The organism is Terriglobus albidus, assembly GCF_025685425.1.
GTDB lineage: Bacteria > Acidobacteriota > Terriglobia > Terriglobales > Acidobacteriaceae > Terriglobus > Terriglobus albidus.
The window spans coordinates 56,974-163,262 of record NZ_JAGTAS010000024.1; the positions used below are offsets into that span (position 1 = coordinate 56,974).

At 57.9% G+C, this 106,289-nt stretch carries 78 protein-coding genes, 1 pseudogene and 1 riboswitch (1 of these 80 running past the window's edge); of the genes and pseudogenes, 51 read left to right on the forward strand and 28 right to left on the reverse strand.

All coding sequences use genetic code 11. The features are described 5' to 3' along the window. Window positions 1-510: the 5' end (the start) of a zinc-binding metallopeptidase family protein gene (locus tag OHL21_RS03515; protein ID WP_263415857.1), read on the reverse strand. 951 nt of this gene lie to the left of the window's left edge; only the first 510 of its 1,461 coding nucleotides appear in the window; its start codon is at window positions 508-510; the stop codon falls past the left edge of the window. 140 nt (window positions 511-650) lie between these two features. Then, window positions 651-756, forward strand: a riboswitch (SAM riboswitch). A 116-nt stretch (window positions 757-872) separates the two neighbouring features. Here OHL21_RS03515 and thrC point away from each other — a divergent pair. Next, complete coding sequence (thrC, locus tag OHL21_RS03520; protein WP_263415858.1) at window positions 873-2,156, forward strand: threonine synthase; 1,284 nt, start codon at window positions 873-875, stop codon at window positions 2,154-2,156. 30 nt (window positions 2,157-2,186) lie between these two features. Continuing rightward, window positions 2,187-2,468 carry a MoaD/ThiS family protein gene (locus OHL21_RS03525; protein ID WP_263415859.1) on the forward strand — a complete coding sequence of 94 codons (282 nt, stop codon included), beginning with the start codon at window positions 2,187-2,189 and terminating at the stop codon, window positions 2,466-2,468. Between the two features lie 190 nt (window positions 2,469-2,658). On the opposite strand, the gene OHL21_RS03530 is transcribed toward OHL21_RS03525, so the two are convergent. From OHL21_RS03530 to OHL21_RS03540, 3 genes are all read right to left on the reverse strand, one after another. Next, window positions 2,659-3,063, reverse strand: coding sequence for a hypothetical protein (locus OHL21_RS03530; RefSeq protein ID WP_263415860.1), 405 nt, complete (start codon window positions 3,061-3,063; stop codon window positions 2,659-2,661). A gap of 11 nt (window positions 3,064-3,074) precedes the next feature. Next, complete coding sequence (locus OHL21_RS03535; protein ID WP_263415861.1) at window positions 3,075-4,250, reverse strand: pyridoxal phosphate-dependent aminotransferase; 1,176 nt, start codon at window positions 4,248-4,250, stop codon at window positions 3,075-3,077. A gap of 62 nt (window positions 4,251-4,312) precedes the next feature. Beyond that, window positions 4,313-4,462, reverse strand: coding sequence for a DUF3309 domain-containing protein (locus OHL21_RS03540; RefSeq protein ID WP_263415862.1), 150 nt, complete (start codon window positions 4,460-4,462; stop codon window positions 4,313-4,315). A gap of 176 nt (window positions 4,463-4,638) precedes the next feature. On the opposite strand from OHL21_RS03540, the gene OHL21_RS03545 reads away from it, so the two are divergent. Further along, a complete protein-coding gene (locus OHL21_RS03545; RefSeq protein ID WP_263415863.1) occupies window positions 4,639-4,791 on the forward strand; it encodes a lmo0937 family membrane protein in 153 nt (50 codons plus the stop codon). 60 nt (window positions 4,792-4,851) lie between these two features. Here the strand turns inward: OHL21_RS03545 and lon are convergent, their stop codons facing one another. The 5 genes from lon to OHL21_RS03570 all read right to left on the reverse strand — a co-directional run bounded on the left by lon (window position 4,852) and on the right by OHL21_RS03570 (window position 12,271). After that, window positions 4,852-7,263: an endopeptidase La gene (gene lon / locus OHL21_RS03550; protein ID WP_399257171.1), complete on the reverse strand. Its 2,412-nt coding sequence runs from the start codon at window positions 7,261-7,263 to the stop codon at window positions 4,852-4,854. A gap of 189 nt (window positions 7,264-7,452) precedes the next feature. After that, window positions 7,453-8,739 carry an ATP-dependent Clp protease ATP-binding subunit ClpX gene (gene clpX / locus OHL21_RS03555; protein WP_263415865.1) on the reverse strand — a complete coding sequence of 429 codons (1,287 nt, stop codon included), beginning with the start codon at window positions 8,737-8,739 and terminating at the stop codon, window positions 7,453-7,455. Between the two features lie 180 nt (window positions 8,740-8,919). Further along, window positions 8,920-9,516 carry an ATP-dependent Clp endopeptidase proteolytic subunit ClpP gene (clpP, locus tag OHL21_RS03560; RefSeq protein WP_263415866.1) on the reverse strand — a complete coding sequence of 199 codons (597 nt, stop codon included), beginning with the start codon at window positions 9,514-9,516 and terminating at the stop codon, window positions 8,920-8,922. Window positions 9,517-9,566: 50 nt separating this feature from the next. Continuing rightward, a complete protein-coding gene (tig, locus tag OHL21_RS03565; protein WP_263415867.1) occupies window positions 9,567-11,006 on the reverse strand; it encodes a trigger factor in 1,440 nt (479 codons plus the stop codon). Window positions 11,007-11,203: 197 nt separating this feature from the next. Beyond that, a complete protein-coding gene (locus OHL21_RS03570) occupies window positions 11,204-12,271 on the reverse strand; it encodes an aldose epimerase family protein (RefSeq protein WP_263415868.1) in 1,068 nt (355 codons plus the stop codon). Window positions 12,272-12,622: 351 nt separating this feature from the next. On the opposite strand from OHL21_RS03570, the gene OHL21_RS03575 reads away from it, so the two are divergent. Together OHL21_RS03575 and OHL21_RS03580 are read left to right on the forward strand one after the other, a co-directional pair. Next, entirely contained in the window at window positions 12,623-13,327 is a 705-nt protein-coding gene (locus tag OHL21_RS03575) for a uracil-DNA glycosylase (RefSeq protein WP_263415869.1), read from the forward strand. 867 nt (window positions 13,328-14,194) lie between these two features. Then, the gene (locus OHL21_RS03580) at window positions 14,195-14,491 is read left to right on the forward strand and encodes a YtxH domain-containing protein (RefSeq protein WP_263415870.1); all 297 of its coding nucleotides are present in this window, start codon (window positions 14,195-14,197) and stop codon (window positions 14,489-14,491) included. 273 nt (window positions 14,492-14,764) lie between these two features. Here OHL21_RS03580 and OHL21_RS03585 read toward each other — a convergent pair whose 3' ends face one another. Continuing rightward, a complete protein-coding gene (locus OHL21_RS03585; RefSeq protein WP_263415871.1) occupies window positions 14,765-17,224 on the reverse strand; it encodes an ATP-dependent Clp protease ATP-binding subunit in 2,460 nt (819 codons plus the stop codon). Between the two features lie 778 nt (window positions 17,225-18,002). Between OHL21_RS03585 and OHL21_RS03590 the strand changes: the two genes are divergently transcribed. The 20 genes from OHL21_RS03590 (at window position 18,003) to OHL21_RS03685 (ending at window position 43,496) form a co-directional block, all read left to right on the forward strand. Beyond that, window positions 18,003-21,599: a carboxypeptidase-like regulatory domain-containing protein gene (locus OHL21_RS03590; protein WP_263415872.1), complete on the forward strand. Its 3,597-nt coding sequence runs from the start codon at window positions 18,003-18,005 to the stop codon at window positions 21,597-21,599. A gap of 91 nt (window positions 21,600-21,690) precedes the next feature. Then, window positions 21,691-23,079 (forward strand): dihydropyrimidinase, encoded by a 1,389-nt coding sequence (gene hydA / locus OHL21_RS03595; RefSeq protein WP_263415873.1) that lies wholly within the window; start codon window positions 21,691-21,693, stop codon window positions 23,077-23,079. Next, window positions 23,069-24,310, forward strand: coding sequence for a Zn-dependent hydrolase (locus OHL21_RS03600; protein ID WP_263415874.1), 1,242 nt, complete (start codon window positions 23,069-23,071; stop codon window positions 24,308-24,310). Before hydA ends, OHL21_RS03600 begins: the two co-directional genes overlap by 11 nt. Beyond that, window positions 24,307-25,536 (forward strand): ABC transporter permease, encoded by a 1,230-nt coding sequence (locus tag OHL21_RS03605; protein WP_263415875.1) that lies wholly within the window; start codon window positions 24,307-24,309, stop codon window positions 25,534-25,536. Before OHL21_RS03600 ends, OHL21_RS03605 begins: the two co-directional genes overlap by 4 nt. Further along, complete coding sequence (locus tag OHL21_RS03610) at window positions 25,529-26,212, forward strand: ABC transporter ATP-binding protein (protein WP_263415876.1); 684 nt, start codon at window positions 25,529-25,531, stop codon at window positions 26,210-26,212. Before OHL21_RS03605 ends, OHL21_RS03610 begins: the two co-directional genes overlap by 8 nt. 180 nt (window positions 26,213-26,392) lie before the next feature. After that, entirely contained in the window at window positions 26,393-26,854 is a 462-nt protein-coding gene (locus tag OHL21_RS03615) for a DUF4126 family protein (RefSeq protein WP_263415877.1), read from the forward strand. A 144-nt stretch (window positions 26,855-26,998) separates the two neighbouring features. After that, window positions 26,999-28,951 carry a peptidylprolyl isomerase gene (locus OHL21_RS24425; RefSeq protein ID WP_399257182.1) on the forward strand — a complete coding sequence of 651 codons (1,953 nt, stop codon included), beginning with the start codon at window positions 26,999-27,001 and terminating at the stop codon, window positions 28,949-28,951. A gap of 114 nt (window positions 28,952-29,065) precedes the next feature. Continuing rightward, complete coding sequence (malQ, locus tag OHL21_RS03630) at window positions 29,066-30,622, forward strand: 4-alpha-glucanotransferase (RefSeq protein ID WP_317889957.1); 1,557 nt, start codon at window positions 29,066-29,068, stop codon at window positions 30,620-30,622. 41 nt (window positions 30,623-30,663) lie between these two features. Next, window positions 30,664-30,846 (forward strand): hypothetical protein, encoded by a 183-nt coding sequence (locus OHL21_RS03635; protein ID WP_263415879.1) that lies wholly within the window; start codon window positions 30,664-30,666, stop codon window positions 30,844-30,846. Then, the gene (locus OHL21_RS03640; RefSeq protein WP_263415880.1) at window positions 30,847-31,365 is read left to right on the forward strand and encodes a 3-hydroxyacyl-CoA dehydrogenase NAD-binding domain-containing protein; all 519 of its coding nucleotides are present in this window, start codon (window positions 30,847-30,849) and stop codon (window positions 31,363-31,365) included. It begins immediately after the preceding gene. Window positions 31,366-31,431: 66 nt separating this feature from the next. Beyond that, window positions 31,432-32,682 carry an ABC transporter permease gene (locus OHL21_RS03645; RefSeq protein ID WP_263415881.1) on the forward strand — a complete coding sequence of 417 codons (1,251 nt, stop codon included), beginning with the start codon at window positions 31,432-31,434 and terminating at the stop codon, window positions 32,680-32,682. A gap of 2 nt (window positions 32,683-32,684) precedes the next feature. After that, window positions 32,685-33,923, forward strand: coding sequence for an ABC transporter permease (locus OHL21_RS03650; protein ID WP_263415882.1), 1,239 nt, complete (start codon window positions 32,685-32,687; stop codon window positions 33,921-33,923). A 444-nt stretch (window positions 33,924-34,367) separates the two neighbouring features. Further along, window positions 34,368-34,880 carry a hypothetical protein gene (locus tag OHL21_RS03655; RefSeq protein WP_263415883.1) on the forward strand — a complete coding sequence of 171 codons (513 nt, stop codon included), beginning with the start codon at window positions 34,368-34,370 and terminating at the stop codon, window positions 34,878-34,880. A gap of 18 nt (window positions 34,881-34,898) precedes the next feature. Beyond that, complete coding sequence (locus OHL21_RS03660) at window positions 34,899-35,264, forward strand: hypothetical protein (protein WP_263415884.1); 366 nt, start codon at window positions 34,899-34,901, stop codon at window positions 35,262-35,264. Between the two features lie 266 nt (window positions 35,265-35,530). Next, window positions 35,531-40,876 carry an RHS repeat-associated core domain-containing protein gene (locus tag OHL21_RS03665; protein ID WP_263415885.1) on the forward strand — a complete coding sequence of 1,782 codons (5,346 nt, stop codon included), beginning with the start codon at window positions 35,531-35,533 and terminating at the stop codon, window positions 40,874-40,876. Further along, the gene (locus OHL21_RS03670; RefSeq protein ID WP_263415886.1) at window positions 40,873-41,607 is read left to right on the forward strand and encodes a DUF4262 domain-containing protein; all 735 of its coding nucleotides are present in this window, start codon (window positions 40,873-40,875) and stop codon (window positions 41,605-41,607) included. Before OHL21_RS03665 ends, OHL21_RS03670 begins: the two co-directional genes overlap by 4 nt. 155 nt (window positions 41,608-41,762) lie before the next feature. Continuing rightward, window positions 41,763-42,527, forward strand: a complete 765-nt coding sequence (locus OHL21_RS03675) for an RHS repeat-associated core domain-containing protein (RefSeq protein WP_263415887.1) — start codon at window positions 41,763-41,765, stop codon at window positions 42,525-42,527. After that, window positions 42,524-42,913 (forward strand): hypothetical protein, encoded by a 390-nt coding sequence (locus OHL21_RS03680; protein WP_263415888.1) that lies wholly within the window; start codon window positions 42,524-42,526, stop codon window positions 42,911-42,913. Before OHL21_RS03675 ends, OHL21_RS03680 begins: the two co-directional genes overlap by 4 nt. A 9-nt stretch (window positions 42,914-42,922) precedes the next feature. Continuing rightward, window positions 42,923-43,090 carry a polymorphic toxin type 8 domain-containing protein gene (locus tag OHL21_RS24430; RefSeq protein WP_399257192.1) on the forward strand — a complete coding sequence of 56 codons (168 nt, stop codon included), beginning with the start codon at window positions 42,923-42,925 and terminating at the stop codon, window positions 43,088-43,090. Continuing rightward, window positions 43,017-43,496 (forward strand): DUF2750 domain-containing protein, encoded by a 480-nt coding sequence (locus OHL21_RS03685; RefSeq protein WP_263415889.1) that lies wholly within the window; start codon window positions 43,017-43,019, stop codon window positions 43,494-43,496. The genes OHL21_RS24430 and OHL21_RS03685 overlap by 74 nt, the downstream gene beginning before the upstream one ends. 305 nt (window positions 43,497-43,801) lie before the next feature. Here OHL21_RS03685 and OHL21_RS03690 read toward each other — a convergent pair whose 3' ends face one another. Beyond that, entirely contained in the window at window positions 43,802-44,209 is a 408-nt protein-coding gene (locus OHL21_RS03690; RefSeq protein ID WP_263415890.1) for a hypothetical protein, read from the reverse strand. Here OHL21_RS03690 and OHL21_RS24435 point away from each other — a divergent pair. From OHL21_RS24435 to OHL21_RS03695, 4 genes are all read left to right on the forward strand, one after another. Further along, entirely contained in the window at window positions 44,174-44,779 is a 606-nt protein-coding gene (locus OHL21_RS24435; protein ID WP_399257197.1) for a transposase, read from the forward strand. The two genes, OHL21_RS03690 and OHL21_RS24435, sit on opposite strands and share 36 nt — an antisense overlap. A 428-nt stretch (window positions 44,780-45,207) precedes the next feature. Then, on the forward strand, window positions 45,208-45,654 hold the full coding sequence (locus tag OHL21_RS24440; RefSeq protein WP_399257200.1) for a DUF416 family protein: 447 nt from the start codon (window positions 45,208-45,210) through the stop codon (window positions 45,652-45,654). A gap of 113 nt (window positions 45,655-45,767) precedes the next feature. Continuing rightward, window positions 45,768-46,040 carry a transposase gene (locus tag OHL21_RS24445; protein WP_399257203.1) on the forward strand — a complete coding sequence of 91 codons (273 nt, stop codon included), beginning with the start codon at window positions 45,768-45,770 and terminating at the stop codon, window positions 46,038-46,040. A 172-nt stretch (window positions 46,041-46,212) separates the two neighbouring features. Next, a complete protein-coding gene (locus OHL21_RS03695) occupies window positions 46,213-47,628 on the forward strand; it encodes a Kelch repeat-containing protein (RefSeq protein ID WP_263415891.1) in 1,416 nt (471 codons plus the stop codon). Window positions 47,629-47,923: 295 nt separating this feature from the next. Here OHL21_RS03695 and OHL21_RS03700 read toward each other — a convergent pair whose 3' ends face one another. Both OHL21_RS03700 and OHL21_RS03705 read right to left on the reverse strand, forming a co-directional pair. Continuing rightward, window positions 47,924-49,882: a M1 family aminopeptidase gene (locus tag OHL21_RS03700; RefSeq protein ID WP_263415892.1), complete on the reverse strand. Its 1,959-nt coding sequence runs from the start codon at window positions 49,880-49,882 to the stop codon at window positions 47,924-47,926. A 43-nt stretch (window positions 49,883-49,925) separates the two neighbouring features. Further along, on the reverse strand, window positions 49,926-51,242 hold the full coding sequence (locus OHL21_RS03705; protein WP_263415893.1) for a lipid-A-disaccharide synthase: 1,317 nt from the start codon (window positions 51,240-51,242) through the stop codon (window positions 49,926-49,928). Window positions 51,243-51,325: 83 nt separating this feature from the next. On the opposite strand from OHL21_RS03705, the gene OHL21_RS03710 reads away from it, so the two are divergent. The 5 genes from OHL21_RS03710 (at window position 51,326) to hrpB (ending at window position 62,632) form a co-directional block, all read left to right on the forward strand. Beyond that, a complete protein-coding gene (locus OHL21_RS03710) occupies window positions 51,326-52,477 on the forward strand; it encodes a glycerophosphodiester phosphodiesterase family protein (RefSeq protein ID WP_263415894.1) in 1,152 nt (383 codons plus the stop codon). Between the two features lie 126 nt (window positions 52,478-52,603). Continuing rightward, window positions 52,604-55,888 carry a TonB-dependent receptor gene (locus OHL21_RS03715; RefSeq protein WP_263415895.1) on the forward strand — a complete coding sequence of 1,095 codons (3,285 nt, stop codon included), beginning with the start codon at window positions 52,604-52,606 and terminating at the stop codon, window positions 55,886-55,888. Window positions 55,889-55,980: 92 nt separating this feature from the next. Beyond that, window positions 55,981-57,624: an alkaline phosphatase family protein gene (locus OHL21_RS03720; protein ID WP_263415896.1), complete on the forward strand. Its 1,644-nt coding sequence runs from the start codon at window positions 55,981-55,983 to the stop codon at window positions 57,622-57,624. A gap of 412 nt (window positions 57,625-58,036) precedes the next feature. Beyond that, on the forward strand, window positions 58,037-60,265 hold the full coding sequence (locus tag OHL21_RS03725) for a GH92 family glycosyl hydrolase (protein ID WP_263415897.1): 2,229 nt from the start codon (window positions 58,037-58,039) through the stop codon (window positions 60,263-60,265). 45 nt (window positions 60,266-60,310) lie between these two features. Further along, the gene (gene hrpB, locus OHL21_RS03730) at window positions 60,311-62,632 is read left to right on the forward strand and encodes an ATP-dependent helicase HrpB (protein WP_263415898.1); all 2,322 of its coding nucleotides are present in this window, start codon (window positions 60,311-60,313) and stop codon (window positions 62,630-62,632) included. Window positions 62,633-62,815: 183 nt separating this feature from the next. Here hrpB and OHL21_RS03735 read toward each other — a convergent pair whose 3' ends face one another. Further along, a complete protein-coding gene (locus OHL21_RS03735) occupies window positions 62,816-64,105 on the reverse strand; it encodes an MFS transporter (RefSeq protein ID WP_263415899.1) in 1,290 nt (429 codons plus the stop codon). A 4-nt stretch (window positions 64,106-64,109) separates the two neighbouring features. Then, a complete protein-coding gene (locus OHL21_RS03740) occupies window positions 64,110-65,132 on the reverse strand; it encodes a gluconeogenesis factor YvcK family protein (protein WP_263415900.1) in 1,023 nt (340 codons plus the stop codon). Between the two features lie 343 nt (window positions 65,133-65,475). On the opposite strand from OHL21_RS03740, the gene OHL21_RS03745 reads away from it, so the two are divergent. Then, entirely contained in the window at window positions 65,476-66,771 is a 1,296-nt protein-coding gene (locus OHL21_RS03745) for an MFS transporter (RefSeq protein ID WP_263415901.1), read from the forward strand. A 181-nt stretch (window positions 66,772-66,952) separates the two neighbouring features. On the opposite strand, the gene OHL21_RS03750 is transcribed toward OHL21_RS03745, so the two are convergent. Then, window positions 66,953-67,285 (reverse strand): c-type cytochrome, encoded by a 333-nt coding sequence (locus OHL21_RS03750; protein WP_263415902.1) that lies wholly within the window; start codon window positions 67,283-67,285, stop codon window positions 66,953-66,955. Between the two features lie 143 nt (window positions 67,286-67,428). Between OHL21_RS03750 and OHL21_RS03755 the strand changes: the two genes are divergently transcribed. From OHL21_RS03755 to cobA, 5 genes are all read left to right on the forward strand, one after another. Then, window positions 67,429-68,865 (forward strand): MBL fold metallo-hydrolase RNA specificity domain-containing protein, encoded by a 1,437-nt coding sequence (locus OHL21_RS03755; RefSeq protein WP_263415903.1) that lies wholly within the window; start codon window positions 67,429-67,431, stop codon window positions 68,863-68,865. A gap of 41 nt (window positions 68,866-68,906) precedes the next feature. Next, the gene (phoU, locus tag OHL21_RS03760) at window positions 68,907-69,581 is read left to right on the forward strand and encodes a phosphate signaling complex protein PhoU (RefSeq protein ID WP_263415904.1); all 675 of its coding nucleotides are present in this window, start codon (window positions 68,907-68,909) and stop codon (window positions 69,579-69,581) included. A gap of 214 nt (window positions 69,582-69,795) precedes the next feature. Further along, complete coding sequence (locus OHL21_RS03765; protein ID WP_263415905.1) at window positions 69,796-71,469, forward strand: nitrite/sulfite reductase; 1,674 nt, start codon at window positions 69,796-69,798, stop codon at window positions 71,467-71,469. Between the two features lie 6 nt (window positions 71,470-71,475). Further along, window positions 71,476-72,111, forward strand: coding sequence for a precorrin-2 dehydrogenase/sirohydrochlorin ferrochelatase family protein (locus OHL21_RS03770; RefSeq protein ID WP_263415906.1), 636 nt, complete (start codon window positions 71,476-71,478; stop codon window positions 72,109-72,111). After that, window positions 72,108-72,887, forward strand: a complete 780-nt coding sequence (gene cobA / locus OHL21_RS03775; protein ID WP_263415907.1) for a uroporphyrinogen-III C-methyltransferase — start codon at window positions 72,108-72,110, stop codon at window positions 72,885-72,887. Before OHL21_RS03770 ends, cobA begins: the two co-directional genes overlap by 4 nt. Here cobA and OHL21_RS03780 read toward each other — a convergent pair. Genes OHL21_RS03780 through OHL21_RS03790 form a run of 3 tightly spaced genes read right to left on the reverse strand, consistent with a single transcriptional unit; the run spans window position 72,831 to window position 77,738 of the window. Further along, the gene (locus OHL21_RS03780; RefSeq protein WP_263415908.1) at window positions 72,831-75,392 is read right to left on the reverse strand and encodes a serine hydrolase; all 2,562 of its coding nucleotides are present in this window, start codon (window positions 75,390-75,392) and stop codon (window positions 72,831-72,833) included. The genes cobA and OHL21_RS03780 overlap by 57 nt on opposite strands. 34 nt (window positions 75,393-75,426) lie before the next feature. Next, complete coding sequence (locus OHL21_RS03785; protein ID WP_263415909.1) at window positions 75,427-76,245, reverse strand: TIGR03435 family protein; 819 nt, start codon at window positions 76,243-76,245, stop codon at window positions 75,427-75,429. A gap of 8 nt (window positions 76,246-76,253) precedes the next feature. Beyond that, window positions 76,254-77,738: a sodium:solute symporter gene (locus OHL21_RS03790; protein ID WP_263415910.1), complete on the reverse strand. Its 1,485-nt coding sequence runs from the start codon at window positions 77,736-77,738 to the stop codon at window positions 76,254-76,256. A gap of 38 nt (window positions 77,739-77,776) precedes the next feature. Here OHL21_RS03790 and OHL21_RS03795 point away from each other — a divergent pair, with 38 nt between their 5' ends. Then, complete coding sequence (locus OHL21_RS03795) at window positions 77,777-78,703, forward strand: BadF/BadG/BcrA/BcrD ATPase family protein (RefSeq protein ID WP_263415911.1); 927 nt, start codon at window positions 77,777-77,779, stop codon at window positions 78,701-78,703. A 202-nt stretch (window positions 78,704-78,905) separates the two neighbouring features. On the opposite strand, the gene nagA is transcribed toward OHL21_RS03795, so the two are convergent. Then, window positions 78,906-80,051: an N-acetylglucosamine-6-phosphate deacetylase gene (gene nagA, locus OHL21_RS03800; protein ID WP_263415912.1), complete on the reverse strand. Its 1,146-nt coding sequence runs from the start codon at window positions 80,049-80,051 to the stop codon at window positions 78,906-78,908. 144 nt (window positions 80,052-80,195) lie between these two features. After that, window positions 80,196-82,340: a beta-N-acetylhexosaminidase gene (locus OHL21_RS03805; protein ID WP_263415913.1), complete on the reverse strand. Its 2,145-nt coding sequence runs from the start codon at window positions 82,338-82,340 to the stop codon at window positions 80,196-80,198. Between the two features lie 94 nt (window positions 82,341-82,434). On the opposite strand from OHL21_RS03805, the gene OHL21_RS03810 reads away from it, so the two are divergent. Further along, window positions 82,435-84,183, forward strand: a complete 1,749-nt coding sequence (locus OHL21_RS03810; protein ID WP_263415914.1) for a hypothetical protein — start codon at window positions 82,435-82,437, stop codon at window positions 84,181-84,183. 366 nt (window positions 84,184-84,549) lie between these two features. On the opposite strand, the gene OHL21_RS03815 is transcribed toward OHL21_RS03810, so the two are convergent. Then, on the reverse strand, window positions 84,550-85,140 hold the full coding sequence (locus OHL21_RS03815) for a D-sedoheptulose-7-phosphate isomerase (protein ID WP_263415915.1): 591 nt from the start codon (window positions 85,138-85,140) through the stop codon (window positions 84,550-84,552). A 112-nt stretch (window positions 85,141-85,252) separates the two neighbouring features. Between OHL21_RS03815 and uxaC the strand changes: the two genes are divergently transcribed. The 4 genes from uxaC (at window position 85,253) to OHL21_RS03835 (ending at window position 89,480) form a co-directional block, all read left to right on the forward strand. Next, window positions 85,253-86,650, forward strand: coding sequence for a glucuronate isomerase (gene uxaC / locus OHL21_RS03820; RefSeq protein WP_263415916.1), 1,398 nt, complete (start codon window positions 85,253-85,255; stop codon window positions 86,648-86,650). A gap of 233 nt (window positions 86,651-86,883) precedes the next feature. Beyond that, window positions 86,884-88,146 carry a tagaturonate epimerase family protein gene (locus OHL21_RS03825; RefSeq protein ID WP_263415917.1) on the forward strand — a complete coding sequence of 421 codons (1,263 nt, stop codon included), beginning with the start codon at window positions 86,884-86,886 and terminating at the stop codon, window positions 88,144-88,146. A gap of 59 nt (window positions 88,147-88,205) precedes the next feature. Continuing rightward, entirely contained in the window at window positions 88,206-88,694 is a 489-nt protein-coding gene (locus OHL21_RS03830; RefSeq protein ID WP_263415918.1) for a gluconokinase, read from the forward strand. A gap of 9 nt (window positions 88,695-88,703) precedes the next feature. Further along, window positions 88,704-89,480, forward strand: a complete 777-nt coding sequence (locus OHL21_RS03835) for an SDR family NAD(P)-dependent oxidoreductase (protein ID WP_263415919.1) — start codon at window positions 88,704-88,706, stop codon at window positions 89,478-89,480. Window positions 89,481-89,546: 66 nt separating this feature from the next. Here OHL21_RS03835 and OHL21_RS03840 read toward each other — a convergent pair whose 3' ends face one another. Further along, window positions 89,547-90,305 carry a glucose 1-dehydrogenase gene (locus tag OHL21_RS03840; RefSeq protein ID WP_263415920.1) on the reverse strand — a complete coding sequence of 253 codons (759 nt, stop codon included), beginning with the start codon at window positions 90,303-90,305 and terminating at the stop codon, window positions 89,547-89,549. 197 nt (window positions 90,306-90,502) lie between these two features. On the opposite strand from OHL21_RS03840, the gene OHL21_RS03845 reads away from it, so the two are divergent. The 4 genes from OHL21_RS03845 to OHL21_RS03860 are packed head-to-tail and all read left to right on the forward strand — an operon-like array spanning window position 90,503 to window position 93,534. Further along, complete coding sequence (locus tag OHL21_RS03845; protein WP_263415921.1) at window positions 90,503-90,982, forward strand: cupin domain-containing protein; 480 nt, start codon at window positions 90,503-90,505, stop codon at window positions 90,980-90,982. After that, entirely contained in the window at window positions 90,982-91,812 is an 831-nt protein-coding gene (kduI, locus tag OHL21_RS03850; RefSeq protein ID WP_263415922.1) for a 5-dehydro-4-deoxy-D-glucuronate isomerase, read from the forward strand. The genes OHL21_RS03845 and kduI overlap by 1 nt, the downstream gene beginning before the upstream one ends. Next, entirely contained in the window at window positions 91,813-92,892 is a 1,080-nt protein-coding gene (locus OHL21_RS03855; protein WP_263415923.1) for a sugar kinase, read from the forward strand. It begins immediately after the preceding gene. Continuing rightward, window positions 92,893-93,534, forward strand: a complete 642-nt coding sequence (locus OHL21_RS03860; RefSeq protein ID WP_263415924.1) for a bifunctional 4-hydroxy-2-oxoglutarate aldolase/2-dehydro-3-deoxy-phosphogluconate aldolase — start codon at window positions 92,893-92,895, stop codon at window positions 93,532-93,534. It abuts the gene before it with no gap. Window positions 93,535-93,708: 174 nt separating this feature from the next. Here the strand turns inward: OHL21_RS03860 and OHL21_RS03865 are convergent, their stop codons facing one another. The 4 genes from OHL21_RS03865 to OHL21_RS03880 all read right to left on the reverse strand — a co-directional run bounded on the left by OHL21_RS03865 (window position 93,709) and on the right by OHL21_RS03880 (window position 101,078). Beyond that, a complete protein-coding gene (locus OHL21_RS03865) occupies window positions 93,709-94,920 on the reverse strand; it encodes an alginate lyase family protein (protein ID WP_263415925.1) in 1,212 nt (403 codons plus the stop codon). 22 nt (window positions 94,921-94,942) lie between these two features. Continuing rightward, window positions 94,943-96,451: a sugar transferase gene (locus OHL21_RS03870; RefSeq protein ID WP_263415926.1), complete on the reverse strand. Its 1,509-nt coding sequence runs from the start codon at window positions 96,449-96,451 to the stop codon at window positions 94,943-94,945. A gap of 323 nt (window positions 96,452-96,774) precedes the next feature. Next, complete coding sequence (locus OHL21_RS03875) at window positions 96,775-99,960, reverse strand: efflux RND transporter permease subunit (protein WP_263415927.1); 3,186 nt, start codon at window positions 99,958-99,960, stop codon at window positions 96,775-96,777. Between the two features lie 29 nt (window positions 99,961-99,989). Then, complete coding sequence (locus OHL21_RS03880) at window positions 99,990-101,078, reverse strand: efflux RND transporter periplasmic adaptor subunit (protein ID WP_263415928.1); 1,089 nt, start codon at window positions 101,076-101,078, stop codon at window positions 99,990-99,992. 291 nt (window positions 101,079-101,369) lie between these two features. Here OHL21_RS03880 and bcsA point away from each other — a divergent pair, with 291 nt between their 5' ends. Next, window positions 101,370-105,896, forward strand: coding sequence for a UDP-forming cellulose synthase catalytic subunit (bcsA, locus tag OHL21_RS03885; protein ID WP_263415929.1), 4,527 nt, complete (start codon window positions 101,370-101,372; stop codon window positions 105,894-105,896). 261 nt (window positions 105,897-106,157) lie between these two features. Here the strand turns inward: bcsA and OHL21_RS03890 are convergent. Then, a pseudogene (locus OHL21_RS03890) lies at window positions 106,158-106,289 on the reverse strand (IS481 family transposase); the annotation flags it as partial.

Genomic DNA, 106,289 nt, shown 5'->3' on the forward strand with positions numbered 1-106,289 from the left:
CGACCACTGGTACTTCTTGATGCCGCCGTAGAGGGTGGTCTTCAGCAGAGCAACGGAGCCCGGAGCGCCGACAACCGGGCGCGACTTCAGGTTCAGATGGGGTGAGTCCTGGTGGGTGGCGACGATGCGTGTGCCCGTCTCTACGGGATCAGCACCGATGATGGCAAAGACTAGAGCGCGGTCACGATTGTCGAAGATGAGCTTGGCGCCCGGCTTGATCTGCGAGGGAGAGGTGAATTCGCTGAACCCAGCAGCTTTGGCCAGTCGGAGGAACTCCGCAGTGGAAAGGCCGGCGCTCTTGGCGTGCCGCAGGTAGTCCTTATAGGGCTCGGCGAAGGCGAAGACGTCCGACTTCTGCTGAGCCGTAAGCGTGAGCCATGCGGACCTGGCTGCGACCTTGCCGTCCGGGTTTAGTGAGGCCTCTTGTGCGGCGAGGGGAAGCGCAGCCAGGGGCGCGAATATAACGGCGAGAGCCGCCAGGACGGCGGTACGGACCAGGAATCTCGGCATGGCGGAAGGATAAACCGAAAAGAGCGGTTTTCCTGCATTTCGCTGCACTTAGCCGCCATTGGCTGCGGCTATGGCTTGTCTGGAGGCGCATAGCGTGATACAAACAGTACATTCAAGCAAGCCCGCAAGGGTAAGCGCGAATTTCATGAAGAGTGGTTGAGGGACGAGCCCTGTGACACCACGACAACCGGACAGAACAAAGGCGTACCGGTGTCAACTCTCTCCTGGCGACAGGGAACATGAGATTCGGAGTAGGAAAGTTGCAAGTTCCCACCCCGCGCTCCTCGTTCCTGAGTTAAGAGCGCCACTTCCAGAGAGACAGTCACACGCAGAACCCTCCTCCACATGGAGAGCAAGGCCCTATGTCTTCTGGTGCGTGTGCGCCCTACGATCTGAAGTGTAAAGAGTGCGGCAAGAGCTACGGCAAGCAGCCGCTTTCAATCTGCGATGAGTGCTTTTCGCCGCTTGAAGTCTTTTACGACCTCGATGCGGTGAAGGGTAGCGTGACCCGGGAGTCCATTGCTGCCGGGCCTGCAAGCATCTGGCGCTATCGTGCGCTGCTTCCCATTCCTGAGGGCTTCCAGCCCGATCTTCCGGTTGGCTTCACACCGTTGGTCAAGGCCAACAACCTGGGCAAGCGTCTCGGCGCTTCCGATATCTACGTAAAGAACGATGCTGTTTGTTTCCCGACACTGAGCTTCAAAGATCGTGTCGTCGCCGTGGCCCTGGCCAATGCCCGCTCCTTCGGCTTCGACACTGTCGGCGCCAGCTCGACGGGCAACCTGGCAAACTCGGTGGCTGCGCAGGCCGCCCGGCTGGGGCTGAAGAGCTGCATCCTGATTCCGGCTGACCTCGAGCCGGCAAAGATTCTGAATACACTGATCTACGGTGCGCGCCTGGTGCGCATCGACGGCAACTACGACCACGTCAACCGTCTCTGCTCGTTGATCGCCGACCAGTACAACTGGGGCTTCGTCAATGTGAATCTGCGGCCTTACTATGCCGAGGGCTCGAAGACGATGGGTTATGAGATCGCCGAGCAGCTCGGCTGGCGTCTGCCCGACAACGTCGTGGTGCCGATGGCCGGCGGATCGCTGATCCGCAAGATCAAGAAGGCCTTCGACGAGCTGGTGTATCTCGGTATCGTCGAGGCGAAACACGTGAAGTTCTTCGGGGCGCAGGCTACGGGCTGCTCGCCCATTACACACGCGGTGAAGAACAACCTCGACCGCCATGAGCCGCAGAAGCCAAACACCATCGCCCGCTCGCTGGCGATTGGTAATCCGGCCGACGGCCCATATGCGGCCCGTCTGATCCGCGATACCGGCGGCTGGGGTGAGGATGTCTCCGACGTCGAAGTCGTCTCCGGCATTCAGGAGCTGGCGGAGACCGAAGGTATCTTCACGGAGACGGCAGGCGGCGTAACCACGGCTGTGACCGCGAAGCTCTTCGCACAGGGCCGCATTGGTAAGGACGAGACCACAGTGGTCTGCATTACCGGCAACGGCCTGAAGACCACCGATGTGCTGCAGGGCCGCTACGACATCGGACGCGCGGTGAAGCCGCGGCTGGCCGAGTTTGACGCTTATCTGTGCGAGCTGGACGGTCTGCCCGCTGCGGAAGAGGCCGAGCTGGTAGCTCAGTAGACGAGAAACAGAAAGAGCAGGGAAGATTCAATGTCAATCAAAGTACTTTTGCCTACCGCCTTTATCCGCCACACCGATGGTGTGAAGAAGGTTGACTCCGTCGCTACCAATCTTCCGGGCCTGGTCGATGACCTGGGTGTGAAGTTCCCGGCGCTTGGTGCGCATATCAAGGACGAGCAGGGCAAGCTGCGCCCGTTCATCAATGTCTACGTGAACGATGAGGACATCCGCTTCCTCGGTGGCGAGTCGCATACCTTCGAAGATGGAGACGAGATCATGTTGATTCCGTCGATCGCCGGTGGGTGTGTGTAAGGCTTCGTTCCGCTTGAAGTAAGAAAGCCCGCCAGATGGCGGGCTTTTGCTTTGGGGTCAAACAGAACCTTCGTATGCTTGAGCACTGGACGGCTGCTTTTTCTCCTACTTGTGCTTCTGCGAGAGGGCAGGGAAATGCTCATCACGGATAGCATCGAGCCGTTTATCGAGGGTCTCAGGTGAGGACAAATCATCCCAGCGATGGAGTGAGAGGTCGCAGCTTCCTTTCGAGTGCCAGTAGGCTGCGGATCGTATCGATGCATTGAATCGCGACAAAGGTGAAGAAGCGATAACGATCGTTACTTGCATGTTCCCTGGATGCAATGGTCAGGAAGTAGACAAATCCGAGCAAGACCATAACGGCATCGATAATCTTCAGCCAGAGGGGCACCCATAACGGATAACGAGACCAGAAAGACTTTTTCGGTGGGAAACCTTCTGTGATGCTCACCAGCATTGCGAGCGGAAATATGATCCAGACAGCTGTTCTGGCGAATGGAAGAAGCACTTCAACGAAGCTGGCCATCAGTACAAGAAAGCCACTGACACAAAGTGTGACAGAGACATTCTTCATTACCTTTGAGGTCAGCTTCATTGATGTGGGCTTTAGAGTGATCTCAATCGTCTGCAGGCTTCGTCCAGAGCGTCATCCTTCTTTGCATAGCAGAAACGCAAGAGATTTTCCCCTTTACCCGCACGGAAGAACGCTGACCCCGCCACGGCAGCCACACCGACCTGCTTGAGCAGGTTACGTGCCTTCTCCTTGGAGGTGGAGCCTTCAACCCGCGAGACATCGGCAAGGATGTAATACGCACCTTGTGGAATGGTGGGTGTAAGGCCGGCGTCAGATAGCGCTGCGACGGTCTTGTCACGCTTGGCGACGTACTCGGTCCGCATCTCGGTGTAGAAGCTGTCAGGGAGGTCGCACAGGCCCGCGGCAACACCATGCTGCAACGGCGCTGGAGCCGAGATGAACAGCAGATCGTGAAAGTAGGCAATTGACGGCGTCCAGCGCTTGCTGGCGTGCAGGTAGCCAAGGCGCCATCCGGTGACGGAGAAGGTTTTGGAGAAGCCGGCAATGGTAATCGTCCGTTCCGCCATGCCGGGCAGTGTCGCCGGAGAGATATGCTCGTGACCGTCGTACAGGAAGTACTCGTAGATCTCGTCGGTGATGACAAAGAGATCGGCATCGATTGCGATGGCCGCCAGCGCCTCCAGCTCCGTACGCGTGAAGACCTTGCCTGACGGGTTGCCGGGTGTATTGACGAGAATGGCGCGTGTCTTCGGCGTGATGGCGTTGGCCAGAGCTTCGGGATCGAAGTCCCAGCGGGGCGCTGTCAACGGAACGATGACGGGCTTCAGGTTCAGCCCCAACAGCATATTGACGTGGTAGCCGTAGAAGGGCTCGAAGACGATGACTTCATCACCTGGGTCAAACAGAGCCATGCAGGTCGCCAGCATGGCTCCGGTGGTCCCGGTTGTGACCAGGATTTCGCCATCGGGATCGGCCGTAATGGCGTTATAGTGTGCGAACTTACGCGCGATGGCATGACGCAGAGAATCGATGCCGTCCATGCGCGCATAGATATTGAAGCCATTGCGCATGGCATTGACGGCGCCTTCAATCACCGGATGAGGCGGATCCGTATCGCAGACGCCCTGGGACATATTGATGCCATCGATCGCGTTGCATGCGATGGTCATGGCGCGGATCTCAGACTGGACAATGGAGGGAGCCAGCTTGCTGAGTCGCAGGGCGGAGGTAGTGGAAGCAATCGGCATCGAAGACACTCCTGGGATGTGCCTTCGATGATAGCAATTGTCCGGCGGTTAGAGGACACCCCCTAAGTCCCGCGTGTGAGCAATAGCACCAGCACAATCAGCACGATCAGGCCGAGACCGCCACTCGGGTAATAGCCCCAGCCGCGGCTGTAAGGCCAGGCGGGAAATGCGCCAAACATCAGGACAAGCAGAACGATCAAAAGGATCAGCATAAAAAACCTCCAGAAAGATCAATCAGATAGATGCCGAACATACTCCTTTGGGCTGCCCATTCGGTGCATCCCGCTAAATACAGGTAGCTAAAGCAACAAAAAAGCTTCTATGGGACTCTTACTTCCCGCATGCCGCGCGATGTTGCGGATTTGACGATAAAAGGGAGGGCACAACAATGTTCCTAGTTCTGGCAATCATTCTGGTTCTTGCGTGGCTTGGAGGATTCACGCTGATGCATGTCTCAGGTTTTCTGATCCACCTGTTGCTCATCTTCGCGGTGATTTCACTGATCATGCACTTCATCGGCGGGTCGCGTAAGTCCGTATAGAAACGCAGCCAGCAAAAAAAGAAGGCCGGGCAACCGCCCGGCCTTCTTTCCTATATTTGCTTACTGATGAGTGACGACAGGCTGGACGCTCTCAGTGAGCGGGACCCCCAGCGCATCCGGTGTTTCTTCCTTCAAATCCGGTAGCTTGCCTTCCAGGGCGATCTGCAGCACCTCATCCATGTTCTCGACGAAATGCATCTTCATGCTGCTTTTCACCAGGTCAGGAAGGTCGGCAAGGTCCTTCCGGTTATCCGCCGGCAGGATCGCTTCAAAGATGCCGGCGCGGTGTGCGGCCAGTAGCTTCTCTTTCAGGCCACCGATGGCCAGTACCTTGCCGCGCAGCGTGACCTCTCCCGTCATGGCGACATCCCGGCGCACCGGGATCTTCGTCAGGGCAGAGGAGAGCGCAGTTGCCAGCGTAATGCCGGCCGACGGGCCATCCTTGGGAATGGCGCCCTCGGGCACGTGTACGTGGATATCGATGTTGCGATAGAAGTCCTTGCTGAGGCCCAGGTGATGCGCCCGTGAACGGACGTAGCTGAGGGCTGCCTGCGCCGATTCCTGCATCACGTCGCCAAGCTGGCCGGTGGTGGTCAGCTTACCCTTGCCGTCCAGGACCTGTACTTCGGTCTGCAGAATGCTGCCGCCGACCTCGGTCCAGGCAAGACCGGTAACCAGGCCAACCTCGCTCTTCTCCTGTACCTGCGACTCGCGGAAGCGGGGTACGCCCAGGAAGTCGGAGAGGTTATCCTTCGTCACCTCTTCCTTGTGCTTTGGCCCGTTCTTTACGACGCGGCGAGCCACCTTGCGGCAGACGTTGCCGATCTCGCGTTCCAGGTTACGAACACCGGCTTCGCGTGTGTAGGACCGGATAATGTCCTGCAGAGCATCGTCGGAGAAGACGACCTGCTTCTCGGTCAGACCCGTCCCCTCGCGCTGTTTCTTGAGCAGGTACTGCTTGGCGATCTCGAGCTTCTCGATGTCGGTGTAGCCCGACAGCCGCAGAATCTCCATACGGTCCTGCAGGGGGCCGGGAATGGTATGCAGTACGTTGGCTGTTGCTACGAAGAGCACCTGCGAGAGATCGTATTCGACGTCGAGGTAGTGATCCTGGAAGCTGTTGTTCTGCTCCGGATCGAGGACTTCGAGCATGGCCGAAGCAGGATCGCCGCGGAAGTCAGACGCCATCTTGTCGATTTCATCGAGCATGATGACCGGGTTCTTCGTTCCGGCCTTCTTCATCGACTGAATAATCTGGCCGGGAAGGGCGCCGATGTAGGTACGGCGATGACCGCGAATCTCAGCTTCATCGCGTACGCCGCCCAGAGACATACGGACGAACTTACGTCCGGTGGCCTTCGCGATCGACATACCGAGAGATGTCTTACCGACACCCGGAGGTCCGACGAAGCAAAGGATCGAGCCCTTTGGATTCTTCACCAGCTGACGCACAGCCAGGAACTCGAGAATGCGGTCCTTGATCTTATCCAGTCCGTAGTGATCCTGGTTCAGGACCTTCTCTGCATGCTCAATGGAGCGGATCTCCTTGGACTTCTTCTTCCATGGCACCGCCAGCAGCCAGTCAAGATAGTTGCGCGAGACGGTCGACTCGGCGGACATCGGCGGCATGGCTTCAAGCTTCTTGAGCTCCTGCATCGCCTTATCGAAGGCTTCTTTGGGCATGCCGGCGGCTTCGATCTTTTTCTTCAGATCGTCGAACTCGCTCTTCTCACCGCGGCCCAGCTCCTTCTGAATCGCCTTGATCTTCTCGTTGAGGTAGTACTCTTTCTGGGCGCGCTCCATCTGGCGCTTTACGCGCGACTGGATGGTGCGGTCCATGTTCAGCTTTTCGATCGCGGTCTCGAGCGTATCGGCAACACGCGACAGACGCAACTCAGGAGCGAAGACCTCCAGCAGCTCCTGCTTCTCATCAATGCGAAGCTGCAGGTTGGCCGCGATCATATCGGCCAGCTTGGCGGGCTCATCCAGACGAACGCTGGCGGCCATCGTCTCGTAGTTCAATGACTGCTGCAGCTTGACGTACTGTTCGAAGAGCGAGTGCACCTTCTGCACCAGGCCTTCTACCTGTGGAGTCATTTCAAGCTGGGTGCGGCCGGTACGCAGTGTCGCAACGAAGAAGCCATCTTCGTCATTGAGTTCGGTTGCACGGGCGCGTTCAATGCCTTCTACCAGCACCTTGATGTTGCCATCAGGCATTTTGACGCTTTGCACAATATTGCCGATCGTACCTACCTGGTAGATATCGTCGGCGCTGGGATCGTCTACCGTGGCGTCATGCTGTGTCGCCAGGAAGATGCGGCGGTCACCGTTCAACGCCTCTTCCAGTGCGCGTACGCTGGACTCGCGGCCGACGACGAAGGGAGTCATCATGTGGGGGAAGATGACCATATCGCGTATGGGCATCATTGGCAGCTTTTGAACCTCGCTGCTCAGGACTTCTTTCGAGCTCATATCTGTCATTCCTCCCATTAGACGCGTCGGCACACAGCTAAGATGCGGGGGCAGTTCCGCGGCGTTCCGATGATTGTAATTCGCTTTGCCTTAACATGCCGGGCAACTCGCTTTGTGGACGTAAAAGAAAATCGCCGTGACTCTTTCGGGCCACGGCGATGGGTACGAAAGTGTTGAAGAACCTTCTATTTAGCCGGCTTTTTCCAGAGGGAGAGAGGTCGTCATGTCGCGGTTTTTCACCATCTCCGCGGTAATCTCCAGCTCCTTGATCTTTTTGTTGCCCGGTACGTTGTACATCAGGTCGAGCATCAGCTCTTCCAGAATCATGCGCAGGCCGCGGGCGCCGACCTTGCGGGCCAGGGCTTCACGCGCGATGGACTGTGCTGCCTCGGCATTGAAGGTCACCTTGACGCCCTCGTACTCAAACAGCTTGGAGTACTGCTTCAGGATGGCGTTGCGCGGCTTGGTAAGAATCTCGATCAACGCTGCCTCGTCGAGCTCGTCAAGAATGCCGAGCACCGGCAGACGTCCGATGAACTCGGGAATCAGGCCGTACTTCAGCAGATCCTGCGGTTCAGCCTGGCGCAGCAGCTCTGTATCGCGCTGTGCGCGGATCGGGGTGACATCGCTGGCAGGCGTCTCGGGCTCCGTCAACGTCTTGAAGCCAAGGGCCTTCTTGCCGACACGGCGTGCGATGACACGCTCCAGGCCGACAAAGGCTCCGCCGCAGATGAACAGGATATTCGTGGTGTCGACCGCCGTGAACTCCTGATGGGGATGCTTACGTCCGCCCTGCGGAGGAACGTTGGCAACGGTGCCTTCCAGGATCTTGAGCAGTGCCTGCTGGACGCCCTCGCCGGAAACATCGCGGGTGATGGACGGGTTTTCGTCCTTGCGGCCGATCTTGTCGATCTCATCAATGTAGATAATGCCGCTTTGAGCGCGCGCTACATCACCGTCAGCTGCCTGCAGCAGCTTCAGAATGATGTTCTCGACATCTTCACCGACGTAGCCGGCCTCGGTCAGCGTAGTCGCATCCACGATCGCGAAGGGAACATCCAGCATCTTCGCCAGGGTCTGCGCCAGCAACGTCTTGCCGGAACCTGTAGGACCTACGAGCAGGATGTTGGACTTCTGCAGCTCGACATCGTTGCCGCGCGTCCGGTTCATCTGAATGCGCTTGTAGTGGTTGTAGACAGCGACTGCAAGCTTCTTCTTGGTGAGGTCCTGGCCGATGACGTACTCATCGAGAAAGGCCTTCACTTCGTGTGGCTTGGGCAAATGCGCTGGAGCTGCGCCTTGCTGCTTTTCACCACGGTCGTCCTCGAGGATGGAGTTGCAGACGGCAACACACTCATCGCAGATGTACGCGCGAGGATAGTCAGAAGGAGAAGAGATCAGCTTGGCGACTGCGTCCTGCGACTTGTGACAGAACGAGCAACGGAGGGATTCATCTGAGCCCCGTGATGTTTTCATCGGTAAGGCGACTCCTGGTTACAACGGGACGTGCTGGGGAACTTGTTGTCAGTTTACACCCGTTTCGCATGTCCCTTCGGAAACGGGTATCGACCTTATTTCCCACATCCAAAATGGGAAAAACGCCCGGGAGTTCTCCCCGGGCGTCTCACTTTACGCCGATTGGATTCGCATTTCAAATCAACCGCGCGTGCGGTCAATAATATCGTCGATCAGACCATAATCCTTGGCCTGCTGGGCGCTCATGGTGAAGTCACGGTCAGTATCGCGCTCGATCTGTTCGAACGTCTGACCGGTGTGGCTCGCCATGATGGTATTCATGCGCTCACGCAGACGAAGAATCTCACGGGCATGAATGTCGATCTCAGTCGCCTGCCCCTGAATACCGTGGCCCATGATGAGAGGCTGATGGATCAGGATGCGGGAGTTGGGGAGAGCGAAACGCTTGCCCTTAGTGCCCGCCATCAGAAGAAATGCACCCATGCTGGCTGCCATGCCAATGCATAGAGTCTGCACATCGTTCTTGATGTACTGCATCGTGTCATAGATCGCCATGCCGGCGCTGACCGAGCCGCCGGGCGAGTTGATGTACAGCATGATGTCCTTCTCCGGGTCTTCACCGGAGAGGAACAGCAGCTGCGCAATGATGACATTCGCGATCTGATCGTCGATCGGCGTCCCCAGGAAGATGATGTTGTCGCGGAGCAGACGGCTGTAAATATCGTAGGCGCGTTCGCCACGACTCGTCTGCTCAATCACCATGGGTACAAGTCCCATACTTCTCCTCTTCTCTACCTGTAGTGGCGCCAGGGGCGCGGGTTGATTGTCTACGAAGCCAGCTTGTCGTAGAGCACGTTCCCAGTCTTTTCGCGACGAAGTTGTTCCCGGATTCTATTGAGGCCGCCATCGGACGTCAAACGCTGCTTCAACTGCTCCAGCGGTTCACGCGACTGGATGGAGAGAATCAGCAACTCACGATCCACATCCTCATCGCTGACTTCAACATTCTCGGTTGCGGCAATCTTGTCCAGAATGAGCGAGGCCTTCACTTCGCTGACAGCCTGGTCGCGCTGTGCGGCGCGCAGACGAGAGAAGTCCAGCTTGCGCATGTCCTCAGCCTTCATACCCTGAGCTGCCAGAGCGCGCAGGCCGCGATCCAGGCGGGCATCGATCTGCTGCTGCACGAACGACTCCGGAACAGGGAACTCAAACTTTGCGATCAGATCCTCGACCAGTTTCTCTTTGGCCTCGTTCTCGAGCGCGTGCTTCTTGCGGTCGGCAGCATGCTCGCGGAGCTTGCTGGTGAACTCATCCCAGGTCTCGTAGTCGCCGAGCTGCTTGGCCAGATCATCGTTCTGCTCCGGCAGCGTCTTTTTCTTAATGGCCTTGACTTTGACGTCGTAGCTTACAGTCTTACCGGCGAGGCGGGGCTCACCGAATTCGGCCGGATACTCGACCTCAAGGGTCAGCTCATCACCAGGCTTCTTGCCCTGCAGCGCATCGCTGAAAGCGGGAAGCGTGTTCTTGCCGCCCAGCTCTACCGGTACATCTTCACCAGTGATGGGCTCTGATGGAGTTGCATTCTCCAGACCCTCTTCGCCAACGGTCTGCGCCAGCGGCTTGATCTCGCCGGTGAAGCTGATCTCGGCCAGGTCACCGGTTGTCAGGGGACGATCTTCCGTAACAGGCTCGATGGTTGCCTGGGAATCCAGAGCGCGATCGAGCTCCGACTGATACTCCTCTTCGGTCAGCTCAACGGATGGCTTCGTTACCGTGACGGAGTCGTAGCCGGTGATGTCGATCTCAGGAAGCACTTCAAAGGCAGCCTTGAACTTCAGCGGCTGGCCCTCGAACAGAGTCAGTTCAACAATCTGCGGCTGCGAGACGGGGTTTACGTTCTGCTCTTCCAGAGCGAGGCGGAAGCGCTCGCTGACAAGCTGCTCCATGACTTCCTGGCGGACATCCTGGGCAAACTTGCGCTTGATGACACTGGCCGGAACCTTGCCCGGACGGAAGCCCGGAATGCGAGCCTGCTTCTGGAACTTGCGAACAACTTTATCGAAGGCAGCGTCCACGGCTTCTACCGGGGCTTCTACCGAGATCTCGCGCGTCAGATCGGGGTTTAGCACCGGACCATGATGATGGTGCGCATGGTCGTGATCGTGATCATGGTCGTGGGTATGATCGTGCGCTGCAGCTTCGGTGGTCGGGGTCTCGCTCTGAGGCGTCTCCGCCGCGTTCAACTCGTTGGTCTCAGTAGGGGTCAAAACAGTGCCTTCCAGGGTTTGAAAATCTCACGTCGCGACGCCGGGTCAGAGGACCACTCGGCGAACAGAAACGACTCTCTCTATCCTAGAGCATTTTCTTTGTTGCTGGGTATTCCGGAGGAGGAGTGCGGCGGCGTTTTCATTGCGGAAAACGCCCATAGAGGCGGAAGCCCTACTCTACACCTACAGAGAAAATGCTAGGGCCGCGCCGGAATGGGGTCAAACGTGGAACTGCCGTTGGCTGCCTTCACCTGTGTTGATGGGATGAACAACTCCAGGCGTACCCTCCATTGCAGCGTTTTTCCTGGAGCCAGCATCAGATCATCCGCATTTTCCCCATCCAGCGGCTTGCCGGACGAATCGGTCGGATTGGCGATCGGAGAAACCACAATCCAGTTCTTTCCGGAAGGGGCAAACACCCGTATGCCATTGATGGAAGCGGACATACCCACCACACGTAAGCCATAGTCGATCGCCGGATCACGGAGCTCCACGGTCGGCCCATTGTCGAAAAGGGCGGGCTTGGGATTGACGAGAGTGACTTCCAGATCCTGTGCTCCGAGGGCTTTGCCCTGGCGAGCATTAAAGCCGTCGGAGGAACTGCTGATGTTGCCTGCGATTGACGTTTTAGGGAGACGCACGGTGGCCTGTGCGCGATTGCCGCTCGGAATAGCAAGCCGGGGATACCACCCGGTGCTTACAGGGACAGGTTCGGAGCCGGTATTGGTCGAGGAGACGAGCAGATCGATCGCTCTACCGCTTAGCAGGGCCGATACGGTTACCTGTAGTTTGCCGGGCCAGTGGCCGCCGAAGTTGCCTGTCTCGTAGGTAGCCCTTCCTTCACTTCCATCCGGCATGGTGTTGACTTGCGGAATCGAAGTGCTCATGAGGCTCAATAGGCCGAATCGGGCCATCGGAGGCGCGGCCGGGTGATCTGGATCGGCCACAACAGGCAGGGAGACGCTTCTCCCATGTACGTTCGCGGAGAGACTCTTCCCATCGGCACTTACGGCGCCGGCAAGCGGGTTGGCAAAGGGAACAAGAAATGCTCCTCCGATGCCTACATTGGCTTCTCCGTGACTATCCGAACCTGTTCCTGTCATCAGAGCGGCGATCTGGCTGAGAGAGGGGGCGCTAAGAAGTTCCGTTTCGCCACGGCCGGGCAGGTATGCCTTGATCGAGGCGATGTCCATGCCGCGCCCGGGAAGTACGGTGATCGCGGTAAACTCCGGCACCTCTCCGGTGTAAGTCTGAAGGCGTTTCAAGGTCAAAGCTTCCTGCCCGCCGAATTTTGGGGCAGCGGGTGCAGCCGGTACAGCGTCGTCGGTGCTGGCCAGACGCTTCAAGGCCGCAGCACCGTCACCCCGCTTGCAACCGAGACCCGGAAACAGCAATGAGCTTGAGAGGGTAAAGGCAATAAGGCTATATCGCAGCCCATTCCGCCGAGGAGTCTGGAAACGAAAAACCTGAGAACCAGTGCTGCGGGGGGCAGGGAAGATTTCGGACAAACAGTTGCTCTCCTCGTACATAACTTCCGGCTAGTATACGCAGCCCGGTCTCGGGTCTATCTCCAATTACACTCACCGGTTGCACTATTCTGAAAGTGGATCTGTCTTATGTCTTCCCGTTTATCATTGCCCGTGCTGGATCAGGTGGTTCAGTCAATTGTTGCCTGCGAACGGTGTGACCGGCTTCGTACCTACTGCAAGGGAATTGGAGAGACAAAGCGGCGCGCCTATCTGGACCAGACCTATTGGGCCAAGCCTGTGCCCGGATTCGGAGACCCCAGGGCGCGGATCCTTATTCTCGGGCTGGCGCCGGGAGCCCATGGAGCCAACCGTACAGGGCGTCCTTTTACCGGGGACGGTTCTGGAGACTTTATGTACCCGGTACTGCATGCCATGGGACTGGCCTCCAAACCGATGGCAACGCATCGTAACGACGGTCTGAAGCTGAAGCATAGCTACATCGCGTCCGTGGTGCGGTGTGCGCCGCCGGGCGACAAGCCTACACCGCAGGAGATCCGGAACTGCTCACCCCACCTCACCGCTGAAATTGCTTCGCTCAAACGGGTAAAGGTTGTCGTTTGCCTGGGAAAAATTGCCTTCGACGGATATCTGGCTCACCTGGTTAATACCGGTGAGCTTGCCAGCAAGCGAGGTTTCACCTTCGGCCACGGCGCGGAGTACGTTCTGCCCAGCGGCGTGCATCTGATTACGAGCTACCACCCTTCGCTGCGAAACACACTCACTGGGAAGCTGAACACAACGATGTTTTCAAAGATTTTTATCCGCGCAAGGGAACTGGCCGGACTGGATTAGAGCAATTCTCCTAATCCTGTAACCACACCCACAGGGAAAATACTCTCGATCTGCGTGTCAGGAGCTTGACGACACACTACCGCCGCATCGCGGTTACAGCGTGACGGGTAAGAGGCTTCTTCCGGTTGACGCGCCGGGGCGTCAGGGTCATGCTCTCCAAACTCGGAAGTTCAGCGGTGGATGCCGATTTTGCAACCTTCTCGCGCCCGCCGCGAAATGCGAGCACTACCGGTAGCCCAATGAGTACAAGGTATAGTCCAACCTGAAAAACGTCTTGCATGGCTGCACTCTACGTCCATTCCGACAACGGGACTATACCGTTCTGAAAAGGAGCACTCGCCTGGATATTGGCGAGCCTGATGCCAGCGTTAGAGCAATTCTCCGAAGACCGTGGTGTTGGATAGATCTGCGAATGCCGTTTTCTTCGAAGGAAAACGGCGCAAACTGCCGAAACTTCGCTCTGCACCTTTTTAGGAGAACTGCTTTATTGCGAGTCAGTCTTTCCGCCTGCTCGGGCGGCAACAATAGCAGGGCCGATGAGCATAGCAACGAAGACTGCGCCGAGAATGAGGTCGTGCGTCATAATGGTGGTCCTTTCGGGGCGGCGCTGTGCTGCTCTGAGAGCCCGGGAGAGAATGATGAGAACAATCTAAGGATGTACCGTCATGGTTATGCACAGCCATTCCACCTTTTGGGGAGCGATGCCACGAAAGTGGATGCCACAAAAGTGGATGGCGCAAAAGTGCTATTCAATAGCAGACGTTGAGAGCCGACCCTCTTTTTCAAGAACCAACCTCTCTGAAATTTCGTCCATCACAGTAACCAGGGATATGACGTTCCCGCACAGTGCAAGAAAGGGAAAATACTATGAGCGCTAGAGGAATCTGGATCGCATTTGGAATCGGCGTTGTTGCCGGCGCGACGGTGGCGCTGCTGTATGCTCCGCAGTCCGGCGAACGTACCCGCCGTCAACTGAGGAAAGGCATCGACGATGCCGGAGACTATATTGAGGATGCCGCGGACTATTTGAAGGAGCGCGCCGATAAGGTAGCGAAAGAGTCGCAGCGGCTCTACAAGAAGACTCGTTCGCAGGTGGAAGATGCCATCGATACGGCGGGCGATGCGGTCAATGCGGCGGTCAAGTCTGTCCAGACGCTAATGTAAAAAACTACTCTGATGGCAGGACCCCGGGTCTTCACCGGGGTTTTGTTATTCCGGCGGGCCGACGGTCACTACAAAATAGGAGACTCGAGTCTCGCCTGCGTTCGCCACGTACGACGATCTCCGGTGACGCAGAGCCCTGCATCACCGGGACCACCCATCGCGATGCGATGGATGGAGTACCCGATTTTGTCCGCCTCTAAATTGGGTGCCCGTGCTCTATCAGAAAGCAAAAAGCCCCGGATGATTCCGGGGCTTTTGTGATTGGAATGCAGGTTACAGGATTGAGAGAGCCGCGCCGGCAAGCTTCTCTTCGCCTTCCGAGGAAACCGGACGATAGAAGAGCTTCTCGCCTTCGAGGTAAACCTCGAGGAATGCGGGCCGCATGACGATGTTGCCTGCGATCAGCGCCTCGGAGAGCGGGTCCTCGATATAGCGCTGCAGCGCGCGGCGCAGAGGACGCGCACCGTAGGTGCGGTCGGTCAGCGTCTTGTCGAGAATCCACTTCTTCGCTTCGTCGTTGACCGAGATCGTGATCGCCTTGTGTACCAGATTGGCGTTCAACTGCTGCACCAGGAGCTCCAGGATCTGCATCAGGTCGCTGTCGCTGAGCGCCGTGAAGACGATGATCTCGTCCAGACGATTGAGGAACTCGGGGTTGAAGGTCCGCTTCACCTCGCCCTTCACCAGCTCTTCCATCTTTTCGAGCACGATATCTTCCTTGCTCGACTGGAAGCCAAGTCCCTCGCGCTTCATCAGGTGCTTGGCGCCGATGTTCGACGTCATGATGAGGATCGTGTTCTTGAAGTCGACCGTATTGCCGAGACCGTCGGTCAACTGGCCGTCTTCAAAGACCTGCAGCAGCAGATTGAAGACGTCCGGATGAGCCTTTTCGATTTCGTCGAGAAGGACGACAGAGTAAGGCGAACGCTTCACCCGCTCGGTGAGTTGGCCGCCCTCCTCGTATCCCACGTATCCCGGAGGCGAACCGATCAGCTTTGATACCGAGTGCTTCTCCATGAACTCCGACATATCGAACCGGATCAACGACTTCTCGCTGCCGAAGAGGAACTGCGCCAGAGTGCGCGCCATTTCGGTCTTGCCGACACCGGTTGGTCCCAGGAAGAGGAAGCTTCCGATAGGCCGTCCCGGGTTCTTCAAACCGGCACGCGAGCGGCGGATCGCGCGGGCGAGGGCGCTGATGGCCTTCTCCTGCGAGATAACCCGCTTGTGCAGTTCCTGCTCGACACGCAGCAGCTTCTGCGTCTCTTCTTCCTTGATGGCCGTGATCGGTACCCCGGTCCAGCGGCTGACGACATCCTCGATATCTTCGCGGGTGACGATGCCCGAGGACGAATCATCAAGGTGGTACTTGTCGCGCAGCGTGCGGAGGTTCTCACGCTCCTTGCGTTCTTCGTCGGAGTAGAAGCGCGCCTTCTCGAACTCGTGGTTCGCGATCGCATTCTCCATCCGGTGCACGATGAACTTGATTCGCTTCTGCACCTCCGTAATCTCATCGGGCAGGGAGGTCTGCTTCAGCTTCACGCGTGCGCCGGCTTCGTCGATCAGGTCGATGGCCTTATCGGGAAGGAAGCGATCGGGAATATAGCGGTTCGAGTGTGAGACGGAGAAGGAGATCGCGTCGTCGGTGTAGCTGACGGCGTGGAACTTCTCGTAGCGCTCCTTGATGCCCATGATGATCTTTATGGCATCTTCCTCGTTCGGTGGCGGAACCTTAACGGCCTGGAAACGGCGCTCGAGTGAACGGTCCTTTTCGATCGACTTGCGATACTCAGCGGGCGTGGTGGCGCCGATGCACTGAATCTCGCCACGGGAGAGCGCCGGCTTCAGGATGTTGGCGGCGTCGAGCGAGCCCTCGGCCGATCCGGCGCCTACCAGCGTGTGCAACTCATCGATGAACACGATTGAGTTCTGATTCTCCATCAACTCCTTCATGATGGTCTTCAGGCGCTCTTCAAACTGGCCACGGTACTTGGTGCCGGCGACGATGAGTGAGAGATCAAGAGACAGGACGCGTTTGTCCGCCAGGAAGCTGGGCACGTCGCCGTCGGCGATCTTCTGGGCCAGGCCCTCAACGATGGCGGTCTTACCGACACCGGGTTCACCGATCAGGACCGGGTTGTTCTTGGTGCGGCGGCAGAGGATCTGGATGACGCGGTCGACCTCGGCGTCACGGCCGACCAGCGGATCGAGCTGGGCATCCATGGCGGCCTGGGTCAGGTCGCGGGAAAACTCGGCGAGCATGGATTGCTCGCGCTGCTGCTGCTGACGCTGCTGAGGCTTCTCCTGGGTGGTGCGCTGCAGTTCCTCGCGGATAGCGGGCAGGCGCAAGCCGCGCTCCTGCAGAATCTCCGCGGCGAAGCACTTCTCTTCGCGGAGCAGGCCCAGTAACAGGTGCTCCGTGCCGATGTGCTTGTGGCTCAGACGCTCTGCCTCTTCGGCAGCGTAGGCCAGAACCCGCTTGCATTCATTGGAAAGGGGCAGGTCGACCGAGGTCGAGACCTTCTCCCGAATCGTCGTATGTCCTTCAATCTGTTTGCGAATCGATTCAACTGAGGCGTGCGACCGCAGAAAACGGTTCGTCAGCGCCTTATCTTCGCGGAGCAAACCCAGCAACAGGTGCTCCGTTTCAATATAAGGTGACCCAAACTGACTGGCCTCGTACCGGGCGAAGAAGATCACCCGCCGTGCTTTCTCCGTATACCGTTCGAACATGTTCCCCCTGCAGCCCACCGGACATCCCGGCAGTTGATCCGCCGGAGATTCGCGGTGCCTTCGGTACTTCAGACCGTCACCGAATCAAGTATTTGATGCGGTGACACTCAGGTTGGGTGCCGCTCAAACGCCGGAACACCGCCCATATCTACTACTCCCAGTAGTGTAGCCGCTTGCCTAAAACCCTACTGGATGGCAACTTACCGCCCACCATACCAGTAAACGGCTGCACCATCTACTGTGAAAATCCGGGTATCTAACCCAAAGTTCCGACACATTCCCAACTCAGGAAAACTCCGCGGATATAGATATGGACGCAGATTTCACCCCGAACGTGATGAATGGCAGGTTTGACTTTTGATTTGACAGAAAATTCATGGCGATGGCAACATCTCGACATACCGCAAACAAAAGGGTTCCTGAGAAAGTGCATTTCGCTTTTCTGGTGAGGTGTCTTCCACGGGCGCTACGAGCTGTTGCCGGGGTATAACCCGGACTGTTGTGACGCTGTACCGAAGTGAGCCCGTACTCCGTGAGGAGCAGGGTGAAGTCGATCGTCAGTCCCAGGCAGTGTAAGCAGTTCCTCGTTTTATCAGTACAACCGAAGTCTTTTGTGTGAGGGCTCGCACCTTCTTCCCGTGGTGTCTCTGGCCGCCGCGGTCGAGAAGAAGCCGGTTTTCACGCTTTCGCTGAAGTGCGTCTGAACGTCCTGTCCTGCCGTTTTGGGCGGTCACGGGCGCGAGCAGACGTGTCTCTACCGCTCTTCCAGGAGGATTCCGTGATTGCTCATCTGTTTCGACTCCGTGCCCTCGTTGCGATCTTCGTCTTGTTGCTCCACGTCTCCGCGTTGCGCGCGCAGACCAACTATGGCGGTGTCCGCGGTCTGGCGACCGATCCCACGGGAGCCGTCATCTCTGGTGCGATCGTAAACCTCACCGATGAGGGAACCCGAATCTCGCGTACTGCCGTAACCACCAGCGCCGGCGAATACACCTTTACAGCCGTGGATCCCGGTAGCTACGCGGTGACGATCGTGGCTCCGGGATTTACCAAACTGACACAGACACACGTCAGCGTCACCATCGGCGTAACGACTACCGTCGACATGGCAATGAAGGCCGGCTCCGCTGACCAGATGGTGGAAGTCACCGCCGATATTCCCATGATCGACACGGCGTCCGCCTCGAATGGGCAGACCTTCGATCAGCAGAAGCTGCAGACGCTACCGAACATGGGACGTAACCCATTCCTGTTTGCCAAGCTCGATAACAATGTGACCTTTACCGGGGACCCTCGATTTGTCCGCTTCCAGGACCAGTCCGGGTCCTCTCAGTTATCGATCGCCGGCGGACCGACGGGGACCAATAACTATCTGCTGGATGGCATTCCGATCACGGATTCGACCAACCGGGCTGTCATCATCCCGTCACTGGAAGCGACCGGAGAGATGAAGATCCAGGCGAATACCTTTGACGCCGAGATGGGGCGGACCGGCGGTGGTGTCTTCAACACTTCACTGCGTTCCGGCACGAATGCTCTGCATGGCACGCTGCAGGGGCTGACGCGACAGACCAACTGGACCGCCAATAGCTGGCAGTACAACCGCACCCCGTACGTTGTGAATGGCGTAAACCTGTCGCCGCAAACTCCCAGGGGCGCCTCCGAGTGGTACAGCTACGTCGGGGCGATCGGAGGTCCGGTTCGTATCCCCTGGCTCTATAACGGGAAAGACAGAACCTTTTTCTGGATCGCGGAAGAAGGCTACCGTCAGCGGTCTCCGCTCACCTCGGGCAACTCCGGAGGCAAGTTTCCGACCGCATTGGAGCGTATGGGTGATTTCAGCCAAAGCGGCATCACGCTCTACGATCCGTATGCTGCGCCGACCGGAGCGAATCGCACGGTCGTCATTCCCAATGCGAAAATTCCGAGCTCCTATTTATCGCCTGCAGGTCTGAAGATCGCCGCCGCCATGCCGCTGCCGACAACGACGCCCGCGATCTTTGGCGGCAACAATACCTTTGGTACCGATACCCTGGGGGATCGCGCGGACGAGTTCAGTGCAAAACTTGATCACCAGGTGACCAGGTGGTGGTCGGCAGCCGTGTCATACCTGCACTATGGTTCGAAGGAGCCTTCCGGAAACGCTTACCAGATTCCGTACTCCACATCGACCTTGCTTTATCGCAAGGTGGACGCAATCAATGTCAACAGTACCTTGCAGCTAAGCCCCACGATGATCGGGACGATCGGATGGGGATTCAACCGCTTTCCGAACCAGACCAACCGCATCCACACCGGCTATGACCAGACGCAGCTCTTTCCGGCGGCTTATGTCGGCTTGTTAACCTCGAAGACTTTCCCGACGATCACGACTTCCGGAGGGACCACCGCGGTGCTGGGCGGTAGTGACTCTGGGCCTTCGAATTACTTCTCCCGTAGCGTTGTGGCTGGTATCTCGAAGGCGTATGGAAAACATAACTTCAAGACCGGCTACGTCTTCCGTTCGATCTCGAACAGCATCTGGAGCACAGGCTCCGGCGGCGGTTCATTCACGTTTACCGGAGGCTATACCAATTCGACGAACACACCGACGACGGCAACCGGAAGAGCAGGATCGGATATCGCCGACCTGCTGATGGGCCTGCCAAACGCGGCGAGCCTGACTGTCAGTCCTGGCAAATTTCAGTTCAACACGCACTATCATGCGCTTTACTTCCAGGATGACTTCCGCGTGAGTCAGCGGCTGACACTGAACATGGGCCTTCGCTATGAGATCGAGCAAGGCTTCCATGAGGTGGCGAACAAGCTGACGGTCGGACTTGATCCGCTGGCGACGTATAACTACGGTTCTCTTACCAATCTGCGCGGCGGTGTCTCATACGCCGGTGTCAGCGGTTACAAGAGCTATACGGGCAACTACAGCCCGGCCAAACTGGCGCCGCGCGTGGGCTTTGCCTATGGTGTGCTGCCGAAGATGACGCTCCGCGCCGGATTCGGTGTCTTCTACGCTCCCTCCAGTTTCAGCCCTTCCACGACCTACTCACCGGGATTCGCCGCGACCGGATCGTACAGCGGCCCCTCGGGAGTGGCGGCGCTTCCTGCCGGATCGCATCCGCTGGATGCACCTCAGAATCTTTATAGCGCCGGCGCTCTGACTCCGTCCGGTAGTTCTCTTGGATACTCTGCCGGAATTGGTGGTTCCCTGAGCTTCATCGACCCATTGCGTCGTTCACCGCTGGTCTATCAGTACTCGACCGATCTGCAGTACGAACTTCCGATGGGCTTTGCGCTGAAGGTTGGCTATGTGGGAGCTCACGGACGAAACCTGAGCAACAGCTTTAATTACAACCAACTCTCCAGCGCTGCGCGTGCGGCGGCTGGTTTTCCATATGTAGCTGGGCCATCTACCGGAGTCGCGACCAGTCCGGTTGCTCCTTCGAGCGCCAATGCCGTGGGAACCGCCGGCTCCTACAACGCTGCATGCACCAACTGCCTGGCGGCGACCGTCACCAATCCCTATTACTCTGCGGGGGGTAACGGCATTTTGAATCGTACGACGATTACTCGTGCACAAGCCTTGCGGCCGTTCGCTCAGTTCACGGACATCACCTATGCTTCTTCTCTCGGCGGTACGATCTACAACTCGCTGGCTCTGAAGCTGCAGAAGAGCTTCAACAAAGGGTTGACGATGATGGCGACCTACACCTGGGCCTCGAGCTGGGACAATCTGTGGGCAGCAAGCAGCTCGTTGACCAGCAGCGGCGCCGGTCCGCAGGACACGGGAAATCTTGCCATGGAGTGGGCACGGTCCACCACGGGGACACCGCGCCGCGCGACTATCAATGGCACCTATGAGCTGCCCTTCGGCCGTGGCCGGCAGTACCTGTCAAATACGAATCGTATCCTCGATGCGTTGATCGGCGGCTGGAACTACAACCATGTGATGATTCTGCAGTCCGGCTCGCCGCTGGCGGTTACCCAGACCAGTTCCAGCACCGATGCAGGCTACGGTGCGCAACGTCCGTCGTTCGCTCCGGGCGCGACGGTGCAAAGCGTCTGCAGCGGGGGCACGCTGCTGCAGCGCCTGCACGCCAGCGACTTCATGACGACCGGTGCTTATGCCTACGGCAATGTTCCTCGCACTCTGCCTTGTCTCGGTCCGGGATACTTCAACAACGACATCTCGGTGAATAAGAAGTTCCATGTCTCCGAGCGTGTCACCGCCGAATTCCGCGCCGAGGCGCTGAACGCCTTCAATACCGTGCAACTTGCAGCTCCTGCATCAAGCAGTATCACCAGCGGCAGCTTTGGAACCATTACTTCGCAGATAGGCTTCAACCGCCTGGTGCAGATGGGAGGAAGAATTCAGTTCTGACGGTGGTCAGCCGCGTTACCCGGAACGGTCCTGCTTCGGCGGGACCGTTCTTCTGTCTGCCGGTCCTGCTTTGTGTAAAGATGGTTCCACCATGGGCCTTCTGCTGAAGAACGGTGAGATCGTTACGGCGACTGAACGCTATGTCGCCGACGTCTATGTCGAAGGTGAAACCATCGCCCGCATCGGGCAGAAGCTGGATGTTCCTGCCGGTACGGAGGTGATCGACTGTACGGGAAAGTTTGTCTTTCCCGGCTTCATCGATCCTCATGTCCATATCTATCTGCCCTTCATGGGGACCTTCGCGCGGGATACTTACAGGACCGCCTCTGTCGCCGCTTTGACGGGAGGGACGACGACACTGATTGAGATGTGCTGTCCCTCGCGCGGTGAGGATGCGCTGGAAGGATACAAGCTCTGGAAGTCGAAGGCCGAAGGTCAGTCGGCGTGTGACTATGCGTTTCATATGGCGGTTAGCCGCTTTGACGGGGGAACCGAGGCACAGCTTCGGGAGATTGTTGCCGACGGAACCACGAGCTTCAAGATCTTCCTGTCCTATAAGAACTTCTTCGGCGTAACCGACGACGAGATGTACCAGACACTCAAGCTGGCGCACGATCTAGGCGTGATTGTCACCGCCCATTGCGAGAACGCGGAGCTGGTGGGGCGTTTGCAACAGAAGCTCCTCTCCGAAGGAAAAACCGGACCGGAGTGGCACGAGCCCAGCCGCCCTGAGGTCGTAGAGATGGAAGGGACGACACGCTTCTGCACCTTCCTGGAGACGACCGGAGCCCGCGGATATGTTGTCCATCTCTCATGTGTGCCTGCGTTGAAAGCGGCAACGGATGCAAAGAAGCGCGGCGTCAAGGTTTCCATCGAGTCGGTGCTGCCGCATTTTCTGCTCGATAAGACCATGGCGGAGCGCCCGGGCGTCGAGGGCATGAAACATGTCATGTCACCTCCGCTGCGGCAAAAACACAACCAGCAGGCGTTGTGGGAAGCTTTGGCGGCAGGTGAGGTCGATACGGTTGGAACCGACCACTGTCCGTTCACGACGGAACAGAAGCTGATGGGGAAGGATGCGTTCACCGCGATTCCCAATGGCATTCCGGGCGTGGAGGAGCGGGTGCCGCTGATCTATACCTATGGCGTAAGCCGGGGGAGTCTCGGTTTGAACAGGTTTGTGGACGCCCTGAGCACGAGGCCCGCAAAGCTCTTCGGGCTGTATCCGAAGAAGGGAACCATTGCCCTGGGGAGCGATGCTGACCTGGTCGTCTACGACCCTGCCTATCGCGGTACGGTTTCAGCCCGGACACACAAGACCAACACGGACTACAGCGGTTTTGAAGGGTTCGAGGTCGATGGCCGGCCCTCCCTGGTGATGGTGCGCGGCCAGGTGCAGGTCCGCGACGGGGAGTTTGTCGGGACAACCGGCCGAGGTCAGTTTCTGCGCCGGAAACCGGAGCCGCCGCGTGCCGATTAATCCGCAGCGTATGCTTGCCGACCTGCGAGAGTTGCGCTCGCTGACCTCAGACGAGGACGGAGCTCAACGCGTGGCCTGGACACCGACATGGTTGAAGGCGCGAACATGGTTTTACGAGAAGCTGAAGGCGCTTCCCGTAACGCAGCATCTGGATGCCGCCGGCAATAATTGGGTGACGCTTCCAGGGAAGAGTGAGAAGACGCTGGTCCTTGGCAGCCATCTGGACTCCGTTCCAAACGGTGGATGGCTCGACGGCGCGCTCGGAGTGTTGTGCGGCCTGGAGATCCTGCGGGGTATCAACGAAGACTACGATGGCAAGCCGCCGTTTACCGTTCGTCTGGTCGATTGGGCAGACGAAGAAGGCGCGCGTTTTGGCCGCAGTCTGTTTGGTTCTTCCGCCTTTGCCGGAACACAGACGATCGGCGCCGATCGGGTTCGTCGGGATCGTGACGGCGTTACATTGGAAGATGCGTTGCAGCAGTGTGGCGTGGATGTCGAAAAGATCGGTGACGCCTCGGTCGAGCGCGGAGACATCGCCGCATATCTCGAGCTGCATATCGAACAAGGACCGGTGCTGGAGCGCCTTGGGCTGCCTCTTGGTGTCGTGCTGGGGACGAAAGGTGTCGAGCGGCATGCGATCACCTTCCATGGGCAGGAGGCGCATTCGGGATCAACGCCGATGGGTGATCGTCGCGATGCTCTGGCCGCTGCGGCCAAACTGGCGTTGGAGATTCGCTCCATTGCGGGCAGGCATGCGGATGCGGTGTGCACTATGGGCAGCGTGAAGACTTTTCCGGGCATCGTGACGGCGGTTGTGGGCCGGTGTGAAGCGACGCTGGATCAGCGCGATCTCAATGCCGATGTCCTTGCAGGAATGTATGCCGATGCCAAGGCCGCCAGCGAACGGTTTGCGGCGGAGGAGCGCTGCACCGTGGAATGGTCGAAGATCTGGAACATCGAACCGATTCCGTTTCATCCTGAGCTGATCGCCCTATGTGATGAGGCGGTTCGGGAGGTCTCAGGAACATCGCACCATATGCCTTCTGGCCCGCTGCACGACGCAGCGGAGGTCTGCCGTGCCGGCATCCCAACCGTGATGATGTTCGTCCAATCGCTGCGTGGCATCAGCCACAACAAGATCGAAGACACCCGACCTGAACATCTGGAGATGGCGGCTCTTGCGTTTGACCGGCTGGCGCGTAAGACGCTGGGATGGATGGCGAACGCGTGAGATTTGAGCTTTTTATTGCTGCGCGGTACCTGCGGGCCAAGCGGAGGCAGGCTGTCATCGGCATCATTACGGGGATCTCTGTCGCCGGTGTCGCCGCTGGTGTGATGTCGCTGATCATTGCTCTGGCTATTACGAACGGCATGCAACGCGACCTGCAGGATCGCTTGCTCAGCTCTACGGCGCACGTGGACCTGATGCGCATCGCCTCCGATGGCATCTCAGACTGGCAGACGCTGCTCGCGCGCTTGAAAAAACTGCCGCATGTCACTGCGGCGGCTCCCGGACTGTATGGGCAGGTGCTGGTCTCCCGCGGTGCGAAATCGGGAGGCGCCCTTATTAAAGGAGTGATCCCTGCGGATGAGCGCACCGTCAGCGGTCTGTTGCAGCAGGTGAATCAAGGCTCGGCTTCGGCGCTGGAGAAGCAGGGACCGATAGCCGTCCCGCCGATTGTTATCGGCAAAGACCTGGCGGAGACCATCGGCGCTGCTGTCGGGGACACGGTGCTTGTCACCAGCCCGCAGGGAGGTCTGACGCCGATCGGGATCGTACCGAAGTATCAGCGGTACTCGGTTGTCGGCATCTTCCACTCCGGCTTCTACCAGTACGACTCCACCTATACCTTTATGCGGCTTGCTGATGCGCAGAGACTGTTCTCCGAGCCCGATCTGATCTCGGTCATCAGCTTCAAAGTGGATGACCTCTATAAAGCTAACGAGATCGGCCGCCAGATCGAGGCAGCCGCCGGGCCAGGCTTCCAGACGACCAACTGGATGGAGCAGAACCGTGAGCTCTTCCGCGCGTTGAAGCTGGAACAGATTGTGACGTTCATCGTCCTCGGGCTTATCGTGTGTGTCGCCGCGCTCAATATTCTGATCGCTCTGACCATGATGGTGATGGAAAAGACCAAAGATATCGCTGTGCTGATGAGCTTCGGTGTCCGTGCCGATCAGGTACGCCGAATCTTCCTCTTCCAGGGGCTGTTGATCAGCGTACTGGGGACCGCCATCGGCCTGGTGCTTGGGTACGGACTCTCCGTCTTCGGTGGCCACTATCGGTTCCCCCTCGACGCATCGGTTTACTCGATTGATCATCTGCCGTTTGCGCCCAGCATCACGGATGGCCTTCTCGTCTCAGCCGTATCGCTGGGGGTTTCGCTGCTGGCGACACTCTATCCTTCCACCTCAGCAGCCCGGGTGCTGCCGGCGGAGGCGTTGCGATATGAGTAAAGCCCTACTTGATGTTCGTGGGCTTTCGAAGTCCTATGCCACGGGCCGGGGCCGTCTGGAGCTCTTCCGCGAGCTCTCCTTCGAGGTAGCGGAAGGCGAGATGGTCGCTATTGTGGGCGAATCGGGGGCGGGGAAGTCGTCGCTGCTGCACCTGTTGGCGGCGTTGGACAAACCAGATGCCGGCGAGGTGTACCTCGATGCAATCCGCGTCGACCAGCTTAGCCTGCGCGAACAGGCGGAGTTCCGCAACCGGCAGATCGGGTACGTGTGGCAGTTCCACTACCTGCTGCCGGAGTTCACTGCGGAAGAGAATGTTGCCATGCCGTTACTGGCGCGCGGGACAGCACGGCCGGAGGCGATTTCGGCGGCTCGGCGCTGGCTCTCCGAGGTGGAATTGGGAGATCGCTTCAGCCATCGCACAGGTGAGCTCTCGGGCGGTGAGCAGCAGCGGGTCTCGCTGGCCAGGGCACTGGTGACACAGCCTCGGCTGCTGTTTGCCGACGAGCCGACGGGCGATCTGGATAACAGAACTGGAGACGTGGTATTCAGCCTGATTCAGCGGCTGCACAAGGCGCATGGTCTGACTTCGGTTTTAGTGACACACAACCTGGAGTTTGCGGGACGGTGCGACCGCATTCTGCGGTTGAGGAACGGTGGACTGAGACCGGCGAACTGATCGAGTTATCGGCAAATTCGTTTAGAGAGCTTGTCAGGAATGATGGCCTAGCGTTGCGAGGGGACACCCCGGCGCCGGAATTGTGTAAAGAACGGCTTGCATGGTTAATAGATCGGTGGCGTAATTCGGCAGCGCGCCGAGGTGTCGGGGTATGTTGACTGAGGACCTAACGGAGGGGACATGCTCCTGCTGCAAGTGTTTGGGATTGGAATCGTTGCCGGCATGCGCACCATAATGCCGCTGCTAATGCTGAGTTGGGCGGCGCGGCTTGGCGTGCTGCATCTGGAGCACACCAGCCTGGCGTTTCTCGGGGCGGCGTGGGCGCCTTGGGTTTGTTCGGCCGCAGGAATTGCCGAGCTGGTTGTGGATAAGCTTCCCTTTACCCCCAGCCGCAAGACAGCGCCGCAATTTGGCGCGCGGATCGTCACCGGGACCTTCGGCGGTATGGTGCTGGGAGTGGCGGGAGGTTCTCTCGCCCTGGGAATCTGCGGGGGAGTCGCGGGCGCAATTGTCGGTACGCTCTTCTGGGCATGGGCTCGAGGAAAAATGGCCGAGGTCTACGGCAAGGATATGCCGGCTGCGCTGACCGAAGACGTGGCGGCAATTGTTCTGGGGCTGGTAACCACCGGCCTGTTGTACTGAAATGGGCTGCTCCGGAAGGGCGTCTTTTCCTGATTTATACTTGTAGCTTGCCCTGCCAAATGCCGACTGACGGCGCGTAGCAAATTCCGGGCAATGCGCCTCAGACGAGAGGCCGCGTGTGAAGTGAAGGTTTAGTCGCCAAGCATGATCCGCATTCTTCAAAAAGACAATCGCCTCACGAAAGCTCTCTTCGCCGTTATCATCGGCGCTGCCGTTGTCACCATGGTCATTACGCTGGTCCCTGGCATCTTTGACAACGATGCGACTACCAGCGGGATCTATGCCAGTGTCCGTCGGCCGGGAGTCCTTGGCCGCTTTGGCCAGGCGGAAGACATCCCCACCACCCAAGTGAACGCGATCGCGGAGCGTCAGCTTCAGGCGCAGCGCCTGCCGGATTTCGCTCTGCCGTTCATGGCGCAGCGTGTTGCTCAGGGCCTGATTCAGCGTGCGGTTCTGAAGCAGGAAGCGGCCCGGCTGCATCTGGAAGTAACCGAGGCCGATGTCCGCAACGAGCTTCGCACCCGCTATGCCCAGATCTTCTTCCCGGGCGGCAACTTTATCGGGGAAGAGAAGTACAAGCAGCTCATCACGTCGCAGGGCATCTCCGTCCAGGACTTCGAGAAGGATGTGCGCGACAGTCTGCTGCTGGATCGCCTGCAGTCGACGATCACCGGCGGCGTGACCGTAAGCGACAATGCGGTTCGTGAGGCATATCGCAAGCAGGGTCTGAAGGTGAAGTTCGACTACGCGTTGATCAGCGCCGACGATATTAAGAAGAGCCTGAACCCTACCGATGCGGAGCTTGAGGCCTTCTTCAAGACCAACGCCGCTCGCTATGCCACTGCCGTTCCTGAGGCTCGCAAGCTGAGCTATGTCGCGTTCGACGTGTCGAACCTTCCGGGCGGACGTCCGGAGATCTCCGACGCCGATATCCAGAACTACTACAACCAGCACCTGGCCGAGTACAAGGTTGAGCCGCAGGTGAAGGTACGTCACATTCTTATCTCGGTTCCTCCTGGCGCCGATGCCAAGACCGATGCCGCTGCCAAGGCCAAGGCCGAGAGCCTGCAGAAGCAGGTGAAGGCCGGCGCTGACTTTGCCAAGCTGGCGAAGGAAAACTCTGACGATCCGGGCAGCAAGGAACGCGGCGGCGACCTGGGCATGGTTCGCAAGGGACAGATGGTGCCCGAGTTCGAGAAGCAGTCGTTCTCTACGCCCGTCGGCCAGACCTCGGATGTCTTCAAGACGCAGTTCGGCTATCACTTCCTGCAGGTGACTGAGAAGCAGGACGAGCGCACCAAGCCGCTGGCCGAGGTAAAGGACACCATTCGTCCAATCCTGGAGCAGCAGAAGGTGGGCGGCGCCATGCAGAACTTTGCCAACCAGCTTGCGGCGGAAGCTGCCAAGCAGGGACTGGCTGGTGCTGCTGCGGCACATGGTCTCAAAGTTCAAACGACCGATTACCTGACGGCCGACGGTGTGATCGCCGGAGTTCCGGATGGTTCGTCGATGCTGAGCAAGGCCTTTTCTACCAACAAGGGCGCTGCTCCTGTTTCCGTGGCGACCGGCGAAGGTTTCGCCGTCTTCCAGGTTGACGATATCCGTGCGGCACATGCACCCACGTTCGCCGACTGGAAGTCGCACGTCGCCGATGACTACAAGGCAGATAAGGTTCCGCAGTTACTGAACGCGAAGCTGAAGGCTCTGGCCGATCGCGCCAAGCTGCTGAACGATCTGAAGAAGGCCGCGGCGGAGGAGAAGGTCACGGTCAAGACCAGCGATCTGGTGGATGCGACCGGGAGCGTTCCGGACGTCGGTAGCATGAGCGGACCCGCTTCGGCGGCATTCGATCTGCCAAAGGGCGGCATCTCCGGCCCTATCAACACCGGCGCCAACGGCATTGTGCTGGCTGTGGTTGAGAAGCAGGAGCCCACGGCGGAGGAGATTGCCAAGAACTTCTCCCGCACCCGCGACGCCATGCTGAACCAGCAGCGCCAAGAGGTCTTCTCGGTCTACGTCACCAAGCTGGTGGAAGACTATGAGAAGGCCGGCGCCATCAAGCTGAATAAACAGGCGGCTCAGACCGGACTTCAGTAAACCAATCGCAATCTTTAACTATCCGAATGGCCGGGAATTCCCCGGCCATTCGCTTTTGTTTGGGATTTCATCCGATAAGGCGTCATCATGAAAAGGGGGAGCATCTGATTGAGCGTGGATAGGTCTCGTAGAGTTTCAGGAATTCTTCTTCATCTCACGTCGCTTCCGTCGCTGGGTGGTATCGGTGACATGGGCCCTGCTGCCTTTGCCTTCGTTGATTTTCTGCACAGTGCGAAGCAGCGGTTATGGCAGGTGTTGCCGCTCAGCCCGGTTGGCTATGGCAATTCTCCCTATGCGGCCCTGTCTGCCTTCGCGGGAAATCCGCTGCTGATCAGCCTGGAGAAGCTGGCTGACGGCGGCTGGTTACCGCACGAGCGGCTGCAGGGATTACCCCCCGCGCAGGGACCAGTGAACTTCGCCGCGGCCTCAGAAAAGTTTGCCTTGCTGGTGGAAGCCGCGCAGAACTTTCTGGACGCTCCCAAAGGGGATGAGTGGCAACGTTTTGAGTATTTTTGCGAAGAGCATCGGAGCTGGCTCAATGACTGGGTGATGTATGCCGTTCTGCGCCGCCGGTTTGGCTATGCCTGCTGGTGTGACTGGCCCAGGGAGTTTGCGACCCGGCAGCCGGAGGCTCTTGAAAGCCTGCTTCGTGAGAGCAGGCGAGAACTGGCAATCGAGCAGGTTATCCAGTTTTTCTTTGCGGTGCAGTGGGGAGAACTGCTCGCCTACTGCCATGCACGCGATGTGAAGGTGATGGGAGATGTCGCCATCTTCGTGAACTACGACAGCGCCGATGTCTGGACCCACCCCGATCAGTTCTCCCTCGACGCCGACCTCAGACCGGTGGAGGTGGCCGGTGTTCCTCCGGACTATTTCTCTGAGACGGGGCAGAAGTGGGGCAATCCGCTCTACAACTGGGAGGCGATGCGGCAGGATGGTTTCTCCTGGTGGGTCGCCCGGGTGCGTCGTTCCATGCAGCTCTATGACCTGATCCGGCTGGACCATTTCCGCGGATTCGAGGCCTACTGGGCGGTTCCTGCAGCAGATGAAACGGCAATCAACGGGCAGTGGGTCAAGGCTCCCGGCGAGGCATTGTTTGCCACATTGCGCCATGAGTTGGGCATGCTTCCGTTCGTTGCGGAGGACCTCGGGTTGATTACCCCGGAGGTTGAGGCGCTGCGCATGAAGTTCGAGATGCCGGGAATGAAGATTCTGCAGTTCGGCTTCGGTGATCGCGGAGCCCATAGCTACCTGCCCCACCTGTACGAAGAGAATGCGGTCGTCTATACGGGGACGCACGACAACAATACGACGCTGGGTTGGTGGGTTGAAAACACGAGCGAAGCAGAGCGCCGCAACGTGCAAACCTATTTTGGAACCTTTACGCATGAGGCCCAGGTGGTGTGGGCCATGATTCGGGCGGCAGAGGCATCCGTGGCGCGCGTCTGCATCCTTCCCCTGCAGGATGTATTGCACCTGGGCAGCAGTGCCAGGATGAACACACCGGCCCTGCCGGACGGCAACTGGAGCTGGCGGTATGAGCCCGATGCACTGCATCCAGACTTTGCCTCTCAACTTGCCGCGCTGATGGAGATGACGGATCGCGACGGCTGGGTCGATCCAGCTCTTGAAGCTCTTGGTCCACCGGAAGAGCAAGGCACCGAGGATTGACGTATTCTGGTGGAGAAAGATTCACCAGGAGAAGTGACCTTATGCCGCTGTCCGGCGAAGCCATCCGCACGATGAACTATGTCGACGATATTGCTGTTACCTTGCGCCGGATTCTGGCTGTGCTGCCGACGCTGAACGCCGAAGAACGGCAGCGTCTGCTGGACCACGTCGCCAAGTCGGAGCCGAGCTTCGAATCCGTTCTGGCCGCCATCAAGGCAAAGTAAGTGCAGCCATTGCGCGTTGCCGTCATCGGTGCCGGCCGGCTGGGCCCCAGCTTTGCCCTGGAGTGTGCCCGGGCCGGTTTTTCCACGGTGCTTGAAGACGTAATGCCTCACAAGCTGCGCCGCGCCGGGGAGCAGATCGAGCAGGCAGGTCTTGATGTCGAGCTGGCCAACACGGTTGAGGCGGCGGTGCGCGAGGCCGATATTGCCATCGATTTTGTCCCCGACGAGTTGGAGTCGAAGCTCGAGATCTTCTCGCTGATCGACCGCATGGCTCCCCCGAAAACCATCATCTGTACGCCCACTGACGCGCTCAGCATCACCGATCTGGCAAGCTGCACCTACCGTTCCGAACGCTGTGCCGCACTTCGTGGCCTGGCGGAGAAAGACGTTACTCTCGTTCGAGGAGAAGCTTCGTCTAATGAAACGGTTGCGGTTGTAATCCGCCTTCTGGAGAGCCTTGGCCGGTCGGTTTGCGTCGAAGCGGACACCATGGCCCCCATGCTGACGAAGAATCTGTAACTTGCGGTCTAAAGCTACGGAACTCTGGGACCCGTCTTTGCGTAGATCAGGATATTCGTCCTTCGTATGGGTTTCTTCGGTGATATCGTCGGTCAAGTCTTCCGTGCCATCTGGGCGCATAAGCTGCGCTCATTCCTGACGATGTTCGGTATCGCCTGGGGCGTGGCGTCCCTGCTGCTGCTTATCGGCATGGGCGAGGGATTCCGGTCCGGACAGCAGCGGCAACTGAGGAGCCTGGGAGAGAACATCATCATGATGTGGGGAGGCACCATGCTCTCCAATCAGGGCACTCTCCGTCCCTACCAGTTGACTGTCGCCGATGAGGCGGAGATTCGCACCCAGGCGCCGGATGTTGCCAATGTTACCGGGTTTATTCAGCGCGGTGATCTGAAACAGCAGAGCCAGTATCAGAGCGCCGGCGGCGCCGTGATGGGTATTGAAGCCAACTATCACACCGTGCGCAACCTGCCGCTCGGCAAAGGCCGCTACCTGAATGATCAGGACATCAAAGAGCGTCGCATGGTCGCCATCATCGGCAAAAAGAGTGAGACGCTCCTCTTTCCGAACGGCGGCAATGGCCTGGGAGAGTTCATCACCATCAATGGATACCGCTTTCAGGTGATCGGTGTAGCGCAGTGGATCGGCCGCGGCAATCGCGACTTCGACAATCAGAAGGTCTATATCCCGCTGAGCGTGATGCAGGACATCTTCCCCATCAAGGGCAATAACATCGCCCAGGGCGCGCTCACCTCCATTCAGTATCAGCCGATCGATCCCACACATAACGCGCTGGCGAAGGATGAAGTCCACAAGATCGTCGCCGAGAACCATAACTTCGACCCCGGTGATCTGGAGTCGATCGAAGAGTGGGACACCATCAAGAGTCAGCAGACGGTTGGAAAGATCTTTACCGCGATGGATGTCTTTCTCGGTGGCGTGGGCATCGTGACGCTTGCGCTCGGCGCTGTCGGCATCGTGAACATCATGCTGGTGACGGTCTCGGAACGTACACGTGAGATCGGTCTGCTGAAAGCACTGGGAGCCACTCGAACCAGCATCCTGGGACAGATCATGTTGGAGGGGCTGGTGCTGACCGGCGTCAGCGGTTTCGTGGGGATATCCGCGGCTGCGATCTTCATGGCCGTACTGCATGCACTGATGGGCAACAACCAGATCGGCTTTGATCCGCCCAGAATCGTGCCGTGGTCGGCTGCTCTTGCGATGGGAACACTGACGCTCTGCGGTCTGCTCGCCTGCTTTTATCCTGCGCGTCAGGCGGCGATGCTGGAGCCGGTGGAAGCCCTGAGAAAGGATTAGCCATGTTGAAGGACATCTTCGGACAGGCCATTGAAGCCATGCGCCACAACCTGCGGCGCACGATGATTACTATCATCGGCATGGCATGGGGTATCGCCACCGTTGTTCTGCTGCTGGCCTACGGCAATGGCTTCGGTAAGGCGATTGAGGCGATCTTCTCGCAGTGGGGAACGAATCTGCTGGGAGCCTTTCCCGGAAAGACCAGCGAACAGGTAGGCGGCTCCAAGGCGGGCGTCATTATCAAGTTCACCCTGGATGACGTTGAGCACATCATGGAGACGGTTCCGGGGATTCAGCACGCGACGCCGGTTCTATGGAAGCAGGTGCCAGTGAAGAATGATCTTCATATCTTCACCTGGGAGACTGACGGCGTGATGCCGGAGATCGCTGATGTGCAGAAGTGGTCGATCGGTCAGGGCCGCTTCATCTCCGCCGAAGACGTGAACTCGCGAGCGCATGTGGCTGTGATCGGTCCTGAGGCGAAAGATAAGCTCTTTGGCGGAGCAGATGCACTGGGTCAGACCATCCGCGTGAACGGTATTGCGTTTCAGGTCGTGGGTATTCTGAAGCCGAAGATGCAGGAGGGCGACGACAACGTCAACCGCATCATTAATATTCCGTACTCGACGATGTCCGATATCAAGGACATCAAGTATCCAGACGGCATCTGGATGAGCTACCAGGGCAACCATACCCAGATCGCGCAGGCAGTCCGCAAGGCGCTGGCACAGACTCACCACTTCAAACCGACGGACAAGACCGCTGTCTTTACCGCCGACATCATGGAGCAACTCGCGCAGTTCCGGATCATTACGATTGCGCTGCAGGTGCTGCTTATGTTCATTGGTGCATTGACGCTCGGTATCGCCGGCATCGGCCTGATGAACATCATGCTGGTGAGCGTGCAGCAGCGGACGAAAGAGATCGGTGTCGAGAAGGCTCTTGGCGCGCGGCGTAAAGACATTCTCTTCCAGTTCCTCTCTGAGGCAATGGTCATCACGGGGATCGGCGGTCTGGGTGGAATGCTGCTGGCCTGGCTGGTAAGCGTCTTCGCCGGACGCATCACCTTCTACAGCGCGATTGCCAAGGGCGGGGAAGCGGCGGATATTCGCCTGATCCTCTCGCCTACGATTGTGATTGTCTCGACCACGATCCTCATCGTGGTGGGTCTGGTCAGCGGAATGGTGCCGGCGCTGAAGGCTTCACGATTGAATCCGATCGATGCTCTGAGGTACGAGTAGGCTTGACAGACGATATGTACTTGGGATTCCGTCGACTATCCCATCACATTTGAATCCTTGTCTTTGTTACCAGTGTGCACGAAAGTAGGGCACACAGTTGACAATCCACAGGCAGAGACGAGAGCCTAACGCCACAACATAAAAATAGAACCAAGTGTTTTCTTTTTTCCCAGGTCCTGCTCGTCTGGAGGACTGTTCTTGATCTGCCTAAATCTTCGTCTTCTCATCGGACGCTTAGTTCCGATGCGTCTATGTGCTACTTTTGCTCTCGGACTTGTGTCGGCGACGGTTCCCGCGCGCGGTCGGTCGCTCTTTCTTCAAAGCTCGACCACAATTCAACCTTCTGGAATAGCGTCATTGGGTGAGAGCTATGGTTGCTCTGTGAATGCTGTGTCGTCACTTCAAAGAGTTGGCTGGATTGGTTCAAGGAAAAACGCCCTTCATTTGACCGGATCGTTGATCCATGCTCCCGGAAGTCAAGGAGAGACCCAAAGCAAAATCGAAGTCTGGGCCGATGGTGGCGGCGGCTATCGAAGTGAAGTTCGAAGTGGTGGAGAGGCTCGGCTTACACTCGCATCCAATGGCCGCGGTCTGAAGAAGAATTCTTCTACTGACAAGTCGACGAAAGTCAGTCCGCAGACGGCTCAGTCAGCGCAGCAGTGGATTGCTCCGTGGCTATTGCTGGAAGGGCAGCTATCGAATCATCGCTGTGTACAAGCAAAGAGCGAGGGAGCAGCGAGCCTGGGTCTCCTTGGATATCGTTTCGAGCCGGATACGTCTCAGGAGAAAACGAGACCACTCTACGATACGACGTTTACTCTCTGGATCAAGAGTTCGTCAGGTCTGCCAGATCACATCGAGTTTTTCCTCCCAGCGTCTGACAATCCGTCCGCCGGGAGTCGACTGCATGGAACGGCACTACCTGCGGCGGCGACTACGCCGAATCGGTCGATGTGACCGGTGATCGCAAGCGATATGAAGCCGGAGACGTCCTGGTCATCGACGCGGACTCGCCAGACAAGTTCCTCCAGTCCAACGAACCTTACTCCAGATTCGTCGCGGGGAATCTACTCCACCCGGCGAGGCCTGACCGGCAGAAGAGAGGGAAGAGCCAAGACCGGCGAAGAGGTTCCGATGGCCATGCTCGGCATCGTGCCTACGAAGGTAAGCGCAGAGAACGGAGCGATCCGCCCAGGAGACCTTCTGGTCTCCTCCGCTACTGAAGGCTACGCCATGAAGGGGACCGACGCCACCAGAATGATGGGCGCAGTGATCGGAAAAGCAATGGGACGTTTAGACAAGGGAACCGGGACGATTGAGGTCTTGGTGTCGCTGCAATAGCGGGGAGATCGCGGATGAAAGTGCAGATTAGGGCGGATCGAAATCAAAGATTTACTAATGCGGAGCGTCTGAACGTGAAAAGTTTTACAGGTATCCAACAGTTGGGGAAGACTATTGTCTTCGCAATTCTGTTCGTGTCTCTTTGCATATTGCCTTCGTGTGTAGAGGCACAAAGCACACCGCAGACACCTTTTGTCTTACCTCCCGCAAGTACTACGGGCATTCCCGAAGGAAGTTCCTTTGAGGGGATCAACGAAACGATTAGCATGAGCAATGGCAACGTTTCCGTTGTTGTTCCTCTACTGTCTCTTCCTGGAGTTGCCGGGCTTGATTTCAAGCTGAATTTGCTGATCGACAGCAAGGTCTACACGTTCACTGGTGATCACCCGCCCAAGTACGATAACTCTACCGGCACGACCGTTTACTCTCCGCCAGGCTTCTATCCCTCGAACAGCCTACCTCAGGTCCCGTTTGCTGGAGGTAGGCTTTCGTTGCCTGGGCTTTCATATGGCAGGAGCGACTACTCCTATTATGAAGATGACCCGCTCCATTCTGGCTCAGGCTCGTACAGTTCGGTAAGTTGCAGGGATAGCTTCACTTTTTCCGATCAAAACGGAACGATGCACGGCTTCAATAATCGCACGGTGTGTGATCCATTCACAACTCCGCAGTACCCTCCCGTCGATGTCGACGACACGTACGATGGCTCGTTCATGCGGTTGAATACGGCAAACCTGAATGATGTCATCGTGTATGACAAGAGTGGTATTCAGTATCACTTTGATATTCACCCTGGAGGTCAGGATTCAGGAAGTCCGGTTGTTCCTTATAAGATCAACGATCCAAACGGAAATGCAATATCGATTACGCGTAGTGGTTCTTGGCCCGGATATATCTATACGGTTACAGATACCGTTGGGCGGACGATAACTATTGCCCCAACATCCATTTCGTTCAAGGACTCGGACGGTCAATCACGTCAGATCACTGCTTCGAATGTCACGGATGGCACGAATCAGATTTCAATGCTCTTCACTTCAATGAACAGCTCTGATCGGATTTTTCTGTGGGGAAACGATCAACCTGCTCTTAAGGGAGGACCCGATACTCATTCGACGCTTACATTTCCAACCGGCGAGATGTATACCTTCTATTATGATGCACTCAACGAATTGACGAAAGTTCAGTATCCGTCGGGTGGCTACACCCGATATGTGTATCAGAATGTGCCCGGTCTCTATTATGACTCTAATTTTTCAGTCTTTGGCGATGTGCGAGAGATTCAGCAAAGAGCTATATGCGATAACATGGCGAGCAATGGATCCTGTGTTAACAGTGAAGCGATAACCACCTATGAGGCGACCACAACGAATAGTGGAGGCTATGTCTCAGCTTCCAATCTCGCCATGGATGTGCGGGACGCCTTTGGAAATAGGACGCATTATGATTTCAGCTTCGCAGGCGAATTTGAAATGCCGATGGGGACTGCGTCAAAAGAGCTATGGCGTTATTACTACAAAGGGGAAAATAGTCTCCTCCGCACTGTTCAGACTGAATATTATGTTGAGAATGTTGCACCCGCCTATCAGATACGAGGTTGTTCGCAGCCTAAAAAGGTGACCACAACATATAACGATACGACACCAACACTACAAAGCTATGTCGAATATCAGTACGATTCAGTTACCTTGACGGGACCGTTTGGCGGGCAGTGCGGCTCTACCGCGACCCTGTCTGGCAATGTAATCAGTAAAAAAGAGCACGCTTATAACGGAGATTTGGTGAGGACCACCAATACCAGTTGGCTCAATTCTGATCCAAGCACGAGCGGCAATCATATCTTGGATAGGATGACAGGCCAAAGTGTGACTGATGCCGCGGCATTTACGGCGACTCGGAGTTGGGGATATGACGGTGCAGGAAACCTCACAAGCCAGACCGTCGGTGGTACCGCGATGAGTGATGCGACGACGAGTTTCGTGCGGGATTCGTATGGAAGAATGACTTCTTCTACAGATCCGAATAATCACACAACGACATATAAATACGACGCGCCGTGGCAAGACTCTGCCTGTGGAACCTCAAGTAGCCTTTCTCCATCGCCTTCCTCGGTGAAGAATGCTCTTAATCAGGTTGTCTCTTCGCTCTACAACATATGCACCGGTACAGTCTATTCAACGACTGATGCGAACAACCAGGAGACGAGGTTCCAATATGATGCTCTGAACCGCCAGACTCATATCACGTATCCGGCTGGAGGGGGAGAGGTTAAGAAGACTTATGATCCCTCCACGGGAACTGCGATTACAACTCAGACTGCCCTCGACGCAAATCGATGGATCACCCTGAAGGAGATCCATGATGGGGTGGGACGTACTATCCAGCAACAGAACGGCACTTTGGATTCGGGAATCATTACCGTGACGACTACGTATGATTTGAGGGGACAGATCCGCTCCGTAAGCAATCCCTCTCAATCGATTGTAGGTTCGAGCAATGGGTTGACTGAGTATGCATACGATCCACTGGGGCGTGTGCAATATACGTGCTTTATCCAAAGCACGGTACCGGCAACATGTAATAGTTCTCAACCGAGCTATAAAGAAAACGCTTATAGCGGTCCCTATGTGGAAATTTACGACGAGTCCCGTAAACATACCAAGCAGTTGGCTGACGCACTTGGTCGTACGATCAGGGTGTGGGAGGTAGACGATGCGGATTCGTTTGCTCTTGAGACAGACTACGACTACAACGCCCTGAATTTGTTGACGTCAGTTAGTCAAATAGGCAGGAGCGGCAATGTCCCAAGAAACAGAGCATTCAGCTACAATGGTCGGGGCCAGCTGCTTACGAGCAATAATCCGGAGACGGGCATTGTTTGCTATGGTGAATGGGATGGGACGGGTCGCTGCACCAATGGATATGATGACAATGGCAACCTTAACCATAAAACGGATGCCCGGGGTGTTAAGACCAACTACTTCTACGACGCGTTGAACCGTCTGATCCGGAGAGAGTACACGGACGGAACGCCATGGGCATACTTCTATTACGATCAGAGCTCAACCTGGGCGGGAGCTCCTTCGAATGGCATCGGTCGCCTAACCGAGACGCAGATCGGAGCCATTCACCAGATCGACCGGGTTTTTTCCTACGACGCGATGGGCCGCGTAACGGATGTTGGAGAAGAACTCCCATCCGATCTGAACCAACCTGGACATGGCATTCATTACCGCTATGATCTTGCAGGCGATCCGATAACGATCGGCTATCCCAGCGGCCGCGTTGTCTCCCAGAGCTTCGATGTGGTAGGCAGGTTGAAGTCGGCGACGATGACGGGCTGGGCTGCAAACGCGGTCAACTTCAACTCCTTCTCACCCACGAATGTGGCCTTCCCCTACACCTATGTTCAGGGAGACTGCTCCAGCGGCACCTCGATCTGTTATACGCCCGCAGGCTCGGTCAGCTCCTGGAAGGTTGGCAACGCCGGTCAAAGCTTCACCTATAACAACCGGCTGCAGACAACACGTATCCAGGCCTCCGGTTTCAGCCAGAACCTCATGGACCGGCAGTACAGCTTCGCTCCGGCGACGACGGGCACCTGTATGACAGCCGGGAATAACGGCAACATCTGGTCGATTGTGGATGGCCTTAACTCTTACCACACGCAGACCTTCCAATATGACTGTCTCAACCGGCTGACCTACGCCAGCCGCTCCGATGGCGCATTTACGACGAACTTCTCCATCGATAGTTTCGGCAACAGCTCTCCTTCGGTGAACGGAACACCGACGATGACCTTTGGCAGCGACAACCGGGCCAACAATCTTCCCTGCGCTTCCACGCAGACAGCCTTCGATGCTGCCGGCAATCAACTGTGCGACGGGTTAGCCGCCTGGGGCACGTTGCATCAGTACAGCTATGATGCCGAGAGCCGGGTCTCGCAGATCAACTCCGGCAGCACCTCTCTGGCAGCGTATCAGTACGATACGGAAGGGAATCGCGTTCACAAGGATGCCGGCGGTGATTGGATCGAGTATGTCTATATGAACGGGCAGCCGCTGTCGGAGAAGCGCAGTGATGGCTCCTGGTCGGACTACATCTATGCCAACGGCAAGAAGGTAGCCAAGGCGGATACCTTCGAGAACGAGATCCAGGTGGGTGGAGACTTCGATCCCCATGGCGTTTCCTGGATCGGTATGACGCTTCCGATCTCGATTCCTGGAGGAACTAACCCTAACACCGGGCAGCCGTACGCCGTTATCCGTACCGGCGACCGTTTGGTCTGGCAGCAGGAACAGTTCAATGCCCGCGGCGGGATGTGCCTCTTCGATTCCAATGGAAATTCCACGAGTTGGGCCTTGCATGCACAGGATGGCGACCTGACCAATAGCTGGCACGATACCTCGGGCGCCTGGCTTACCCGTGTTGTCCCGCTCGATTCCTGGGCTGGGCACACTCTTACGGGAGCCTGCGTGGTGGTAGACGGAGAGACGAATTCCATAACCAATGGAAGCCGATCGATCGTCCTGGTCAACAATGCGGCCATCTTGCGGGCAGATGGAAGTGTGTTGCCGATCTACCAGAGTGGCCAAGGGCAGCCGGGCTGGCAGATTTGGCAGGGTGTGCAGTCGGGAAATGCAATTACCAATAACTTTTGGAATATCCGACACTTGCAGGGCTTCAACACGGCGACCTATCCAAGCGTCTCGACCACGCACTACCTGGCCGATCATCTTGGGTCAACCAGCATGGCGCTGACCGTGGAAGGCTGGCCAACGCAGACGTCGGAATTTCAACCCTATGGGCAGGAGATCAACCCGGTAGCGTCGGCCAATCACTACAAGTTCACCGGCAAAGAAAGAGATACTGAAAGCGGCTTAGACTACTTCGGGGCTCGGTACTACAGCTCGACGATGGGACGGTGGCTGAGCCCGGATTGGGCGGAGAAGCCGGAGGCTGTACCGTACTCCTCACTTGATAATCCTCAGAGCCTCAATCTCTACGGCTATGTCGGCAATAATCCACTCGGCAAGGCTGATGCAGATGGGCATTGCTGGCCAGCATGCGTTGAACAGGTACTCGAATATGTAGCTGAGTCGCCAGTGGGACAAGAAGCAGGTGCATTAGCGACTGCTGGTTATGTTGCAGTGTCAGGAGCCTTGGGGGCGGCAGTAGGTTATATGGCCACACATGGCGTAAGCGGACCTGTTGCGGGAATACCGAACTCTGTTAATGGACAATACACGCCGGCGACAATCTACAATGCGAATGGAAATTCTTCGTCTAGCGCATCGACAGGCGAGAAAACAGGAAACTCTACTGGACCTAGCCAAGCTGGCAATCTTCCCAAACCACCAACAGGCAAGGGATCCGTTCCACCAGACCAACGTGATCCGAAGCGTACTTGGACGAAGGCGGAAAATAATAAGAAGCTGGCTGAACAAGGCGGCAAATGTGCGCAATGCCAGAACGACATAAAACCTGGGGAAGGTGTGGGGCATCATGTCGAAAGACATGCGGACGGCCATCCGACTGACGACGCAAATCATGCCGTGGTCTGCATCGGGTGCCATAAAGAACTGCATGGAAGCGGAGGAAGCAGCCAATGAAGGATCAAGACGCGCGAATAATTGCAATAAAGCGAATTGAGGAAAACATCGCTAGGCATGGGCATCATACCTATCTTGTCGCAGGGGCTCCTCTTCCGCATTTTGCGTATACAATCGGGCTCAGTCCTAAGTTTGGCGCTGAACTAATTTTCGCCGGGGGATATTTCTATCCAGCTGAAGCTGGACCCCGCATCTTGGATGCGATGGTGGTTAATATCTCCGCTAATGGCTTAGAGCCGGGAGTTGATACGCACCTGCCGCCATATGGTTCGTTCTCACTGCGAGCGGTGCATTCTACGTGGTCAGAAATGATGATCTTAGGTGCACTGGACTATTATCGGGTAGCAAGCTTACCTGCGTTTCAAGTTGTTCCGGATGCAGAGCACCGGACGGTCGATGTACCAAACATGAGGGAGCCATGGAATCCGAGGATGGCCCTTGCTTGGCGTTGGTTGAAGGAGTCCTGGGACAAGCCAATACCTGCCAAATCCGTTGCGCTCACAAATATTGAGGCCCTACGCGGACAACGTATTACGGAGGCAGCGCGTTGGGAAGAGGACGAATGGGAACTCTTTGCCGGTGCAGGGCCCGACGTGCAAGAGCAAGATCGACGTGTAGTGCCAATCGGGATATTGTTAGAGTCTGACCCAACCCTCGCTCCAGTTGTTGATCTTTCTGTTTCTAAGGCGCTTTGGCGCGATACAGAATCGGATTGGCATCCGTGGGGATGATGTTTGCTAACGGTTGTAGACCGTTCTATGTCTACGACGTATGCTCCAGGAACGACCATTGAGAACGTCATAGAAGACCTTCATCGCTCCATCTCGTTGAAATAATTCAGACGAATGATCTTTGAACGATGCCTATGAAGGTACGACAGGCTTGAGTGCAAGTTCACCGGCAAAGAAAAAGAGATGCGGAGAGCGGCTTGGACTATTTCGGGGCCAGATACTATGGTTCCTCAATGGGCCGCTTTATGTCGCCCGATCCAAAGGCTGCAAGTGCTCATCCTGAGAACCCTCAAACCTGGAATCGCTATTCGTACGCATGGAATAACCCTCTAAACAAAGTTGATCCTGATGGCAAAGAACCCGTAACCATCGTGTTTAGGGCTTTCATTCCGCAACAAAATGTCGGTGGCTTCCGTGGAGATAACCGGAGCTTTAGTTCGAATGCGAATGCAAGCTCACGTGTGTCCGTTACCATCCATATCGAGACTGATCCAGCGAAGAATCACGGTAATCCAATGGTTGGAAGCCCAGAGATAAAAGTGCAAGCGACCCACAACAACCTTACGGGGGGCGAGAAGACGTCCACAGGGCCAATGACGCCACAAGTGACGGCTACCCAAGGTAAAGACGGAACTGTCTCTGTGAACGTTCAGGAAAACATGCGAAATCCGTACCAGCCTGTAGGTCAAGGGATAACCTCAAACGTGAATATCAATGTCAATGAAAGCGCGACAACTGGTTCAGTACAAGGGACGATCTCCGGCTCGCCTTCGTTCGAGACAAACTTCACGACCGGGAATGGGACCACAACCAATCTTCCTTTGCAGACGGCTCCGCAGAGCACCGTCGGCTTCATCGTAGGCTTAGAACAAACACACAATGTGGATAAGAAGACCGATCTGAAAAAGGACCCCCAATGAAAAGTCTGTCGATCTATCTGCTGCTTCTGGGTATCATCTGGGCGCTACTTGTTGGCTGGATGTATTTAGCGCTGAGCGGCATCGCGGAGCCAATCTCAATGATGAGAGTAGTCCTCTACTTTGGGGGAATGCTCATCGGCCCTCTTGTTCTGATCGTGGGATCGGTTCTTGTGTTGTGTGGAACGTATGCAAAACCGGGAGCACTGCTGGCGTTGCTTGGCTGCGTGGTGCTGACGATCTTCGTGGTATATCAGAGCCTTCAGGCTCTCCATGTGGAACCACTACAAGTGCAGCCGCCCTATCTCCTCTATGTGATAGCGGTGGTCGTGGCGTTGCTGTCAGATGCGGGAGCGTTCCGGCTCTATCAACTCGTTACGAAACGATGACTTGCGGCTATGACACAAGCTCATACAGTTATGACGCACTCATCGGCAAGTTCACCGGCAAAGAACTTAGCGCACCGGAGAGGTAAGGAAGCACGAAAAGGCTATGACTATAGCCATAGTGACCTTCAGGATAAGGACTTACACGACACGCAACATCGTCTCGAAAAACAACAATAGAACCGATATGTACAAGCTCAACGATAAGCATTTACGGGGTGTCCTTGAGATGGCTGGCCCAGAACGTTATAGCTATTTCATCAAGAGGGTAGCTGACTGGCAATTTATCTATGCTCTCGAATCGCCTTCGGGCTGGGCTCTCGCAGGTGATGAAACTAGTTTCAGTATTTTGCCTGTTTGGCCACATAAGCGATTCGCCGAAATCTGCATCAAGGGTGATTGGTCTGATTGCGTTGTAACTCAGATACCCTTGTCCGAATGGATGCCGAAGATGACTCAGATGCTTGAAGCAAAGCAGATCAAGGTCGCTGTCTTTCCGCTACCTGATGGGCGCGGTGTGGTAGTCGAGTCTGGGCGTCTCTCTGCAGACATCAGTGAAGAGTTAGCAAAGGTAGAAGACGGCTAGTTGGTGTCCACTGAGCTAGCTGAGCCGCCGCAAGGCATCGCATCTTCCATAGAGATCATCGCTGCTCCAAGGGCCGTGCTTAGCGCAACGGGGTGTAGTTCCGACACTCCACTCACGGGAGGGAACTGCGAAACCTGGGGGAAACCTGGGAACCTGGGGACAGACGGAACGTAAACCCATCTCACTGGCGGCAGTACTTCACTACCGTTTACGTTCCGTCTGTCCACAGATTCCAATTCAGCGCGAGAACGGCATGCTCGAGTGAGTTTGATCGCTGAGAGGCTAGGGTGAGCCTGCACATCTCCTTATAGAGCGGGTTTTGACACAAGAATCACCGCGGACCTGGAACTGGCGAAGTAGCTCGGTGTTGTGATCGCTACCTCTGTCCCTGGTGCCGCGCTCGTATTGGGTGACGGCAGAACAGTGTCGGCGAAGCGGAACCACTGTCTTCCCGAAAGCTGCGGCAGTTGGAAGGGAAGTGCCGCGAACTCCATGCTGAAGATTTGCGTGGATATGCTCCACACCCGTACGGGAAACCTGGGGACAGACGGGACGTAACCAGGTAACTTGTAGCGATGGGACGACTTGCACGAGTAATTGCAGTAGGAGAGCCGCATCACGTAACGCAGCGTGGCAACGCGAGACGGTACATTCTGGAGCGCGACGAAGATCGGGCCGTGTACCTGGTATTGCTGCAGGAAAACATGCAGCAATACCAAGTGTCTCTCCTTGGATATTGTCTGATGTCCAATCATGTCCATCTTGTGATGGTTCCCTGCGAGGCAGATAGCCTGGCATTTACGTTGAAGCACACGCACGGCCGGTATGCCGGATATTGGAATGCTAAGCACGGATCGAGCGGGCATGTATGGCAGGGGAGGTACTACTCCTGTCCGTTGGACCGGCCGCATCTGTGGAAGGCATTGCGCTACACAGAGCTGAACCCACTGCGGGCGGGTTTGACCGCAAAAGCAGAGGATTGGCCCTGGTCCAGTGCCGGCGTGCACTGTGGGGTGACGGCAGGTGACCAATCGCTATCCATGGAACTCTGGACTGCAAATTGGAATAGATCGAGTTGGAAAGAGTATCTCGCAGAGAAAGAAACGGAAGAAGAGCTTCGCGCCAATCGGCAGTCGACTCATAGTGGGAGGCCCTTGGGTGACGAGAGCTTTGTTCGTGACCTGGAGGAAGCGACCGAACGATCGTTATCTCCACAAAGAGGAGGCCGTCCTGCAAAAGCAACCGGAAATTCTGAGCAGGCTCAGCTGACTTTCGAAATCTAACTGGAACGCTATCTGCTTGGGAACGTCCCGTCTGTCCCCAGGTTTCTATTGGGTTAGATCAATATGTCCCCCGAATTCACCCAACCCGGAGAAGTTGCCGTCAAAGGAGCACGTGGGGCGCATGCTGAGGTAAACGTTCTGAATGCTGCAAAGAAGAATGGCCAGACCCGTAACTCAATAGCTCCTAGCAGGCCAGCGTGCCCATCCTGCACGACGACAATGAAGCAACACAATGTTAGGATTGTTGACCCAAAATGAATATCGAAATTGTAAAAACTGAAGGTAACAAAAACATCCCATTTATTCAATGGCTAGAACGTCTCGGAGATTTGCTGTCCACGCTGGATAGAAGCAAGAATATTCTTTTTTTGAGATCGTGTTGTGAGCGTCTCTATGGGAAACTATCTTGAGTTCCAATCCGAAACAGGATGGGGCAGTGCAGATACTTGTGTAGAGCTATCGGATATCTGATTCCGCAATCGCCGGTAGAAGAGAATTTGATTTATGAACTACAAGCCGCCGTAACTAGCATAACGCCTAATTCGGAGGATTTTGATTCTTCTTACACTTCGGCAGCTCTCGATGCCGCAAATGCAGTAGAGGAAGCGTTGGCATATTGCCTTGATGGGAATGTCTCGCATTGCCTGCAGGTAGCCTGTTTATGTCGTGATTCCATATACATGTTTGTGCAACAGAGGGATGATTTGGACTACACAGATGAGGATGAGCGTCGAATTTACTCAGACAGTCTGATGTCTCGAGAGCTAGCTCATGATGTCAGATCACTTCAGACCTCGGGCCAAGAAATACCGGACCGGTTTCTGCATCTTTTTGCAGACTGCTGTAATCCAGCTAATGCTAGTCTCCGAACCTGAACTGTAACAGGTCCCCCGAGGCCCGCCTTTGAACCTCGGATAATTGTCTGGAACCCTGCATTGAGCCGTGGAAACCCGGGGACAGACGGGACGTAACCCGATAATTTGTAGCGATGGGACAATTTGCACAACGAGGCAACGCCAGACGATACATACTGAACGATGACGCCGACCGAGCTGTGTATCTGAAGCTGTTGTCAGAGAATATGCAGCAATACGGAACGTCTTTGCTGGGATATTGCCTGATGTCCAATCACGTTCACCTGGTAATGGTTCCTGACGAAGCGAGAAGTTTGGCGATTATTTTGAAGCATACACGTGGCCGGTACGCGTCATACTGGAACGCGAACATGGTTCGAGCGGCCATGCCTAGTGCATTGGGGTAGGTGGCGGTCCCTAAGAGGACGCCGTCTTCAGTAGGATGGCCGATATGGCTCGGCCTATGAGAGCTTTCGGGATCGATACATCACCCGGCTCTTGAGCGCTTAAAGCTTGGGAACTTCATGTCTGTTTCGTTCGTATTCTTTCGCTGGTTGTTATCCCAATAAGAGAAGATCGATGATTCGGAAGACCATTGCCTCATGCATTGCGGCACTTATTTTCAGCCAGGTACTTGGATGTGGGGGACGGGGATCGCAGAATACGCCCGTTCCTGCTATCTCTGTGACACTTTCTCCTGCGAGCGCAACTCTCTTTCTGCGCGGAACGCAGACATTCACCGCAAGCGTTACAGGTGCGAGCGATCAACGAGTTGTCTTTGAAGTGACTGGAGGAGGAAGTACGACAACGAGCGGTGTCTATACCGCTCCTGATCGTCCGGGTGATTACAAAATTCGTGCATGGAGCGTCGCTGATGAAACCAAGTACGCACAGGCCTCTATTCATGTTGAGGGTTATCGCGAGCGCATCTCGGACATCGGAACTACCAATGATGGCTATGACCGGCATACGGCGAATCTGGTGCCCGATGGCAGGGTGTTGATAGCAGGCGGTTATGGGTCGCGCGGACTTCATACAAGAGCAGACATCTATGTGCCTGGGCAGGTAGGAGTCATAGCCGGGCCAGACCTTGTGGTTCCCCGGCAAGCTCATGCGTCCGTGGATTTATCCGATGGCAGGATTTTGTTGACCGGTGGATTTGCTGTATCCACATCGGCAAACTTCTATGACCCGGTCTTTAAGAGCTCGGAGATCTATGATCCGGTCAGCAATCGCTTTATCGCCGGACCGGAGATGCAATGGGCGCGGCGCGAGCATACGATGACTCGCCTTACCGACGGCCGTGTTCTTGTCGTAGGTGGCATCAGTCTTCATGGCCATGGATTCTCTGCGAATCCGCAAGCAGAGATTTACTCGCCATCGACAAACCGGTTTGAGCTCGCGGGACGGAACATTGATCCTCGATGGATGCACACGGCAACCCGCTTACCAGATGGCAGAGTATTGGTGGCCGGCGGGCGTCCGAACAATTGCATCGTCGTGTGTTCTGTCGATGGATTGAAAAGTGCCGAAATCTTCGATCCTTCAACAGGACAATGGAGTGCGACCGGATCCATGAATATCAGCCGATATGGTCATTCCGCAGCATTGATGGCGGATGGAAGGGTGCTGATTCTCGGCGGTGAGACCACGGAAACAGTTGGAGCAGGCGATCAGGTGCTGGACGTAGAAATCTACGACCCGGCAACGGGAAAGTTCACGCTTGCAGGCCGACTGATTGATGGCCGCAGCTTTCATGCTTTGACGGAACTACATGATGGGCGCTATCTGCTGGCGGGCGGCAATAAACTTTCCAACACCCCTCTCTATACAACAGAAATTTATGACCCGGAGAAGGGCAAAAGTACTCCTGGACCAGAGATGAGAGATTTTCGTGTCAGGGCACGTTCCGTGAAGCTGGTAAGCGGGAAGGTACTGGTGATTGGCGGGCATAACTCAGGCCAACCCGTCGCTCCGCTGGATCTGTTCGAGTGAAGTATCGATCCCGTAGGAAGAAGGTGCTTTCGCCAATGCGGACGCACCTCCTTAATTCGGTTGGTTAACGTTCGCGGACTTAGTCATATCGCCCATTCTTCGCGGCGCAGACGCGAAGGGGAGTCCCCGCGTATGGAAGAGTATCGGTAGAGAAGCAGATTTCTCCGCTATCGGTTCACCCAGCCAGCGAAGCTGGCCGGGACCCCGAACGCTGCGAAATGACAAAAGGGCAATGCAGAACCTGAAAGGTTGCGTTTCCCAGCTCTAGCTCTATGTCAACGCGGCCCAAGCTAAGCTACTCGTCCGTCTTCTCTCGCTTGTAGGGCGAAGCCATCCGTGCGCGAGCTTCATTGATGGCGCCCTGGGTATTGTCGTTGGTCTGGATGGCGAGGCGGTACTCGTTGACGGCGCGGTCGCGCTGACCGGTGACGTCGAAGATGTTGCCCAGCTTGATGTGGCTCCAGACCTCGGTCCATTTGGGATCACCGTCTCCGCGCAATGCGTCGCGGAAGGCGTTTGCCGCCGACTGATAATTCTTCTGCAGGAAGAAGATCTCGGCGATGCGGTAGTTGGCGAGGGAGGAGTTCTTGTTCGCGTCCAGCGCCTTCTGATACTCGTTCAGCGCGGCGATCAGGTCACCCTGGGCAGCCTGCTGCTGACCACGCAGAACAGCGACGCGGACTGCAAGGTCAGGCGTAGACTTCAACACCCAGTTGTCCGGATCGATGGTGACGCGGCGCGGACGGCCGAAGGTCTCGACTGTGTACTGCGATTCGGAGCCGGAGACGTCGATGCGGCGAATCTCTGTCTTACCGTCGGTCTCGATGCGCAGCTCTACGGGCATGCGGAAGAGATCGAGGTCCTGGGTGATCTGGCCGATCGTGCGGAAGCCTTTCGAGCTGCCAAGACGGAAGACGGTGTACTTGTTCTGGAAGGCAGGCGCGCCGGTGCCGTCGATCCACTGCGCGAAGAAGGCTTCCAGCGTGGTGGCCTGCGGGTTCATCTTTTCAGCCAGGCTTTGCAGATCGCTCGACCGGACACTCTTGTCGGTATAGACCGAGAGCAGGTTGCGCAGAAACTTGATGAAGTTGTCGTTGCCGATCTCCCAGCGCAACATGTGATAGACCATGGCGCCCTTCTCGAGCGACATGGACTGGAACTGGGGCGAGAAGGGGTCCAGGCGGCCGATGGACGAGATGGGCACCGTGTCATAGGCCAGCGCGCCGGCGGAGATATCGGGGATAGCGCTCTGCAGCGAGTTCTTACCGTTCGCGTCCTCCATATACATCAGCTCCGCATACCGGGACATACCATTGGTGACCCAGGCATCGTTCAGCGTCGCGGGGGAGATCTCGGATCCCCACCACTGGCGTGCCAGGGTATTGGCGAGCAGCCGATAGCTATTGCGGTCGGGCCAGCGGCTTCCGGCGACGGCGGCGATCTCCGGTCCCCAGGTGGAGCTGACAGCATCGTCGGGAAGTTCCACCAGGTTCACGCGAGTCGACTCGGGCTGGCCAAAGGTGGAGCTCATGAACTCGAACTCCTTGGCGGCCGTTTCGCCATAGCCGGCAGCATCTCCAGTGTGCTTTTCCGTGGTGTAGGTGCGGATGTTGCCGACGGTCTTTTCGGTGAACTTGCCGGCGATCACGGTTCCAGGAAGGCCGGGCTTGGTCCAGTTGAAGTCAAACTGGGTCTTGCCGCCGGCAATGTCCTTATGACCGCCGGCTCCACTGGCGATTACGGTCTCGCCCTTAGGGACGACGACGTGCATCTCGGCGGTAAAGCGATCGGTATAGAGGCCGCTCATGGGGAACCAGCGGCCGGGATAGAGCAGGATCGAGACGGGGTCCGCGACCGCGGCCATCTTAATCCCTTCTACCGGGCTTGTATCGGCGTCCTTCAGGACACCTGCGTACTCGAACGTGTAGGTCGCGGTCTCGCCCTTGGCCAACGGCTTGGCGGGGGTGATATGGACGGTCGAGTCGGTCGCGACGCGGTCGGCCGAGAGGGTCGCTCCGGCGCCGTCGGTCAGCTTGGTGATCTTGAGGCCGTTATTCAGCTCCAGCGTGACGCTGGAGAGGTCCTCCAGGGCAGTAAAGGTGACCTTCGCCGTCGCCGTTAACTCGTTCTTTGAAGGATCGAGATCGGCAGTGATGACGTACCCGGTGACATCGACCGTGGGACGGAGGGGAGCAGCATAAGCGCTGACGGAAATCGCAGCAAGAGCAAGCAGATAGCGGACGCGGCCGGACATTCTCTTCGATATCCTCTGGGGAGATGGTACTCCCATCAGTCGGTTAGACGCAGGTTTCTCCAAGTAGTTGGAGTACCGCTGTCTTTACCCGGGTGATGGCGGTTTCTCCCGGTTTCCCGGGTTCAAGTTGGAGCCGCAGAGCATGCAGGTCCTGACGGACTGCGGCGAGTTTTGCCGGATCGGCCAGCCAGCTTCGCAGGAGATCGGCGAGCTTTTCCGGGGTGAAGTTCTCCTGCAGCAGCTCTGGAACGATTCTGCGGCCGGCGATCAGGTTGGCCATGGCGATCGGCAGATTGCCATGCTCGTCCATAGGGGCGGGAATCTCGGGCGGATACGAGACCAGCCTCTTGGCCAGCCGGAAGGTCAAGGGAGAGACCTTATAGACCACGACAAATGGATTGCCGATTACGGCTGCCTGTACGGTTGCGGTGCCGCTGGCAACGACGCCGACCGTGGCATGGTACAAGGCTTCGCGCGCGTCGGAGACCAAGACAGGACGGACGGTGGGCTGAGGCAGGGAGGAGATGGTTTCGCGGATGACCTCTGGATTCAGGGTCGATGCGACCGGAAGCAGGAACTCGTAGCATGAGCGGCCCAGCATCCCTTTAGAAGAGGTGACATGGAAGGTCGCCATCACGACAGATTCTCTCCGCGGTTCCAGCATCTCGGGAGGAACGGCAGGATTCAGGGAAAGCTGTTTGGCGGCCTCCAGCATGGTGGGTAAGTTTGCCTGGATCTCTTTCCGGCGGCTGCCGGGCAGGAGGGCGATCCAGATCTTGTTGGGGTTCAGGCCGTATCGTGCAGCGAACTCCTCGCGTCTGGAGGAGGGACGTGGAAGCTCAGCGAGCGGATGCCCGACGAACTCCGCATCGACGCCACGCGCCTGATAGAAGGGCTGCTCGAAGGGGAAGATGACCATCATCTTCGAGACCCGTTCCTGCACCCAGCGCAGGCGACGCTTCTTCCAGGCCCAGAGCTGCGGGCTGACAAAGTAGACGACCGGTACACCCTGACGATGGAGTTCCTTGGCAAGGCGGAAGTTGACGTCCGGGAAGTCGATCAGCACGGCTACGTCCGGCTTCCGTTCGCGGATGGCCCGGATCAACCGGCGGTAGCTGGCATAGATCTTCGGGATATGCCGCAGGATCTCGGTAATGCCCATATGGGCGACATCTTCGGCACGTACCACGCGCTGTTGTCCGGCGGCCTCCATCTCCAGGCCGCCCAGGCCGAGGAATGTGGCCTGGGGCAATTCAGCCTTGAGGGCTGTAATGAGCTGCGCGCCGTAATGGTCTCCGCTGGCTTCTCCGGCAGAGACAAAGATCGTCGGGTTGGAGTTGTCAGGGATGGGACTTGGCACCGATGCTTCCAGCGTACTAGGGTAAAGCGTTGGCGGCCAGCAAGTGCAACGCTGCATTAATCCATGGCCTGCATAGTGAATACATGATGAAGCGTACGATTGCCTGTATGACGTTGTTGAGCAGCTTTGCTATGGCGCAGAGCAGCGATCCTTACCTGGCTCTGATGAAGAAGGCGGGCGAGCATGCCCGTGCGAAGGGTGCAAAGCATACGCCGGTGTTGTCGCCGGTAGATTCCAGCGTCATTGGGCCCAATGCGAAGGTGCGCGTAGATACACTCCATGCCGCCGGCGTTAAGGTCGTTCCCTGGACAACAAATGACGCGGCCAAGATGAAGGCGCTGATCGATCTGGGCGTTGACGGCATCATCACTGACCGCCCGGACATCCTGCATAAGGTCGTTGAAGATCTTCGTGCCGCAGGAAAGCCCCTGAAGGGCTTCGATATTACCGCGCACCGCGGCGGACGCGGCCTGCGCCCGGAGAACACCCTGCCCTCGTTTGAGAACGGTATGGATCAGGGAGCCACGACGCTGGAAACGGATACCGGCGTCACGACCGATGGCGTCTCCCTGATCTGGCACGACCAGTTCCTCAACCCGGAGAGCTGCCGCCGCGCCGACGGAGCAGCATACACCATGGAAAACCGTGTCTATATCAACACCATCTCCATGCCAGAGGCGCAGAAGACCTTCATCTGCGACAAGCTACACTTCGGGCCGGACCAGAAGAACGACCTGGCGCTTTCGCCGGTCGCTGTCGCCTTTGCGAAGCTGGAGAAGATGCCCAGCCCGTATGCTCCCACGAATGCGGCGCAGCTCTTCCGTTTTGTGAAGTTTTATACCGAATACTACAAGAGCGGGGCGGGGAAGAACTCGCCTCATGCCGCCGAACGCGCTGCCACGGGAGCGACGGTGCGGTTCAATCTCGAGACCAAGATCATGCCGGATCGGTTGCCACCGGAGGTGGCGGGAGCACAGAATACCAATGCTTCGGCGGACCTCTATAAGAACCACACGGTCGGACCGCAGCAGTTTGTGGACGCGCTTTGCGGAGCGATCACGAAGGAGAAGATGATCGGCCGCGCCGAGGTGCAAAGCTTCGATTTTCGGACTCTGCAATTAGTGGAAGAACAATTTCCCGAGATTCCAACGTATTACCTGACCAATAGTGCGAAATTGCTTAGCAGCGAATTCGTTCCCGAGACACTTCGTCTCTCGCCGGAAGAGACAAAGTAATGGCATCCGTCCCGCGCTTATAACTTCCTGGCGCGGGACGGATTTTCCTGCGAAAACACAGGGGTTGAAACCTTATATTCACCGTCTCGTCACCGGCTAGCAACAAGGATTCCCTACGGTGCAAACATGCGAACCATAGCGAGATTTCTCTTTGCGGTATACGTCTGTTTTGCGTGTACCTTGATCTCCCATGCGCAGTACGAGAACGGAAGCATTCTCGGAACGGTGCGCGATCCTTCAGGAGCTGTTATTCCCAACGCGACGGTGACAGTCACCAACACCGCAACTGGCGTTGTATCGACACGCACATCAAACGAGACAGGTGACTACGAGGTTCCGGCTCTGCGTGTCGGCACCTACAAGGTAGAAGTTACCCGCGAGGGATTCTCTTCTACGACCGTTCCCAGCGTATCGGTGAGCATCGCCGCACGTCAGCGTGTGGACGTTACCCTTAACGTAGGCGGAGCATCGCAGGTGGTTGAAGTAACGGCTGCCGCGGCTCTTCTGGAGACGGACACCAGCCAGCGCGGCCAGATCGTAACCAACTATCAGACGGCAGCTCTGCCGCTTGTCAGCCGTAACTACTCTGACCTGATTGGACTTTCTACCGGCGTGCGCGCGGCGGCCAACAGCCTTTCGTCGACATCGAATACCGGCCTGGTTCGTGAAGGCTCCTTCAACGTCAACGGCCAGCGCTCCATCTTCAACAACTTTCTGCTGGACGGTATGGATAACAATGCCTATGGCGAATCCAATCAGGGTTTCTCGAACCAGATCATTCAGCCTCCGCCGGACTCGATTGCGCAGTTTCAGGTAGTAACAAACAACGAAACTGCAGAATATGGCCGTGCCTCGGGTGCAGTGATCAATGCGGCATTTGCGCAGGGTACGAATCAGTTCCACGGCAGGGTGTATGAGTTTGTGCGCAACACCGTCTTGAATGCCACTGGTTTCTTCCGTCCACCGGGTGGCCAGAAGCCGCAGTTCAATCGGAACCAGTTCGGTGGAAACTTCAGCGGTCCGATCATGAAGGACAAGCTGTTCTTCTTCGTGGACTACGAAGGATTCCGGCAGGCACGTAAGCAGGTTGCCTCTGCGACTCTGCCTCAAATCAGCCAGTTGAACGGTGTCTTCAGCCGCCCGGTTGTTAACCCCTATAACCCCACCCTGCGATATCTACCCGGTACTTCGATCCTGAATGACCCGAATATCTCTCCTGCGGCGAAGACAATTGCCGGCATGATCAAAGGCTTGAACCCCGGTACTGCGACGAGCAACAACTTCACGACGCTGCAGCGTTCGCAGAACTTCTCCGACAAAGGCGATCTGCGCCTCGACTTTACGCCCAATCAGAAGAACTCTTTCTTCCTTCGCATCAGCGATCTGAAGCAGAACGCGACGGATTTCCCGATCTTCGGTCTGCCGCTGGATGGTAATTCCAACGGTAAGCAGCGGATTCTGGATCAGCAGGTAGCGCTCGGTTATACGCGCGTTATTGCAGCAAACCAACTGCTCGATGCCCGTCTTGGTCTTTCGCGTACCAAGGCTGGAAAGTACTCTCTCTCGATCGGCACGAACCCGGGCTTTAGCTTCCCTGGGCTTCCTTCAGATCCTCTTGTCGCTGGGGGTATTCCTTCGATCACAATCACTGGCTTTACAGCTTTGGGACGGCAGGCAACCAATCCGCAGTTCCAGAACCCTGCTCTCCTCGACCCGAAGGTGAACTACTCGTGGGGCGTCGGGAAGCATTCGCTCAAGTTCGGCTATGAGTACCAGAAGATCTGGATGGCGGTACAGGATACGAACCCGTTGTATGGCGGCTTCACGTACGCAGGCGCCTTCAGTCGTGATAGCTCGACTCCGGCAGCAAACTCGGATAACTATGTTGCCGACTTCCTGTGGGGTTCGACCAGCATCTATACGCTTTCGTCCTACTTTGTTGCCCACCTGCGCAACCAGTCGAACTTCGCGTATGTGCAGGATGACTGGAAGGTATCTCCTAAGCTGACACTGAATATTGGTGTTCGCTATGAGTACACGACGCCTTACTACGAGCAGAAGAACCAGCAGGCGAACTTTGACCCGACGACGCTCTCGATGGTTACTGCGACACAGAGTGGCAATCGCTATGCGATGCAGCCGGACAAGAACGACTTTGCTCCGCGCTTCGGCTTCTCGTATGCCCTTGGCACGAACACTGTTCTCCGCGGAGGCTATGGCATCAGCTTCTCGCACTACGATCGTGCCGGTTCCGGCAACATCCTGGCAATCAATCCTCCCAACGCTCTGTTTGTGACGGTGTCACAGGCTCCGCGGCCAGGTGGCGTGCCGAATGCCAACTACGTGAAGATGGATCAGGGCTTCCCGGCCAGCACCCTGAACTTCAACCCGATCACCGCCAATGTGGCGTACATCGATTCGAACCGGTACCGTGACAGCTATGTGCACAACTATTACGTGGATGTTCAGCACGTACTTCCGCACGGCGCCCTGGTGGATGTTGCCTATGTCGGCAATCACGGCCTGAAGCTGCTGCAACTGGCGAACTATAACCAGAAGAACCCAAACCTTAACTACGCGCGCCCGATTCCGACATGGGGTGATATCACCATTGCCATGCACACGGCGTACTCGCACTATGACTCGTTGCAGGCGCGCTATGAGCAGCACCTGATCGGCGGGCTTACTCTCCTGAACTCGTTCACCTGGTCGCATGCTCTGGACAATGCAGGTGCTTCGCTAGAGGCGAATACGCCGTCGCCGCAGGACTTTTACAACCTGCGCGGAGATTATGGTCAGTCGGAATACAATCAGCCGCTCTACAACATCACTTCGCTGGTGTACGAGCTTCCGTTTGGCAAGGGGCGGCAGTGGATGAACACCGGGGGGGTATTGAACGAGGTCCTGGGTCAGTGGCAGATTTCGGCGATCAATACGGCTGCCAGTGGCTTCCCGTACCAGATCAACTACACTCCGGCAGCGGCGACACAGGTTTCCGGTATCGCGGCGAGCTATCGCGGAGCCAATCTGTACCGTCCGAACCGGGTTACTGGCGTCCCGCTGAATATTCTGGATAAGTCGAAATCCACCGGAACCTCGTTGCAGTACATCAACCTGGCGGCAGTCTCGTTGCCGGCAGCCGGCGGCAATCCATTCGGAAACATGGCTCGTGATCCGGGCCGTGGGCCGACCTTCAACACGCTGAATCTGGCGATCAACAAGCGTTTCCAGACACCGCTTGAGTCGGTCAAGATCGAATTCCGTGGAGAGATGTACAACGCCTTCAACCATACCAACTTCACCACTCCGGGCGGCGGCATCAGCGCCGGCACCAGCGGTCTGACAGGTGGCACTATCACCAGCACGTTCGATCCGCGCATTGTGCAGTTTGGAGCGAAGGTCCTGTTCTAGAGGGTGAATCGCAGTTTATTCAGGCGGCAGACGTGACAATCGTCTGCCGCTTTTGTTTCTATGTATGCTTTCTACGAGAGGAAAATCCTAGGATGCGTTTGTTGGGGAAGGCTGTAGCGGCCGCTGCCATAGCGGCGGCATGTGTCTCGGCGGTGGCCGATGAGTATCACGCAAAACCGAAGCTGGTAGTCATTGTGGTTCTGGACCAGATGCGCGGCGATTATCTTGACCGGTATCGCGACGACTTCAAGACCGCGAACGGCTTCAACCTGTTCCTGAAGAAGGGCGCGCACTTTACCGATTGCTATTACGACTATGCCAATACCCACACTGCTCCCGGCCACTCGACTATCGGCACCGGCGCCTATACCGATGGGCATGGCATTCAGGCCAATCAGTGGTGGGATTTCTCGCGTTCCACCGAGCATGTCTACTCTTCGGTGGATGACGACGACTACAAGGTGGTTGGAGCGCCTGCTGGTGCGACCATCACCCCGGGTCAGTCGCCGCGGAATCTGATGGCGTCGACCCTCGGCGATGAGATCGTGTTGGCGACGCATGGTGAGGCGAAGGTCTTTGGCATCTCGCTGAAGGACCGTGCTGCGATTCTTACGTCCGGCCACGCCACACAGGGGGCCTATTGGATCGATCAAAAGTCTGGCCACTTCATCACCTCGACCTACTGGATGAATGATTTGCCGGCTTATGTGGCGAAGTTCAACGCCAGCGGGAAAGCTGAGGCCGCAGCCAAAGAAGTCGGCGGCAAGGGGCAGAACTTCTATAACGAGGTAGGCTCAACACCGGCAGGCATCCGCTACGAGCTCGAGTTCGCAGAAAATGTGATTGATGCCGAGCAGCTCGGCAAGCATGCAGTCACCGACATGGTGACGATCAGTCTGTCGTCGACGGATATTCTCGGCCACGCCGTCGGGCCGAATGATCCCAAGCAGCGGGCTCTACTCGATGGCGCCGATGTAGAGCTGGACAAATTCTTCACCTGGCTGAACACGCATGTCGATGGCGGCATGGCGAATGTCTGGGTGGCGATGTCGGGCGATCACGGTGTTGCTCCGGCGGTCGGTGAGACGCAGAAGCTGGGGATGCCTGCGAATACATTTTCGTATGCCGGTCTGATCGACGCCATGAACGAGGAGCTGACAAAGAAGCTCTCTCCGGGCAATCCGCAGAAGTTCCTGTTGCAGGGCGGGGAATATGCCTACTTCCCGCTCGATCAGCGCGTCTGGGAGAAGCTGCATATCTCTGAAGCCGATGCCGAAAACATGGTGGCTGCCATGCTGCCTGAGGTGATGGCGAAGACACAGCCTGGCCTGTCTGGATCGAAGCCTTCCTCGAAGCCGTTGATTCGCCGCGTGTTTACGAAGGTACAGATGGCCTCGGGAGATCTGCCGAATAACGATCTCGGCCGGTTGCTGCAGCACAGCTACTCACCGAATGGTGGATGGCAGGTCTTTGCCATCTTCGGCGAATACCAGCTTCCGGGGGCGGCAACGGGCACGACGCACTATTCACCTTATTCGTATGACCGCCATGTGCCGCTGGACTTCTACGGTTCGGCATTCATTCCTGGCACGTATCACGACCGCGTCGCTCCAGTAGATATTGCCGCGACCTTTGCTTCGTTGCTGCGCATCAATCAACCCTCCGCCGCGGTGGGCCATGTGCTGACGAACATCATTAAGCCCGAGCTTGAGACGGTGGCTCCAAAGGGTAAGTAAGGCTGCGGTTTATCTGGAGGGCTGAAGGCTTTTAGATGGGGCCTTCAGCCTTCTGTTTTTTGGGAGGAAGGCTGGTATAGGGTGCACTTTCGGTACTTAGCTAATACTTCGTGTTTCTCACTTCACATTTTCCTCCACCCGGGTGCCCCACCCTCGCAACGCTAGGGTGGGCAAGGAAGACCACCGAAAAGCAGATTTCTCCGCTCCCTTCGGTCACTGCGAAATGACAAAAAAGGGAAAGGGTATGGGGATTTCTGACGTTGTCGATACGCCCCAGTTGGCTATGCCTGTCTCACGAAGTGAGATGAGGATCTGCTCCCGGTTTTCGAAAAGATGAGATGTCGATGCTGTCGCTGGCCCTAGGACAAAGTGAGGATGCGCGGACAGGGAGACTCTTGATAAAGTTCTAGCCGTGATCACACGGCGTAGCTTTATTGGTTCTCTGTCCGCGGTCTCCGCTGGTCTGGCGGTAGCCGACGCTCTCCCCCTTACTGCTTTTGCGAAGTCATCCGCCTCCGGCGATGTGACCAAATATGTGAAGATCGCCATCGGTACCGGCGGTCACGGACATACCTATCCGGGCGCGACTGTGCCGTGGGGAGCTGTACAGCTGAGCCCCGATACCGGCGTAAAGGGCTGGGATCATTGCTCCGGATATCACTGGGATGACAAAACCATCCTCGGCTTCAGCCATACCCATCTCAGCGGTACCGGCGCCGCCGACCTGCTCGACTTCCTGGTCGTGCCGCGGGTTGGAGCGGTCAAGCTGTCGCCATCGGAGTATCAGCAGAGCTTCTCGCACGACGAAGAGGTCTCGCGTCCGGGATATTACAGCGTGAAGCTGAAGGACTCCGGTATTCTCGCGGAGCTTACCGCGACAGAGCGTTGCGGGGTTCACCGCTACACCTTCCCGGAGTCGAAGTCCGCGACGATCATGCTCGACATGACGCATCTGATCGAAGGCAATCCGCAGAAGATCAACTGGGCCAAAGTGAAGGTAGAAGGCCATCGGATGCTGACCGGCGGGCGCAGCACCCAGCTTTGGGCGCCAGGGCGCGAGATCTACTTTGCGATGGAGTTCTCCCGTCCCGCGGAAGCAATCCAGATCTTTGCCGATGACAAGCCGGTGCAGGGAGAGAGCTCCAACGAGCCGCGCTTGAAGGTCGTGGCCCACTTCAACACGACGGCAGGAGAGAAGATCCTGGTGAAGACGGGCATCTCCGGTATCAGTACGGAAGGCGCGTTGGCGAACCTGAAGGCTGAGGTTCCCCACTGGGACTTCGATGCGGTGCAGCATAAGGCGCACCAGGCATGGCAGGAGGCGCTCGGGGCCATTCAGGTAGAGACGGAGAATACCCGCCACAAGGAGATCTTCTACACCGGCCTGTATCACACCATGCTGGCGCCCACGCTCTTTGATGACGTGACTGGTAAGTACGCGGGCATGGATGGCAAGGTGCACGATCTGCCTGCGGGACTGCATAACTACTCCACCTTCTCGCTGTGGGATACCTACCGCGCGTTGCATCCGCTTTACACGCTGATCGCTCCAGAGAAGGTGCCTGACCTGGTCAACTGCCTGATCCGGGAAGCAGAGCAGAGCCCGGGTGGCGTGCCCATTTGGCCGCTGCAGCAGAAGGAGACCTTCTGCATGGTTGGCTATCACTCCGCGCCGGTCGTCGCGGAGGCGTTGGTGAAGGGCTTCCAGGGTATCGACGCCAAGGCCGCCTACAAGGTCTTCCGCAAGCGCGCCATGGTCGATGACTATCGCGGTCTGGGAGCGTATCGCAAGTACGGCTACATCCCCTGCGATATCGAGGAAGAGAACGCCTCGAAGACGATGGACTACGCCTACGACGACTCTGCTGTTGCGGCGATTGCCAAAGCGGCGGGCGAGCAGCAGGAGGCGGAGCTGCTGAAGAAGCGCTCGAAGAACTACCGCAATCTCTATGACAAGGAGAGCGGTTTCATCCGCCCGAGGTATGCGGATGGTAACTGGGCCGGCCCATTTGCTCCGAATGCCATCAATGTCTCACGTAAGTGGCGCGACTATACGGAGTCGAACGCGTGGGTGACAACCTTCAGCGTGCAGCACGATCCCAATGGCCTGGCAGAGCTGATGGGCGGTAAGCAGGCTTTGGAGAAGAAGCTGGATGACCTGTTCTCAGCCGATCCAACGCAGCCATCAGATATGCCACCGGATGTGGCCGGACTTGTCGGCCAGTATGCGCACGGCAACGAGCCGAGCCATCACATCGCGTATCTCTACAACTACGCCGGCGCTCCGGAGAAGGCACAGAAGCGTCTCCGCAGTCTGATGGAGACGATGTACGATAACAAGCCTGATGGCATGCAGGGCAACGAGGACTGCGGCCAGATGTCGGCCTGGTATGTGCTGAGCGCTCTGGGGATCTATCCAGTCGATCCTGTCAGCGCCAGGTGGGATGTCGGTACACCGCTTTTCGATCGGGCGACGCTTGAGGTCGGCAACGGCAAGACGCTGACCATTGAGACCAAGCGCAGCTCCGCCGACGCGGCGATTGTGAAGAGCATCATCTTCAATGGTGAGAAGCATGAAGGACTGACCTTCGAGCACGCCGCTCTGGCCAAGGGCGGGAAGATCGTCTTTGAGATGGTGTAGTAGCGATCATTTGACGCTCGACTCACAGCGTGTTGCGATGGAGATGTGAACGTTTCAAAACAACTTCCGGTCGATCTCATTCTGCCGGAGGTTGTCCAGCATCTCCTCGCAACGCCTTCTCTTGTGATTGAAGCGGCTCCCGGCGCGGGTAAGACGACCCGCGTTCCTCCGGCGCTGCTCAAGATTCTCTCAGGCGAAGTCATCGTTCTGGAACCGCGGCGCATTGCCGCGCGTATGGCCGCACGTCGCGTCGCCCAGGAAATGGGCGAACAGCTTGGTGAGACGGTCGGCTACCAGGTGCGCTTCGAAGAGGTCTCGGGCCCGCGGACGCGGCTGCGGTTTGTCACTGAAGGCGTGTTGACGCGCCGCCTGCTCTCGGACACGCAACTTAAGGGTGTCAGCGCCGTTGTGCTGGATGAGTTCCATGAGCGGCATCTTGATGGCGATCTTGCGCTAGGGCTGTTGCGCAGGCTGCAGGCGACGACGCGTCCGGACCTGAAGATCATCGTCATGTCGGCCACGCTCGATGCCGCGCCGATCGCCCACTATCTGAATAACTGTCCGATTGTGCGGAGTGAGGGCCGCGTCTTTCCGCTGCAGCTTGATTACGCGGGCTACTCCGCAGCTCCGTTAGAGCAGCAGGTGGCTCGCGCTGTGGAGACGCTTCTTGCTGAAGGCGAGACCGGTGACACGCTGGTCTTTCTGCCAGGTGTTGCTGAGATCCGCCGCGCTATACGTGAACTCGAGCCCATCGCCCGCCGGAGAGACATCCTGCTGGCTCCACTCTATGGCGAGCTTTCTCCTGCCGAGCAGGATATGGCGGTGCAGAAGGCGGCAAAGCAGAAGATCATCGTCTCTACGAACGTTGCTGAGAGCTCGGTGACAGTGGAAGGTGTAACTGCCGTTGTCGACAGCGGTCTGGCTCGTATCGCCGGTCACTCGCACTGGACGGGGCTTCCGATTCTTGAAGTGCAGCGCGTCAGTCAGGCCAGCGCGAAGCAGCGTGCGGGACGTGCCGGTCGTACCGCGCCCGGCCGTGTGATTCGGCTGTATGCCGAAGAGGACTTCCGCCGCCGCCCCGAGGTCGATCGTCCCGAGATCGTGCGCGAAGATCTCAGCGGCCTGGTTCTCGGCCTTCGTGCGATGGGACTTGATATTGATCAGATTCCGTGGCTTGATGCTCCGCCCGTCGAGGCCGTTGCTGCTGCCAATGGGCTGCTGGACCGGCTGGGCGCGACGGGAGAGTCAGCGAAACAGCTTGCAAGACTTCCGATAGAGCCGCGTCTTGCGCGCGTGGTGCAGGAGTCTATGCGCCGCGGCGTTGGTGAAAGCGGGTGCAGGCTGGCAGGTCTGCTGGCTTCAGGCGTACGCATTGAGAAGGGCGACATTCTCGAAGCTCTCGACCAGCCGATGGACGATCGTGTCCGTCGCCAGGTGGATCAGTTGAAGCGTGCTGCCCGTCCGGCGAAACAAACGAAGCACGATGATGATGCCTTGCTGATCAGCGTTCTGGCGGGCTTCCCGGATCGTGTGGCTCGGCGGCGTTCCGGAAATACTGTGATGCTTGCGGGCGGCATGGGGGCTGAGGTCTTTGGGCATCCGCGTCCGTATGAGTTTCTTCTGGCTCTCGATGCGGAGGAGCGTAAAGAACGCGGAGCTCCACTGATCCGCCTGACGGCGCGCATGGAGCCTGAGTGGCTGATAGATCTCTTTCCCGAGCGTGTTATCGAGAAACGCGAGGTTGTCTGGAACCGCCGGGGCGAACATGCAGAGGCAATCAGCTCGTTGGAGTACGACGGATTGGTCCTGGAAGAATCGCGCGGTCCTGCAAGCGAAGAAGAAGCTGCTGCGGTGCTCGCGCATGAGGCGGTCACACTGGGTGTCGAACGCTTTGTCGATCCTGAAGCCCTGGCAGAGTTGCAGGCGCGCATTTCCTTTGCCGGTGTCGAGAGCGTCGATATCGAGGACGCGCTGCGGGAGCTTTGCTATGGGCTAAAGCGCTTTTCGGAGCTACGTAAGGTCGCATCGACAGATCTGCTGCCGTTGCTGGAGCAGCGCGCCGGCCGTCTGGATGAGATCGCTCCGGCGAAGCTGAAGCTGGGCGGCGGGCGCTGGGTGAAGGTGCACTACGATCTCGGAAAACCACCATGGATCGAATCGCGGCTGCAGGACTTCTTCGGGATGAAGGAGACGCCGCGAATTGGCCGTGATCGCACGCCGGTGGTGGTTCATCTGCTGGCGCCGAACCATCGCGCGGTGCAGACCACGACCGATCTCGCAGGCTTCTGGCAGCGGTTGTATCCGGAGGTCCGTCGAGAGCTGATGCGTCGTTATCCGCGGCATCAATGGCCGGAGAAGCCGGTATAGGCCCATGCACCTGGTGCCCCATGCTCGGGGTCCCCAACGAACTGTTCGTTGGGATGGTGTCCCTTGGGGACATGGGTGTTCGCGCGAAGCGCGAATTGTTTTCTGTGTAGGATCTGTATGGGATGAGAGGCGGATTTCTCCGCTCCCTTCGGTCGCTGCGAAATGACAAAAAAATGAAGCCAACTACGGTGTAGCGGGGGAAACCACAGACTCAGGCTCGTGTTCCCACGTCACTTGTCCGCGTGCGTTGATCACGAACCAGTAGAAGACTGTTCCGGTCAGCAGAAACGCGCTGGCAATCGAGAAGGCCGCTCCAAAGCTGTGTGTTGCCGCCAATGTCACTCCAGTAAGCCATGCAGAGAGTGTGGCTGACAGATTCGCAAAGAGGTTTTGCAGGCTCGTCCACTTGGCAGCCGCTCGTGGACCGGCCAGCGATTGGGTGAGCGCCCAATTATTCGAGGTGAACAGGCCGAGTCCAAAGCTGGCAATCATCATGGCTCCCATGCTGACCAGTTGCCGATTCGACGCCACCACTACGAACAGAGAGATTGCTGCCACAATGCAGCCGATGCACACCGTAGCCTTGCGGACCATCACTGCATTGCGACCCTGCCGCACCAGGCGATCTGAGACTACACCGGCAACGCCGCACGCCACCGAAAGGCACCAGAAGGGCAGAGAACTGACAACCACCAGTTGTTTGGCACTGTAGTGATAGCGCTGCTCGAAATAGTAGGGAAGCCAGCTCACGAACATGCTCCACGCATAGTTGCTTCCGATGTGCCCGATGGCTGCTCCCCAGAACTGCCGCTGCGCCGCCACCTGCAGATAGGTGGGAGACCACGCACGTTCGCCTCCGTGTGAGACACGAATCGAGCGTGTAGCCACGAACCATAGCGGGATCCATAGCATGCTGCCCAGCCCGAGGACGAGGAACATCATGCGCCATCCGGATGCGGCAACAATGGCTGTGCCGGCCATGATGCCAAGCGCCGGGCCGATCTTGGTGCCGACATCGATCAAGCTGTTGGCGGTGCCGCGCAACTCTTCCGGGAAAAGCCTGGTAATGAGCGCCGAGGTCGCCGGAAAGCTTACCGACTCACCGCAGCCCAGAATCAGGCGCAACGTGAAGAGCACGGCAAAGCCGCTGAGGGTAATGCCGAAGAGATGCAGATCGCGGCTGAGACCAGTGGCTGCGGTTGCCAGCGACCAGACGACAAAGGCCAGACCAAAGACTTTGGCTGCGTCAAACCGCTCCAGCAATTTGCCGACGGCGAGTTGCATCAACGTGTAGGAGAGAAAGAACGCAGAGCTCAGCAGGCCAAGCTGCTTCTCGTCCAGCGAGAGGTCGCGCTTCAGGCTGGTGAGCGCAATCGACAGGCTGCCGCGGTCGATGAAGCAGATGCCCATCGCCAGCACCAGCAGCAGAAGTATCTGCCATTCTTTCGATCGCTTCGGCGCAATCTCAGGCACAGTCTTAGGGTCTGCCTTTCGCAGCCAATTGCAGCATGACCTCAGCCACACGGTCATAGTCGTGCCGCAGCACGGCTCCTTCGTAGACGAAGTTGCCGGTTATAGGCTCGACGCCAAGCGTGCGTACGGCATCGAGGTCAGCCACGATAGGCGCCTGTCCCTCGCGAGCGTACTGTGCCAGCGATGCCGCGCTGATGGGGGCGGTGTTGATCAGGGCGTAGTCGAAGAGGCGATGGTGGCCGGCGTGGTCCATGATCTTCTGAATATGCTGTGAGGCGGTCAGGCCCAGCGATTCGTTCGCCTGGGTCATCAGGTTGCAGACGTAGATGCGGGTCGCCTTTGCTGCGGCGATCGCTTCAGGAATGCCGCGAACCAGCAGATTGGTAATCAACGAGGTGTAAAGTGAGCCTGGTCCTACGCTGATGAGATCTGCCTGCCGGATCGCCTCCAATGTCTCCGGGACGGGATGCGCCTCGGCGGGTTCGAGGTACAGCTCGCGAATCCGCTGCCTGCTTGCGGTGATGCTGGTCTCTCCGTGAACGTGGCTGCCATCATCCATCAGGGCAGCGAGGGAGACATTGTCCGTGGTCGCCGGGTAGATGCGTCCACGCGTGGCGAGAATCTGGGAGGAGTGCTGTACTGCCTGCGCGAAGTCTCCACAGAGATCGTCCAGAGCCGCCAGGAAGAGGTTTCCCAGCGAGTGGCCTTGCAGCTCTCCCTGTCCAAAGCGGTACTGGAAGAGCCGGGAGAGAAGGTGTTCATCCTCGGATAGCGCCACCAGGCAGTTACGCACATCTCCCGGCGGCAGCATGTTGAAGTCTTCTCGCAGGCGGCCCGAGGAGCCTCCGTCGTCAGTTACCGTTACGATTGCCGCCAGATCGGCGAGCAGGCAGGAACCGTCAGGACAGGCAGATGTACCTGTTCCAGCAAGAGCAACGTATCGCTTCAGGCCCCGGAGCAGAGTGGAAAGGCCGGTACCGCCTCCGATAGCGACGGCACGTAGAGCAGTTGGGGGAACGGACCGCATTCCCGCCAGTGTACGGGAAAAGCTTGAGGACACAGAGCCATCCCTCAGAAGGACCTGGGCATCGTACAAGGGGTATCCGTCCGAGGTAACATTTCGAAAATGTTACTTGAGTTACTTGAGTTTGTCTGAGATGATGACTTTTGATGTCGTACGATTGCCCCGGCCGACATAAATGGCGTCAGACCAGAATGGCCGCAGGGCAGGACATGGAGTGTTGCTATGCACGACTTGATTGTTGTAATCGCTTGCCTCGGCGTGGTTCTTATTCCAGCCGCCGTCCTCGCATTTCGTAGTGAGGAAGCCCAGGAAGAGTAACCACGCACTGTGGTAGCATCGGGCCACCGTGAAGAATCCGAATAGCGCCCACCAGCGTCTGACGCCGTCGCAGAGGAATGCATTCATCGCATGTTTTCTCGGCTGGTCGCTGGATGCCTTTGATTTCTTTATCTTTAACTTCTGCATTACGGCGATTGCCGCTGACTTTCACGTCAAACGCGCCGTTGTGGTTGAGGGCACGTTCTGGACGCTGGCCATGCGGCCGCTGGGAGCGCTGATCTTCGGAGCCTTGGCCGAGCGCTGGGGCCGTCGCCGCACCCTGATGCTCAACGTCATCAGTTTTTCGATCTTCGAGCTCGCCAGCGCCTTCGCGCCCACGTTGACATTCCTGATGATTACCCGCGCGCTCTTCGGCATCGCCATGGGTGGCGAATGGGGTGTTGGCGCTGCACTGGCCTTCGAAACGCTGCCGAAGGAGAGGCGAGGCTTCTTTTCCGGTCTGTTACAGGAGGGCTACGTCACCGGCAACCTGATTGCCGGCCTGGTCTACGCCCTGGTCTTCCCACATCTGCATATTGGCGGCGCTTGGGCGCCCTGGCGGACGATGTTCATCATCGGCGCTGCGCCCACGCTGCTTGTTTTCTATATCCGCAGCAAGGTGGAAGAGAGCCCCGCCTGGGTTGCAGGGCGTGGTGAGACAGCGAAGGCCCCAACCAGAGGACTCTCGCTGCACGACATCAAAACGTACCTTCCGTCGTTCGTCTTCCTCGTGCTGTTGATGACCGCTTTCACCTCCTTCAGTCATGGATCGCAGGACCTGTATCCGACCTTCCTGCAGGCCGATCGCGGGACCAACGACTTCTGGAAGGGGATGATCTCAAATGTCTCCAGCGTTGGCGCTCTGGCGGGCGGTATCACCTTCGGCACCCTGTCGGAGAGGATCGGCCGACGACGGGCTATCATCCTGGCCTCTCTGCTTGCCATCCCGATGATTCCGCTCTGGGCCTGGACACATCACTTTGTTCTGATCGCGCTGGGCGGCTTCCTGATGCAGTTTGCCATTCAGGGAGCATGGGGAGTGGTGCCGGCCTATCTAAACGAGATGGCTCCGTCGGCCGTGCGCGCGACCTTTCCGGGCGTGGCCTACCAGCTCGGCAATCTGCTCTCGTCACGTAACGACGTCTTTCAGGAAAAGATCGCCGAACATCATTTCGGCGGCGACTTGACCGTGGTTCTCAGTGCGACAGTAGCCATTGTGGCCGTTATTCTGGCGATCATGACTGCCCTGGCTAAGGAGCGGAAAGGCCTGGATATGTCACAAGCGCTTGGACAAAATTTAATGATGGAAGAATTGAATCGCTAGAGCATTTTTACTGTAGGTGTAGAGTAGGGCTTCCGCATCTATGGGCGTTTTCCGGAATGAAAACGCCGCTGCACTCCTCTTCCGGGATACCCAGCAACAGGGAAAATGCTCTGAAGAACGAAGGGCGCGGCTTATAGCCGCGCCCTTTCCGATTCAACCATTCAACTAACCAACTACTCAACTAGTCTTTAGGTTTGAAGCTCCGGATCACCTTCAGGAGCTGATCGAGTTGCTCATCGGTGAAGGTGCCTTTGAAGGCTGGCATGCTGCCGTTGCCGTTCTTGATGACGTCCTTGATCTTGTCGTCGGTCATGTCCTGAATCTCTTTGGAGCGCAGGTCTTTGACCTTCAGCATCTTGCCCATGTCGGAGCCGGCGCCGTCTTCGCCGTGGCACATGACACAGTTCTTTTTGAAGAGATCTTTGCCCTCTGCCGGCGGATCCTGTGCCAGGGCAGCGGTGGAGAAGGTTGCGACAACAGCGACGAGGGGAAGGGTACAGCGAAGAAGGGACACGATGGCAACTCCGTCGAAAAGAGAATTAGCTTGCTGATCGATTCCATCCACTCGGCTACGCGATGGATAAAAGGAACGATACACGGTTTGAAGTAGGGTTCGCCAGCGGGACGCAGCGCCAGCCGCGCATGTAAGCTGCCCGCATGGCTATTCGTGTGCAATTCTGGGGCGCAGCCCGTACGGTTACCGGATCTTCTCATCACCTGGAGTGCGCCGGACGTAACATTCTGCTGGACTGCGGCTTGTATCAGGGCCGCCGGCGTGAAGCCCGCGAGATCAATACGAACTTTGCTCTCCCCCCGGAAGAGGTAAGCGCGATCGTCCTGTCTCATGCACACATTGACCACTCGGGAAACCTGCCGGGGTTTGTCCGCGAGGGCTACCGCGGCCCTGTCTATGCCACGCCGCCCACTATCGATTTGTGCGATCCCATGTTGAAGGACTCGGCCCATGTACAGGAGATGGATGTTGAGTTTATCCGCAAACGTGCGCGGCGCAAGTTATCTATCGGGCGCGACGGGGCCATCGAGCAGCCGGTCGATCCTCTGTACTCGATGGAAGATGCGGCGGCCACGGTCGGACTCTTCCGGCCGATGCATCTGCATGAGCGCCAGACGCTCAACGGCTCTTCTTCGACCGAGGGATTTGCAGTCACGCCGTATGGCGCCGGCCATATGTTGGGCTCGACCTGCGTTCTGATGGAAGGTACCGAGAACGGAAAGACGACGCGCGTGCTCTTCTCGGGAGACGTCGGCCGTGTCAGTCTTCCCATCATCAAGGATCCCGAGTCCGCGCCGGGGGCAGACTACCTGATCATGGAGAGCACCTATGGCAACCGCCTGCATCAACCTATCGGACCGGTGAAGAACAAGCTGGCTGCTCTCATCAAGCGAACGGTACAACGCGGCGGACATATCGTGATGCCTGCTTTTGCGGTGGGGCGTTCCCAGCAGGTGGTGATGATGCTGCACGAACTGGTGCGTGAGAAGAAGATTCCCGAAATTCCTATTTATCTCGATAGCCCCCTGGCTACGACTGTCACCCAGGTCTTTGAAAAGCACACGGAGGAGTGGGATGCGGACCTGACGACCTTCGCCGAGTTGACCACACCTTTTGCGTGGAAGCAGATGACCTACACCCAGACCGTGCAGGAGAGTAAGGCATTGAATCAGATGCACGTGCCGTTCATTGTGATCTCGGCTTCAGGGATGTGCGAGGCCGGCCGAGTGCTGCATCACCTGCGCAACTCCATCGAAGATCCCCGCAACCTGATCCTGTTAACCGGCTACCAGGCAGAAAACACCCTGGGTCGCCGGCTTCAGAATAGGGAACCTGAGGTGCGCGTCTTCGGCGAATGGATGCGTCTGCGTGCCGAGGTCGACTCGATCGGCGAACTGAGCGGCCATGCTGACCAGAAGGAGCTTCTTGACTGGATGGAACCGGTCACCAAGACGCTGAAGAAGGTCTTTCTGGTCCACGGCGAGCCTGAGGCGCAGCAGGCGCTTAAGGCGGAGATTGAAAAACGTTACCGGCTGCCGGTGGAGATCCCAGCACGTGGCGATCAATACGTGCTTGAATAGGGAGGCGTCGTTCGGTTCAATAGAAAGCAGAGGTCGCCCGCTTGCCGCGCATCCACTTCCACCAACAACTCGCTGCGCTGAAGGATAAGCTGCTCGCCATGGCAGCACTGGCGCATCAGGTGCTGGAGTACTCGGTGACCGCCTACGCCAACGGCGATATGTCGCTCTGTGATCACGTCCTTGAGATAGAGGCCGCAATCAATGCAGCTGAGCGGGAGGTGGACGAGATGGCGTACGAACTGCTCAGCCGCGAGCAGCCGATGGCAATCGATCTCCGCTTCATTCTTTCAGTGATCAAGATCAATGGCGACCTGGAGCGTATCGGAGACCAGAGCGTCAATATCGCCCAGCGTGCGCGTTCGCTCGAGAAGCTACCGCGAGTCGCTCTGCCGGTAGACATCGTGCGGATGGGAGAACACGCCGGGAAGATGACTCAATTGGCAATCCAGGCACTGGTGGAGGGCGATGTCGCCATTGCCGACCAGGTGCTGGCCATGGACGACGAGATGGACCTCATGAATCGCGAGGTTCAGGACGTGATGGTCGAGCTCATGCAGCAGAAGCCTGAGATCACCGATTACGCTCTGAATGCCATCATCATTGCCCGGAACCTCGAACGGAGTGGAGACCACGCGACCAATATCGCCGAGGACGTCATTTTCTGGGTTCGGGGCTCAGACGTACGGCATAAGTTCGCCCTCGCCGACGCCGACTAGCTCTAGCTTGACTACGCGTCGCTACCCCGATACCCTTTAACCATATGCAGACAGCGAAAAATACGTGTTGTTGTTCGGCTGCCTGCTGCTGCGTGTGACGTCACCGTCTTTGAGCATCCCTCCGCAGCCAGCGCCCGCGTTCTAATCGCGGGCTTTGTTGTTGAACTTCACAATTTTCGCCCAACCCCAAGATTCGAGGAAGCTTAGCAACGCCATGATGTCGCCTGATGCAGTGCAAACCGCGCCCGTGAAAGAGACCAAGGCCCAGAAGACTGAGCGCCTGAAACTTGCCAAGAACCCGTGGGATGCTTGGTCGGATGTGGAGGCGTTTGCGAAGGCCGGTCATGGATCGGTCGCTGCAGAATGGGCAAATCTCTACTTTAAGTGGTGGGGCATTTACACCCAGGGCGACGGCATTGGAGCTGTAGGCGGTGTAGGCGGCGAGGGGAAGGCCACCGAATACTTCATGATGCGTATTGCGGTGCCCGCCGGCTTCCTGACCAGCAAGCAGGCCCGCGTGGTTGCCGACCTGACAAAGAAGTATGCCCGCAACCTCGCTGACGTTACGACCCGGCAGGCGATCCAGTTGCACTGGCTGACGATTGAGTCGCTGCCCATCATTGTGCAGGAGCTCGAAAAGGTTGGACTTTCCTCCAAGAGCGCCTGCGGCGACGTCGTCCGCAACGTGACCGGCTGCCCGTTGGCGGGAATCGATGCTGAGGAGATTACCGACTCCTCCGAGCTGGCGAAAGAGGTTGCCGCGGAGATGAACGGCAATCCCGAGTTCTACAACCTGCCCCGTAAGTTCAAGATCTCGGTGAGCGGTTGCCCCGTATGGTGCTGCTATCCCGAGATCAACGATCTCGCTCTTACCGCCATCAAGCGTGGCGATGAGATCGGTTACAGCCTGCGCGTCGGCGGTGGTCTCTCCAAGGAGCCGCACATGGCGGTCCGCCTGCCGGTCTTCCTCAAGCCCGAACAGTGCGTCGAGGCCGTGCGTGGCGTTCTGCGGATCTTCCGGGATCAGGAAGCTCTACGGAAGGACCGTGCCAAGGCCCGCATCAAGTACATGTTTATGGAACACGGCTGGACGGCAGAAACCTTCACGGAAGAGCTGCAGAAGCGGGTTAGCTTTACCCTCGAGCCGGCGGTCGAGGAAGTGTTGCCTGAGGATGTGTTTCGCGATCACTGCGGCATCCGTAAGCAGAAACAGAACGGACTCAGCACGGTTGGCATGAGTGTTCTTCGCGGCCGCCTGAGCGGTGAGCAGCTCGAGAAGGTGGCGAACCTGGCCGATGAGTTCGGCAACGGAGAGCTGCGTACCACCATCATGCAGAACCTGCTCATCCCCAATGTTCCGACGGAGAAGGCGCAGGCGCTGGCAGCGGAGCTGGGCAAACTGGAACTGCGCGTCGAGGGCTCGCCCTTCTGGCGTGGAACCGTGGCCTGCACCGGAACCGAGTTCTGCAAGCTGGCGATCAGCGAGACCAAGGGCTTCTCGCGGTGGCTGGTGGATGAGATCGAGGAGCGCCTGCCGCAGTTCGATCAGCAGATCCGTATCAATGTGACCGGTTGCCCGAACGGCTGCGGACAGCACTGGATCGGCGATATCGGTCTGGAAGGCAAGAAGGTGAAGGTCGACGGCAAGATGGTTGACGCCTTCAATTTCGCCGTGGGCGGAGCAGTTGGCAAGTATCAACGCCCTGCGCGTCCGATCGGCTACCGCGCGGCCGCAACTGAGGTACCCGAGGCTATCGAGCGTCTGCTGCGTGGCTACCTGGCCAAGCGTGAGCAGGGCGAGAACCTGCGTTCCTACTTTGCCCGCACTACGGATGAGGAGCTTCGCAACCAGCTCGCAGGAGCAGGTCCGGCGACGATTGGTGAGTAACGGGCCATGAGCAGTCTCTTCCCCATGTTCCTGAAGCTCGACGGCCGTAGATGCCTCGTCGTAGGCGCCGGCCGGATTGCCGATGGAAAGGCGGAGGGGCTGCTGCGGGCCGGCGCCGACGTCACGGTAATCGCGCCGGAGGCGAACGAGTCAGTCCGCGCCCTGGCTGCGGCCGGAAGCGTGAGCTGGCACGAGCGCGAGGTGCGGGCCGGAGATACGGCCGGCTTCTTCCTTGTGGTTGCAGGAACCAACATCGCCGCCGTGAATCGCGCTGTTGTCGATGAAGCACGCGCCGCGAACATTCTTGTCAATGCTGTCGACGATCCGCCGTACTGCGACTTCTACTATGGCTCCATCGTCGAGCGTGGCGATCTGCAGATCGCGATCTCGACCGCGGGTGAATCTCCCGCGCTGGCACAGCGCTTGCGCAAGGAGATCGATGCGCAGCTTCCGCCCGATACAGGAGAGTGGCTGGCCGAAGTAGGTAAGTTGCGCCGCGAGGTGATCGAGATGGAACCGGTCGCCAATGACGAGCGGAAGTGGATTTTGCACCAGCTCGCCCAGCGTGAAACCTGTCGCAAAGATGACTGCCCGTCGCGTACGATGGCCCGCGAACATGCCGCTGAGGTGACGCGGAAATGACGACGGCACGCAAAGGCGTTGTCTATCTCGTAGGTGCAGGGCCCGGCGATCCTGAGCTTCTGACGGTGCGCGCCGTGCGCCTTCTTGAGACCGCAGACCTGGTGCTGCACGATGATCTTGTGCCAGGCGCGGTGCTTGCGCTGATTCACTCTGGAGCTGCGGTTGAGTCCGTTGGCAAGCGCTGCGGCCGCGCCCGTATTACGCAGCAGGCAATCAATGCCATGTTGGTCGAGGAAGCCCGCAAGGGACTTTCGGTCGTTCGCTTGAAGTCGGGTGATCCCATGGTTTTTGGCCGTGCTGCTGAGGAACTGGATGCGCTGCGCGAAGCGGGCATTCCCGCTGTTGTTGTCCCTGGCGTCTCAGCTGTCTTCGCCGCTGCAGCCACGTTACAGACGCCATTGACTGACCGCCGGTCCGCCTCACGGCTCATCCTGGCGACAGGCTCTCATGCCGAAGGCAAGCAGGCTCCGCCGCTCTGGCAGGGAATGCTGCCGGACGAAGCAACATTGGCCGTCTACATGCCCGGACGGGACTTCGCCGCTACCGGCGCCGAGTTACTGGCCAACGGTATGGATGCGACAACGCCTGTCGTTGCGGTTTCTCGGGCAGGTCAGCCGGAACAGTCTGTGGTGATGGGACGTGTCGGCACCATGCATACGCTCGAGCCGGGTCACGCGCCTGTGCTTCTGCTCATTGGCCGAGCATTGGAAGACGTGGTCTCAGGGAAGATAGCCGTAGATCAGGGCCTTCGACCGCTTCTCGCGGAACTCAGTTAATCCCGGCTCCCACATTGCCACGATATCGTGCGGATCTTTGTCCGCCTTGATCGCGTCGATTGTGGCCTGGTTTACCAGCAACCGATTCGCTCGATCCAGATCAAGCTGCTGCGGATATAGGTGATGCAGCGCCGCCAGGATCTCCAGGCCCAGAGCGGGCCCGTCGAGCCGTGTACGATCCGTCACCACAATGCGCACGCCCGGGACTGACTGTCCATGGAAGGGATATTTGTGCTCATCTTCGGCGACCTTCAGTGTGGTGGCTTCGAAGCGCACCTGCGTGATCTTGCGGCTGTTCAGGTAGGCCACAAGCTCATCTGCTTTGATCCACGGAGCTCCGAACTGTTCAAAGGGAAAGTCGGTGCCACGGCCGATGGAGGCATTGGAGGTCTCTACCAGGCCCAAGGCCGCATAGATGGTCACCGAGGCCATGGTACGCAGGTTCGGGCTCGGATTCTGCCACGGCAGCCCTGTCTGATCGAACCACAGCCCGCGGATGTAGTTCTGGGTGCGAATGACAGTGAGCGGCGCATCCAGAGGGTTACCGTTTGGTCCGAGCTTGTTCTGGTTGAAGTAGCGGGCTACCTCACCGAGGGTCATGCCGTTCTGCGAAGGCAGACCAGCCATATAGTTGGTGTAGGCGTCGTGGCCTGCATCGGAGAGCGGTCCACCGACGGTGGTTCCCGCCGGCATCGCCGGACGATCGAGAATCACGATGTCGAGGCGGTGATGGTACTGCTGCTCTTCCTGGGCGGCAGCCTCGAGGAAGTAACCGACCTGTGCTTCATAGGTGTAGTAGCGGAAGCCCGCATCCTGCAGGTCGACAAAGACGGCATCGAGGTTGGCGAGGTCCTCGTGCTTCGGATGACGGGCGGCGACCGATGCATAGAGCGAGATGACGGGAAGACCAGAAGCTTTGTCCTTGCTGGACTCGATCCCCTCGCGATCCTCGGCGCCCAGAATGCCATGCTCCGGTGAGAAGAGCGTCGTGAGCTTCAGCCCAGGAAGGCTGGCGTGTGCGAGGATATCGATGGTGCGCTTACCGCTGCGATCAAGACCGGTGTTATTGGTCAGCAGGCCGATGTTCAGGTGGTTGTCATGGTGCGCGAGTAGTGGCTTGAGCTGGGCAAAGTTCTGCGCTTCGAGAGCGTCGATGCCTGGAAGAATCTCTCCTCCGGTCGCGGTCTTTGATCCGGGAGTGTAGAGATTGAGTGCCTGCGCGGTTGCGGTCGCGATCTTGCCGCGTAAGGGAGTGATCGGCGGGCGGCCCTTGGGGTGAATGGCATTGGCCAGCAGAATGACGTACGTATTGCTGCGCGGATCCATCCACAGGCTGGTGCCGGTGAAGCCGGTGTGTCCGAAGCTGCCGATCGGGAAGAGATCGCCGCGCGGCCTGGAATAGGGCGAGTCGATATCCCAGCCATAGCCACGCAGATACTTTGCTCCGCTCGGCTGTTCGGGCTGCGCCATCAGCTTCAGCGTCTCGGTCTTGAGGGGGAAGGCCGATGGGCGTCCCGCAAGCCTATCGAGCAGAGCCTGCGCATAGATGGCGACATCCTGCGCGGTGGAGAAGACGCCGGCATGGCCGGCGACTGAACCCATGCGTCGTGTTGTCGGGTCGTGAACCGATCCTCGAATGAGCTGGTCAAAGTGCGGATTTACCTGAGCATTGAGTTCATCGTCATGTGCCGTCGGAGCGATGTTGGGAATCAGCGTGCCGGGCCATGTGCCCTCGGCGCATTTGTACATCGCTTTGCTGTCCTCATAGACCAGAGCCGCGCCGACCTTCTTCGCATGTCCGCATACCTTGTCGAACGGAAGGTAGCGGGTGTGCGTCATCTTCAATGGTTCGAAGATATGTTTCAGCGCATAGACGTCGAGTGGTTCCCCCGAGAGCTTTTCGACCAGGGCTCCGGCGGTGATGAAGTTGATGTCGGAATAGACGAACTTCGCTCCCGGCGGATTAATCGGCGTGGACTCCATCGCACGCTTGATGCCTTCAGCCTTGTCCGGAGCGGCCAGCCCCCACGGATCTTTCAGAGAGACATCAGGAGCCAGACCGGAGTAGTGCGTCAGGACCTGACGGATGGTGATCTTTTCTTTGCCGTACGCGGCGAAGGCCGGCAGGTACTTGGCGACCGGATCGTCGAACTGGAACTTGCCCTGCTCATAGAGCTGCATCATCGCCGTTGCGGTTGCAATGCACTTGGTTAGCGAGGCCATGTCGAAGATGGTCTCTTCGGTCATCGGCTCGGCTGCGGTCGAACCATCGGGACCGATCTCGCCGGCTGCCTTGCGGTCCCCGTAAGCCTTGTGAAAGACCACCTTCTCATCGTGCCCAATCACAACAACACCGCCGGGAAGTTGCCCGGCCTTCAGAGCATCGGCCATGAGCGTATCGATAGAAGAGAAGCCCTGCGGTTGGGAAGAGAAGTCCTGTGCGTGCGACAGAGTGCTGACAGCAAACAGAAAAGCGGCGGCGAAGACTTTGCGCATAGCGGTCATTTTGGGGATAGCTTCCAGTGATTGGGGATTACCGTTAGTTGTCTGTTGGTTTGTCGGCTTTGTCGACCACGAGGGTAGAGACCGGGCCGTGAGTTGCGGTTATCTTCAGACCGAGCTGTTCCTGCAATGCGACGAAGAGCGGCGGGCTGGGCGCGTCGTTGGATGCCCGAGGCACCTCGCCTCCGAACTGCGTCTCGTCCGGAGCCCACTCCAGGTCGAAGTCATAGCGCCCGGTCAACCCTGTCTTATCCACCACGGGACGGTCAAGCATCGCGCGCTGCATCATGGCGGCCAGTTCACCGACGGTTGCGTTGCGTGCCGGCAGCACGATCTTCGAAGGGGGGTACACGGTGGCAATCAGCGCCGGCGGATCATCCGGCTTCATCGTGCTCGGCTTCAGCTTTGGTCCGTGAGGCGCCACGGTGAGCTCATAGATGGAGAACTCTTTCTGCTCACGATGGAAGGCAAGATGGAACCGCTCGGTGAGCAGGCCCCGCAGCATGGCCATCTGTTCGGTGCGGACTGGTTTGGTATCTCCCGGTGTCAGGGCATCGATGTTGTAGTGCTCTGAATCGAGCCAGGCAGGCCCGCCGGAGATGGTTCGCGGGTTCAGATCATAGGCTGCAGCGATGAGCAGTTTGAGGGTGTAATCGCGGACGACGAAGCGATTGTTGCTCTCCATGCGGAAGTAGCGGCCGCCTTCCGGATTGTGCTCGATCGGTTTGACGGTTGCGACTTCGAACCCATCGAACTTTGGCCGGGCTGTCGATGTTTGCTGCGCGGAGAGCACCGCGGTTGCGGCGAGAACCGCGGTCGAGGCTGCCAGAGCTGTGATCAAAAAAGGCCGGATCATACAAGACCTCACGCAGGATCTTTGGATTGGACGAGGCTGATGCCCGCTCCGACGGCAACCGTAACTGCCGAGCCGAGCAGCACGTACCAAGTGTAGGCAATCGGCGGCAAACCTGGAATGGATGGGATGATGTGGATGCTGCTCAGCCAGAGCACCAGATTAACGGTGAAGCCCGCCACCATACCCGCAATCGCGCCTGTCTGGGTTGCAAACTTTGTGAGCGTCCCTAAGAGGAAGACCCCGAGCAGTGAGCCGTACGCGACCGAAGCGATGGAGAGGCCCGTTTCGACAACATGGCCCTTGCCTCCCGCAAAGACCGAGTAGACGGCGATCGCAAAGAGGATCAGCGCCCAGACGCCAGTCGCGATACGCGACAGGCTGGTGCGTTCGCTCTCCGTGGCCTCGGGGCGGATCCGCATGTAGAAATCGACGACTGTAGTCGATGAGAGCGAGTTTAATGCCGCGCTCAGATTCGACATGGCCGCCGCAAGAATGGCGGCGATCAGCAGACCGGCGATGCCGGTCGGCATCTCACGCACGATGAAGGCGGGGAAGATACGGTCCGCGCTGCTGAAGCCCGGTGTGCCGCTCGATGGCTGTCCGTAGAAGACCCAAAGGCCGGCTCCGATGATGAGGAACAGGAGGAACTGCAAAAAGACAACGCCACCCGATGCCAGCAGGGCCAGGCGCGACTCCTTGAGATTCGTGGCAGCTAGCAGTCGTTGCACCATCAACTGATCGGTGCCATGGGAGGCCATGGTGAGGAAGGTGCCGCCCAAAATGCCGGCCCAGAAGGTGTAGGTCTTCACCAGAGAGAAGCTAAAGTCGAGCCAGTGTAGTTTGCCCACCGCCGAGGCAGCTTCATGGATGTGCGGCCAGCCGCCGGGCACATGGCTGCCGAGCGTAATCAGCGCAACAAAAGTGCCGGCGATGTAGAGCGTCATCTGCACCACGTCGGTCCAGATCACCGCGGTCATACCGCCCTCGAAGGTGTAGAGCAGGGTCAACGCAGAGATGATGGCGATCGACAGGACGTCGTTGGTTCCTATAGCCAGTCCCACCACGATGGAGATGGCGAAGACGCGAACTCCTTCAGCAGCCGCTCTGGTGATCAGGAACAGACCTGCGGTCACGGTGTGCAGCGTTGGTCCGAAACGGCGGCGAATGAGTTGATACGCCGTAAACAACTCGCCATGAAAGTAGCGCGGAAGGAAGAGGACGCAGATGACCAGGCGCCCGATCATGTAACCCAGGACGAGCTGCAGAAAACCGAAGTTCGAGGTGAAGGCGACGCCTGGGACCGAGATGATGGTCAGCGTACTGGTCTCCGCCGAAACGATGGAGAGGGCTATGGCCCACCACGGAATCGTCTTGCCGCCCAGAAAGTAGGAGCTCAGCGATTTGTCCTGCGATCGGAAGCGCAGACCGAAGAGTGTGATGCCAACAAGATAGGCGGCCACGATGGCCAGATCGAGCGGGTGCAGGCGAGTCATCTACGTGTGAGTGTACGGGCACGGTATGATCACTGGCTATGGCGTTTTATCTGGGAATGGATGCCGGAGGCTCCCGCACTCGCGTGGCTGTCAGTGAGGATGGCCGGGAGCTGGCCCGTGCGGAAGGTGAGAGTATCAAGACGCTGCGGATCGCAGAGGGCGATGCCGAAGCTCGTCTCGGAGCCGAAGTGCGTTTTGGAGCATTGATAGAGGAGCTTGGTTCCAAAGCGGGCGTTGATCTGCGATACGTCGAGCGGAGCAGTGTCGGCCTTAGTGGGGCGAGTGTGCCCGCGGTTCGGGAGTTTGTGGATCTCGTACTTAGCCGCCGCGTGGGCGGGACGATTGAGATTGTTGGCGATCAGGTGATTGCTCTAGACGCAGCATTTCCTGGTGGCGACGGAATCTTGGTAATTGCAGGCACAGGATCCAATGTCGGTGGACGTTTCGGAGACACCTTGTTTGGCGCCGGCGGCTGGGGACCAATGCTCGGAGATGAAGGTTCGGGCTACTGGATTGGGCATGAGGCCCTGCGGTCCGCCACCAAGGCGCGTGATCGGGGAGAAGCGCCGCTAGTGCTTACGGAGGCAATGCGGGTCTGGAATGTCGAAAGTATTGGGGATCTGATCGCAGTGGCTCATCGGCCGGGCACTTCGTTTGCCGCATTGTCGCAAGTTGTGGTGGCCTGTGCAGATCGTGGAGATGCCGTGGCGATTGACGTCTTGCGGCGTGCGGGTGAGGAACTGGCGGCGCAGGTCGTGACGGTCTATCGCAAGATGCAGGCGGCAGGCTTTGCTGCTTCTGAGTGCGGTGTGGCGTATACGGGCAGTGTTCTCGGGAAGATCGATCGCGTCAGAGAGAGCTTCAACGCCGCGGTGCTTAGACAGATCCCCGGCGCACGATTTGTCGAGGGAGAAATAGATGCCGTGGTCGGAGCTCTTTGGAGAGCAGCTCATCCTCGCAAATGAGCCACAAACTGGTGGATGTTCGAGCGAAGCTCGAACATGGGTGGAAGCCGTGGGCTTTTAGCCCACGGTTTACCGGACTCAAAATATCGGGCTTTTGTTTCGATATGCAGAAAAGGCCCAGGGCTAAAGTCCGACATTTATGCTTGCCAACCAGCGGGCTGAAGTCCGCCGCTCCCACCGAGCCAAAGGGTTCTCAGGTTTTCTACGCGAGAAATGTACCGGCCAGGCAGGTGGCCAACAGCTTGCCTTCTTCCGTAAACAAATTGAGGTTTGCAGGCTGTCCTTCCGCAATCACCGGAGCATCCAAACCAAGCATCGTTGCCGGATTCGTGCTTGCCAGTCCTACTGCTGTTGCCAGAGATGTCCCTGTGAAGGCACGAACATTCTCAATCGCCTTGTCGAGCGTGAGAACACTTCCTGCCAGAACGCCGCGTGCGGTGGCGCGTCCATTGGCGACCGTCACCTCGAAGTCGCCCAGCACGTAGGTGCCTTCCGGCATGCCGGTGGCTGAGATGCCGTCGGTGACCAGGATGCCGCGATGCGGTCCTTTAGCTTTGAGCCAGAGACGTACCAGCTCCGGCGCGACATGGACGCCGTCACAAATCAGTTCGGCAAACAGAACATCGCGGTCGAGGACCGCACCTAGGACGCCGGGTTCGCGGTGGTCGAGCGCTCGCATCGCGTTGAAGGTGTGTGTGGCAGAAACTGCGCCGGCAGCGATGGCCGCGTCTGTTTCCGCGAGAGTGGCATTGGAGTGTCCAATCGAGACACGAACGCCTTTCTCTACCGCACGGCGAATCACATCCATTGCTCCTGGTTCTTCGGGCGCGATAGTCAACAGGCGAATGTGACCACGTGATGCTTCATAGAAGCGATCAAAGAGATTCACACTTGGCGCCTGAATCAAATTTGCAGCATGAACGCCGCGCTTGCTGTGGGAGACGAAAGGGCCTTCCAGATGGATTCCAACTGGGCGAGCCTGGCCCGGCTGTGCCGGAGCTTCGATGATATCGGCAAGGCCATCCAGAGCCTGCAACGTGGCATCGATGGGCGCTGTCACCGTGGTGGGCAGAAACTGGCCCACGCCGCGTGTTGCCAGAAAGCTTGCAACCGCAGATAAAGCCGTCGGGTTCCCCTCCATCACATCGTGATTCGCCGCTCCGTGCAGGTGGACATCGAAGAGCGCGGGAGTGATGGTGGCGTTGGGGAAGTGCTTTGCGCCGGCCCGCGTTTCACTGCTCTCGCGAGTGGAGATGTGTGCAATGCGGCCGTCCTCAAGGGTGAGGATGGGGTTTTCGACAATGCCCTGCGATGTAAGGGCCCGTGCGGCTGTAAGAATCGTAGACACTACTCGGTTATGTTACCTGTTCTGGAAGCTGGTTAAAGCATTTCTCCTGTTGCTGGGTGTCCCGTGAAGAGCGTGCGGCGTTTTCATTGGGGAAAACGCCCATAGATGCATACGCCCTGCGCTACGCCCGACAGGAGAAATGCTTTATCGTGCGGTGGCCGGCGGTGCGGGAATCCCCAGGTCGCTGGCGGGTGGCAGTGTGTGGTCGTTTGTCCATTGACGTTGCGCTGTACGAATCTTATCGATGCGCGAGAGCCAGAGCTGAATGGTGAAGTCGTAGCGCTCCAGGTTATTGCGCAGGAAGTAGGGGCGGTTCGACTTGAGCCATGCGGCTTCATACAGATCACGCAGCAGCGAATAGTTGTTGCGCAGGTCCTGCAGCTTGCCGTTCACGGCATTGATCACATTGAGCTCGCGGCTGACCTCAAGACGGTCGTCGCGGTTCTTTGAGCCCTGCAGACTGTAGGCGTGCTGATAGCCGGTCGCCATCTCGTCCGCGAGTTGGAACTTCAGGCCGATCAGGTCGAAGCGGCGTGCGCCGAGCTCCAATGCATCCAGTGCGTCGGTCTCACGCAGATTGGGGTTTGTCACGCGGGCTTTGGCAATCAGCGTCAGCGCTGCCTCGGCATGCAAACGAATCTCGCGCAGCACCGGACGAAGCTGCGCCCCCTGCTTCTGTCCGTCTGAGGACCAGGGATCGATCCAGAAGAGAAGGTCTCCGCCGTCCGCCTTGTAATCAGAGTCCTTCAGCACCTGATGGCAAAGCATCAGCTCCTTCTGTGCCTGGTCGATGGAGCCGGTCATATCACCGTGGAAGCTACGTCCATAGCTGGACTGGAAGGCCGGAATCGAAGCCTGTCCCTGATGCCATGCAGCCTCTGCGCCGAACAGGATGCCATACCAGTCGTTGTTGGCGAGGGCCTCGCCATCGTCGCGCCAGATGGTGTTGAGCTGCCCGGTGGCTCCCAGGCGCTCTCCGTCGGCGGTGAAGTTCTGAATATTGGAGAGTGCGTAGTTGTTGTTGGGGTAGACGCGTGACCAGTTATTCACTCCCGGCGCCACCCAGGTCTCGAAGCCTGCATTCGTGAAGGGCGTTATGTAGCTGTCGAAACTGGCATGCGGGTTATACTCCCATGCCACCGCAAGCGTATCCCGCTTGAACTGCGCGGGCATGGCTTTGAGGAGCGCCGGCTCTTTGTAGGCGATATCACCCCAGAAGAGCAGACGACGGTTCAGCGGCTTCAGATCTGCGACGATTCGCTGCATGAAGTCGAGGTATACCGGGCCAAGCCCGCGCGCATCGACGTCGGGTTTCGTGGCGCCTTTACCAAGATCCACTGTTTCATCTGCGCCAATATGCAGGAACGGTCCGGGAAAGATGTTCGAGAGCTCCGTGAACATATCGCGGATCAGCTTGGTGGAACCAGTAGCACCGGGCGCCAGTACGTGGCCATGTGGTGTCTCTGCCAGCGGTGTGTACTGCTCCCAGTTGAGCAGGTAGTGGAGATGTCCGAAGGCCTCCTGTTCGGGAATGATGGTGATGTGCAGTTTGGCTGCGTAGGTGGCCAGCTCACGTGCTTCAGCCTGTGTCAGATGACCTCCGGGGGGCTGCATCAGCGGATGACCGGTGTACTGCATGGTGTGCTCGAAGTACGGCGAGTAGATGTTGACCTTGTAGGCTGCCAGCACCCGAAGCTGCTTCTTCATGAACTCCAGGGTGGGGAAGGGGCCTCGTGAAAGATCGTCGTGCAGGCCGCGATACTTCAACGCTGGCCAGTCGCGAATTGTGGCCGTATGCAGCACAGCCTGTGTTCCATTGCCCTCGATAAGCTGTTTGGCGGTCTGCAGGGCATAGAAGACCCCGCTTGCGGTAAAGCCTGTTAGAGCGATGCCTTGCTTGTCGGGGATAATCGCATATCCCTCTGGCTTGATTTCGTCGCCGGGCTCCTGGGGTGCACCCTTCGGCAATGCGTCAACGTAGATCGACTTCGCATTGGCGCTGCCATAGCGAGTGACGAAGACGTGGATTGGAGCTCCGGCGGACGGCGTGGAGATGGACCGGGACGCCAGAAACGTCTTGAAGTCGTCTAATGCGAAGGCATCTTCGGGATCGCATGGAGAGGCACACGTTACCTCGATGCCCTGGGTAAGGGGAAAGGTCTCACCTGCTGCTACCTCGCGAGGAACAGGGATCAACGCAAGCTTCGGCGGAGTTGTATTGGCAGAGGATTGGCCAAACAGGGAAGCAGTGCAGCCGAGGAGGATGGCTGCGGTCAAACGATGTGCCATGCAAACCACCGTACATCAGCATTGTGGAAATGGAAACGTCGGGAATGCGACCATGAAGTGATCGATCAATTTTTATGACCGGGAAGGATGTTTAATGCAGTTTTGGCGTATTTGGCTGGTAGGACTTGCATTGCTGATCGGCGGCGGTGCAGCAGACTCAGAGGCTCAGGAGGTACGGAGCGAAAGTGAGGAGACGAAGGCGCTGCGGGCAGAGATGGCCGCTATGCGGAAGGAACTGCAGGCGCAGATCGATCTGCTGAAGGCGCAGTTGGCCATAAGCCGTGCTGCACAACCGGCTTCTGCCGCAGCTCCTGCGTTGGCTGCAGGCGCGGCTTCAACGGCATCCGTTTCAACGGCATCCGTGCCGGTTGTTACTCCTATAGCAGCTCCCGTTACAGTGGCTGAATCATCCAGTGCAGCCACGCCAACACCTGTCCCGGTTAAGCCGGCTGAAGCGATTGTTGCCGCCGTCAAGCCTCCGGCAGCGGCTGATGGCCCATCGAGCTTCCGTTTCAAGGGCGTTTCTTTGACTCCTGGAGGCTTCCTCAGCCTGGACACGATCTATCGCTCGAAGTCGATGGCCAATGAGGTGAATACTATCTTCAGCCAGTTGCCGTATGCCGGCTCGGGTCTGGCGCATGTGAGTGAGTGGTATGGCAGCGGACGTCAGTCGCGCTTCAGTCTTCTTGCCGAAGGGAAGACCGGCTTCGGAAAACTCACGGGCTACTTTGAAACCGACTTCATTGGCGCCGGAGCGACTTCCAATAACAACCAGTCCAACAGCTATGTACTGCGGCAACGCCAGCTCTGGGGACAAGCTGCCTTCAACTCCGGCTGGACCTTTACCGCAGGCCAGATGTGGACCTTGGCGACAGAGAACCGGCGTGGCGCCGAGCCACGCACGGAGAGCCTGCCTACCGTGCTCGATGCTACCCAGCACGTCGGTTACACCTGGGGGCGGCAGGGATCAGTGCGGGTGACAAAGAAGCTTGGAGAGTCAGTGCAGGCGGCGTTCTCGCTGGAGCAATCGCAGGCCTTGTTCAGTGCAACCAACGCGCCCAGCAACTTCTTCCTCGGGGCGCCGGGTAATGCGCTTGGAGCCTTTAATCCGGGCTTCAACTACACCGAAAACCCTGCTCCGGATGTGCTGGCGAAGGTCGCCTACGATCCGGCCAAGCGAGGCGTTTGGCGGGGCCATTACGAGCTTGGCGTAATGGGCCGTCTCTTCCGGGACCGCTACTATCCAACGGGATCGGCGACGCCGCAGAACGACACCAAGGCAGGCGGATCGTTCTTTGTCAGCGGCCGTGTTCCCGTGGGACAGCGGTTTGAGATCGGTGCGAAGGTGCTCGCCGGCCGCGGTGTAGGCCGCTACGGTGCAGCTACTCTGCCGGATGTCACCGTACATCCGGATGGAACGTTGGCGCCGCTGCGTGGGGCTCAGGCCTTCTTCCGCGCAGAGTTCAAAGCGACCAAGAAGCTGGATCTGTTTACCTACGACGGCCTGGAGTATACGCAGCGGCTCTACTACCGCGACGGCAATGGAACTCTGGTTGGTTATGCTCCGCCGTCCATGATGAATACCGGCTGCGCGGTCGAGGCTGCTCCCACAGGGAATACCGGGTTCGTTCCCGGCACGCCTGCGAACTGCGTTGGTGCGACGCGTATGTTGACGGCGCGGTCGGTCGGCTATGTCTATCGCTTGTATGACGGTCCGGCGGGACGTTTTCAGTTCTCGACGGTCTACAGCTACCTGACCCGCGATGGCTGGGCCGGTGTCGGCGGAGCTCCGCGTGCGACAAACCACTTTGTCTACACCGGAGTTCGCTACTTCCTGCCGTAATCGTGGAGAGAAGAACCAAACTGAAAGGGCCGGCAGATGCCGGCCCTGCTGATTTGTTGCTGGAACGCGATGATTAGGCGTATCGATAAATTCAGTTGATCTGACACAGGATGACTGAAACTGGTGGGAGCAGCGGGCTTCAGCCCGCTGATAAAGGCGTAAAAGTAGACGGGCTTTAGCTCTGGGCTCTTTCTATCCAATAGAAGAAAACCCAGGGCTAAAAGCCCATTTCATATTGAGCCGATACACCGTGGGCTGAAAGCCCACGGCTCCCACCGATTCGAGCTTCGCTCGAACATCCCACCCATCGCGCTGCGATGGATGGGGCACCCAGAGTATGGGCTATCTCGAATTTGTCGATACACCCTAGCTCTGCTTCTGGCCTTCGAAGTAGCACCGTTCGGTCATCGCACAGAAGACGTGCTCGAGGGCCAGATGGCACTCCTGGATATGGGCGGTGATGGAGGAGGGAATCGTTACGGTAAAGTCGCACAGCCCGGTCATGCGGCCCCCATCTTTGCCGGTGAAGCCGATGGTGAGCATGCCGCGCTTCTTCGCTTCGTCAATCGCCGAAAGGATGTTCGGGGAATTACCAGAGGTCGAGATTCCAAAGAAGACGTCACCTTCGGCTCCAAGGGCTTCGATTTGACGAGAGAACAGGCGATCGAAACCAAGATCGTTGCCGATTGCCGTCAGATTGGAGCTGTCGACAGTCAGGGCCACAGCGCGCATCGCGGCGCGGTCATGGACAAGCCGGCAGACGAACTCGGCTACCAGATGCTGTGCATCGGCGGCGGAGCCTCCGTTGCCCGCGACCAGGAGCTTGCCCCCTTTTAGCATGGAGGCGGCTGTCGCTTCTGCTGCCGCGGCGACTGTCGATAAGATGGCTTCGTCGGCCAGAACCTTCTGGATGGTGGCGGCGGTTCCGTTGAGATGTTCTCGGACGAGGGATGTCATGTCCCTAGTTTCTAGGGCATGCGTATGAGGCGCAAGTTAATCCTCCTGATGGGAGTCCCTGGACGACGGAGCTGTATGGACTTGATAGGCTGTTTGTTGTGAGGATGAACAAATGCTGAATGAAGCACGTTTGTTCCCGGCGGAGCCGGGTGTACGAAAGATCGCAGAGAAGCTCTATGAGACGGTGCGGGACCTGCCCATCATCTCTCCGCATGGCCATACTGATCCGCGCTGGTTTGCCGAGGATCCGGCGTTTCCTGATCCGGCAGCGTTGCTGATTCAGCCGGATCACTACGTCTTTCGCATGCTGTACTCGCAGGGCGTCAAGCTGGAGAGCCTGGGTGTGCCGCAGGTCGACGGCAAGCACAAGGCGGACTCACGTGAGGTGTGGCGGATCTTCGCGAGGCACTACTACCTCTTCCGCGGCACGCCGACGCGTATGTGGTTGGACTACACTCTCGAAAAGCAGTTCGGCCTCACCGAGCTGCTGACCGAGAAGAACGCCGATGCGTTCTATGACACGATTGCGGCGAAGCTACAGACACCTGAGTTCCGGCCACGTGCCCTCTTCGAGAAGTTCAACATTGAGACGCTGGCCACGACAGATTCTCCGCTCGATAGCCTCGAATATCACAAAGCCATCCGCGAATCCGGATGGAAGGGCCGTGTGGTCCCGACCTTCCGACCCGATGCGGTGGTTGACGCCGAGTATGCCGACTTCCAGGGCAATCTGAAGAAGCTGGGTGAGCTGACGGGCGAGGACACCTCGAACTACAAGGGATATCTGGCTGCGCTGCGTGCCCGCCGCCGTTTCTTCATCGAGATGGGCGCTACCGCGACCGACCACGGCCACCTGACAGCGATGACGGCCGATCTGGGCGAGGCCGCGGCGAGCGCTCTGTATGCGAAGATCCATGCGGGGACGGCCAATGCGAAGGAGATCGAGCTCTTCCAGGCGCAGATGCTGACCGAACTGGCCGGCATGAGTGTGGAAGATGGTCTGGTGATGCAGCTGCATCCAGGCTCTGTGCGTAATCACAATCTCGGTATCTACAAGAAATTCGGCCGCGACAAGGGCGCAGATATTCCGTCGCCGACGGAGTATGTCCGCAACCTGCGTCCCCTGCTGGATAAGTACGGCAATGAGCCCGGGTTCACGTTCATTCTGTTCACGCTCGACGAGACGACCTACAGCCGTGAGTTGGCTCCGCTCGCAGGACACTATCCGTGCCTGCGGCTGGGCCCGGCGTGGTGGTTCCACGACTCGCCGGAAGGCATGACCCGCTTCCGCGAGCAGGTGACAGAGACTGCCGGCTTCTACAACACGGTTGGTTTCAATGACGATACGCGCGCCTTCCTTTCGATTCCGTCACGTCACGACGTAGCGCGGCGCATCGACTGCGCTTTCCTGGCGAGGCTGGTAGCCGAGCATCGTCTTGAAGAGCAGGAAGCCTTCGAAGTCGCCCAGGATCTGACGGTGAACCTGGTCCGCAAGGCGTACAAGCTGTAAGGGAGCCTCGACAGGAGGAGGGCCGGCATTCGGCCGGCCTTTTCTCGTGGTCGTTTTCGGCAATAACGTTCCGGAATACGGTATTTGAAGTGGTTTTACCTCTTCGAAAGCGTTTTCTTGGCTCTATGTGGAATACGAGTTTCCTCACCCTAATCACGGGGCCGCTTTTCGTTTGATATGCTTGGTGTCGTAAAATTGGTTCGACCAGTTAGGGAAATGAGGGAATTAGTTCGATGAGTGACGTATTGCGGCTTCCACAGTTTTCGATCGGTACCGGCGATCGGTTCGCCCACCAGGCAAAGGCGCAGCTTCAGGCCTGCGTGAATGCAGCTAAGGCCGGTGTGGAGGTGGTGCCGGTATGGAACAAATCGAACCGTGAGCACACCATCATCGGCAGTGAGCCTTCGCAGACGCGTGCCGCCGCCGATGCCGCCGTAAAGGCGCTGGGCTGGGATAAGCCCTACTTCCTCGACGCGGATCATATCAATCTGAAGACGATGGGCCGCTTTGTGGCTCCCTGTGACTTTTTCACCATCGACGTTGCGGACGATATCGGCAAGCCTGCGGCTGCTGCTGATGTCGATGCATTTGTGGCGCGTCATCCGGAGCTGGTGGGAACGGTGAACATTCCCGGTATCGCTGAGCCGTTCCGTACCGATGAGGCCTTTGTCCGTGGTGTCGCCAATAAGTTTCTCGGCGCCGTGCAGGAGGCCGGAAAGATCTATCGCGCCATCCTGGAGGCGAAAGGCGAGGGCAAGTTCGTCCCTGAGATCTCGATGGATGAGACTGACCTGCCGCAGACTCCGGTGGAGCTGTTGATCATCCTGGCTGCCATTGCAGACGAGAAGGTTCCGATCCAGACCATCGCTCCGAAGTTTACCGGCCGCTTCAACAAGGGCGTCGAATACGTGGGCGATGTTGCGCAGTTCAGCCGCGAGTTTGAAGAAGACTTGGCCGCGATCGCCTTCGCTGTGAAGAACTACGGCCTGCCGGAGAACCTGAAGCTGAGTGTTCACTCTGGTTCGGATAAGTTCTCGATCTATGCCGCGATTCACAACGCGGTGACCAAGACCGGCGCGGGTGTTCATCTCAAGACGGCCGGCACCACCTGGCTGGAAGAGGTAATTGGTCTAGCCGAGGCCGGCGGTTCGGGCCTGGCGATTGCCAAGGAAGTGTATGCCGAGGCCTTCTCACATGCCGATGAGCTGATGGCGCCATATGCCACCGTCATCGATATCAAGAAGGAAAAGCTTCCTTCAGTGGAAGAGGTGAATGGCTGGACGAGCGAGCAGTTCGTTGGTGCGCTGCGTCACGTGCAGAGCAATCCTCTGTACAACGCGAACTTCCGTCAGTTGATTCACGTTGGCTTCAAGGTGGCGGCGAAGATGGGGCCGCGTTACCTGGAGGCGCTGGAGGCGAACGAGGAGATCGTCGCCAAGAACGTGACCGAGAACCTGTGGGAGCGGCACATCCGTCCGGTGTTCCTGGGCGCTTAAAAAGAAGAAAATACAAAGAGCGCGGCAGAACAGATGCCGCGTTTTTTGTTGAGGCGAAGATGATTCTGGTTTTGATGGGAGTTTCGGGAGCAGGCAAGTCGACAATCGGTCATACGCTGGCCGAACGGTTGCATTGCCCGTTCGCCGATGCGGATGACTATCATCCGCCTGCGAACAAGGCAAAGATGGCGTCGGGTCAGCCGCTGAATGACGACGATCGCCAACCCTGGCTGGAGCGGTTGAATGAACTGATGCGTGAGTGGCACGAGCAGGAAAGCAGCGGCATATTGGCGTGCTCCGCTCTGAAGGACAAGTACCGCGTCACCCTGAGCCAGGGTATGCCGGAAGGGACGGTACAGTTTGTGTTACTGGATCTTCCGAAGGAGACGCTTACGGAGCGCTTGGCGGCGCGTAAGCATGAGTACATGAATCCGAAGCTGCTGGACAGTCAGTTGGCTACGCTGGAGCGCCCGTCCGATGCTGTTATCGTGACGAATGACAGGCCCGTAGATCAGGTCGTAGACGAGATTTTGAGCAAGGTGAAGTAGGAGGGAAAGATGGGGCACAAGCTGTTTGATCTCACGGGTAAGACTGCCGTGGTGGTGGGAGGAACGTCGGGCATTGGCCTGGCAATGTCGCTGGGCCTGGCTGAGGCCGGCGCGGATGTAGTGGCGAGCTCGCGGCGCCAGGAGCAGGTAGACGAGGTTGCCGCGAAGATTGAGGCGCTGGGCCGCCGTTCTCTGCGTGTTCCGACGGACGTAAATGATCGTGCGACGCTGCAGACGCTCGCCGACAAGACTCTGGCGGAGTTCGGCAAGGTGGACATCCTGATCAACTGCGCCGGCAAGATCAAGCGCGAGCCCACGCTGACGGTTCCCGAAGAGACCTGGGACGACATTATGAGCACCAATGTGACCGGCACCCTACGCGCCTGCCAGATCTTCGGCAAGCACATGCTGGAGCGCGGTTACGGTCGCATCGTCAACATCGCCTCGCTGAACACCTTTGTCAGCCTGAAGGAAGTCTCCGCCTATGCGGCCAGCAAGGCTGCGGTGGGCGCGCTGACTCGTTCGCTGGCGGTGGAGTGGTCGTCGCTGGGCGTTACCGTGAATGCGATTGCTCCGGGTGTCTTCCGCACAGACCTGAATGCGAAGCTGCTTGATGAGTCCCCGCGTGGACAGGAGCTTAAGATGCGTACGCCGATGGGCCGCTTCGGTAAGACCGAAGAGCTGGTTGGTGCGGCGATCTTCCTGGCAAGCGATGCTGCTTCGTTTATCACCGGCGAGATTGTAGTGGTCGACGGCGGCTTCCTGGCCAGCGGCGTGAATCAGTAAGGTTCTGTGATGCAGTAGAAAAGGAGCGCCAATGGCGCTCCTTTTTTCATAGAGGGGAATGTTTCCTTAACGTGCGAGCCATCCGCCATCGACATTCAGTACGGTGCCGGTGATGTAGTTGGCGGCAGGGCTGGAGAGGAAGACCGCGGTAGCGGCGATGTCTTCCGGATCACCCCAGCGGCCGGTCGGGATGCGCTCGAGGATCTGGCGGTTACGGGTCTCGTCATTACGCAGAGGCAGTGTATTGTCGGTCGCGATATAGCCGGGAGCGATTGCGTTGACCTGGATCCCGCGCGGCGCCCATTCGTTTGCCAGGGCCTTGGTGAGCTGTGCCACGGCGCCTTTGCTGGCGGCGTACGCAGGCACGCGGATGCCGCCCTGGAAGGAAAGCAGCGAAGCGATGTTCACGATCTTGCCTGGAGCTTTGCGTTCGATGAGCGCACGGCCGACTAGCTGCGAGAGCTGAAAGACAGAGTTCAAATTGATCTGGATGACGCGCTGCCAGTCTTCAAAGGGATAGTCGACAGCTTCGTGCCGGATAATGGTGCCGGCGTTATTGATCAGAATGTCGATGTGGCCAAACTTTGCCGTGACCTGATCGAAGAGTTGTTGCGCACCTTCGGTTGAAGAGAGATCGGCCTGGAAGGCGGCAGCGCTGCCGCCAATGGAGGCGGCGGTGGCTTCTGCCGGGCGCGAGTTGCCATGGCAGGCGACTGTGGCTCCGGCCTCAGCAAGCGCCTGGGCGACAGAGGCGCCGATTCCTGCAGAGGCGCCGGTGACAAGAGCTACTTTGTTGTCGAGACGAAAATGATCAAGTACTGGCATGGGTCTGGCAATAGATTACGGGAAATCGGGAAGTGGTAGAGCATTTTCCCTGTTGCTGGGTATTCCGGAAGAAGAGTGCAGCGGCGTTTTCATTGCGGAAAACGCCCATAGGTGCGGAAGCCCTACACTACACCGGCAGGGAAAATGCTCTGGCGCCAGTTCTGATAAGGTGGGTGGGTAAAAATAGGATTCCGTATATGAAAATTGTGGCAATGACGGCGGCGGCGCTGTTGATGGCGCTGCCTGTGAGTGCACAGGAGTTCGGTCCAGCAACGGTAGACGCGGCAGGAGCCCTGGCTTCGCGAGGAAGAGAATTCCTGGCTAAGGCCAGAACCGCCGAGACCGGTGCCTATAGTGAGACGTTAAAAGACTACGGAAATCACAAGACGATGCTTGCGGCGCGCGCTAAGACCGGCACACCGGAGTATCACGAGGAGTGGAGCGATTTTTTCGTTGTCCTCGATGGCGAATTCACCATGTTGGTGGGTGGAAAGCTGAAAGATCAGCACCCAATCGACGGCAAACCTGGCGAGCTGAGCGGTTCGGGGATTGAGGGCGGAACGAAAATCGCACTGAAGAAAGGGGACGTTTTCCACCTTCAACCGAAGACTCCGCACCAGGCCGTGCTGACTCCGGGTAAGACGCTGCTCTACTATGTCATCAAGGTGAAAGAGTAATGAAGCTGCTGCAGGTTGCGGATGCTGTGCGCTATGAGCGCATGACGACGAATGAGATACGGGAGTCGTTTCTCGCGGATGAGCTGGCCATACCGGGCTCGCTGGAACTGAGATATATAGATCTGGATCGTACCGTGGTTGGATTTGCGGTTCCTGCCAGCGGCGCATTGGAACTGCCCTGCCCGGCGGAGCTGCGGGCGGAGTTCTTCTGCCAGCGGCGCGAGCTGGGCATCCTGAATGTTGGCGGCCCGGGTGTAGTGACGATTGACGGTACTGAGTTCGCGCTGGACAAGCTGGATTGCCTCTACGCCGGCCGTGGATCGAAGCAGGTGACATTTGCCAGTAAGAGTGCTGATACTCCGGCGGCCTTTTATCTGCTGAGCTATCCGGCTCATGCGGAGTGGCCGACGGCGATGGTGAAGTTCGCCGACCTGAAGCCGGTAGAGCTGGGCGCGCTTGAGACCTGTAATCATCGCAAGATCTACAAGGCCATTCATCTTGAAGGCATTCGTAGCTGCCAGCTCGTGATGGGCTTTACTCTGCTGGAGCCGGGCTCGAACTGGAACACCATGCCGCCGCATACGCACATGCGCCGCAGCGAGGTGTACATGTACTTCGATGTGGACGCGGGACATCGCGTGCTGCATCTGATGGGACCGGCAACGTCGACCAAGCACCTGGTGGTTGCAAATCACGAAGTGGCGATCTCGCCCGGCTGGTCAATTCATGCCGGAGTCGGCACCAAGAGCTACGGTTTCTGCTGGGGTATGGGCGGTGAGAACCAGCGTTATGACGATATGGATGCACTCACGATTGCGGACCTGCGATAAATGATTGTCTCGATCAAGCCGGTGACTGAGACCGGACATGACCTGGTGTCTCTCGGTGAAGTGATGGTGCGTTTCGATCCAGGCGAGACGCGGATTGCGCGAACCCGCAACTTTACGGTCTGGGAAGGCGGAGGCGAGTATAACGTCGCCCGCGGCCTGCGCCGCTGCTTCGGGATGAAGACGGCGATCGTGACCGCACTCGTCGATAATCCTGTTGGGCGCTTGGTGGAAGACCTGATGCTGCAGGGTGGCGTCGATCTGCGGTACGTCCTCTGGTCGAAGTTCGACAGCATTGGCCGCGAGTCGCGCAACGGCATCTACTTTCTGGAACGTGGCTTCGGCCGTCGCGGCGCGGTCGGCATGATGGATCGTGGACATACCGCTATTTCCCAGGTAAAGCCCGGTGAGATCGATTGGGATGCGATCTTCACATATGCCCGCTGGTTCCACACTGGCGGCGTGATGGCTGCTCTGAGTGAACACTCGACCGCGGTGGTGCTGGAAGCGATGCTCGCCGCCAAGCGTCACGGAGTCGTGGTTTCCTTCGACGCCAACTATCGGCCTTCGCTATGGAAGGAGCGTGGTGGGCGGCGCGCTGCGGTGGAAGTAAACCGCATGCTCGCCGAGCATGTCGATGTCTTCTTCGGGCACGACGGAGACTTGAGCGCGGAGCTCGGGAAATCGTCGCAGGGACCGGCCTGGCATACGATCGAGAGCTTCGGTGAGATGGCGCAGAACGTGATTCGCCACTTCCCGGGATTAAAGGTCCTGGCGACGACGATGCGCCGTGTGCACTCAGCCAGCTGCAATGACTGGGGCGCTTTCGGCTATGCCAACGGCAAAGTCGCCGAGGGAATACGGTACAACAACCTCGAGATCTTTGACCGCGTGGGAGGTGGCGACTCATTTGCCTCCGGCCTGATCTACGGCTTGTTGATGGGACGCGATCTGAAGTGGTCGCTTGATTGTGGTGTGGCGCATGGGGCGCTGGCCATGTTGACGCCGGGCGACAGCTCGATGGCGACACTGGCCGAGGTAGAAGGTCTAATGGCCGGTGACGGCGCAGGAGTGAAGCGATAAATGGCTGCAAAGCAGGAGATTCTTAACAGGATTCGTGAGGCTTGTCTGGTGCCGGTGCTGCGCGCCAGCAGTCCGGAGAAAGCCGTGCGCATGGCACGGGCCGCAGCCGAGGGCGGTGTGATCGTCATGGAGGTCACGATGACGGTGCCGGATGCTGTGAGCGTGATCCGCACCCTCGTCAAGGAAGACCCGCAGATGCTTATCGGTGCAGGCACGGTGCTCGATCCGGAGACGGCGAAGATGTGCATTGCAGAGGGCGCGCAGTTCGTTGTGAGCCCCGCGTTGAATCTGCGTACGGTGCAGTACTGCCGCGAGATGGATATTGCGGTATTTCCCGGTGCGCTGACGCCGACCGAGATCGTGACTGCGTGGCAGGCCGGTGCTGACGTGGTTAAGGTCTTTCCAGCGGGAGCAATGGGGGGAGCGAAGTATCTGCGCAGCCTGAAGGCTCCGCTGCCGCAGATCGAGATGATTCCGACCGGTGGCGTTACGGTCGATACGGCACAGGACTTTCTCTCAGCCGGTGCGTTTGGCCTGGGAGTTGGCGCTGACCTGATGGACGAGCGCGGCCTTGAAAATGGCGGTGTGACCACCAAGGCGCGCGAGTATATGCAGGTCGTGAAGAGCTTCCGCGAACGGTAGATGGGCTGAGTGTTGAAAACGGAGCGCTACGAGCGCTCCGTTTTATTTAAACGGAACGATAAATTCGGTTTTCATCGCTGTTAGAAATGATGGGTAGCTTAACCCACCCTAGCGTTGCGAGGGTGGGGCACCCGGGTGGAAACGCTGAAGACCGGGGTCCCCGTTCGATCGAGCTTAAACGCCGGGGACGCGGCGGGACCACAGCAACGGCTGCCGCGCAGGATAGAGCCGCAGCAGCGCAAGATTGTCGAGATCGGCTGGATCCGGGGGCAGAGCCTTCCAGATCGCCGTGTATTCCGGCCTCTGGTAGGCGCGTCCGGCCAGATAAAGCGAGAGAGGACGGAGCGGGAGGTCGCGAAAGTTCTGCGCGTCAGCGGGATAGCGCCACTGCTGCTTGCTCTCGAGCGACGGAGCCAGAAATGCGACGGCGGAACGCAAACTTTTTCCATCGCTGGTCTGGAAGGTCCACTGCGATTCGAAGGGTGTGGAGAGTACCTCGCAGGCCAGCGCAAGGCACTCCAGGTGAAAGATGGAGTTGGCGTAAGGGGCGGGGCTTGCCAGCGCTGCCGGGAAGTTGCCATCCAGTGAGATCAACGTCAGCAGGACCTCGCGGAAGCGGCGCAGGCAGTATCCGGAGATGGTGGCGATATTGGCGAAGCGAGAGTATTCGCCGGCCTGTGCAACCCAGCAGATGCCGTGGATGGAACGCGTATCCCGCTCTCCCTGACCGAGGGTGGAATCGTACATCCAGTGTGCGTAGTCCGCGAACCAGGAGCGAAGTCCCTTGAGATCCGTCTCCGGAAAATCTTCCGCGGTCGCCAGAAAGCTGATGGCCCGGACAACCTCGACGAGATATGTAGTTTCGAGGATCCCGGTAGCCCGTCCCTCGGCCACGCCTTGAATCGCCTGCCCATGGTTCAGCGACGGATTCATACGGGTCTCCGGAGTCAGAAACCACGCCCGCAGATGGAGAAGGGCAGCGCTGATATACTTCGCGTCTTTGGTGATCAGCCACGCTGCGGCAAATGCCGGAATCACCTGTGCCATGCGCAGCAGGGCATCTCCGTGAGCATGAAATGCATTCGGATTGCGCTCGCCCTGATGTCGTACCCAGGGCTTCTCCGGATCGACGTCGGGAAACCACTCGGGATCTTCGGAGTAGAAGTCGTTCGGCGTTCCCTGAGATCGTTCCGCCGGAAAAGCTGTGATGGTCGAGGGCTTGTGTTGAAGATAGATCCCCGCCAGACGGAGGATGCGGTCATGATCGAGAGCTGCAACGTCAGGCCGGGTGGTTCCCGCAGGCAGACCAGGCACCTGTGCGTGCATTCTGAGGCCGAAGGCGCCGGCGATGGCAAGAAAGTGGCGGCGATCCATGGCTGGAAGCATACCGGATATTTCGACTGTAGGACTAAGAAGCTCCGCGCCCCTTGAGCACCGCCGGTAGGGTCATCAGGAGAATGCGCAAGTCGAGCATCAGCGTCCATGTGTCGATGTAACGGAGATCCAGGGCGATCCAGCCGTCGAAGTCGAGGTTCGATCGTCCTGAGACCTGCCACAGACCTGTCACTCCCGGCTTTACGGAGAACCGGCGCATCAGGCTCAGGTCAGAGAACCGGCTGACATCTCGTGTGGGCAGGGGGCGCGGGCCAACCAGAGACATATCGCCGAGTAAGACATTGAACAACTGGGGCAGCTCGTCGATCGAAGTCTTGCGAAGCAACGCTCCAAGTGGCGTAATGCGTGGATCGCGCTTGATCTTGAAGACGGGACCGGAGGTTTCATTCAGGTGTTCGAGCTTCGACTGCTGGCTCTCAGCATCCACCACCATGCTGCGGAACTTGTACATGGAGAATGGATTCTTGTTGAGACCATAACGCGTCTGCTTGAAAATGATCGGCCCTTTGCTGGTGAGCTTGACCGCAATGGCGACCAGCAGAAAAAGAGGAGAGAGGATAATGATCCCCAGCAGCGAGGCTACAACATCGAATGCCCGCTTGAGGAACCGCCGGCTGTCGTGGTGCACCATCTGCATCACGACGCGGTCCTGATCGCGGCGGAGTTTCTTGGTGATGGAGGTCGTAAAGATGTTTGTGAGGTATTGCGACTGCACTCCCGCAGCCTCACATAAATCGATCACGCGCTGGATCTCTTCGTAATGCGATTTGAGAGGAAGGGCAATGAAGACCTCTTCTACAGGAAGACGCATCAGCACATCGTGCAATGCCGCAACTTTACCGAGATAGGGAGCATGGATGCGCTTTTCCGAGTCCGGCTGCGGTTTTGAATCGACAAAGCCGATGACCCGGTAGTCCCATTGAGGATGATGCGGAAGATCCTGCAGCAGCTTCCGCGCCAACGGGCCGCTGCCGATGACCAGCGCAGTCCGTGGAGCACGTGTGTAGCTGTGAACGTAACCGGCTGAAATCCTCAGCAAGCCACGGGTGGCATAGATAGAACCGGTTGCCAGCAGAAAGAACATCGCACTCGGGCGAATGATGTTGCCGCCTGTCGAGCGTTCGATGAGTGCAAAGATAGCAACGGGCGTGCAGCCCAGACCAGCCAGCAGAATGCGGCTGGAGAGATGCCGGAACGATGCCGCGCGATAGAGGCCTGCAATCCAGAGGACGAGTCTCCATGCGGCCAGACAGATGAGAAACAGGAGCAGGTTTCGCATGGAGATGCGAAGGCCGAGGAACGTCTTGAGGTGTGATGGATCGATTGAAGTGCGATAGTTTGCCAGTGTCGTAACGGCGAGGCTGAAGGAGAGAAGCAGCAGATCGAACCAGGCGACAGCGGAGTTGGAGTAAAGACGGACAGCCGCCTTACTCTCGGTCATGCCGAATCCCGAAACCGCGCGAGACGGATCCCGTCCAAGGGAGACGTGACCATCGGAGATCATTCCTGGTGTCGTTGCCATACAAGCGATTCCTCTTGGCTTCCGTAAAATAGCGCAGCTCAGGACAGCCATCCAAACACATAGAACGAGCAGGGGAACGACTCTGCACGTTACAACCTGAAGTGAGATTAACACCGTAAATCGCTGATTTGAACGGGCTATGTTGCAACTTTCGTGTCATCTGATATTCACTAAGGGGTTATCGTGCTCATTGAAGTGACCATCGGTATCGAGTGCGCTCTCGAATAGTTACTTTGGGGACAAGCCTTGCCCGTTTTTCCCATAAGTAATGCGGCCCGCCTTTGGCGAGCCGCTGATTACGGGGCAATTGGCATGCTCGAGCGTTAGACCATGTGTTGCGGAACCTCATGCCGAACGGTTGCATGTTTCCGGAGCCTGGCCAGCAGGCTGCTCATGAAGACATACAGCACGGGGATGAAGACCAGGTTCAGCACGGTCGAGAGCAGCATGCCTCCTACGATGGCAGTGCCGACGGAGTGACGTCCCAACTTACCTGCACCTTCCGCGAAGACCAGCGGAAGTACGCCGAGGATGAAGGCAAAGCTGGTCATGAGGATGGGGCGCAGGCGAAGCTCTGCAGCTTCGATGGCGGCATCGACAATTGAGCGGCCCTGTTCGCGGAGCTGTTCTGCGAACTCGACGATCAGGATGGCGTTCTTCGCAGAGAGCCCGATCAGCATGACCAGACCGATCTGCACATAGACGTCATCCACAAGTCCGCGAGCCGCAATCAGTCCAAGTGCGCCGAGCACGGCCATCGGTACAGCCAGAAGGATGATGAACGGGAGGGCCCAGGACTCATACTGTGCAGCCAGCGTGAGGTACACCACCAGCAGGCCGAGGCCGAAGATGACGATGGCCTTGCCCGAGGATTCAATCTCTTCCAGCGCCAGACCCGACCATGAGTAAGTCATGCCCTGGATCTTGTTCTTCTCGAAGAGTTTCTGCATGTTCTCGAGGCCCTGGCCGGAGGAGAGCCCAGGCGCGGCGGAACCGAGAATCTCAGCCGAGCGGAAGAGGTTGTAGTGCGAAATGATCTGCGGACCCGAATCTTCCCGGATACTGACCAGGTTATCCAGCGAGATCATCTGCCCTGTGCTTGACCGCACGTAGTATTGGCGGATGTCCTTAGCATTCTTGCGGAAGCTGGCATCGGCCTGGATGTAGACGCGGTACGAGCGGTTGTTGAAGTCGAAGTCGTTCACATAGGTTGAACCCATGAAGACTCCGAGCGCATTGTTGATCTCAGAGAAGGGAACGCCGATGGCCTTTGCCTTCTCACGGTCGATGACCACTGTGATCTGCGGGTCATTCGCCGTGAATGAGGTATAGAGGCCTGTCAGGCCGGACTTTGGATCGCGGCCCGCGCCTACGATCTGATGTGCCACGCGATCGAGATCGGCAGGCGTGTTGCGGCCCTCATCCTGAAGCTCGAACTGGAATCCGCCGAAGCTGCCGATACCTTGAATCGGCGGTGGCTCGAAGGCAGCGATAATGCCGCCGGGAATCTGCATCAGCTTGGGAGCAACGCGCGCCACGATGGCTGAGGCTTGATGTTCGTCGCCCTTACGTTCTGCCTGCGGTTTCAGAGGGGCGAAGATCAGGCCCTGATTGGAGGCATTGCCGCTGAAGCCGAAGCCCATGACGGCAAAGGTGCCTACGATCTCGGGCTCCTTGGACAGCAGTACCTCTGCCTGGTCGGCAAGGTTTTGCGTGTAGGCCAAAGATGCCCCCTGAGGAGCCAGCACCTGCATGATGAAGTAGTTCTGGTCTTCGCTCGGAACGAAGGCTGTCGGCACACTGCGATAGACAACAGCCGTTGCAACCAGACCGCCGATGAACAACAGCAGCATGACCCAGCGGATGCGGAGCACGAAATGGATCAACCTCGCATACTGACGTCCCAGCCAGAGGATGAAGTCATCGATGCCGTGAGCGAACCCGCTGTAGCCCTTCGCCAGGAAGGGAATGCGTGTCCAGTCCAGCATGTGGTACTTGGCCTCTTCGCCGCGCAGCAGAATCGCCGACAGCGCCGGAGAGAGCGTCAAGGCGTTGAAGGCGGAGATGGCGATGGAGAAGGCAATGGTGAGCGAGAACTGTTTGTACAGAATGCCCGTGGTTCCCGGGAAGAAGCTAACCGGGATAAACACCGAGATCAGCACGAGAGAGGTAGCAATGACGGCGCTTGTTACCTCCGACATGGCGACCGAGGTCGCTTCGTGCGGATCCTTGATCTTTCCATGGGAAAGGTGACGCTGTACGTTCTCGATGACGACGATGGCATCGTCCACTACAAGGCCGGTAGCCAGGGTGATACCGAACATCGTCAGCGAGTTGATGGAGAAGTTGAAGATCTTGATGAAAGCGAAGGTGCCGATCAGCGAGACCGGGATGGTGACCGCCGGAATAATGGTCGCGCGCCAATCCAAAAGGAAGAGGAAGATGACGATAACGACGATGATGATGGCTTCAATGAGGGTATGAACCACCTCATTGATCGACTCGCCAACAACCGTGGTTGTATCGAACGCAATCACATACTTCAGTCCAGGAGGGAAGTTCTTCGACAGGCGGGCCAGTTCGGCTTTCGCGGCTTTATCGACGGCAAGAGCGTTGGCGTTTGAAAGCTGCTGAACACCGACACCCACACCCGGAATGCCGCTGTACTTCAGCGTGCTGCCGTAGGTCTCAGCGCCGACTTCGGCACGGCCAACATCTTTCAGGCGCACAATGCCCGCCGAAGTGTTCTTAAGGATGATGTCCTCGAACTCCGAGGGCTGCGTCAGACGGCCTACAGCCCGGACTGCAATCTGATAGCTCTGGTTGGGATCGGCGGTCGGTGGTGCGCCTACGGCGCCGGCGGCGACTTCGACGTTCTGCTCCTGCAGTGCGCTGACAACATCTGTAGCGGTCAGGTTACGAGCGGCGAGCTTAGTCGGGTCGATCCAGAGGCGCATGGCGTACTTACGTGCGCCGAAGATGACCACGTCACCCACGCCGGTAATACGCTTCAGAGGATCCTTGACGTAGAGGTCGACGTAGTTGGAGATGAACTCCGGCGAGTAGCGGTTGTTTTCCGCGTAGAAACCACTGGCAAAGACGAAGTTCGGGTTCGCCTTGGTGATGGTGACGCCGGTATTTTTGACCGCCTGGGGCAGAACGCCCTGTGCCGACTGAACCCTGTTCTGCACGTCGACGGCAGCAATGTTGAGGTCGTAGCCCGTCTGGAAGGTAATGGTGATGCTGCTGGTGCCATCGTTACCGGAAGACGAGGTCATATACCGCATACCCTCGACACCGTTGATGGCGGTCTCTAACTGGGTGGTAACGTCGTGCTCTACTGTCTGTGCGTTGGCGCCGATGTAGACACTGGTTACGGTCACCTGAGGAGGTGCCAGCTGCGGATAGAGTGAGATGGGCAATTGCGGAATGCAGACTGCGCCCGCAAGGATGATCAGCAGGGCGCAGACGCTCGCAAAAATGGGGCGCCGAATAAAAAATTCAACCACAGAAGTAATCCTCGATAAGGGAGAGGCAGTTAGCTGAGCGGTTTAACCGGCATGCCTTCGGCCAGAAACTGCAGGCCGGAGGTGATGACCTTGTCACCCGGTTTAAGTCCTTCGAGCACGGGATAGGTGTTGCCAATGGCGTCGCCGACTTTGACCGCGACCTGATGTGCGATGTAGCCGTTGCCCTGAGGCGCGGCGACCGTCACGAACGGCTGTCCGTTGATACGGGTGATCGCGAGCACTGGAACAGTAGGCTTGGGGCTGACATCCCAGGTGACACGGGCCTTGACGATCTGGAAATTACGTACCGGAGCCGAGCTGGGAATTGGAGCTTTGGCCAGAACGCTCTGCATCCCGTTCTCCACCTGGGGAGAGAGGAAGTAGATATTCGACTTCACGAGGGACTTGCCTGTATCGTCCAGAATCTCAACGGGCAGGCCGTTTCGTACCTGGGCGCCGCGTTCCGTCGGGATGTAGATGTAGGCTTCGAGCTGTGAGTTCTCGTCCACCGTGGTGAGTACGGTGCTGGAGGTGACGTAGTCGCCCTGGTGAACCGGGATATCGCCCACAACGCCGTCGAATGGAGCCCGGATCTGGTAGTACGCCAACTGTTGGCGCTGTGCCGCCGTACTCTCCTGCGAGGCACTGTAGTCACCCTCGGCGTTCTGGAAGTTCTGCAGAGCGATCTCGTAAGCCTGCTTGGAGACGACACCGGCCTCGTAAAGGCCCTTCTGACGCTCCAGCTCCGCCTTGGAGTACTGTAGAACGGCCTTCTTCTGATTTTCCGTCCCTGCGGTCGAGGCCACCGTGGCCTGCTGTTTCAGTGGATCGATGGTCATCAGCAACTGGCCGGCGCGCACATGGTCGCCGCTCTTTACCAGAATGCGGGTCAAATTGCCGTCTACCTGCGGCTGCAGAGTGGCGGAGCGCCGGCTCTTGATCGTGGACACATAGGTATCGCCATTGGGTACAGGGTTCAGCGATACCGCAGCCACCTGCACCGGCATGACCTGCATCTGCTGGGGCTGCTGCTGCGCCGGAGCGCTCTGGCGGCACCCTGTCGTGGCGACGGTGGCAATGGAGACGAGTGTTGCGGCTACTGCAAGGGGGATGCGCATACAAGGCTTCCTCTAAAACGAACCTGATAATTTCTGGAACACCCAATTGGATGTGCAGTTTGGGTCGCGGATGCACGAAGAAAAGAAGAAAGTGCACGCGATTATTTCGATCTAGAAGCGTCCTCCATTTTAGCCGTCATCTTCTTCTGTTCAAAGGGCAGTGGCCGAGTGCCGGGTCTCGCTGAGCGATGGTATCGTGATGAATGAAATACCCCGGAAAGTAAAGCGGGATCGGGTGGCCTATGTGGGACAAAATGGGCCATTCAGATTTCCCTGGAGTGACGGCATTCGATGCGAGTAGTCCGCTGGCTGATCGTCCTTGTGGCCCTGTTTTTGGCGTTCCAGTTCATCAGCCTGTATCTGAGCTGGCAAAAGCAGGCCATTCTCGGCGCCGTACTGGTGGTTACGGCCATTGTCATGAACCGTATTTCCACCTCCAAGGTGGTGACCATCAGCTTGATGCTGCTCTCGGTCGTCATTACCAGCCGGTATGGCTGGTGGCGCATCGGGCAGTTGATCGATTACTTCTCGGACGAGGCCAATAATCCTTACAAAATCGATTCGGTCCTGATGCTGATCCTCCTGTCGGCGGAGATCTACACCATCCTGATTATGGTGCTGGGCTATATGCAGACGGTATGGCCGCTCCAGCGCCGTCCCGTGCCTCTGCCGGCGGATGAAGAGCTTTGGCCGCACGTCGACCTGCTGATTCCCACCTATAACGAACCGCTTTCCCTGGTCCGGTATACCGCTCTGGCAGCCTTAAACATCGACTATCCGCCGGAAAAGCTGCATGTTTACATCCTTGATGACGGTGTCCGGGACGAATACCGGCTGTTCTGCGAAGAGGCGGGAATCGGATACAAGGTCCGGGAAAAGCATACGCATGCCAAGGCGGGCAACATCAATACGGCTCTCGAGACGATGGACTCACCATTGGTGTCGATCTTCGACTGCGACCACGTGCCGACCCGTAGCTTCCTGCAGATGACCGTCGGCTGGTTTCTCAAAGACGAGAAGCTGGCCATGCTGCAGACGCCGCACCACTTCTACTCGGCGGACCCGTTTGAGCGTAATCTGCGCCAGTACCACAGCATTCCGAATGAGGGCGAGCTCTTCTACGGCATCATTCAGGACGGCAACGACCTCTGGAATGCGACGTTTTTCTGCGGATCCTGTGCTGTCATCCGGCGCAGCGCCCTGGATGAAGTGGGGGGCATTGCGACCGAAACGGTGACCGAAGATGCCCACACCTCACTTCGGCTTCAGAAGCTGGGGTACAACACGGCCTACATCAACATCGCAATGGCGGCCGGACTGGCGACCGAGACCCTGGCAGCGCACGTAGGACAGCGCATTCGCTGGGCCCGCGGCATGATCCAGATCCTGCGTACCGATAACCCGCTGCTGGCCCGCGGCATGAAGCTGACCCAGCGCCTGTGCTACTTCAATGCCATGGCGCACTTTATGTACGCGGTTCCGCGCCTGGTTTTCCTGTGTGCTCCGCTGGTCTATATGCTCTTCAGCCGGACGATCATTCCCGGTTACTGGGTGGCCATTCTCGCGTATGCTCTGCCGCACCTCATCATCTCCAGCCTGACCAACTCGCGCGTGCAGGGGACGCACCGGCACTCTTTCTGGAATGAGATCTACGAGACAGTGCTGGCGCCCTACATCCTGATGCCGACCACGCTGGCTCTGCTGAACCCCAGGCTTGGCAAGTTCAATGTGACGGATAAGGGAAGCACGCTGATGGAGACGCGATTTGATCGGTCCATCGCTGCGCCGACGACATGGCTCCTGCTGTTGAACCTTTTCGGACTGGCATTAGCGCCCTATCGCTATTTTGTGACGGATCCAGGACACCCGGGGACGGTGTTGAGTAATACGGCATGGATCGTGTTCAACGTCATCATTCTGGGAGTTGCCGCGGCATGTGCGCACGAGCAGAAGCAGCGCCGGAAGGCGGTTCGCATCGAAGCGCGGATTGGCATACGGGCGCGCCTGGCCGATGGACGCGAGGTCGCTGGATCGACCTTTGACATCTCGGTCGGCGGGGCCTCCATCGTGCTGGATGAGAATGTACATCTGGAGAAGGGAGACATCCTCGAGATGTCCTTCCCCATGCAGACGAAATCCCGCACGGTAAAAGCCAAAGTGCTGGCGATTCTCGCTGGGGAAATCCGCATCGCTTTCTATCACCCGACCGTGGTCGAACAGGAGACCCTGGCGCGCGTACTGTACTCTCGCGCCGATTCCTGGGTCAGCATCGAACGTGAGGTTGAGGTGGATCGCCCTCTGGTCAGTTTCGCACGAGTGGCCAGGCTGTCCCTTACCGGGCTATATCAGGTGACGCGCGGCCTGTTTGCTTCGAAGGGTGTCATCCTCTTCGCTCTTTTGCTGCTGGGAGGCATGGGGTTCGCCCAAACGATACCGCAACAATTCACTCCGCCGCAGGTTCAGTTACCTCCGCAGACCTTCCACCCACCGGCTGTTGGAAATGGGCCGGCGCCGGCTCCTGCTCCAGCGAAGAAAGCTGTAACCCCAAAACGCCAACCAGTGCCGGTCGCTCCAGCTCCTAAGCCGGAACCGGTGAAACAGACTCCGGTTCAGCCATTGGCGCCCGCTCCTGCGCCCACCCCTGTTGTTCCTCTGCCAACAACACAGGCGCAGACGCCGCCTGTGGCTCAGAGTGCGCAGGTTACCGGTACCGCAAAGCCCATCCGGATCACGCTGAAAGACATGGGGATGGATAGCGGTATTGAACTTCGGGGGCCTCATAGCTACTATCCCGTGGGGTTTTCGCTACCGTATACCTTCGTCTCCCGTCATGCGGTGCTGAAGGTCAGCTATAAGCTGGCTCCGGGTGTCACGCCTCATCCAGGGATGCTGCGCGTATCGCTCAATAACAGCAATGTTGGTGAGGTTCCGGTGGTGAACACCGGTGGTTTTGCCTATGCCGAGATCGACCTTCCGGCCGATACGCTCATCCGCAGCAATGGTCTGACATTCGAGTTCACCAGCAACGGCATCTTTCAGACTGAAGCGCAGGCGAAGGCACAGGTGCAAGGATGGATCGGCGCAACATCTGCGGTTGAGATCACCGGAGACAGCTTGCCTTTCCGTAATGATATCGGTCTGCTACCGATGCCTTTTCTTGATCGGGATCTGCAGACGACCACTACCATCCCGTTTGTTTTTCTGTCGCAACCTGGCTTGAAGACATTGCAGGCTGCCGGCGTGGTTGCGTCGTGGTTCGGCATGCAGGTCGGTCCGAAGCCCATTCGCTATACAGCGTCTCTGGAGCAATTCAGCGGTGGAAACGTCGTTGTCTTTGCCGACAGCGCTGCGAAGCTACCCGAAACCCTTAGACCCGCGCAGCCGGAGCCCGGACCGTACGTTGCGGTACGGACAAATCCTTACGATGCAAACGGAACCGTGTTGATCATCGCCGGGAACGACGAGGACCAATTGCTCGCTGCTGCACGTGGGCTGGCGCAAAGAAAGGGCGCACCCACAAGCAGGATGGCAGAGCCGTCGCAGCCCGAGGGAGAAACGCTGCGTATCAACGACGCGTCTCTGCCGCCACAGCGTGAGATTGACGATGCGCCTCGCTGGATGCCGACGAATCGGTTGGTAAGCCTTGCCGATTACTCCAGCAAAGACCTTCTCAAGACGGATGGCTCGCATCCGGTCCCGATCTACTTCCACGTACCGCCGGATCTCTTCTACGGAGAGGTGCAGAACCTTCGCATGCTGGTGAGCTACCGCTATAACGCGGCGACCATTCGGCCGGGTTCGGCGTTGCGGACCTATGTGAACGGAACGCTGGTCAATGAGGCGCCGCTGGCGGTGGGAAGTGGAACGGTCGATCGGCAACGGCAGATCGTCGTGCCGGTGGCTGCGATGCGTCCCTTTGGTAATACGCTGCAGTTCAGCTTTGACTTCATCCCGACTAAGGTAGGCGCCGCAACCGAGGGAGAAATTCTGAGCAACTCGGCGCTGGATATCCGGAACCTGCCGCACTACGCGGGACTGCCTGACCTGGAACTCTTTGCCAATGCGGCATTTCCATTCACACGCCGAGCGGATCTCTCAGAGACAACCGTGATTATGCCGGCGAATCCCACGGCGAACGAGATCTCTTTGTACCTGCATCTGATGAGTCACAGCGGCTCCCAGACCGGATATCCGGTGTTACGCGTTGAGGTCGCCGGGCCGGATGCTGTCCTCGGTAAAGATCGTGACTACGTGATTCTGGGCAGCGTACAAAGCCAGCCAGTCTTCAGCTCGCTGGATACATCATTGCCGGTTACTTTCGTTGGAGATGCCATTCATGTGAAGCAGGGACAAGGAGTGCTGGCCCGGTTGAAGGAGCTGTGGCAACGGCTTGAGGGGCGCTTCGTCACGCGCGAGCTTCCTTCCAACGATGGGGGCCGTATCGATGCCATCATCGAAGGAATCGAATCGCCGGCATCGCCGGGACGCTCCCTGGTCCTCATCGCATTGCGTGACGACGGTGCAGCGAAACTCTTCGAGGATGTCTTTGTGGAACGCTCCCAGGCGAGCGATATCGGCAGCTCAGTCAGCCTTCTGCGAAATGGAAAGTTCCAATCCTATGGTATGAATGACCGCGTCTACTACGTGGGGAATCAGTCACCCTATCGGCTGATGCGTATCTGGATGGCGCAGTACTTCATCACACTGGTGGTCGCGATGGTGGTCTTCAGCCTGTTGCTGGCTGTGTGGATCCGTCAGTACCTGGCAGAGCGGGCCCAGGCTCGCCTTGCAATCGGCTATGAAGCGGTGAAGAGCTAGTACGAGGGGAAGCCCCAGCTCTGCTGGAGGCAGTAGAAGTTTGACCGTTCCAGCAGCGTGCAGTTAAGACACATGGTTCCGGTTGTTACGGCGCTGCTCGGAGAGTCGTGGTTTTGACTTTGAATCGCGGATAAGGCCTCTTTGAGGGGCCCCGCGACCCGTAAAGCCTCCGGCTCTGCTTAATTCGCGCTTGTGGCGCGAATGCCTTGCTTAAGGGGACGGCTTCAGCCGTCCCGTTCCGAGCTCAGAAGAGATGCGGCTTTAGCTGTGGTGTCTCAACAGGTTGTTGTCTTTGAGGCCGGATCTGCTGATGGGTGGAGCTTGATTGAGGCTAGCATGAGGTCGGTGCCAGTTGTACTGATGGATCCATGGTCTGAGGTGTTGTGCTCGCTG

What these genes read in the sequence shown, in the direction of transcription:
- thrC (WP_263415858.1), top strand. Translation starts at nt 873, where the DNA reads ATGTCTTCTGGTGCGTGTGCGCCCTACGATCTGAAGTGTAAAGAGTGC.
- OHL21_RS03525 (WP_263415859.1), top strand. Translation starts at nt 2,187, where the DNA reads ATGTCAATCAAAGTACTTTTGCCTACCGCCTTTATCCGCCACACCGAT.
- OHL21_RS03530 (WP_263415860.1), bottom strand. Translation starts at nt 3,063, where the DNA reads ATGAAGCTGACCTCAAAGGTAATGAAGAATGTCTCTGTCACACTTTGT.
- OHL21_RS03535 (WP_263415861.1), bottom strand. Translation starts at nt 4,250, where the DNA reads ATGCCGATTGCTTCCACTACCTCCGCCCTGCGACTCAGCAAGCTGGCT.
- OHL21_RS03540 (WP_263415862.1), bottom strand. Translation starts at nt 4,462, where the DNA reads ATGCTGATCCTTTTGATCGTTCTGCTTGTCCTGATGTTTGGCGCATTT.
- OHL21_RS03545 (WP_263415863.1), top strand. Translation starts at nt 4,639, where the DNA reads ATGTTCCTAGTTCTGGCAATCATTCTGGTTCTTGCGTGGCTTGGAGGA.
- lon (WP_399257171.1), bottom strand. Translation starts at nt 7,263, where the DNA reads ATGAGCTCGAAAGAAGTCCTGAGCAGCGAGGTTCAAAAGCTGCCAATG.
- clpX (WP_263415865.1), bottom strand. Translation starts at nt 8,739, where the DNA reads ATGAAAACATCACGGGGCTCAGATGAATCCCTCCGTTGCTCGTTCTGT.
- clpP (WP_263415866.1), bottom strand. Translation starts at nt 9,516, where the DNA reads ATGGGACTTGTACCCATGGTGATTGAGCAGACGAGTCGTGGCGAACGC.
- OHL21_RS03575 (WP_263415869.1), top strand. Translation starts at nt 12,623, where the DNA reads ATGTCTTCCCGTTTATCATTGCCCGTGCTGGATCAGGTGGTTCAGTCA.
- OHL21_RS03580 (WP_263415870.1), top strand. Translation starts at nt 14,195, where the DNA reads ATGAGCGCTAGAGGAATCTGGATCGCATTTGGAATCGGCGTTGTTGCC.
- OHL21_RS03585 (WP_263415871.1), bottom strand. Translation starts at nt 17,224, where the DNA reads ATGTTCGAACGGTATACGGAGAAAGCACGGCGGGTGATCTTCTTCGCC.
- hydA (WP_263415873.1), top strand. Translation starts at nt 21,691, where the DNA reads ATGGGCCTTCTGCTGAAGAACGGTGAGATCGTTACGGCGACTGAACGC.
- OHL21_RS03610 (WP_263415876.1), top strand. Translation starts at nt 25,529, where the DNA reads ATGAGTAAAGCCCTACTTGATGTTCGTGGGCTTTCGAAGTCCTATGCC.
- OHL21_RS03615 (WP_263415877.1), top strand. Translation starts at nt 26,393, where the DNA reads ATGCTCCTGCTGCAAGTGTTTGGGATTGGAATCGTTGCCGGCATGCGC.
- OHL21_RS24425 (WP_399257182.1), top strand. Translation starts at nt 26,999, where the DNA reads ATGATCCGCATTCTTCAAAAAGACAATCGCCTCACGAAAGCTCTCTTC.
- OHL21_RS03635 (WP_263415879.1), top strand. Translation starts at nt 30,664, where the DNA reads ATGCCGCTGTCCGGCGAAGCCATCCGCACGATGAACTATGTCGACGAT.
- OHL21_RS03645 (WP_263415881.1), top strand. Translation starts at nt 31,432, where the DNA reads ATGGGTTTCTTCGGTGATATCGTCGGTCAAGTCTTCCGTGCCATCTGG.
- OHL21_RS03650 (WP_263415882.1), top strand. Translation starts at nt 32,685, where the DNA reads ATGTTGAAGGACATCTTCGGACAGGCCATTGAAGCCATGCGCCACAAC.
- OHL21_RS03660 (WP_263415884.1), top strand. Translation starts at nt 34,899, where the DNA reads ATGAAGCCGGAGACGTCCTGGTCATCGACGCGGACTCGCCAGACAAGT.
- OHL21_RS03665 (WP_263415885.1), top strand. Translation starts at nt 35,531, where the DNA reads ATGAGCAATGGCAACGTTTCCGTTGTTGTTCCTCTACTGTCTCTTCCT.
- OHL21_RS03670 (WP_263415886.1), top strand. Translation starts at nt 40,873, where the DNA reads ATGAAGGATCAAGACGCGCGAATAATTGCAATAAAGCGAATTGAGGAA.
- OHL21_RS03680 (WP_263415888.1), top strand. Translation starts at nt 42,524, where the DNA reads ATGAAAAGTCTGTCGATCTATCTGCTGCTTCTGGGTATCATCTGGGCG.
- OHL21_RS24430 (WP_399257192.1), top strand. Translation starts at nt 42,923, where the DNA reads ATGACACAAGCTCATACAGTTATGACGCACTCATCGGCAAGTTCACCG.
- OHL21_RS03685 (WP_263415889.1), top strand. Translation starts at nt 43,017, where the DNA reads ATGACTATAGCCATAGTGACCTTCAGGATAAGGACTTACACGACACGC.
- OHL21_RS24440 (WP_399257200.1), top strand. Translation starts at nt 45,208, where the DNA reads ATGGGGCAGTGCAGATACTTGTGTAGAGCTATCGGATATCTGATTCCG.
- OHL21_RS24445 (WP_399257203.1), top strand. Translation starts at nt 45,768, where the DNA reads ATGGGACAATTTGCACAACGAGGCAACGCCAGACGATACATACTGAAC.
- OHL21_RS03695 (WP_263415891.1), top strand. Translation starts at nt 46,213, where the DNA reads ATGATTCGGAAGACCATTGCCTCATGCATTGCGGCACTTATTTTCAGC.
- OHL21_RS03700 (WP_263415892.1), bottom strand. Translation starts at nt 49,882, where the DNA reads ATGTCCGGCCGCGTCCGCTATCTGCTTGCTCTTGCTGCGATTTCCGTC.
- OHL21_RS03710 (WP_263415894.1), top strand. Translation starts at nt 51,326, where the DNA reads ATGATGAAGCGTACGATTGCCTGTATGACGTTGTTGAGCAGCTTTGCT.
- OHL21_RS03715 (WP_263415895.1), top strand. Translation starts at nt 52,604, where the DNA reads ATGCGAACCATAGCGAGATTTCTCTTTGCGGTATACGTCTGTTTTGCG.
- OHL21_RS03720 (WP_263415896.1), top strand. Translation starts at nt 55,981, where the DNA reads ATGCGTTTGTTGGGGAAGGCTGTAGCGGCCGCTGCCATAGCGGCGGCA.
- OHL21_RS03740 (WP_263415900.1), bottom strand. Translation starts at nt 65,132, where the DNA reads ATGCGGTCCGTTCCCCCAACTGCTCTACGTGCCGTCGCTATCGGAGGC.
- OHL21_RS03755 (WP_263415903.1), top strand. Translation starts at nt 67,429, where the DNA reads ATGGCTATTCGTGTGCAATTCTGGGGCGCAGCCCGTACGGTTACCGGA.
- OHL21_RS03765 (WP_263415905.1), top strand. Translation starts at nt 69,796, where the DNA reads ATGATGTCGCCTGATGCAGTGCAAACCGCGCCCGTGAAAGAGACCAAG.
- OHL21_RS03770 (WP_263415906.1), top strand. Translation starts at nt 71,476, where the DNA reads ATGAGCAGTCTCTTCCCCATGTTCCTGAAGCTCGACGGCCGTAGATGC.
- cobA (WP_263415907.1), top strand. Translation starts at nt 72,108, where the DNA reads ATGACGACGGCACGCAAAGGCGTTGTCTATCTCGTAGGTGCAGGGCCC.
- OHL21_RS03780 (WP_263415908.1), bottom strand. Translation starts at nt 75,392, where the DNA reads ATGACCGCTATGCGCAAAGTCTTCGCCGCCGCTTTTCTGTTTGCTGTC.
- OHL21_RS03785 (WP_263415909.1), bottom strand. Translation starts at nt 76,245, where the DNA reads ATGATCCGGCCTTTTTTGATCACAGCTCTGGCAGCCTCGACCGCGGTT.
- OHL21_RS03790 (WP_263415910.1), bottom strand. Translation starts at nt 77,738, where the DNA reads ATGACTCGCCTGCACCCGCTCGATCTGGCCATCGTGGCCGCCTATCTT.
- OHL21_RS03795 (WP_263415911.1), top strand. Translation starts at nt 77,777, where the DNA reads ATGGCGTTTTATCTGGGAATGGATGCCGGAGGCTCCCGCACTCGCGTG.
- OHL21_RS03805 (WP_263415913.1), bottom strand. Translation starts at nt 82,340, where the DNA reads ATGGCACATCGTTTGACCGCAGCCATCCTCCTCGGCTGCACTGCTTCC.
- OHL21_RS03810 (WP_263415914.1), top strand. Translation starts at nt 82,435, where the DNA reads ATGCAGTTTTGGCGTATTTGGCTGGTAGGACTTGCATTGCTGATCGGC.
- OHL21_RS03815 (WP_263415915.1), bottom strand. Translation starts at nt 85,140, where the DNA reads ATGACATCCCTCGTCCGAGAACATCTCAACGGAACCGCCGCCACCATC.
- uxaC (WP_263415916.1), top strand. Translation starts at nt 85,253, where the DNA reads ATGCTGAATGAAGCACGTTTGTTCCCGGCGGAGCCGGGTGTACGAAAG.
- OHL21_RS03825 (WP_263415917.1), top strand. Translation starts at nt 86,884, where the DNA reads ATGAGTGACGTATTGCGGCTTCCACAGTTTTCGATCGGTACCGGCGAT.
- OHL21_RS03830 (WP_263415918.1), top strand. Translation starts at nt 88,206, where the DNA reads ATGATTCTGGTTTTGATGGGAGTTTCGGGAGCAGGCAAGTCGACAATC.
- OHL21_RS03835 (WP_263415919.1), top strand. Translation starts at nt 88,704, where the DNA reads ATGGGGCACAAGCTGTTTGATCTCACGGGTAAGACTGCCGTGGTGGTG.
- OHL21_RS03840 (WP_263415920.1), bottom strand. Translation starts at nt 90,305, where the DNA reads ATGCCAGTACTTGATCATTTTCGTCTCGACAACAAAGTAGCTCTTGTC.
- OHL21_RS03845 (WP_263415921.1), top strand. Translation starts at nt 90,503, where the DNA reads ATGAAAATTGTGGCAATGACGGCGGCGGCGCTGTTGATGGCGCTGCCT.
- kduI (WP_263415922.1), top strand. Translation starts at nt 90,982, where the DNA reads ATGAAGCTGCTGCAGGTTGCGGATGCTGTGCGCTATGAGCGCATGACG.
- OHL21_RS03855 (WP_263415923.1), top strand. Translation starts at nt 91,813, where the DNA reads ATGATTGTCTCGATCAAGCCGGTGACTGAGACCGGACATGACCTGGTG.
- OHL21_RS03860 (WP_263415924.1), top strand. Translation starts at nt 92,893, where the DNA reads ATGGCTGCAAAGCAGGAGATTCTTAACAGGATTCGTGAGGCTTGTCTG.
- OHL21_RS03865 (WP_263415925.1), bottom strand. Translation starts at nt 94,920, where the DNA reads ATGCTTCCAGCCATGGATCGCCGCCACTTTCTTGCCATCGCCGGCGCC.
- OHL21_RS03870 (WP_263415926.1), bottom strand. Translation starts at nt 96,451, where the DNA reads ATGGCAACGACACCAGGAATGATCTCCGATGGTCACGTCTCCCTTGGA.
- OHL21_RS03880 (WP_263415928.1), bottom strand. Translation starts at nt 101,078, where the DNA reads ATGCGCATCCCCCTTGCAGTAGCCGCAACACTCGTCTCCATTGCCACC.
- bcsA (WP_263415929.1), top strand. Translation starts at nt 101,370, where the DNA reads ATGCGAGTAGTCCGCTGGCTGATCGTCCTTGTGGCCCTGTTTTTGGCG.